The sequence below is a fragment of the Bradyrhizobium sp. 21 genome (assembly GCF_023073335.1).
Classification (GTDB): domain Bacteria; phylum Pseudomonadota; class Alphaproteobacteria; order Rhizobiales; family Xanthobacteraceae; genus Bradyrhizobium.
In genome coordinates, this window is the sequence record NZ_JADPJG010000026.1 from 64046 (window position 1) to 161944 (window position 97899).

Genomic DNA, 97899 nt, shown 5'->3' on the forward strand with positions numbered 1-97899 from the left:
AGCCGCGGGGGCGACCGTGACCGACACCGGTCCATTCAGGTAGAACTTGCCGATGATCGACAGCGACAGCTCCGGGAGCTGGGTCTTGCCGCTGGAGTCGTAGACGTCGCTGCTGATGTCGCGAAAGACCTCGCCGATTTCCTGCGGCTCTTCGATGTGCTTGAGGAACGCGGTCGTATAGGGGCTGTTGCGGCCAACGCCATCGGCGGCGGTCTGTCCTGATTGGGTCGAGAACGACACGATCGTGCCGCGCGGTGCTTCGACTTTCGACAAGCCCCGTCCGATCGAGGCGGCACGCGTCATGCCGGCGGAGCGTTTCAAGGTTTCGGCCAGCGGATTGTCGCGGCAGGAATCGAGTATGAGGATGCGCAAATTCTTGGCCTGCTGCAAATCGTTCACGATGTCGTCGACCCGCACGAAACGCTTCAGGTCGGCTTCGTCGGTCAGCACGGCGTCGATCGGCATGAGATAGTTCACGCCGTTGTACTGCATCGCATGGCCGCTGTAATAGAACATGGCGACATCGGCTCGGCTCGCGGCGCGCGCGAAGCGGATGGTCAGGTCCTGCATGTCGGCCTGGCGCAGGTCGATGCCCTGAAGCACCTCGAAACCGCTACGCTTGAGCGAGGCGGCGACGTCTTCGGCATCGTGCGACGGGTTGGGCAACTGCGCCGTAGAGGCATAGGCGCCGTTGCCGATCACCAGCGCGACCCGCGTTTCCGCCGATGCGGGATCGAGGCAAAGCCAGCAGGCGAGGAGAGGCAGGTAAAACCTGGCTGTGGAAAATATGGAAAGAGCACGCATGAATGCCCTCGAGGGAAATATCGAAAAAATATCCCCCAGATTAGCGCAAGCCGTGCCGACATCAATGCCCTCGCCGGGAAACGTTCAGATTTGGCGGCCGTGACATCCTGTCACGCCGGGCTCGCCGTGAGGGTCTTGCGCAGTTCCATCTCGGTCGCAATCGCCTCCCTCACCGCGGGCCGCCCCTGCACGCGGTCGAGATAGGCCGACAATGGCGGCCATTGCGCGATGTCGACGCCCGCGGGGCGAAGCAGCAGCAAAGCCCAGGCGAGATGTGCGTCCGCAACGGTGAACCGGTTGCCGACCAGGAATTCCCGGTCGGCAAGATGCGCTGATGGCACCGACAACGTCTGTGTGATCCTCGCACGCGGCTTGGCGAGCGAGGCGTCGTCCTTGTACCAGAAAGTCGGAAACAGGAACGCCTTGTGGATCTCGGCGCCGGTGAAGCTGAGCCACTCTTGCAGGCGATAGCGGTCGGGATCGCCGAAGCGCGGCGCAAGGCCAAGCTCCGGTTTCAGATCGGCGATGTATTGCAGCACCGCCGCGCTTTCGGTCAACCGTTCGCCGTTCTCCAGCACCAGGACCGGCACCGCGCCCTTCGACGAAATGCCGCGAAAATCGCTATCGTCGTCCCCGACCTTCTTGGTCCGGAGATGCACCAGATGATAGTGCGCATCGAGGCCGGTTTCCATCAGCGCGATGCGGCTCGCAAGTGAGCAGGCCATCGGCGAGAAATAGAGTTGCAGCATTGCGTTGCTCCGTTATTTCAGCGCATCGGCGCGCGCGATGATCGCGAAGCGGTCGGATAGCTCGGCGAGTGCAACCTCGTGGATGGTTCGGGCGTCCAGCGTACCGCCGAGGCCGTCGGGCAGGTCGCGCGTGGCGCAGGCCTCCGCGTCTATCGTCGTGCGAAAGCCGAGGTCGAGCGCGGCACGGGCGGTGGAGGAGACGCACATATGCGTCATGAAGCCGGCCAGTACGATGTTCTTCCTGTCGGTTGCGGCAAGGCGCGCGTGCAAATCAGTGCCGGCAAACGCATTGGGCAGCTCCTTCTCGATCACCAGCTCGCCGGCATGGGGGCTTAGCTCGGCGACGATAGCGCCGCGATCGGCGCCGCGATCGAACAGGCCGCCGGCCTTGCCGCGATGGGCGATATGGATGATCGCGGCTCCGCTCTCGCGTGCCCTTGCCAACAGCGCAGCCGCCCGCGTGATCGCAGGCCCGGCATCGGGCAGGGCGAGGGGACCCGCCAGATATTCGTTCTGGATGTCGATCAGCACCAGAGCGGCGTCGCCAAGGCGGGGCGGGCTGAGGTCGGCACCCGCAAGCTGCAGCAGGGTCTTTGCGGTCGTCATGGTGTCGGAAATCTCCGGGGCAAAAGGCGCCACGACCATAGCCCCGGGAATGCCTGCCGATATGCAGGGATATTGCAGCGGACGGCTGCGATATTGCAGGCTGCTTCCGGCCCGTATAACCTCGCGCCATGAACTGGGACGATCTGCGCATCATCGCTGCCGTCAGGGACGAGGGCACCTACGCCGGCGCCAGCGCGCGACTGCGCATCGACGAGACCACGGTCGGCCGCAGGCTGTCGCGCATCGAGCGTGCGCTCGGTTTGCGTCTGTTCGAGGCCGCCGACGGCGTCCGCAGGCCGACACGGCAATGCGAGGCAGTGCTGGCGCATGTCGAGGCGATGGCGGCGCACGCCGCCGAGATCGGTCGCGTCGGCGAGAGCCTCGCAGGTCCGGTGGGACGCCTGCGCATCGCTTCCACCAACACGGTCGCCGAGGAGGTGCTGTCGCCGCGCGCGAGCGACTTCCTGCGTGCTCACCCCGGCCTGACGCTGCAATTCCTCACATCGAGCGAGAACGTGAAGTTCTCGCGCTGGGAGGCCGATCTCGCGATTCGTCTGCGCAAGCCCGACAAAGGCGACTTCGCGATCTCCAAGCTCGGCGACATCAAGCTCTATTATTTCGAGCCTGTGACGACTGAGGGCGAGCCGATGCTGTGCGCCTATCCGGACGAGTTGGGTGCCATTCCCGAGATGCAATTCCTGCGCAGCAAGAAAGCCCGCGCGCGCTGCTTCACCGACAACGTGCGAGTCATCCGCAATCTGATCCGCGCGCATCAGGCCGCCGGCGTATTGCCGGAGCATGTTTGCGCGGACCTGCTCGGCGATCGCCGGCTACGCGCCACGCTGCTGCCGAAACGGCGCGACGCCTGGCTGCTCGTGCAAAATCATCTCAAGCGCGACGCCGCAACCCGCGTGACGATCGACTGGGTGAGGGCGTGTTTCCAAAAAATGTCGCGCAATTGAGGCCATGCCACGGTGTGGCGGTCGCGTTACAACGCGAGATGCATGCGGCGAGGGCCTCGATGCCCTGCTGACCCGGCTCGTGCGCCTTCGTCGTTGCTTGCGGTGAACGCGTGGCCGCGGCTGTGCGACCAAATCCTGAGCGGGGATTGCGCGCGCACGAAGGTTGCGTAATCTCGCGACGACCACAGGCTTGATCGGGGAAGGCGCATGACCACTCTCCAGGACACCATCCACCCGCCGGCGCAATCGCGGGAATGGAAGGCGATCGTCATCCTGATCCTGCTGATCCCGGTGCTGTGGTCGCCACCGTTGCTGTTTCGCATCTTCCTGTTTCAGCCGTTCAACATCCCGTCCGGCTCGATGCGGCCGACGCTGGTCGTCGGCGACTACGTGCTCGCCGCGAAATATGCCTATGGCTATGGCCGCTATTCTTTTCCTTTCGCGCCATCATGGATCTCCGGCCGCATCCTTGCCGGCGAGCCCCAATATGGCGACGTGGTCGTGTTCCGGACGACGAAGGACAATTCGGTGGACTACGTCAAGCGCGTGGTCGGGCTGCCCGGCGACCGCATCCAGATGCGGCAGGGCCAGCTCTTGCTCAACGATCGTCCGGTGACGCGCGCCGCGCTCGCAAGCGTGTCCGCGGGCTCCGCCTGCGGTGCGGATGAAAGCGCCAGGGTCAAGCGCTGGCGCGAGACGCTGCCGAACGGCGCGAGCTACATGACATATGACTGCGTCGACAACGGTTATCTCGACAACACCGACGTCTTCACGGTGCCTTCAGGCCATTTCTTCGCCCTTGGCGACAACCGCGACAACTCCACCGACAGCCGCATGACGTCGGTGATGGGCTTCATCCCGATGGATAATCTCGTCGGCCGGGTGACGCGGATCTTCTGGTCGCTCGACGAAGACGGCGAGCCGCACATGGAGCGGCTGGGGAAGGTGTGGTGAGAGGACGGTCCGTAGTCCGGACGAAGCGCGACGCCTTCAGTTGCCAATAGCCTTCAGCATGGCTTTTGCGTTGATGCAGGCTTCATCCGCATCGCCAAAGCGGCATGATTTCGCAAGCATGCGCCGCGCGCGCTCATGGTCTTTTTCGACACCGAGACCTTTGATCAGGTGAAATCCCATCATCGTACAAGCCCAGGGATCGTCCCGGGCGCACGCCAGCTCATAGGTTCGATTGGGGCAGGCATAGTCGCCGCTTGCTTCCATGGTGGCGGCGCGATTGGTGCAACCGGAAGCAGCGCCAAGCTTGCAGGCCCTCAAAAAAAGAGCGTCGGTCAAGGGACTGTCCTTGACGCTTTGCAGGACGAGCCCAGCCGCATAGCAGTCGCTGACGTTACCCGCGCGACAGTGATCGATGCATTGCTCCACCGCCGCCGAGCATTGCTCGATCGAGAACACAGGAGCGCCGGCGTTCGCGGGCATCGCGTCGGCGGGGCACTGCTCCGGTCGCGGAAGCCAGTCCGGCCATGCCGCTTCCATCTTCTCGGCCACACCGGCGAGGTCACCGGCGTCCGCAGTCACTGGGGAGAAAAGCCCGGCCGTGCAGGCGATGAGGAGCGCTGTCAGCGAGCAAGATCGTTGGCGGCGCGACATTGCGGTTCTCGTCAGGGATCGCAGGAGCACAGCACGCTTGAATTGTAAGCGTGCGCCGAGGTTGTCACAAGGCGCTTTGCATCACGCTCCGGGACAAACAAAAACCCCGGCATCGCTGCCGGGGTTTCGCATTTGTCGTTTGCCGGTGGCCGGACTTAGAAGTCCATGCCGCCCATGCCGCCGCCCGGGGGCATTGCGGGACCTGCGCCGGCCTTCTTGGGCAGCTCGGCGACCATGGCTTCCGTGGTGATCAGGAGCGCGGCAACCGAGGCTGCGTTCTGGATCGCGGTACGGACCACCTTGGTCGGGTCGATGATGCCCTTCTTGACGAGGTCGCCGTATTCACCGGTCTGGGAGTCGAAGCCGCGAGCTGTATTTGTTGGAATGATTTGCGCGCCCTGAGGACAACTCTCCAAGGCCCATAATTGAAGTTGACTCGAATCGGCAGGTAGAGAATCAATATTGTTACCACCTACGCGTTGGTCTTTCCTTTCCGAAGGGAAGATAGTCGGGCGTTTCGCCGGACTTAGTTTGATTGCGCAGTCTTATCGGTGCGGAAGAGGGAGATGTCTCATCGCCTTCGGACGCTACGCTCGATAAGACATCTCCCTCTTCCTCACCTTTAAGGGTAAGTGGCATTCGAACCGACAGAACTAGTGAGGGGCATGGATCCGGTAGCTCTTCGGGTTCATGCTCCGAGTTCTGTTGTGTTCTTGTGCGGCGGGGCAATCAACGCGGCTCTATCTACACCGTTGATGCTGCGTGATGCATTTCTCCGGATCGTGCACGTTACGGCTCCCCGTTATAATGTAATTTTGGCAGAAGATGCGAAGCCCCTAGTGGCGGACGCGGGCTATGACAATCTGCTGCTGTTTGAGTCGGACATTGCGCAAGTAGTCGGACAGATTCTCTTATTTGTCGAAAGCCCAGGAAGTCTAGCAGAGCTTGGTGCATTTGCTGCCTTGGACACTGTCTCGCCCAGACTTCTAGTTGTTTTAGATGAGCACTATTACAATCAAAGCTCATTCGTAAAGCAGGGACCTCTCCGTTACCTGGAGATTAGGCAGGGTGAAGAGTCGATAGTAGCCTTGGATAGGGTTTCCGTAGGCATTGATGCCAGCGGCTCGATAGCCGGACTCAATTCGTCGAATTTTGCCGCTGCCGTTTTGCCTGCGCTAGAACAGCGCTTGTCGAAGCTACCGAAGTTCGAGAAATTCAACCCGACGAATTCCGGTCACGCCATTTTGCTATTTGTCGGGTTGTGTCAGGAATTCGGCGCCCTGACCCAACTTGAATTGCGTGAATTTCTCGCTGGATTTGGAATAACCGACTTAAGATTTAATAATTTTGCATACTCAGCGGAGTTGCTTCAATGGATTCGGAAGGTACGAAAAGGCAACCGCATCTACTATGTCGCAAGGGGGGGGTGATCTAGCGCTCGACTACCAGCTGGATAAGACGATTGTTCAACGAGACAAGCTCAGGTGGCGTTCTGACATTAGAGCGTATTGGCAGAAACACGACGTAGCCCGCTTCAACGCAATCCGCGAAGTATCAGCTGCAAGTGTGCCCGCATGAGCAGGGTGGTGAGCCTCATAGCAGTTGAGACGGGTCTGCCAACAGATGACATCCATCGGCTGATCAGGTCCGCGCCGCGACGATACAAGGTCTTTCACATCCCTAAGCGCTCCGGCGGAACGAGAGAAATTGCTCAGCCTGCCAGAGAGGTTAAGTTATTGCAGCGTGTATTGGTGACTCACGTACTTTCGTCTCTTCCCGTGCACGATGCTGCGATGGCGTATCGTACGGGGCGCTCAATACTGACAAATGCGACGTGCCACGCGGGCCACGGTCCAATTCTCAAGATGGACTTCAAGGATTTCTTTCCGTCGATTCGCGCCGAAGACTGGATGGTCTTTTGTCGTAACGCGCAGCTTTTCGATGAGTCAGATGCAGAGCTTTCCGCTCAAATATTATTCCGGAAAGCAAAGCATGAGCATGTTTTAAAGCTTTCGATCGGGGCGCCGTCCTCTCCAGTGCTATCAAACGTCCTCTTGGTGCCCTTCGATGTGATGGTCGCGGCAGAGGCTTCCAAGCGAGGTATCAAATATACTCGCTACGCCGACGATCTTACGTTTTCTGGTCAGCGAATTGGAATGCTGAAGGACATGATTGACGTGGTGCGGCTTACTACAAAGCAGATTAGGCGGCCTAAACTCACTATCAATTCTGAGAAGACCACGTTTGTAACAGCCAAGCATTGTAGGGTAGTGACAGGTGTAACGCTCGCCAACGACGGAGCATTGAGCTTAGGTCGAGATAGAAAGCGCATGCTATCGGCTCGCGTGCACCATGCGGTTTTGGGCAAACTCAATCCCGACGAGCTGCTGCGCTTAAGCGGTGACTTGGCCTTCGCGAACGTCGCAGAACCAAGCTTCATTGATCGTCTAAGTAACAAGTATGGTTCGGAGGCCATCCAAACGATTAGGCATGCCCCTCGTTCCTCCTGAAGCAGGCGCGCTTCATGAGCTTGTCCAAAAACAAAAACCCCGGCATCGCTGCCGGGGTTTCGCATTTGTCGTTTGCCGGTGGCCGGACTTAGAAGTCCATGCCGCCCATGCCGCCGCCCGGGGGCATTGCGGGACCTGCGCCGGCCTTCTTGGGCAGCTCGGCGACCATGGCTTCCGTGGTGATCAGGAGCGCGGCAACCGAGGCTGCGTTCTGGATCGCGGTACGGACCACCTTGGTCGGGTCGATGATGCCCTTCTTGACGAGGTCGCCGTATTCACCGGTCTGGGAGTCGAAGCCGAAAGCGTAGGTCTTGTTCTCCAGGACCTTGCCGACGATCACCGAACCGTCTTCACCGGCGTTGATCGCGATCTGGCGAGCGGGAGCCGACAGCGCCTTGCGTACGATCTCGACGCCGGTCTTCTGGTCGTCGTTCTTGGTGCGCAGGCCCTTGAGCTGCTCGGAAGCACGGAGCAGGGCGACGCCGCCGCCCGGAACGATGCCTTCCTCGACCGCGGCGCGGGTCGCATGCATCGCGTCATCAACGCGATCCTTGCGCTCCTTCACCTCGACCTCGGTCGCGCCGCCGACGCGGATCACCGCGACGCCGCCGGCGAGCTTGGCCAGACGCTCCTGGAGCTTCTCACGGTCGTAGTCCGAGGTGGTTTCCTCGATCTGCGCCTTGATCTGAGCCACGCGCGCCTCGATGTCGGCCTTCTTGCCGGCGCCGTTGACGATCGTGGTGTTCTCCTTGTCGATCATCACCTTCTTGGCGCGACCGAGCATGTTGAGCGTGACGTTCTCGAGCTTGATGCCGAGATCTTCCGAGATCGCCTGGCCGCCGGTCAGGATCGCGATGTCCTGCAGCATGGCCTTGCGGCGATCGCCGAAGCCCGGAGCCTTGACGGCCGCGACCTTCAGACCACCGCGCAGACGGTTCACGACCAGCGTGGCCAGAGCCTCGCCTTCGACGTCCTCGGCGACGATGACCAGCGGCTTGCCGGTCTGCACCACGGCCTCGAGCAGCGGCAGCAGCTCGTTCAGCGAGGAGAGCTTCTTCTCGTTGATGAGGATATAGGCGTCGTCCATCTCAACGCGCATCTTGTCGGCATTGGTGACGAAGTAGGGCGAGATGTAGCCGCGGTCGAACTGCATACCTTCGACGACATCGAGCTCGGTCTCGAGCGACTTGGCTTCTTCAACCGTGATGACGCCCTCGTTGCCGACCTTCTTCATGGCGTCGGAGAGGAACTTGCCGATTTCGGCATCGCCGTTGGCGGAGATGGTGCCGACCTGGGCGATTTCCTCGTTCGAGGTGACCTTCTTGGAGTTCTTGACGAGATCGGCGACCACGGCTTCCACAGCCAGGTCGATACCACGCTTCAGATCCATCGGGTTCATGCCGGCGGCAACCGACTTGGCACCTTCACGAACGATCGCAGCCGCGAGCACGGTTGCGGTGGTGGTGCCGTCGCCGGCCGCATCGGCGGACTTGGAGGCGACTTCGCGCACCATCTGCGCGCCCATGTTCTCGAACTTGTCGTCGAGCTCGATTTCCTTGGCGACGGTGACGCCGTCCTTGGTGATGCGGGGAGCACCGAACGACTTGTCGAGGACGACGTTGCGGCCCTTCGGGCCGAGCGTGACCTTGACCGCGTTGGCGAGGATGTCGACGCCACGCAGCATCTTGTCGCGTGCATCGACGCCGAATTTGACTTCTTTAGCTGCCATCTGGAGTTTTCCTTAGGTGTTTAGCTGGGTGAGAGAGGGGCGCTTAGGCCGCCTTCTTCTTGGAAGCGGGGACGTCGAGGACGCCCATGATGTCGCTTTCCTTCATGATCAGCAGATCGACGTTGTCGATCTTGACCTCGGTGCCGGACCACTTGCCGAACAGCACGCGGTCGCCGACCTTCAGGTCGATCGGGATCAGCTTGCCGGCTTCGTCGCGGCCACCCGGACCGACGGCGACGATTTCGCCCTGGGAGGGCTTTTCCTTGGCAGTGTCGGGAATGATGATGCCGCCAGCGGTCTTCTCTTCTGCGTCGATGCGCTTGACCACGACGCGGTCGTGAAGCGGACGGAATTTCATGCAGTCCTCCTAAATATTTGCACGAGTTGGGATTTTTTGACTGTTAGCAGTCTGTGCCCGCGAGTGCTAGCACAGGCGAAGCTGAAATAGGACAGGAATTTTGCGGGAGCAAGGGCTTCTAGCAGAAAAATCAGCACTCAAGAGCGCTGGCTGCCAGAATTCTTTCCCATCGTTAACCGTCCACGGGACCGTATTAGCACGGTGCCGCATCTGCTGCTAACGCATTGAATTTCAACAGCTTGTTAAACTTTTGGGCTTGAGATGGATTATCAGTTTGCGTCACATTTCTCTCATGTGAGCGCATCTCCACCGGGTGGCTCGTAAGCAGCGTACCGGAAAGCCACCCCTTGAATATGCGCTCCTGCAAAGGAGGTTGGCATGGTCACGCGGGTTGGGGTTGTTTCCGACGATTTCCGGAAACAGGTGCTGGGTTACGGGCTGACGACGGCCCAAATTCTCTACCGGATGCCGGATCATCGCTCGCTGCTCCAGACCTATGTCTGGCAGAGCTACGATCTGTTTCCAAAATTCCCGGCGCTAACGGATTTCCTGGCGTTCTGGCAGCAGAAGCTCGATGGTCCGCTGTTCTCGGTCACCGTCGCGCATTCCAAGCTGATCAAGCCGGCCGAGCTGCGCGCGGTGGATGGCGTGTTCAGGCTGCATTGATCGCGGGATGCGCGGGGTGGATTAGCCCGCGGCTGCACGAATCGCAGTCCGCTGGCGCAATCCACCAGTCTGTCGATGCGAATGCAAAAGTTGGTGGGTTACGCCTTCGGCTAACCCACCCTACGATTTCGTATTCTGTGTTAGCCTCTCTCCTGACAACAGGGGAGGCCCGCCCATGGCCAAGAAAGCACAATCGAAAGCAAAATCGCGCAACGCAGCCCAGACCGCGGTGAAGAAGCGGAGCGCCGCCAAGGCCACGGTGCGATCATCGGCACGCAAGGCGGTGAAGGCGAAGGCGCGCATGGTCGCTCCGAAAAAGCCCGCACGCCCAAAACAGCGCATCGCCATCAGCCATCACCGCGAAGAAGATTTCAAAGCCGACGGCTTGCGCACCTACGCCAAGTACCGCGACCTCGGCATCGCCGCTGCCAGCCACGGCCTCGCGCAGGCGCATGTGATCCGCCTGCAAGGCCCCTGCAATCCGGACGAGGTGTCGAAGCTGCACTTCCACGCCGTCGAATTCCAGATGGTCTATGTGCTCAAGGGCTGGGTGAAGACCTATATGGACGGCGAGGGCGAGACGCTGATGAAAGAAGGCAGCGCCTGGACCCAGCCGCCGAAGATCAAGCACATGATCCTGGATTATTCCGACGACGTCGAGCTGCTGGAAGTGATCCTGCCGGCGGAGTTCAAGACGGTGGAGCTGAAGGCGTAGGCGCACGATCCGTCGTCATTGCGGGCGCAGCGAAGCAATACAGTCTTTCTCTACGGGAAGGTTCTGGATTGCTTCGCTGCGCTCGAAATGACGGGCGGAGAGGTCGCCCGTCAGTCCCTCGCCGACACGGCAGCGCCAGCCTCGCAATAGCGCTTCCACATCGCGCGATAGGCCTCGTGCGTCGTTTGCGCGTAGGAAACCGGGTTGCAGGCGGCCGCAACCCTGACCTGCCCGGGAAGTTCAGCGCGCAACCTGTTGAGGTCGCCGATTTCAGCCGCGCGGCTCACCGCGATGTCGACATATCCTTGCTCGCTGTCCGTGACCCAGTCCGGCAGTCCGATCGAGGTGAGGATCGAGCCGGCCGCGCGACTGGGCAGGCTCTCGCCGAGCTTGGCGACAACGGGAACGCCCATTTGCAAGGCTTCCAACGTGCTGACGCCGCCATTCTGCGGGAATGGGTCGAGGGCAATGTCGACGCGGTCGAATGCTCTCAGATGATCGATGCGCAGGGTCTTTCCGAGCAGATCGACGCGGTCGGCCGACATCCCGCAACTTGCAAGTCGTGCCAGCAGACTGTCGCGGACCAGTTGATCGTCCAGCGCGACATCCTTGATCAGCAGTCGAGACCCCGGCACCCGCTCCAGAATCCTGGACCAGGCCTGCGCGGCCTGGTCCGAAATCTTGCTTATGCGGTTGAAGACACCGAATGTGACGAAGCCGTTCGACATCGCGGGCGTTGACACCTGCGCAAGCTCGATCGGCAGCGGCTCCAGCGTCACGAAGCAGGGCAGGTCGACAACGGTCTCCGCAAACAGATGCCGCACCTCGGCAGGAATCGCGACCGGATCTGAGAATAGGTAATCGATTGTCGGCAGCCCGGTGCCGGTGCCGTGACCCCAGCCATGGGCCTGGATCGGCGCCGGCTTGCGCGCAAACACGCCGAGGCGGTTTCCCTTGGTATGGCCGGACAGATCGATCAGGATATCGACGCCATCGGCGCGGATCTCGGCGGCGAGGCGATCGTCGCTCCATTGCGAGGCGTCGCGCCAGCGGTCGGCGATCCTTTGAAATTCGCCGGTCGTCGCATCCACTTTCGATGAACAGGAGTAGCATACGACTTCAAATTGCGCCCGGTCATGAAATTCCAGGACCGGCTTGAATATGAACGCGGCCGAATGCGCGTTGAAGTCCGCCGAGACGTAGCCAAGCACCAGAGGGCGATCCGGATCGCGGATGTTGTCGTGCGGTTCCGGCACTCCTGAAGCGATTTTCGCGCCGATCTGCTCCCACCAGACGCGACGTGCCTGCTGATGTTCCTCGACGCTGGCATCCGCCATGAAATCGAGCGTGAATATCTTGCTGGAGATTGCGCTCGGAAGGTCAGGCTGGATCTCGAGGGCCCTATCGAGGCTGGCCAGGGCCTCGTGAACCCGGCCGAGTTCGGCGAGACAAACGCCCCGCACCAAGTGAGCTTGAGCAGCATCGGGATCGATCGCGAGAGCTTTCTCGCAATCGTGCAATGCTTCGGCCAGTTGCTGGGTTTGGAGCCAGACACCGGCACGTCCGAGCCACGCGCTCATGTCGTTGGGCGCCAGGGCGATTGCCTGATTGCAGTCCGCCATGGCTTCGTCAAATCGCAGCAGTTCGCGAAACGCGACGGCGCGGTTCGCCAGCGCCGAGGCGTAGGCAGGTTTGATCGATAGCGCGCGGTTGAGGCTTGCGATGGCTTCGTCATAATGGTTCAGACGGAAGAGCACCCAACCACGGCTGTTGTGGGCTTCGGCAAGGTTTCCGTCGATTGCGATCGCCTTGTCGTAGCACGCGAGCGCTTCGTGGAGATTCAGGGTCAGGCTCGCGTTGCCGAGATTGGAGAGGGCGAGGGCGTAGTTGGGGCGGAGGACGAGGGCCCTTCGGTAGCTCTCGCGGGCCTCATCGTAACGTCGCAGCCTGTTCAGCGCGATGCCCAGGCTCATATGGGCATCGGCGGATTGCGGATCCACGGCAACCGCCCGGCTCAACATAATTTCGGCCTGCTGATAGTTCTTGGCCTCAGACTCCAGACTGCCAAGCATATGCAGCGCGATGAATTGGTTGGGATCGAGCTCCAGGACCAGATGATAGGCCGCACGGGCCTGGGCGAAGAGCCCCTTCTTGTGCAACTGAAGGGCGTTCCCGAGCATTGGCAGCACTTCGGCTTTTTGCCGCTTCTGAAGCCGGGCATTCTGAAATGCACGCTGACCGACGCTGTTGCTCATGAATCAATCCCACCCGAATCTCGTGACAGGATTAACATGGGAGCGCTCTCCCGGAGTGTGCTGCGCGCCGTTCGGGCAACGAAGTCGCAAGCTCCACGCAAGCCTCGCGTCTCGCTGAGAACGGCCACCGTCCCCATGCCGGCGATCGCTCAAAAGTTAGCGATCCGGGAAACCGGACCGTTACCAGTCGGAGGGTTCCACGCGCTCCGCGGGGCGGGCGCTAACCAGTCGAAAATAATCCTCGCGTCAACTCGAGGCTGCAGAGAACGCGGGGCATGCTTTCATGGCAACCAACACGTTTGGCCGGCGCGGCGCCGTGGTGCCACCCCCAGGTCGATCGTTTCAACACGCATCGTTTCAACCCGTCGCTGCACCGATCGCTCCTGCGGTCGTGCGCGACAGCGCGCGGCCCTTGTCCAGCGAGGGCACGCTTCTTCGCGACAACAAGCTTCTGGCCGATATCCCTTTCCTCACTATTGGCCTGATTTTCGGTCTGCTCCTCGTCTTTGCTTTGCAACGCGCACTCGCCATCGACATTGCACGGGACGGCTCACTCGATGTCCGCTCGCTGATTGCTCAGGGCGCGTCCGGCTACGATCTGGTTGTCGGAAGGGGAGAGTGGTGGCGGATCGGCCTTGCGCCGCTTCTGCATGGCAGCCAGTGGCACCTCATCGGCAACTGCGTTGCGCTGTTCATCGTCGGCGTCAGGCTGGAGAGCCTCATCGGCCGCGGCTGGTTTTCGCTGATCTTCGTCGCCAGCGCAGTAGCCGGCGAGGCCGGCTCGCTGCTGGGCAATGGCCCCGCCGTCGCGGTGGGCGTCGGTGCGTCCGGCGCCATTACCGGGCTCATCGCCGCGCTGTTCGTTGCGAGCTTCGAGCCGGAGGCGGACGCCGATCAAACGATCTCGCGACTGAAGACGTCGCTGTTCTTCGGTGGTCCCGCCCTGCTGCCGCTTGCCTTTGGCGCCTCCGGCAATGTCAACTATTACGCCCATGCCGGCGGTGCGCTGGCCGGCGCCGCGCTTGCCATCACGCCGTGGCTCGCCTTCTGGTCCTATGACCGCCTGCCGCGCAGCGCCGGGATGACGTTGCTGGCAGGATTGGCTAGATCGCTGGTCTGCGCAGGCTTCGCCGCCGCTCATTATTCGTCCTACATGGCCGATGCCGTGCAGTACATCCGCGCGTCGGAAGCGCCGGCGACTGCCAAAGAGATGGCCAGCCGGTCTCTCGATCTCGTCACTCGCTATCCGAAAGACCCGCGGGCTCATCTGTTCCGTGCGGTCGCCTACCTGGAAAAAGCCAGCTTCAATGCCGCCGAGACGGAAGCGCGAACCGCCATATCGCTCGCCTCCTCGGATGTCGCGGGCGGGCCGGTGCGCTCCGGCGCGCAGGGCTTGATGGCGGTGTTGCTGCTGGCGCAGGGACGAACCAGCGAGGCAAAGGCCATGGCGGCCGAGCCGTGCCGTGCCAAGCTGGGTGAGGTGCGTCGTATCTTGCAGAAGCAGAAATTGTGCGGTTGAGATCATCCAGCATTCGCTGATTATCGCCCAAGATAGCCCAGTTCCTCGCTCATGATCCTGCGAGCATATTCGCTGAAGGCATCGATCAAGCGGCTCTGCGCGGCAAAAGGCGGATAGAGCAGTGCGATCGTAACGGGGACCGCGGGATTGAAGGGGCGCGTGATCAGGGCCGCGCCGGAGCTTTCGTCATGCGCGGCAATCGGGTTGATAATGCTGATGCCGAGACCCGCCGCGACCAGGGCACAGACCGATGCGCCCAGATCGGTCTCGGCAACAATGCGGCGCGTGACGCCAGCCTGCGCGAAGATCGTATCGATGCGATCGTGGAGCGGACTCCCCGTGGCGAAGGAGATGAACGCCTCATCGGAGAAGTCGGCAGGGCGCAGCGTCTTCTTCTGTGCAAGGCGATGCCCCTTCGGCATGATCGCGACGCAACGGGTCTTGAGCACCGGCTCGACATGCACCCCCGCAACCTCGCTGTAGAGCATTGCGAGCCCGGCGTCGCAAAGCCCGGAGCTGACCCAGTCGTGCACGGCGCTCGCCGTGCCTGATCGGATCGAGATCATCACATGCGGATAGTCCATTTTGAAGCGCGATGAGATGCGCGTCAGCAGGCCGCCGGCCAGGCGCGGCATCGCCGCAACGCTTAACCGACCCATGCCGAACGAGCGAATGCTCGCTGCGCCGGCCTCCAGTCCGGCCAAGCCGATGAAAGTCTTCTCGACCTCCTGGAAAAAGCGTGATCCGTCCACGGTCGGGCGAAGGCGGCCGCCACTGCGGTCGAACAGCGGAAATTGCGTGATCGCTTCCAATTGTCCGATCAGGCGGCTGATCTGGGGCTGCGAGGTGTGCATGCGCTGGGCCGCTTGCGTCATCGATCCCGTCACGAAGACCGCCCGAAAAGCCTCCACATGCTTCAAGCCCATCCGTCTGTTGGCCATATCAAATCCGTATAGGGGAGTGTGAAACTGGAATTTCATCAGATCGGGCTTTTGGACGATAGTCCAGAGCATGACGCCGTTCGTACGGTGTCCCGTCGATGCCACCCCGGTTCAGGCAGCGTCACGGGCACTCGCGAACAAGGGGGACGACATGAAAGCGACAACGATCAAGGCATTCGGCGCGGCAATCGTCGCCGGGGGTCTGCTGTCCAGCGAAGTCATGGCCCAGTCTGCGAGCAGACTGGACAAGATCCGCGAGAGCGGCTCGATCACGTTGGGCCATCCCGAGACCTCGGTACCCTTTGCCTATCTCGACGATAACCAGAAGCCGATCGGCTATACCGTCGAAATCTGTGAACACGTGGTGCAGGCGATCAAGACGGCGCTCAAGCTCCCCAAGCTCGAGATTCGGTACAATCCCATAACCTCGGCGACGCGTATTCAGCTGCTCGCCAACGGTACGATCGATCTCGAATGCGGCAACACGACCAACAATATCGAGCGGCATAAACTCGTCGACTTTGCTCCCACCATCTTCGTTGCGCAGGTCGTCCTCGTCGCGCGCAAGGATGGCGGGGTCGACGTCAACGACCCGGCTTCGTTTCGCGGCAAGGCCATCTCCGCCCAAGCCGGGGGCCAGACTTTCAAGGTGATCACGCTGATCAACGCCAAGGAGAATCTCGGCATCACGGTCGTGCCGGCCAGGGACACGGCCGAAACTTTCTTGTTGGTGTCGACGGGCCGGGTGGCCGGCACCGCCAACGATGACGGTCTCGCCTATGCCATTGTCGCCTCGTCCAGGACGCCGGATGCCTTCCAGATCGGTAGCAAGGGTCTCGAGATGGCGCCCTACGGCATCGTCGAACCCAAGGATGATCCCGCTTTCAAGAAGATCGTCGACGAGGCCGTGATCGACCTGATGAAGAGCGGACAGATTGCGGCGCTCTACGACAAGTATTTCAATTCACCAATCCCACCGCATGGCCTCAACCTGAAATTTCCAATGAGCGCCGCCCTCAAGCGGGCACTGGCCAACCCGACCGATTCCGGCGACCCGGCAGTCTACGAATGACGCGCCAGGCGCTCTAGAGGTCTCGCAAATGGCACATCAACACGAGACGAACGCGGCGGACGCCGGGTTGCCACCCGTCGACCTTCGCAGCGATACAGTCACCAAGCCCACCGAGGCGATGTATGCCCGCATGGCCTCGGCGCCGCTGGGCGATGATGGGCTGGACGGTGACCCCACGGCGAGGGAGCTGGAGGCCGTCGCAGCTGCGGCGTTGGGCAAGGACGCCGGCTTGTTCGTGCCGAGCTGCACGATGGCCAATCTATTGGCGACGCTGGCGCAGTCGCAGCGCAGCGAACAGATCGTATTGGAAGCGAATGCACATATGTACATCTCCGAACGAGGGGCGGCGACGTTCACTGGGCAGTTCTACCTCGCAATTGCCGGCAGCGACGGCGCGATGGACCTGAACTTGTTGGGGGACGCCATGCAGGGCGAAGGGCTCAAGCTCAGGACAGCCCTTGTCGCGATGGAAACCTCGCACAACAACGCGAGCGGCGCCGTGCTGCCGCTCGAGCACATGCAGGCGGTGCACGCCATGGCTTCGGCCCGCGGCGTCCCGGTGCATCTCGACGGAGCGCGGCTCTTCAACGCTGCAATTGCTCTTGAAGCGGCGCCGGCTCACATTGCACGGCACTGCGATACGGTCTCTCTGTGTCTATCGAAGGGCCTGAGCGCACCGGCCGGTGCCGTGCTCGCCGGGCCGCGCGCCGTGATCGACAGGAGCCGCAGATTTCGCCGCATGCTGGGAGGCGCGCAGCGCCAGATCGGCATCCTGGCCGCAGCCGGCCTTGAGGCCGTTCAGGTCATGGGTGCACGCTTGGCGGAGGATCACCGGCGTGCGCGAGCACTGAGTGACGCGTTGAACTGGATGCACCCGAAGATCAGCGCGACAATCCCGCAAACGAATATCGTGCAGGTCGATGTCTCTCTCTCCGGACGCGACAGCGCCGCGTGGTCGAGGGCTCTGGAAGGGAAGGGCGTGAAGGCGAGGCCCTGGGGCAGTCACCGCTTGCGCTGTGTGACCCATCGCCATATCGATGATGCGGATATTGATCGCGCGGTCGTGGCATTTCGCGCCGTGGCTGAAGCCTTGGTTTAGGAAAGCCTTACGTCAACACCCCCACCACCGCCCCCATCAGACACGTCGTCAGCGTCCCCGATACGATTGACTTCAGCCCCAGCGCGTTGATCTCCGCGCGCCGCTCCGGCGCCATCACGCCGAGGCCGCCGATCATGATGCCGAGGCTGGCGAAATTGGCGAAGCCGCACATCGCGTAGAGCATGATCAGGCGCGCGCGCGGATCGAGCGTGCCGGGCGGCAGCTTCGAGAAGTCGACATAGGCGATCAGCTCATTGAGTACGGTCTTCGTCCCCATCAGGCTGCCGGCCGTCACCGCCTGATCCCAGGGCAGGCCCATCAGCCAGCACACCGGCGCCATGACGAGGCCCAGCAACCGTTGCAGCGAGATCGCGGCCCCTGCGATGTTCGGCAAGAGGCCCAGAATGGCATTGACGAGATAGACCAGCGCCACCAGCACCAGCAGCATCGCGACGATGTTGATCAGCAACTCGATCCCGGCGCCGGTGCCTTTGACGATCGCGTCCATCGTGCTGGAGACTTCCATCTCGGGATCTTCCAGCGCGCCGCCGGTGCGCTTGTCACTTGTCTCGGGCACCATGATCAGGCTGACGAGGATCGCGGCCGGCGCGCCTAGCACGGAGGCGATGACGAAATGCGCGGCAGCATTAGGGATGAGCGGCGCAAGCAGCGTCGCATAGAGCACCAGCACGGTGCCGGCGATGCCTGCCATGCCGCCGGTCATCACCAGGAACAACTCGCTGCGGGTCATCTGCGCGAGATAAGGCCGCACGAACAGCGGCGCCTCGACCATGCCGAGAAAAATGTTGGCCGCAGTCGAGAGCCCGACCGCGCCGCCGACGCCGAGCGTCCGCTCCAGCAGCCAGGCCATGCCGCGCACGACCGGCGGCAGCACCCGCCAATAGAACAGCAGCGTGGTGAGCACGCTCATGACGAGCACGATCGGCAGCGCCTGGAACGCCAGGATGAAATCGGCGCCGGAGACCTTCAGATCGAAGGGCAGGGGGCCGCCGCCGACATAGCCGAACACGAAGGAGGAGCCGGCGCGCGAGGCCGCCGAGATCGCACCGACGGCATCGTTGACGGCACCGAAGGCGCGCGCGACGACGGGCACCTTCAGGAGCACGATCGCGCTGACGAAGGTAGCGACGAGGCCGATCGCGGCCTGCCGCAGCGAGACCGCGCGGCGATTCTCGCTCAGGACCAAGGCGATCAACAGCAATGCGAAAACGCCGAGTGCCGATTGCAGCCGCAGCATAATGTCCCCAAACCCCGATGATTATGGCCGCCCGTGCGTTGCAAACGCAATGCCGGGAGAATGTCGAAGCGTCCCTCTGTTGACAAGCAGGTCCGCGTCAGCCACGCGGAGCAGGTCGACATCAGGAGCCGGATATTCCGAGCGTGACCGAAGAGGCGATGCCAGACCAGCCAATATCCGGAAATCCGCCGGTCAGCGCCCGCGCGCTCCTTACCCACCGTGCCTTCCTGTTCTTCCTGCTCTCGCGCAGCCTGTCGCGCTTTTCCAGCCAGATCGCGGCGGTTGCGATCGGCTGGCAGATCTACGATCTCACCGGCTCGGCCTTCGACCTCGGCATGGTCGGCCTCGTGCAGTTCCTGCCCACGGCGCTCCTGGTGTTCGTCGCCGGCCATGCCGCCGACCGTTTCGAGCGCAAGCGCGTGGTCCAGCTCTGCCAGCTCGTGGAAGCCGCCACCGCGCTCTATCTCGCCGTCATCACCTATCTTGGCCTGGTCAGCGAAGTGCAGATTTTTATTGCGACCTTCGTGCTCGGCATTGCCGGCGCCTTTGAGAGCCCAACCACCGCGGCGCTGCTGCCCCTGATCGCGCCGCAGGGATCGCTCCAGCGCGCCACCGCCGTCTCCAGCGGCGCGGCGCAGGTCGCGACCATCACCGGCCCAGCGCTCGGCGGCTTCGCCTACGCGATCGCACCGCACCTCGCCTACGCCGTGATGGTGCTGTTCTGGATCTTTGGGATGATTTTGACCGGCTTCATCCGGCCGCGGCCGCAGGCGGTCGCCAAGGAGGGGACGGACACGGACGACATCTTTGCCGGCGTCCGCTTCATCCGCAGCAATCCGGCGATCCTCGGCACCATCTCGCTCGATCTGTTCGCGGTGCTGTTCGGCGGCGTCACCGCGTTGCTGCCGATCTACGCCCGCGACATCCTGCAGACCGGCCCGATGGGGCTCGGGATCTTGCGCGCCGCGCCGGCCGTCGGCGCGTTGGCGATGACCATGGTGCTGGCCCGTCACGCCATCTCGCGGCATGTGGGCCTGCGCATGTTTCAGGCCGTGATCGTGTTCGGCGTCGCAACGATCGCGTTCGCGCTGTCGTCCTGGATGTGGCTGTCGGTGCTCGCGCTCGCCATTCTCGGCGCGGCCGATACGATCAGCGTCGTGATCCGCTTCTCGCTGGTGCAGCTGTCAACGCCCGACGAGATGCGCGGCCGGGTCGGTGCGGTCAACTTCCTCTTCATCAACGCCTCCAACCAGCTAGGCCAGTTCGAAAGCGGGGTCGCGGCCGCATTGTTCGGCGCCATGCCCGCCGCAGTCCTCGGCGGCGTCTGCACCGTCGCGGTCGCGCTGCTCTGGATGAAGCTGTTTCCGAGCCTGCGCAAGGTGGAGAGTTTGGAGTAGGGCGGACTTCGCCTCTCCCCGCAAGCGGGGAGAGGGGGAGGATAGAGCTAACTAGCCCCGTCCGACGAACGGCATCTTGCTCGCCATCACCGTCATGGTCAGCACGTTGGCATCGAGCGGCAGACCGGCCATGTAGGCAACGGCATCGCCGACCGCCTTGGCGTCCATGCGCGGCTCCTGCTTCATCGTGCCGTCGGGCTGCATCACGCCGGGGCCGGCGACCATGCGGTCGGTCATCGGTGTTGCCGCGTTGCCGATGTCGACCTGGCCGACTGCGATGTCGTACATGCGGCCGTCGAGGTTGGAGGCCTTGGTCAGGCCGGTGATGGCGTGCTTGGTCGAGGTGTAGGCCGCCGAGAACGGCCGCGGCGCATGCGCCGAGATCGAGCCGTTGTTGATGATGCGGCCGCCGCGCGGGGTCTGGTCCTTCATGATGCGGAAGGCGTGCTGGGTGCAGAGGAACGGGCCGGTGAGGTTGGTGTTCACCACCGCCTGCCACTGCTCGAGGCTGAGATCCTCGAAATTCACCGGCGGCGCGCCCATGCCGGCATTGTTGAAGAGCACGTCGAGGCGGCCATAGGCGTCCTTCACCTTGGCGAACAGCGCGGCGATCTGCTCCGGCTTGGTCATGTCGGCGGTGACGCAGAGGCTCTTCCCCGCGGGACCGAGCTTCGCGGTCTCCTCGAGCATGTCGGGCCGGCGCCCGACCAGCACCACGGTGAAGCCGGTGTTCATCAACGCCAGCGACGCGGCGCGCCCGACACCGGTGCCGGCGCCCGTCACCACGGCGATTTTCTTTGCTTCACTCATCGTTTCCTGCCTTTTCTCTTAAGTTGTCAGGTTTTGGGTTCTTTTTCGTTCTTGTAGGGCGGCCGCGGAATGTTCTGATGCGCGGCGCGCAAGGCCGCCGACCAGCGTGAGCGCAAATCGTGGAAATAGGGCTCGCCCGCCTCGATGCGGTGGTTGAGATCGGCCTCGCAGGCGTCGGCACGCACCACCAGGACGTCGATCGGCAGGCCGACGCCGAGATTGGAGCGCATGGTGGAGTCCATCGAGATCAGGCCGGTCTTCAGCGCTTCGTAGAGCTCGACGTCGTAATGCATCGCCCGGTCGAGCACGGGCTTGCCGTATTTGTGCTCGCCGATCTGCAGATAGGGTGTGTCGGTGGTGCACTCGATGAAATTACCCGCCGTGTAGACCATGAACAGGCGCATGCGCGCGCCCTTGATCTGGCCGCCGAACAGGAAGGAGACGTCGAAGGACACGTCCTCTGATTTCAGTGCCGGCCCTTCGGTCGAGTGCACGGCCCGGATCGCGCGGCCGATGCGCTGGGCGGCCTGGAACATCGTCGGCGCGTTCATCAGCGTCTCGATCTCACCCGTGTTGGGGTCTTCGAGGCCTTCCGTCAGCGTGGAGAGCACCGACTGGCTGATGGCGAGATTGCCGGCGCTGGCGATTGCCATGATGCGGTCGCCGGGCTTGGAGAAGATGTGGAGCTTGCGGAAGGTCGAGACGTTGTCGAGGCCGGCATTGGTGCGGGTGTCGGCGATCATCACCAGACCGTCCCGAACCAGGATTCCGCAACAATAGGTCATTTCCAGTCCCCGAACGCGTTTGCGCGGAATTACTAGCCAATTTCAAGCGCCGCTCCAACCCCCGATTGCCGGGGGGCGGGCCGAAGGCTGTCCCCGGGTGAGGGGCGTGCGTAGCGCGGCTCAGCTCTGCCGCTGGGACTGCGATTGCGACTGGCCGCTGCGGCCGGCCTGCTCGACCTTCACGGCCACCGCCAGCGTCTCCGTGCCGCCGCCGTAGCGGGTGCCGCGCACGGGGGCTGCGCCGAGATAATCGAGCCCGATCGCGACGCGGACATGGGCGTCGGTGGCGCAGATGCTGTTGGCGGGGTCGAAACCGACCCAGCCGAGGCCGTCGACATAGGCCTCCGCCCAGGCATGGCCGGCGTCCTGGTGCGCCGTGCCGTCGGAGCGCAGGAAGTGCCCCGAGACGAAGCGCGCCGGCACGCCACCGCTGCGGGCGCAGGCGATGAAGATGTGCGCGTAGTCCTGGCAGACGCCGCGCTTGAGCGTGAACGCTTCCGCCGCCGAGGTGCCGCTGTTGGTCGGGTCCTCGTCGAAGGTCATGTGATCGCCGATTTGCGTCATCAGCGTGTGCAGGAAGCCGAGTGTGTCGCTCTCGGCCTCGCTGCGCAACTGGCGCGCAACCGCATTCATCGCCGGATTGACGGCGGTGAGGTCGCTGGCGCGCAGGAACATGCCGGCCGGAAAGCGCTCATCGGCGCCGCGGAGAACGCCGCCGGTGTCGTGGGTCTCGATCAGGCCCTCGGCAGTGATCTTGATGTCGCCGACGGGCCCGCAGGACAGCACATGGGTGACGTTGCCGAACGCGTCCTCGTGGGTGTCGAGCTTGGTGTCGGTCGAAACGTCGATCTGCCACTCCGCCACATATTGCCCGTCATGGCTGCCGGGCGTCATGCGCAGGATCTGGATGACGCTCGTGGCCTGCGGCTCGTAGCGATAGGTCGTGGTGTGCAGGATTCGGAGGCGCATGGTGTTTTGATTCCGTCATTCCAGGTCTGGTCCTTCGGACCATCCCGGAATGACTGCGTGTATCAGATCAAATACTGCTTCGTGATGATTTCCCCCAGCCTAGAATTGTCCAAGATGAATTCCTGAATGAATTCATGCACGCCATGCTGGAAAATGTCATTCATATTGCTGTGTTCGAGCCGGTTGCGGATGCCGCGGGCGTGGCGCTGGGCGGGGCCCTGGCGGCCGTAGGCGACGCCGATCTGGTCGAGGTTGCGCGTGAGATTGTCGTAGCAGCTTGCAAGCGAGCGCGGCAGCGTGCTGTTGAGGATGAGCAGATCCGCGACCAGCCAGGGCTTCAGCGTCTCGCGATAGACCCAGTGATAGGCCGTCAGCGCCGACACCGAGCGCAGGATCGAGCTCCACTGGTAGAAATCGAGCGGGCCGCCGACATGTTCCTCCTCGGGCAGCAGCACATGATACTTCACATCGAGGATGCGCGCAGTGTTGTCGGCGCGCTCCAGGTGAAGGCCGAGCCGCGAGAACCAGTAGGCGTCGTTGCGCAGCATGGTCCGGTACGCCGAGCCGTCGAAGCGCAGCGAGGTCTCCTGCACGAAACGCAGGAATTTTGCGAGATCCTCGCGCGTCGAGGTGCCCTTGCTCCAGACCTCCTGCAATTCGATCCAGGCCGAGTTGATGGTGTCCCACATCTCGCTGGTGAGCGCGGTGCGGACCGAACGCGAGTTCAGCCGCGCCGCCTCGATGCAGTTCCGGATCGAGGACGGGTTGTCGGCCGAGAACGAGAGGTAGTCGACGACGTTGTGCTCGTTGGCTTCCTCGTAGGTCTCATAGAAGCTCGTGGCGACGCCGGCGGTGAGAAGTGCCGAGTCCCATTCATTGGTCTTGCCGATATAGGCGGCGGGGAGCGCGGTGACGCGCAGCGTCGCATCAATGGTGCGCGCGAGATACTCGGCCCGTTCGACGTAGCGGGCGAGCCAGTAGAGGTTTTCGGCGGTACGCGACAGCATCTCTCTACTCGTCCAAAATCCAGGTGTCTTTGGTGCCGCCGCCCTGGCTCGAATTCACCACCAGGGAGCCTTCCTTCAGTGCGACGCGTGTGAGCCCGCCGGGCACGATCGTGGTGGTCTTGCTGCCAGTGAGCACGAACGGCCGCAGGTCGACGTGGCGCGGCGCCAGGCCCGATGCCGTGCAGGTTGGGCAGGTCGAGAGCGCCAGCGTCGGCTGTGCAATAAACCCTTCCGGTTCGCGCTTGAGCTTTTCGCGGAACGCTTCGATCGTGGCCTTGGTCGCGGCAGGTCCGATCAGCATGCCGTAGCCGCCGGAGCCGTGGACTTCCTTGACGACGAGATCGCCGAGGTTGTCGAGCACATAGGCGAGATCCTTCGGCTCGCGGCAGCGCCAGGTCTGCACGTTCTTCAGGATCGGCTCCTCGCCGAGGTAGAATTTCACGATCTCGGGCATGTAGGAGTAGATCGCCTTGTCGTCCGCGATGCCGGTGCCGACGGCGTTGGCGAGCGTGATGTTGCCGGCCGCATAGGCCGACATCAGTCCGGGCACGCCGAGCGCGGAGTCGGGCCGGAAGGTGAGGGGATCGAGGTAATCGTCGTCGACGCGGCGGTAGATCACGTCGACCCGTTTCACGCCTTCGGTCGTCCGCATGAACACTTCGTTGTTCTTGACGATGAGGTCGCGGCCCTCGACGAGCTCGATGCCGAGCTTGTCGGCGAGGAAGGAGTGCTCGTAATAGGCGGAGTTGTAGACGCCCGGCGTGAGCAACGCGACAGTCGGCTCGCCGGAGGCGCTTTGCGGCGCCACCGAGCGCAAGGCGGAGAGCAGCTCGTCCGGATAGCGTTCGACCGGCGCCACCCTGTGGCGGGCGAACAGGTCCGGAAACAACCGCATCATGATCTCGCGGTTTTCCAGCATGTAGGACACGCCGGACGGCGTGCGCGCATTGTCCTCAAGCACGATGAAGTCCTCGGCATCGACCCTGATGATGTCGATGCCGGCGATGTGCACGTAGACGTCGTGCGGCACCTGCTGGCCATTCATCTCGGGCCGGAACACCGGGTTCTGGAAGATCAAATCGTCGGGCACGATCCCGGCGCGGAGGATGTCGCGGCCGTGATAGATGTCGCGCAGGAACATGTTGAGCGCGCGGACGCGCTGCTTCAGGCCCTTTTCCAGCAGCGTCCATTCCTTGCCGGACATGATCCGCGGGATCACGTCGAAGGGAATCAGGCGCTCGGTGGACTCGGACTCGCCATAGACGGCGAAGGTGATGCCGATCCGGCGGAACAAAAGCTCGGCTTCTTGGCGGCGATATTCGAGCGCCTCGGGGGGCGTCTCCTTGAGCCAGCGCGCCAGCTCCTGATAGGCGGGGCGAAGGTCCCCACCCGGAATGTTCATTTCATCAAACGCGACTGCCATAGATCCCGACTTGTCTCCGCGAGGCGTTGCGCCATGTGACAGGTCGCTGAGCCCTTGGGGGAAGACCGCAACGTCCTGGCCATGCGGCAAGAGTGCATGACTTTCATGTGGTAGCAAGGGCCGGGCCAGCGCGATAAGCATGGGAAGGGGACATTTGCCCGGGATGGCCGGCGGCTTGCCTGAAAAAATGGCTGAGGACTGCTTATTTCGGCAGCAAAACCGCGTGACTTCAACGCGTTACCTCGGCAAAGTCGGGCCTACTGGTGAGGGACTTAAGGCATGAGCGAGATCGTTACGGCGGGTATTCTGGTCATTGGGGACGAAATCCTGTCCGGCCGGACCAAGGACAAGAATATCGGCTTCATCGCCGAATACCTGACCAATATCGGCATCGACCTGAAGGAGGTCCGGGTGGTCTCCGACGACGAGCCCGACATCATTGCCGCGTTGGATGCACTGCGGCATCGCTACACCTATGTCTTCACCACCGGCGGCATTGGCCCGACCCATGACGACATCACTGCGGACAGCGTCGCCAAGGCGTTCGGCGTCGGGATCGACCATCACCCGGAGGTCGTCGCCCGCTTCCGCGAGCGCTGGAGCGAGCAGGACCTCAACGAGGCCCGCCTGCGCATGGCCCGCATCCCCGATGGCGCCGAGCTGATCCAGAGCGCCACGATCCTCGCGCCCGGCTTCAAGATCGGCAACGTCATCGTGATGGCCGGCGTGCCCTCGATCATGCAGGCCATGATGGACATCGTCTCGCCCAAGCTGAAATCGGGCGTGCGCATGCTCTCCGAATCCGTCCGCGCCAATGCGCGGGAAGGCGACATCGGCAGCCCGCTGCGGGAGATCGCCGCGGCCCATCCCGACACCATCATCGGCAGCTATCCCTTCATGGACGAAGACCAGAAGCCCAACACCAATCTGGTGGTGCGCTCGCGCGACGCGGACAAGCTGGCGGCAGCGATGGTGGCGGTGAAGGAAATGCTGGCAGGATTGAATATCACCCGGTAGCAGAAGGGCTGCCGGACGACGATTGGCAGGAGACGACGATGGCTGGTGAAGCACCGGAACTGAGCGCGCAGGAGCGGGCGGGCAAGGCCTTTCCGGTCTCGTGGGACCAATTCCACCGGGATTGCCGGGCGCTGACCTGGCGGCTCAACGAGGTCGGTCCGTTCCACGCCGTGATCGCGATCACCCGCGGCGGGCTGGTGCCGGCCGCGATCGTCGCGCGTGAGCTCGGCGTGCGCGTGATCGATACGGTCTGCATCGCCAGCTACGACCATACCAAGCAGGGCGAACTGCAGGTTCTCAAAGGCATCTCCGAATCGGCGATGAAGCTCGGCGGCGGCACCGGCAAGGGACTCCTGATCGTCGACGACCTCGTCGACACCGGCAAGACCGGCAGGTTGGTGCGCGAGATGCTGCCCGATGCGCATTTCGCCACCGTCTACGCCAAGCCGAAGGGGCGCCCGCTGGTCGATACCTACATCACGGAAGTCTCGCAGGACACCTGGATCTTCTTCCCCTGGGACACCGCGCTCTCGTATCACCCACCGCTCCGCGACGGGGCGGCGTAACATTTCTTCATCTCGCCCCGCTTGCGGGGAGAGGCAAAGGCCGCGTAGCGGCCGTTCTAAGAAGTCCGAAGCGAAGCTTCGGCTGTTGCGAAGCAATCCGGGTGAGGGGGACGCTCCGCGAGTCCAATTCTCACTGTGATCGTGGAAGCAGCCCCTCACCCCAGCTCTCTCCCCGTAAGAACGGGGAGAGGAGTGGACTTGCACCATGCCCCTGCAAAACCGCGTCACGCCGACCGGCGATATCATCGCCACGCCGCATCGCGGCCTGTTCACCGGCAATCGCGGCATCATCCATGATCCCGCGACGAAGACCTTGTTGAAGAAGCGTTGGTCGTCGCCGGCTTGGCTCACCTGCACCTGCGAATTCCGCGGCCGCCGCCGCGAGGTGATGGCGCAGCGGAGCTGGACCGAGCTGTTCTTCCTCGACGAGGCCACTGCGCTCGCCGCCGGACATCGTCCCTGCTTCTATTGCCGCCGCGACGACGCCAATCGGTTTCGCGCGATGTGGGAGAAGGGCAATCGCGTGCACGACGTCCGCATGCACGACATCGACGACGTCCTGCATCACGAACGGCTCGATCACGGCAGGAAGCGGCTGCATGAGCTGCTGATGCCGATCGAGCAGCTTCCCGATGGAGCGATGGTCCTGCAAGGCGAAGAGAGTTTTCTTGTGACGCGGGGCAGGCTGCTGCGGTGGTCACCGGCAGGCTATGCCGGCGTTGAGGGGCAGCTCGACGACGCGAAGCTGCTGACGCCTCCCTCAATGCTGCGTACGCTCAACGCCGGCTACCAGCCCGTGCTGCATCCGACGGCGCTCGGCTAGCGCAAGGTCGGCGACTTTGTCGCCATCACCCCAGCTTCTCGCGGGCCAGCGCCGCACCGGCGCCAAGCGCCATCAGCTTGGCTTCGGCGATCTCACGCCGCATCGGCGCCATGCCGCAATTGGTGGTGGCGATGATGTTGCTCTTGGGTACGAATTTCGACACCGCGTCGATTGCCCGCACGACGTCCTCCGCCGTCTCCACCGTGTCGCTGGCGACGTCGATGACGCCGGCCTGCACGATCTTGGTCTTGAGCAGCGCGAGCAGATCCAGCGGCACCTTGGAGTTGCGGCACTCGATCGCGACCTGCTGGATCGGGCTGGCATCGATCGCCGGAAAGATCTGCTCATACTGCCTCCATTGCGCGCCGAGCGTCTCCTTCCAGTCGGTATTGGCCTTGATGCCGTAGCCGTAGCAGATGTGCACGGCGGTGGCGCAGGTCAGGCCCTGCGCGGCGCGCTCCAGCGCCTTGATGCCCCAATCGTTGACCTCGTCCATATAGACATTGAAGGCGGGCTCGTCGAACTGCACGAGATCGACGCCGTCGGCCTGCAGCGCCTTGGCCTCTTCGTTCAACAGCTCGGCAAAGGCGAAGGCCATCTTGACGCGGTCGCCATAGTAACTGTCGGAGATGGTGTCGATGATGGTCATCGGACCGGGCAGGGTGAATTTCAGTTTCTTCTTCGTGTGCGTACGCGCAACACGTGCCTCGTCGGCGTGGACGCGGCCTTTGAGCCGGAGCGGGGCGACCACCTGCGGTACCATCGCCTTGTAGCGATCCTTGCGGATTCCCATCTCGACCTTGTGGGCGAAATCGATGCCCTCGATCTTCTCGAGAAAGCCGTGCACGAAGTGCTGCCGGGCCTGCTCGCCCTCGGTGACGATGTCGATGCCGGCGTCCTCCTGGACCTTGACGGCAAGCATGGTCGCGTCGCGCTTGGCGCGGATAAGCTCGTCGCCCTGCGACTTCCAGGGCGCCCAGAGCATGTTGGGCTCGGCGAGCCATTCCGGCTTCGGCAAGGAGCCGGCGATCGTGGTTGGAAACAGCATGACGGCGCTCCCGGCGGGTTGTGATTGCGCCCCTTCCTGCCATGTCTTAACGTCGAGGTACAGAACAACAAAAGTCGCCTTGAAACCCGCGACGCCGGACCGGAAACGCCATGATCGAATTCTTCTTCGACTGTTCCAGCCCCTGGACCTATCTCGCTTTCCACAATATCCGGCCGCTGGCCGAAGAGCTCGGCGCGGAGATCATCTGGCGGCCGATCCTGGTCGGCGGCATCTTCAACACGGTCAATCCGAGCGTCTACGCACAGCGGGAGACGCCGGTGCCGCTGAAGGCGCGCTATATGAAGAAGGACCTTGCCGACTGGTCGCGCTCGGCCGGTCTCGCGATCAAGATGCCGCCGACGGTATTTCCGGTGAACAGCGTGAAAGCGATGCGCGGCTGCATCTGGCTGGGACGGGACATGGTGCCGTTCGCGACGGCCGTGTTCGAGACTTATTGGGGCGGCGACAAGGACATCTCGCAGGACGCTGTGCTGGCCGAGATCTGCAGGAAGGTCGGCATCGACGAGCAGAGGTTTTTCGCCGGCATTTCGGAGCAGGCGATCAAGGATCAGCTCAAGGCCAACACCGAAGAGGTCGTCGCGCGCGGCGGCTTCGGCTCGCCGACGATCTTCGTCAACAAGACCGACATGTATTTCGGCAACGACCGCCTGCCGCTGATCCGCGAGGCGCTTTTGCGCAGCAAGGCGAGTGCGGCTTGATGGTGCGGGCCGTCGTCTGCCGCGCGCTCGGCGCGCCCGAAACGTTGCGGCTGGAGGAGTTTCCTTCGCGCGCCTTGAAGCCGGGCGAGGTGCGCGTCGCGATCCGGGCCGCCGGTCTCAACTTTCCCGATGTATTGATGGCGGCCGGCGAATACCAGCTCAAGCCGGAGCTGCCGTTCACGCCGGGCATGGAGGCGGCCGGTGATGTCGCCGAGGTCGGGCCGGAGGCACGCGGCGTTTCAGTCGGTGACAAGGTCATCGTCAAGATGCGCCACGGCGCGTTCACCGATGAGGCGGTGGTGACGCCCGCGCAGCTGACGCCGATGCCATCGACGTTCGACTATGCGGAAGCTGCGACCTATCTCGCCGGGCACGGTACCGCCTATCACGCGCTGATCGACCGCGGCCGGGTCGAGCCCGGCGAGGTGCTGCTGGTGCATGGTGCCGGTGGCGGCGTTGGATTGGCTGCCGTCGAGATCGGCAAGATGCTTGGCGCGACCGTGATCGCGACCGCCTCCAGCGACGAGAAGCTTGCCGTCGCAAAATCGCGCGGCGCCGATCATCTCGTGCGCTACGACCGCGAGCCATTTCGCGACGCCGTCAAGCGCATCACCGACGGCCGCGGCGCCGACGTGGTGTTCGATCCCGTCGGTGGCGAGGTGTTCGAGAACTCGATGCGCTGCATCGCCTGGGGCGCGCGGCTGCTGGTGATCGGTTTTACCGGCGGCATCGGCTCGGCCAAGACCAATCTGCTGCTGATCAAGGGCGCCAGCGTGCTCGGCGTGCGCGCCGGCGAAGCCGTGCGAAAAAACCCTGCGCTTGGCGAGGTGCGGCTGAAGGCGCTGCTGGCGTGGGCAGAGGAGGGCAAACTGCGGCCCAACGTCTCGCATCGCCTGCGGCTGGAGGATTTTGCGAAGGCGATGCGACTGTTGCTCGACCGCAAGGCGATTGGGCGCGTGGCGCTGGTGATGGAGTGACGGTGCCGCCGGTCCGTAGGGAGGGTTAGCCCTGCAGATGCGCGAACCATGTCTCCACGTTTGCCGATCGAAGTTGGTGGGTTACGCGAAGCGCCTGCGCTACGCAAAGCCGCTTCGCTAACCCACCCTACGAAGCGCGACGAAGTCTCACTTATACTCCCGCTCCGTCCACCACGGGAAATAATCCGGCATATCGCTGGACACCTTGTTCTTGAACTGTGCCGGCCGCTTCTCCAGGAACGACGTCACGCCTTCCTTCACGTCGTCGGAGCGGCCGCGGGCGTAGATGCCGCGGCTGTCGACCTTGTGGGCTTCCATCGGATCGTCGGCGCCCATCATGCGCCACATCATCTGACGGATCAGCGCGACCGACACCGGCGCCGTCTTCGCCGCAAACTCCTTGGCGAGCGCGCGGGCGGTCGGTAGCAGATCTTCCGGGGCGACGACCTTGCTGACGAGGCGCCCCGCGAGCGCCTCTTGGGCCGGGAAGACGCGGCCCGAATAGCACCATTCCAGCGCTTGCGAGATGCCGACGATGCGCGGCAGGAACCAGCTCGAGGCGGCCTCCGGCACGATGCCGCGCTGGGAAAACACGAAGCCGAAACGTGCGGCGTCGGAGGCGATACGGATGTCCATCGCGAGCTGCATGGTGACGCCGATGCCGACCGCGGGACCGTTCACTGCGGCGATCACCGGCTTCAGGCATTTAAAGATGCGCAAGGTCACCTGGCCGCCGCCGTCGCGCACCTGGGAATCGCTGTAGTCGACCTTGCCGTCGGCGAAGCGTTTTACGGGCCCGCGCCGGGCGTCGCGGTCGAAAGTATCGGCGCCCGAGGAAAGATCGGCGCCCGCGCAAAAACCGCGGCCGGCGCCTGTGACGATGATGGCGCGGACGTCGTCGTCCTTGTCGGCGGCGTCGAATGCGTCGATCAGCTCTGCTTGCATCTGGGCGTTGAAGGCGTTGAGCTTGTCGGGCCGGTTCAGAGTGATGGTGAGGATCTGCTCGGCGACCTCGTACTTGATTGTCTCATACGCCATGGATGTTTCCTTCCTTCTTGAACGCAATCTCGTGAAGACGTCATGCATGTGTGCTGCCGTCCGTCTTGCGCGGACTGGGCATGTCTTCTCTCCAGAGTAACCAAACGACAATGGCCGGAGCATGGGCGAGCGGAAGCGACGCCGTCCTTCGGACTGCTATTCCCGACCATGTCGCAGTCTAGCAGTATTGACGTGTCAGCGCGCCGGCGGGCTCGGCCAGGGCTTCTGCGGCCCGCGCAGGCTCTCAAAAGCCTTGGCCATGCCGAGCACGCCGATATCGTCGAAGCGGCGGCCGACGATCTGCACGCCGATGGGAAAACCCTTGCCGTCGAAGCCGCCGTTGATCGAGATTGCCGGATTCTCCGACATATTCCACGGCACGGTATAGGCGATGTGCTCGAACGGCTTCATGGGATCGTTGGTCGGCGAGGCCCAGTCCGCCGGATAGTTCACGTTCGGCGCCGTCGGCGAGATCACATAGTCGAGCTCGCAAAACAGTTTTGATGCGGCAGCCCGGATCGCCATGGTCTGGTTGAAGCCACGAATGACGTCGACACCAGAGAGCTTTGCGCCGGTTTCGCCCCATTTGAAGATGTAGGGCAGCACCTTTGCCTGCTCGGCCGGCGTCAGCTTCGACAGGTCATCCCACATCCGCGCGCGCCAGAAATTATCGAGACCATCGAGCATCTCGCGCGTCAGGATGCCGTCGACTTCGGTGACGACGGCGCCGGCGGATTCGAATGCTTTCGCGGCCTTCACCGCGACCTCGCGCACCGGTTTCTCCAGCGCCAGGCCGACGCCGGGATCGAGCATCAATCCGATGCGCAGCTTTCGCGGAGACTTCTCCAGCCCTTTCCAGTTGAGCGGCTCGGCGGGCAGGCTCATGCCGTCGCGCCGGTCTGGCTTTGCAATCGCGCTCATCATCAGCGCGCAATCGTCGACCGTGCGCGTCATGGGACCTGCGACGCGGCCGACATAGACGGGATCGATCGGCACGCGGCCAAAGCTCGGCTTCATTCCGACGAGGCCGCACCAGCCCGCAGGCAGGCGCACCGAGCCGCCGATATCGGTGCCGAGATGCAGCGGAGCGTAACCGGCCGCAGCCGCCGCGCCTGCGCCAGCGCTGGAGCCGCCGGGATTCTTGGAGAGATCCCAGGGGTTGCGCGCGAGCGCGTGGAAGCTGGAGAGCCCCGAGGACAGCATGCCGTAATCGGGCATCGTGGTTTTTGCGAAGATAATCGCCCCGGCTTCGCGCAGCCGCGCGGCGGGCGGGGCGTCCTTCTCGGCCGGCACGAGCTTGACGCTCGCCGCGCCCAGCGGCACCGGCACGCCCTTGGTCGCGATGTTGTCCTTCACCGTCACGGGCACGCCGTCGAGCGCGCCAGAGGGCTCGCCCCCGGTCCAGCGCGCGGTCGAGGCTTTTGCGGCCTCGCGCGCGCCGTCGGGATCGTATGCATAGAGCGCCTTGAGGTGCGGTTCCCACGCAGCGACGTGCGCAAGCACGTCCTCCAGCACCTCGCTCGGCGAGAACTGCTTGGCCCGATAGCCCGCGATCAGATCGACCGCGGAGAGATCGTGCAGCGAGGTGACCGCCTCTTCGGCGCTCTCATTATGCATGGGCGCCCACCGGCATACGGGTCTCGATGATGCGGGCGAACATGCTGGCGCCGATCGGCAGGATCTTGTCGTCGAGCACGAAGCCGGGATTGTGCACCGGCACCGAGCCGTCATGCCCGACCCAGAAATAGGCGCCGGGAATCGTCTGCAGCATGTCGGCAAAATCCTCGCTGCCCATCTTCGGCTGGGCACGGGTAATCACGTTGGCGGGGTCGACGATTGTGCGCGCGACCTCCTCGACCACCTTGGATTGCTCGACCTGGTTGACCAGCACGTCGAAGGTGTCGCGGATGTCGACGTCGATCACGCACTGATAGGCGCTCGCGATGCCCGCGCAGATCGTGCGGATGCGATCGCTGATCAAGGTGCGGACCTCTTTCGAGAAGGTGCGGATGGTGCCGCACAGGTGCGCGTCGCCGGGAATGACGTTGTAGGCGGAGCCGGCGTGGATCTGGGTGATCGAGACGACGGCGGCTTGAAGCGGCTCGACGTTGCGGCTGACGATGGTCTGGATCGCCTGCGCCAGCGTGGTCGCGATGATCACGGCGTCCTTGGAGCGCTCGGGCATGGCGCCATGCGCACCGTAGCCGGTGATGCGGAGGTCGAAGAAGTCGGCGCTGGCCATCGCCGGGCCCGGCAGGATCGCGATCTCGCCATGGTTGAGGTCGGGCGCGTTATGCAGGCCGTAGAGCTCGTCGCACGGGAATTTCTCGAACAAGCCGTCCTTGATCATGGCGCGGGCGCCGCCGAGGCCTTCCTCGGCCGGCTGGAAGATCAAATGCACGGTGCCGTCGAAGTTCCTGGTCTCGGCGAGGTAGCGCGCGGTGCCGAGCAGCATGGTGGTGTGGCCGTCATGGCCGCAGCCGTGGAAGCGGCCGGGGATTTTCGAGCTCCATTTCAGGTTGGTGTTCTCTTCCATCGGCAGCGCGTCCATGTCGGCGCGCAGGCCGATGCGCTTGCCGCTCGACCCCTTGCCCTTGATGACACCGATCACGCCGGTGCCGCCGAGACCGCGATGCACCTCGATGCCCCAGCTCTTCAGCTTGTCGGCGACGATGCCGGAGGTGCGCACTTCCTCGAAGCCGATCTCGGGATGGGCATGGAGGTCGCGCCTGATAGCAGTGAGTTCGTCGGCATAGCCGTCGATACGGTCGATCGTGGGCATGTGTTGTGTCCGGTTAGCGTGGGGAGGGCGTGAAAACGGGGCCGTTCGGCTTGATGCGGATGCCCGGCCGCAGGCGCGTCCATGGCAATGTGGCCGTATCTGCGGGCATCGCGCCGGGGGCGGCGCAAATCATCAGCTTTTCCGCGATCGGCTCGAAATCGGCGCGCAAGTGCACCGAGCTCTTGTTGACCAGAATCTTCTCCTCGGTCGGCTCGATGCCGACAAAGCGGTACATCGCTTGATCAGCGAGTTGCGCCTTGTGCGAACTCACGACGACGCGGACGTCGCCGATGCGCAGGCAGGCGGACGGACCCATCTCCATCTCGCGGCCGCCGTAATAGGGGCCGGGCGCGATGAAGCGGCCGTCGGAGAGCTTTTCGACGACGAAGGTCTCGCGATAGGGCTCGTCGCCGGGAATGCCGGACTTGCCGCCGAGCGACAGCGTCACGGTGGCGCCGACGCCGGCCGCATGGGCGGCCTTGGCCGATTGCGGATCGTAGATCGCGCCGGTCGCCGCGCTCGCCTTGTTGCGCACCAGCGCGCGCAGCATGCCGGTCGTGTCGGAATCGCCGCCGGCGCCGGGATTGTCCTGGGTGTCAGCGATGATGATCGGCTTGCTGGCGCCCTTCGAGAGTTCCATCGCGTGGCGCACGCCATCGTCAGGCGACCAGATCTTGCCGTCGAAATCGTCCTCGTGGCTTTCGATCAGCTTGACGATTGCGTCGGCGGCGCGGTCGGCATCCGCCTGCGTCTTGCCATAGGCGAACACGCTCGGCCCGCAATCGCGGAAGTCGGCGGCAGGGAAGCCGGGCGCGAAGGACAGTGTGGGAACCGCATCACTCTCCAGCGCGGCAAGCTTTTCGTAGATGCCCTTGGTCGGCCGGTCGTTGGTGCACTGCCAACTGATCGGGATTAGGAATGGCAATTGTCGAAACGACTTTGCAAAATGCTGCTTCGTCTTCAGGAGCAGCGCGAGGTGCTTTGCGGAGGCGCGGCCGGTCTCGGCCATGTCGATATGGGGATAGGTGCGATAGGCGATCAGCGCGTCCGCATGTTCCATCATCTCGGGCGTGACGTTGGCGTGCAAATCGAGGCTCGCGACCAGCGGCACATCCTTGCCGATGACGCGGCGCACGCGCGCCAGGATCTCGCCTTCGCCGTCGTCGAGATGCTCGGTGACCATGGCGCCGTGGAGATCGAGGTAGACCGCGTCGATCGGGCCGGCGGCCGCGATGCCGTCGACCATCACCTTGACGATGCGCTCGAAGGCGTCCCGGGTGACATGCGCCGAGGGACTCGCGCCGCACGCGATCGTTGGAACGAGTTCCCAGCCGTTGGCCTCGGCGCTGCCGACGAAACCGGCGAGGCCGACATTGATGCGGCGCATCACCTTCAGCACGTCGGCGCCCTCAGTCATCGCCGGCCAGCCGCCGCCGTGCTGGAAGTCCGCGAAAGTCGCCTTCGTCGGAGCGAAGGTGTTGGTCTCATGCAGGAAGCCGCCGACGGCGATGCGTGTCATCAACTCAAGCCCAGCTATTGAAAGTGCGCGACGTTACCCTTTGACGTTAGCCTCGGCTTTGTGAGGAGAGCAAGGTGGGAAGCAATCGCGCCACGCATAGGGTCAGATCATTTTGGGAATGCTGCTGGGCGGTGGGTGCGCGAAGTCAACCACATACTCATCGTCGTCCCGGCGAAGGCCGGGACCCATAACCCCAGGGAGAAGTTTTGCGAAGATTGGTCGTTCGGGATTAGCGCTGCACGCGATGGATAGACCTCGCGGTATGGGTCCCGGCCTTCGCCGGGACGACACTGGAGGATGTCGTTAGAGCGTGGCCGCCACACCTTCTGCCACAGGGCGGAAGTTCGCAAAGTCCCAGCCCCGGCCGGGCGCTGCCTCGAGCAAGGCTCTCGTATAGGCCTCCTTCGGATGCGTCAGCACTTCGGCAGCCGGGCCCTGCTCGACGACGCGGCCGTGCTGCATCACCACGACCTCGTCGCAAATCTGGGCTGCGACGCGCAGATCGTGGGTGATGAACAGGATGGCGATGCCGAGCCGCTTCTGAATCTCGTCGAGCAGTTCCAGCACCTGCGCCTGCACGGAGACGTCGAGCGCAGAGACCGCTTCATCCGCGACCAGCACGTCGGGATCCAGCGCGAGCGCGCGGGCAATGGCGATGCGCTGGCGTTGGCCGCCGGAGAATTGGTGCGGATAGCGCGAGACGGCATCGGCGGGAAGGCCGACCAGTTCAAGGAGTTCGCGCGCCCGCTTCATGGCATCGGCGTGTGAGACGCCATAATTGATCGGGCCTTCCGCGATGCTCTCGCCGATTGTGACGCGCGGGTTGAGCGAGCGGTAGGGATCCTGAAACACGATCTGGATTTTTTGCCGGTGCGGCTGCAGCAGGCGGCGCGAGATGTCGGAGATCTCCCGGCCGGACAGGCGCACGCCGCCGGAGGTCGGATCGATCAGCCGCACGATACAGCGCGCCACCGTCGATTTGCCTGAACCGCTCTCGCCGACGATGCCGAGCGTGCGGCCCTTGCGCAGCGTCAGCGTGACCTTGTCGGCGGCGACGACCTCGCGGCCTTTGCCGAAGAACGCGCGCTCGCGATAGACCTTGCTGAGCTCGTTGGCTTCCAGGACCACAGGTTCTCTGCTCTCCTCACGTGGAGCGCGTGGCACCAGGCTCGGCACCGCGGCGAGCAGGTTGCGGGTGTATTCCATGGTCGGATTGCGCAAGATCGAATCGAGCGTGCCGGTCTCGACCAGCCGGCCCTGGCGCATCACCGCGACGCGGTCGGCGATCTCGGCCACCACGCCCATGTCGTGGGTGATGAACAGCACGGCGGTGCCGTGATCGCGCTGGAGGTCGCGGATCAGCATCAAAATCTGCTTCTGCGTGGTGACGTCGAGCGCGGTGGTCGGCTCGTCGGCAATGAGAAGCTTGGGCTCCAGCACGAGCGCCATCGCGATCATGATGCGCTGGCGCTGGCCGCCGGAGAGACGGTGCGGGTAGGAGGCGAAGATGCGCTCGACCTGGGGCAGGCGCACCTGTTCCATCATCTCGAGGATGCGCTTCTTCCGCGCCTTCGCATCGAGATTGGTGTGTGCGCGCAGGACCTCGTCGATCTGGCGGCCGACCGGCACCACGGGATTGAGCGCCGTCATTGGCTCCTGAAAGATCATCGCCATCTGCGTGGCGCGGAGCTGGCGCAGGCGGCGGTCGGTCGCGGTGAGGGTCTCCTCGCCGACCAGCTTGACGCTGCCGGCTGTCGGAACCAGCGTGCCCTTCGGCAAGAGGCCCATCGTGGTGAGCGACGTCACCGACTTGCCCGAGCCGCTTTCGCCGACGAGGCACAGCGTCTCGCCCTTGCGCACCTGGATCGAGATGCCGTCGATGATGTGCGCGCCCTTCGGCTTCTTGCCGATGGAGACGACGAGGTTGCTGATGTCGAGAACGGTGTCGGTCATCACTTGATCGCTCATTACTTCCCTTCCCGCTGCTTCATGCGGGGATCGAGTGCGTCGCGGGCGGCGTCGCCGATCAAATTCATGCTGAGGATGGCGATCGAGAGAAAGAGGCCCGGCCAGAAGATCAGGGTCGGCTTGAGCTGAAAATACTGGCGCCCCTCGGCCATGATGTTGCCCCAGGTCGGCGTCTCCGGCGAGATGCCGGCACCGAGGAAGGATAGGATGGCCTCGGTGAGAATCGCGGAGGCGCAGACATAGGTGCCCTGGACGATCAGCGGTGCGATCGTGTTCGGCATCAAATGCCGCCACATGATCTTGGGCAGGGACGAGCCGACCGAGATCGCGGCCTCGACGTAGGGCTCTTCGCGCGCCGACAGCACCACCGAGCGCACCAGGCGCGCCACGCGCGGGATCTCGGGGATAGTGATCGCGATCAGCACGGTCCAGAGGCTGGCGCCGGACAGCGACACCACGGCGATTGCGAGCAGGATGCTCGGCATCGCCATCAGGCCGTCCATGACTCGCATCAGGACGGCATCGACCAGCTTGAAGAAGCCGGAGACGAGGCCGATCGCCAGCCCAATGACGATCGACAGGATCGCCGAGCCGATGCCGATCAGCAGCGAGATGCGTCCGCCATACATGACGCGCGACAGGAGATCACGGCCGTAGGCATCGGTGCCGAGCAGGAACTGCGCCGAGGAGGGCTTGAGCCGTTGCGACGGCGCGAGCTGGATCGGATCATGCGGCGCAATCAGCGGCGCGAGGATCGAGATCAGCACGATCAGCGCGAGCAAGACCGTTGCCGTGGCGATGATGGGCGTCGAGGTAAGGAATCCGAAGCGCGGCCGCAGCGGCGACGTGATCGGAATGGACGACTGGGGAAGGGTATCGACCGACATTCTTGTTGTTATCCTTGCCTCAGTACCGGATCCGGGGATCGAGCAGCGTGTAGGCGACGTCGATCAGGAGATTGACGACGACATAGATCAACGACGTCAGTAGGATCATCGCCTGGATCACCGGATAGTCGCGCGCCAGCACCGCATCCACCGTGAGGCGGCCGATGCCGGGAATGTTGAACACGCTCTCGGTGACGACGACGCCGGAGATCAAAAGCGCAAAGCCGGTACCGATCACGGTGATCACTGGCACCGCAGCATTGCGCAGCGCATGGCGCATCATCACGGCGACCTCGTTGATGCCCTTCGCACGCGCCGTTCGCACGTAATCTTCGCCCAATACGTCGAGCATCGCCGCGCGCGTCATGCGCGCGATCAGTGCGATGTAGATGAAGGACAGCGCGCAGGTCGGCAGGATGATGCGTTCGAAAAACGGTCCGAATCCGTTCGAGATGCTGCGGAAGCCCTGCACCGGCACCCAGCGCAGGTCGATCGCGAAGACCTCGATCAGGATGTAGCCGACCACGAACACCGGCACCGAGAAGCCGAGCACGGACAGGCCCATTACGAAGCGGTCGATCCAGGTGCCATGCTTCCATGCCGCGATCACGCCCAAGGGGACCGCGACGATGACGGCGAGGACGATGGTCGACAGGGCAATCGAGATCGACGGCTCGACGCGCTGGCCGATCATCTTGATCACGGGCAGGTTGGAGATCAGTGAGGTCCCGAGATCGCCATGCAGCAGCTTGTTCACCCAGGTGACGAACTGCACGATCAGGGGCTCGTTGAGGCCGAGCGAGGCGCGGATGCGCTCCAGCCGTTCCGGCGTGGCGTTGTCGCCGGCGAGAATGGCGGCGGGGTCGCCCGGGGTGAGGCGGAGCAGGAGGAATACGAACAGCGCCACCACGCCCATCACGGGCACGGCGGCGAAAATTCGGCGAAGGAGATATCCGAGCAAGTGGCATCCGTCAGATTAGAGTCAAATCAGCGGCAGTGACCGTAGACCGGGTTCTGCCATCAGCCTAACATTTCAGCAATTCCCGTGCCATCAGGGTCACGGTTTTTGCAGTGCGGTCAACTTGTTTTGGTGGCGAGGCGCGCGTCGTCACGCCAGCGTCGCGAGCAGCCCCGCCATCAGCCGGCCCCGTTCGACCAGGCTCTCGATCTCGATATACTCTTCGAGCGTGTGGCCGTTGCCTCCGCGCACGCCCAGGCCGTCGAGCGTCGGAATGCCCATCGCGCCGGTAAAATTGCCGTCGGAGCCGCCGCCGGCGCTTGCATGCGGCAATTCGGCGCCAAGTGACTTGGCGATCCCGCGCGCCTTTTCGTACAGCGCCATGGTGCCGGCATCCGGTTCCCACACCGGACGCGTCACGCCGCGCGTCACCTTGAAGGTGACATCATTGGTTGTACCCGACAACGCCAGCATCCTCTCGACGCCGCGATCGAGGTCGGCCTGGCGTTTGGCCATCGAAAGCGCTTCGCCGGTGGCGGTCGTGGCAACGCAATTGACCCATTGACCACCGTGCACGATGCCGACCGAAAAGGTGCAGTCCTCGCTCGTCATCGCGTCGATGGCGAGGATCTGCCGCGCCATTTCGCGAATCGCCGAGCGGCCAGCCGACAGGGTCGCGCCGGCGTGGCTCGGCCGCCCCGTCGCCTCGAGATTGAAGCGTGCGATGGCGTAACGTCCGGTGGTGACCCCGTTGTCGGCGCGGCCAGGCTCGGGCACCAGCACGTATTTGTTGCGCGCGGCTTCCGCCTCGATGATATCGCGCGTCGAGGGGGTGCCGACTTCCTCGTCGGGCGTGAACAGCACGGTGATCGGCAGCGGCGTCGTGAACGAGGCGCGGGCCAGTTGCCGGATCGCCTCCAGCGAAAGATAGTTGCCGCCCTTCATGTCGTAGATGCCGGGTCCGTAGCACTTGCTGCCCTCGCGGCGCCATTTCAGCTTCTCGATGGTGCCGACCGGGTGGACGGTATCCATGTGACCGGCGATCAGGATGCCCGGCTCGCCCTGCTTGGGATGCGGAAAGCGCGCGCGGATCACGCCGCCAAAGCCCTGCCGGCCGGCGATGCGCTCGATCGTCGCACCCATGACCGCCATCTCCCGCGCCGAGATATCGAGCATGCGGTTGACCGCGCCTGCGTCCCAGGTCGGGCTTTCGCATTCCACCCAACCGCGCAGACCCTGCAGCATGGCTTCGGAATCGAAGGGAAGATTGGCTGGATTCATCTCAATGTCTCTCAATCTTGCGAAAGATGGAACGCGCATTGCATTGGGGCCGGCAGGATAAGCGGAGAGCGTTGTAGAGCTAAACCGATCTTTGTGGAGCCCGCGCGTGCGCCGCTTGGGCTTGCAGCGAAACTGGATTGACGCGCTCGGCACTGTCTGCAAGTCTCAAAAGATAAAGGCATTGCATGAGGTTAGTTCGCCTAAAGAACGAACCGGATGCTCAACCAATAACCTGCCTTTGAACAGTTTCACGCCAGGAGAAACTTTAGATGTTCCACTTCATGCGCCGGGGGCCTCGCGCGTTCGCCTCCAAACTTGCGCTGTCGGTCGTCGCGCTCTCGACCGCGCTGGCTTCGCCGGTGCTTGCGGCCGGCAAGACCATCACGGCGGTGATGCATTCGGATCTGCGCATCATCGATCCGATCTTCACCACGGCCTACATCACCCGTGACCATGGCTACATGGTCTACGACACGCTGCTGGCCCCCGATTCGAACTTCAAGATCCAGCCGCAGATGGCGGACTGGAAGATCTCCGACGACAAGCTCACCTACACCTTTACACTGCGCGACGGCCTGAAGTGGCATGACGGTGCGCCGGTGACGGCGGAGGACTGCGTCGCCTCGCTGAAGCGCTGGGCCGCGGTCGACGGAATGGGCCAGAAGCTCATGGACTTCACCGCGAGCATCGAGGCGACCGACGCCAAGACCATCACCTTGAAGCTGAAGGAGCCCTACGGCCTCGTGCTCGACTCCATCGGCAAGCCGTCCTCGCGCGTCGCCTTCATGATGCCGAAGCGCCTTGCCGAAACGCCGCCGGACAAGCAGATCCCCGAGCAGATCGGATCGGGTCCTTTCAAGTTCGTGCAGTCGGAATTCCAGCCGGGCGTGAAGGCGGTCTACGTCAAGAACACCGACTACGTGCCGCGCAAGGAGCCGTCGAGCTGGACCTCCGGCGGCAAGCTGGTGAAGGTCGATCGCGTCGAATGGATCACCATGCCGGACTCGCAGACAGCGGTGAACGCGCTGCAGTCGGGCGACATCGACTTCGTGGAAAACCTGCCCTACGACATGCTCCCGTTGCTGGAAGCGAACAAGGAGATCACGATCGAGGTCTCGAACAAGTTCGGTTTTCAGACCCTCGGCCGGATGAATTTCCTTTATCCGCCGTTCGACAACGTGAAAGTGCGGCGTGCGGCCTTTCTGGCGATGAACCAGAAGGACGTTCTCGACGCGCTTATCGGCAACGCCAAATATCAGAAGGTCTGTGGCGCCTTCTTCGTGTGCGATACGCCGCTCGCGACTGAAATCGGCGCAGAGACCCTGGTCAAGGGCAACGGCATGGCGGAAGCCAAGAAGGCGCTCGCGGAGTCCGGCTATGACGGCACCCCGGTCGTGGTCATGGCGCCTGGCGATGTCACGACGCTCAAGGCGCAGCCGATCGTTGCGGCCCAGTTGTTGCGCGAGGCCGGCTTCAAGGTCGACCTGCAAGCGACCGATTGGCAGACGGTGGTGAGCCGCCGCGCCAGCCAGAAGCCGCCGAAGGAGGGCGGCTGGAACATGTTCTTCACCAATTGGGTCGCGGCCGACGTCTCCAACCCGATCGCCAATCTCTCGATCGGCGGCCAAGGCAAGAAGGGCGGCTGGTTCGGCTGGGCGGAGGACGCAAAGATCGAGCAGCTCAAGGACGCCTTCGTCCGCGCGTCCTCGATCGACGAGCAGAAGAAGATCGCTGCTGACATCCAGACGGAAGCCTATGAGCAGGTGATCTACGTCCCGCTGGGGCAGTATCTCCTGCCGAGCGGCTGGCGCAAATCGCTGACCGGCGTGCTCGACGGTCCCGCGACCCCGCTGTTCTGGAACATCGACAAATCGGAGTAAAGGCCAGGTCCGAGTAAGGCAGGGCGTGTCTCGCGCCTTGCGTCCCGATCATCACGCGGCGTCGCTGTCATCAGCGGCGCCGCCCGCCAGCCGGTCGCTCGCCAGGAGAACTTCAATGTTCCAACTCATGCGTCGGGGGCGTCGGTCGTTCGCCTCCACAACTGCGCTTCCGGCCTTGCCGCTTTCAGTTCTGGCGCTTTCAGTTCTGGCGCTTTCGGCGCTGGCCTCGCCAGTTCTGGCCGCAGGCAAGACCATTACCGCCGTGATGCATTCGGATCTGCGTGTCCTCGATCCGATCTTCACCAGCGCCTATATTTCGCGTGATCATGGCTACATGGTCTATGACACGCTCATCGCGACGGATTCGAACTTCAAGATCCAGCCGCAGATGGCGGACTGGACGATCTCCGACGACAAGCTGACCTACACCTTCACGCTGCGCGATGGTCTGAAGTGGCATGACGGTACGCCGGTCACCGCGGAAGATTGCGTTGCCTCGCTGAAGCGCTGGGCCGCTGTCGATGGCATGGGGCAGCAGATGATGCTGTTCACCGCGAGCATCGAGGCGACCGACCCCAAGACCATCACGCTGAAGCTGAAGGAGCCGTACGCGCTCGTGCTGGAATCGATCGGCAAGCCGTCTTCGCGGGTCGCCTTCATGATGCCGAAGCGTCTCGCCGAGACGCCGGTGGAAAAGCAGATCCCCGAGCAGATCGGCTCCGGCCCCTTCAAGTTCGTGCAGGCTGAATTCCAGCCCGGGGTGAAGTCGATCTATGTCAAGAACACCGATTATGTGCCGCGCAAGGAGCCGGCGAGCTGGACCGCCGGCGGCAAGGTGGTGAAGGTTGACCGCGTCGAATGGATCACGATGCCGGACGCCCAGACCGCGTTGAACGCGCTTCAGTCGGGCGACATCGATTTCATGGAAGTTCCCGCCATCGAAATGTTGCCCGCCATCGAAGCCGACAAGGACCTCAAAATCGAGATTTTGAACAAGTTCGGATTCCAGACCGGCGCACGGATGAACTTCCTTCATCCGCCTTTCGATAACGTCAAGGTCCGCCGCGCGGCGTTCCTGGCGATCAAGCAGCAGGACGTGCTCGATGCGCTGATCGGCAATCCCAAATATTACAAGACTTGCGCCGCAGCCTTCATCTGCGACACGCCGTTCGCGACGGAGGTTGGCGGCGAGACGCTGGCGAAGGGCGGCGACATTGCTGCGGCCCGGAAGGCGCTCGCCGAGTCCGGTTACGACGGGACACCAATCGTGCTGATGGCGCCGGGCGATGTGCTGACGCTGAAGGCTCAGCCGATCGTGGTGGCCCAGCAACTGCGCGAAGCCGGCTTCAAGGTCGATCTGCAGGCGACCGACTGGCAAACCGTGGTGAGCCGGCGCGCCAGCATGAAGCCGCCGAAGGAGGGCGGCTGGAACATGTTCATCACCAACTGGGTCAGCGCCGACGCCTCCAACCCGATCTCCAACGTCGCTGTCGGCGGGCAGGGCAAGAAGGGCGGTTGGTTCGGGTGGCCGGAGGACGCCAAGATCGAGCAACTCAAGGACACCTTCGTTCGCGCTGCCTCGCTCGACGAGCAGAAGAAGATCGCGACCGAGATCCAGAAGGAAGCCTACGATCAGGTGCTCTACATGCCGCTAGGCCAGTATCTGTCGCCCAGCGCCTGGCGCAAGTCGCTGACCGGCGTGCTCGACGGCCCAGCCACCCCGGTGTTCTGGAACATCGACAAGACCGAGTAAGGAGACGGCGCATGCCGCGCGGATCATCTTGCGGCACCGCTGCCGTTTATCTCACGCGGCCCGGTCTGTCGCGGGAAGTGATTGTGATGATGGTGCCGCCCCGTGGAAGCGGCACGGTGCCAGAAAGCGCCGCGAATGATTTCAGTGCCAGCAAGCGCGCGGCGGAATAGGCGTCCCGCTCAGCAATGGCTGTCGCGGACCCGCTCGAGCCCTTCGCTCGCGAATGGCAAGGTGAAGGCGGCCTTCTCGGTGCTGGACGGTTTGCGTTCCGTCTTCGCACGCTCCGCGGCGTCGTGGTCTTTGCGGTGTTCCGGTTCCATTGAAGCGCCTTTTCAGATTGTTGCAGTACAACATCGAGAGCGCCGCGAAGTTCCTCATGCGGTGGGGCGATGATGCGGCTTGAACAGCCGCCCCCTCTCCACCACCAGCACGATCGCAAGCGCCGCAAGCGTCGACAGGAAGAAGCCGAGCGAAAACGGCAGCAGCGTGCCGTCGAAGCTCTGGCCGATGGCCATGCCCACCACGATTCCGATCAATGTCGTAATCGAGCCGTAGAGCGAGGACGCCGTGCCGGCGATGTGGCCCTGCGGCTCCATGGCGAGTGCGGTGAAGTTGGCGACCATCATGCCGAAGGAGAACATCATCAGGGCGGAGAGCGCCATGAACAAGGCGAGCGGCAGCATGCCGAGGCTTTCCGTCAGCAGCATCACACCGGCCACCGCGGTGTAGAGCATCAGCGCGCCGTGCGAGATCACGCGCATGCCGAGGGTCCCGACAAATCTGGCGTTGAGGAAGCCGGCAATGGCGGTCCCGGCCGCGATCGCAGCGAAGGCGAGTGGGAAATAATGGCCGAGGTGATAGATGCCGGTGAACACCTGCTGCGCGGAGAACACGTAGGCGAACAGCGCGCCCATGACGCTTCCGGCGGCCGTCGCATATCCGATGGTCTGGCGGTTGGTGACGGTCTGGCGAAAGGCCGAGAGCACGTCGGCGGGTGCAAGCGACCTGCGTCCCGACTCGGGCAGCGTTTCCGGCAGCCGCCACACGCTCCACGCCAGCGCGAGCAGACCGTAGAGCATCAGCACGACGAAGATGCCGCGCCATTGCGTCACCAGCAGCACCGCCTGTCCGAAGGAGGGTGCGATGACGGGCACGGCGATGAATATCATCATCGCAAGCGACATCACGCTCGCCATGCGCCGGCCGACGTAACAATCGCGCACGATCGAAGTGGCGATGACACGTGTCGCCGAGGTACCGAAGCCCTGGAGCGCGCGCGCCAGCAGCAGCGTCTCGAACGAGGGCGCGGCGACCGCCAGCACGCTTGCCACCGCATAGACCGCCATGCCGCCGAGCAGCACCGGGCGGCGCCCGAAACGGTCCGACAGCGGGCCCATGACGAACTGGCCGGTGCCGAAGCCGATCAGGAAGGTCGACAGCACCAGCTGAAGATGGTTGGCGACGGGGATGTTGAAAGCCGCGCCGATATTGGGCAGCGCCGGGAGCATCATGTCCATCGCAAGGGGGTTCAGCGCCATGATGGACGCGATCACGATGACGAATTCGGGAAAACCCATAGGGCGGTGTCCCGCGGACACCCAATCGTCGGCATTGACGTCGGACAAGAAGCTCACCTCTGAAATTCAGAAGCCTTATCTATCGTCGATGCTGCGTTGCACAACCCATGTTTCGGGATGGCTGGCAGGCGGCGCCGAAACGGACAACAATTGGTGAAGAAGCCGCCGCTTTGGGACCGCGACATCGATGACGAGTGCCGGCGGCCTGACTTAGCTGGCACGGCAGGCTTGCCGAACCGATTCGAATGCCATTGGTTCGCCAGCATCTGATGGTTGTGAGTGACCGTTGATTGGACGAAAGTCGTCGAAAGCGGACGGTCTGTTGCGGTTGCTCGGCGCAGGCCCGGTCCCTTGTTCGTACAGGGAGCGACCATGCAGCGATCCAGGGCGGTCCTCGTCACGGGTATCATTTATGGCTTGATCGGCCTGGTCCTCGCGGCCGGCGGCATCTGGCTTGTCGCGTTGGGCGGTTCGATCTTCTACGTGATCCTCGGTGCCGGCATTCTGCTCACGGCCGCGCTGCTCATGACGCAGCGCCGATCTGCGCTATGGCTGTTTGCAATCGTGCTGGCCGGCACGCTGGCGTGGGCCGTCTACGAGGTGCAATTCGACTGGTGGCCGCTCGCCGCGCGTGGCGACGTCGTCTTCCCGATGGCGCTTTGGCTTCTCACGCCGGCGATCGTCCGTGGGCTCGTACAAAACGAGCGGGTGTCGTACCGAAATGCAACGGCGCCGCTCTGGGCCGCCATTGTGCTGGCCTCGGTGGTGCTCGTGATCGGGCTGTTCTCCAGTGATCACGACATCAACGGCACGATCGCGGAGTCCGGTTCTGCGGTCCCGCAAAGTGAAGCCGACCCGCAGCCGGATGGCGATTGGCGTGCGTATGGACGCACCCAGTTCGGACAGCGCTATTCGCCGCTGAAGCAGATCACGCCTGCTAATGTCGGCAGGCTCGAGGTCGCCTGGACCTTCCGCACCGGCGACGTGGCGACGTCCAACGATTCCGGCGAGACGACCTTCGAGGTTACCCCGATCAAGGTGCGCGATACGCTCTATCTCTGCTCGCAGCACCAGGTCCTGTTTGCGATCGATGCCAGGACCGGCACCGAGCGCTGGAGGTACGATCCCAAGCTGACGTTCAACAAGACGTTCCAGCATATGACCTGCCGCGGGGTCTCTTATCATGAAGCGGCCGCGGGGGCCGCAAACAGCAGCGGTGGTGCCGCGCCCGCCGAATGTCCCCGGCGGATCTTCCTGCCGGTCAATGATGGACGCATGATCGCTCTCGATGCCGACAGCGGCAAGCTCTGCGACGGCTTCGGCGATCACGGCACCCTCAACCTGCAGGAAGGCATGGGGATCACGACGACGGGCTTTTTCGAGCCGACGTCGCCGCCGGTCGTCAGTGACAGGATCCTGGTCGTTGCCGCCGCGGTCATCGACAATTATGCGGTCGACGTGCCGTCGGGCGTCGTCCGCGGCTTCGATGTCGATACCGGCAAGCTGGTCTGGGCATGGGACTCCGGCGCGCCGGATGAGAACGCGCTGCCGTCGCCGGCCCGCCACTACACCAACGGATCGCCGAATTCGTGGATCTCCGCCGCGTTCGACCCGAAGCTCAACCTCGTCTTTATCCCCACCGGCAACAACGGTCCCGATATCTGGGGCGGCAACCGCAATGCGCTCGTCGAGCGCTATTCCAGCTCCATCGTTGCGCTGGACATCAACACCGGCAAGCGCGCCTGGTCGTACCAGACCGTGCATCACGACCTATGGGACATGGATGTTCCCTCGCAACCGAGCCTGGTCGATGTGATGACGGCCAAGGGCATTGTGCCCGCGATCATCCAGCCGACCAAGGTGGGCAATTTGTTCGTGCTCGACCGCAGGAGCGGCGAACTGATCGTGCCGGCGCCGGAACGCACCGTGCCGCAGGGCGCCGCGCCCGGCGACCGCACTGCGCCGACGCAGCCGTTTTCCGAACTGACATTCCGGCCGGAGGCGAAGCTGACCGGCGCTGATATGTGGGGCGGCACGATCTTCGACCAGCTGTTGTGCCGGATCGCGTTCCATCGACTGCGTTACGAGGGCACGTTCACGCCGCCGTCGTTGCAGGGCACGCTGGTATTCCCGGGCAATCTCGGCATGTTTGAATGGGGCGGCATCGCGGTCGATCCCGTGAGACAGATCGCCATCGCCAACCCGATGTCGCTGCCCTTCGTCTCGAGGCTCATTCCGCGCGGCCCCCTCAATCCTCCCGCGCCGACGGCCGAGAAGCCGGTCGGCAGCGAGATCGGGACGCAGCCGATGTACGGCACCCCGTTCGGGGTGGATATATCGAGCTTTCTCTCGCCGTTGTCCGTGCCGTGCTACCGGCCGCCCTGGGGCTCGATGGCCGCAATCGATCTCAGGACGATGAAAATTGTCTGGCAGCATCCCAACGGCACCATCAGGGACACCACGCCGCTGCCTCTTCCCTTCAGAATGGGCGTGCCGATGCTGGGTGGACCGATCACGACCGCAGGCGGGGTCGCATTCTACACCGGCACCTACGAGTACACGATCCGGGCTTACGACGTGCGCAATGGCAACGTGCTCTGGGAAGACCGCTTGCCGGCCGGTGCCCAGTCGACGCCGATGAGCTACGAGGCCGACGGCAAGCAATATGTCGTCACCGCGGCCGGCGGTCATGGCTCGTTCGGCACCAAGCGCGGCGATTACGTCATCGCCTACGCGTTGAAGGATTGAACGCGGGAGGTCGACATGGGTGCATCGTCCGGGTCACGCTGATGGCGCGGTTCGCGCCGTCAGCTCTTGTGGTGCGGGCAGCCGGGGTCGAACCGTCACAGCGCTTGCGCCCCGAGGGATTTAAGTCGCTTGCGTCGAATGATGTCCCTGCGCGATTCCCGCCGAAAACTGACCCGCCATAAAACTGACGCGCCAAGTGAGTTTTGCCAATTCACGGTCAAAGGAGACCCGATTGGGCACTTGCATGGCCTTCAACCTGCACGCTAAAACAGCCCGCCCGGCAATCTGCCACTCAAGCGGCCGACTTTCTTCCCAAAACGAACGCCAGCATCTCCTCAGGACACCCGCTGTACGAGGCGACAATGAGCGACGCGCAGTCCCAGTCACCAGCTCCACGAGAACGTGGCCCCGCGTTCACCGCAGCGCAAGCGACCGTTGCGGCAGCAGTTCTAGCGGTTGTCAGCGCCATTGGTGGCGCGTTCATTCAATCAATGACAACCCGCGACGTTGAGGCGGGAAAGTCCTCGACAGCGCTCAGCATTGAGAAAACCAAAGTTGACGGTGATCTAGAGATCGAGCGACAGAAACAAACGGCAACTGCCGAACTGGCGAGGCAGGAATTTGAGACGAAGCTCATCCTGAGGGCCATCGAGACACCGGATCGCGATGAGGCCGTTCGAAATCTTCAATTCTTTCTTGATGCGGGCTTCATCCAGGACAAGGGCGGCAAAATCGCCAAATTGAACGCGAGCCAGTATCCTTCTATTACGCCACCGCCACCAACCGTATCTGCCCCTTTAGAGCGGCGACCACCCGGCCAGCCTCCTACTGCTCAAGACCAGGTCAATCCAAAGGTGTTGGAAACAGCGTCCTCGTTTGTCGGATATTCCACGGCCAATGTGCCCGGAACGGCTGGAGGACATCTTGCTGGGGCTTGGTCGGTCAACGAGGTCGTGCGCGTTGCACTTGGAAAGGCAATCAGTGGCTCTGCAAACGGCGATAACGCGTTGAGCATTATTGAAACCTTCGAGGTCTTGAAATCGCGCCACATTCAGCGCTCCATCGAGAGCGTAAAGCCCGGGATGATCATCGTGTCGCCTACAAAGGCAAATGTAAGCGGGCATATTGGAATCGTCGGGACGCCCGTGGCGAACGAGCCTGACAGTTTCATCATTTTCTCGAATAGTTCGGGCAACGCAGAATTTCGGCAGAATTTCACCTTGAAGTCATGGAGGGCAAGCTCCGGGGCAAAAGGGCTGGAAACCTATTTCTTCGAGATAGATTTCAAAGCGTTGTGATTGACGTTCGAAGGCTGCATCGGTGGTTGTGCCTAACTATGCCGTGCTCGCCGACCCTGAGGTCGATCTCCAGCAAAGCCTTCACGAGCCGGCCTCGGACAGCTCATGATCGCTCGTCTGTTTCCTGGTTCTGCCACCGGGCTAGGCCCCGTTGGCTCTCGTGGTGCGGGCAGCCGGGGTCGAACCGGCACAGCGCTTGCGCACCGAGGGATTTTAAGTCCCTTGCGTCTACCAATTCCGCCATGCCCGCTTGATCCAACGAGATCAATCGCTTAAGTCCCTTTCCGGCCGTCTGGAATTGGCGCTTGGTGGGCCGGAGGGGCGGCTCTTCCTTAAGCGAGCCGGCCGCACAAGGCAAAGCCTCAATCCGGACATCTGTTGCTGCTTTAGGCATTCTCAATCCACGGGGACTATTCATCCGGCATGCCCGTTTCGTTTCTCTCCCGCTCTCGCCCTGTGCGCACGCTGCTTCCGCTGGGCTTGCTCTGCGCCGCGCTCGGCGGCTGCGCGAGCGTCAGCGACACCATCAGCCCGGCCTTCGTCGATCCGGGCCGCTATGAGCTCTGGGATTGCAAGCAGCTCGCACCCGAGCGCAAAAATCTCGTCAAGCGCGTCGGCGATCTCGAGCGGCTGATGGCCAAAGCCGAGACCGGGGCGGGCGGTGCCGTGGTGGTCGAGCTTGCCTATCGCAACGACTACATCGGCGCGCGGGGACAGCAGAAGCTGCTGGAGGAGACCTGGCACAAGAACAGGTGCCGCGAGAGCGACATGGAGGCGGCCGAGCCGCCCGTTAAGCCGGCGGCTCCGCCCGCACCGGCAGTTGCCGCCAAGCCGTCCAGGCCGAAGTCCGGTGGCGCCGTCAACTGACGATGGGGCGCTTTAGGCTGCGTTTGAGCATCATCTCCGCGCAAACGCGTTCCGCATTTTTCGCGACGAAAACCGCTGCACACTTTTCCGGATCATGCTCTACGCCCGCCATTCGTAGATCCAGTCCTGCCGCGCCAGCATGCGGTCCGGGCCGAGCGCGCGGACGGCAAGATCGCGCGCGAAGGCGAGCGGCCCGCTGAGATGATAGATGCGGCCCTGATGCCGCGCGGTCCGCTGCACCTGCCGCACGCGCGGCTGGCGCGCACGGCCGTATTGTCTCAGCGCCGCAGTGATGCCCGCGGTGCTCTCGGCGGCCTCGAGGCTCAGATGCTGCGCCAGCACGGCGGCATCCTCGATTGCCATGCCGGCTCCCTGGGCCGCAAACGGCAGCATCGCATGCACGGCGTCGCCGAGCAGCGCGACCGGGCCTTTGCTCCAGGGGCAGTCGTCGGGCACGCCAAAGAGAGCCCATTTCCGCCAGCTATCGACCGTGGCGAGCATCATGCGCGCCGGCGGCGGCCAGCGCGGCGCGGCGAAGGCGTCCATCACCTCGAAGGGATCGCCGGGCGTGCTCCAGCCCGGCCTGTTCCAGGTGCCCGGCAGCACCGCGACCACGTTGATCTGGCGTCCGCCCGCGATCGGATAGGCGACGAGATGGGCGTTCGGGCCCATCCAGAGCTGGACCCGGCGCGCGGTGTAGTCCTTCGGCAGTTGCGTGGCATCGAGCGTGCCGCGCCAGGCGATCAGCCCGGAGAAGCGCGGCTGCACCTCGGGAAACAAATGCTGGCGTACCGTCGACCAGATGCCGTCGGCGCCGATCAGCGCGCTGGCGAGATCGCTGCGGCGAATCGTGCCGCTGCGATGGACGACCGTCAGCCCCCTGGCGTGAGGCGCGACGTCTTCGAAGGTCGCGCCGAGTTTCAGGTCGATGTCGGGATGCTCGGCGACTGCGCCGGCGAGCGCGGATTGCAGGTCGGCGCGGTGCACCACCCAATAGGGGGCGCCGACGCGCGCGGTGGCGGCTTCTCCCAGCGGCATGCGCAAAAGTTCACCGCCGGCCCGCGCACTCATGATCGAGACCGCCTCCGGGATCACGACGCGCAGCTTGAGGCGCTCGGTGAGGCCGAGCTCGATCAGCACGCGGCTGGCATTGGGGGAGAGTTGCAGGCCGGCGCCGACGTCCTCTAGCCGCTCGGCCTTTTCCAGCACGACGACGCGGAAGCCGCGGGCCGCGAGCGCGAGCGCGGCCGTCAGTCCGCCTATCCCGGCACCGGCGATGACAATCGTTCGGGAGAGCGCCATCCCTGACCGACAGGGGCGGTCAGGCCACCTTGTCCTTCAGGACGCATTCCGGCGGACGGGCTTCGCCCGCCTTCAGGTCGGCTGCGAAGCGGTACAGCGTCGAGCAGTAGGGGCAGATGATCTCGTTGTCGTTGCCGAGGTCGAGGAAGACGTGCGGATGATCGAACGGAGGGTTGGCGCCCACGCACATGAACTCTTGCGAGCCGATCTCGATGACGGGGACACCGGCATCGTTATGGAAGTGCGGGACGACATGGTCGGACATCGTAACTCATCCTGGAGTGGCAATGGCGGCAGACACAATCACAGCTGACGCGGCATTATTGAGGCGCCGCGGACCATACTGGCGGGTGCAGATGATTGCTAGTCCAGCGGAACCGAAAGCTCCGCAATTGCCCCATGCTCGTTTGCTCATGCAAATTCGACACAATCTTGCGGCCTGAGAGAAGCCCTTCTTTCGTCGGGGACGTTGTGTCGCAATTCCGGCATACTATGTCTGTGGACGAGCGTAATTGCGGCGAAAGACGAACCGTCAGGCGTCAACGATCTCGGGACCGTCCAGGCTTTTGGCATGAAGTGGCTGCGAATCAGCACAGCGTTGACCGGTATCGCGGCGTGCAGCTTCATGCTCGCGCAGGTAGCGCCGCATGCCCGCGAGGCCGGCGCGATTCTGACCGTCCAGGACGATCCCGCCGCGCTCTCCGACATCAGGCTGGACGGGCTGCTGCGGAACAACGACCGCCTGATCCAGGATAACATCGAGGCCGCGCTCGCAGCGGGCGATGCCGATCTCGCCGACAGCTTTGTCGTGTTGGCGCGCGACCGCAACATCGCGCTGCCTGACGACCTCCTCAGCCGCGTGAGCGATGCGCTCAAAGAGGAAAACTCGACCTCGCATTTCGCAAAGCGATTTGCCACGGGGCTCGTCACCGGCAACGCGGACGATGTTGCGAGCCTGTCGGGAACCGTGGCCGGCGATCTCTTCGTGATCGGCGACATCAGGGACGTCGTACGCGAAGGCAAGCACCTCGCCATGGGCGAGGAGACCGATCGCCTGGTGCTGGGCCTTGCGACCGCGGGCCTAGCGGTCACGGCCGTGACCTACGTCTCCGTCGGCGGTGCCGCGCCTGTTCGTGCCGGGCTGACGCTGGTGAAGGACGCGCGCAAGGTGGGGCGGCTCGGCGAGGGGCTCGCGGCATGGGCCGGCCGGTCCGCGCGCGAGGTCGTCGATACACCGATGCTCCAGAACGCCGTCGCCAAGGGGTCGGTGTTCCGTCCCGGCGAGACCGTCAGCGCGATCAAGGCTGCGTTCCGCGCCGAGAAGGCCGGCGCGCTGGTCCGGCTCGGCAAGGATGTCACGCGTGTTGTCGAGAAGACCGGCACGCGCGGCGCGATGGATACCTTACGCATCGCCGACGGCCCCAAGGACGTCGCGCGCGCGGCGCGGCTCGCGGAAGCGCAGGGCGGAAAGACCCGCGCGATCATGAAGCTGCTCGGCCGCGGCGCGCTGCTGCTGATCGGTGGAGCGTTCGATCTCGCACTCTGGCTGTTCGGTGCGGCCCTGACGCTGTTCGGCCTGTTGTCGTCGGTCAAGGCTATGACGGAGCGCCTGACCCAGGCCTGGTGCGATCGCAACCGGGCGCGGCGACTTCGCCGGGCCCGGATCGCCGCCGAAGCCGCTCTGGCGAACTCGGTCATCTCGGCCTAAGATCAATCCTTCCCCTCAAGAATTGCGGAACTGATGATGCCGAGCTTTCACAGCGGCGCCGTTGAAATTGCCTATCTCGACGAAGGCGAGGGCGATCCGATCATCCTGGTGCACGGCTTTGCCTCCAGCAAGAACGTGAACTGGGTCTATCCGACCTGGGTCTCGGAGCTGCGGAAGAACGGCCGCCGCGTCGTTGCGCTCGACAATCGCGGCCACGGCGAAAGCGCAAAGCTCTACGAGCCGGCGCAGTACTCGATTCCGACCATGGCCGGCGACGTGCTCGCGCTGATGGATCATCTCGCCATCCCGCAGGCCGACATCATGGGCTATTCGATGGGCGGTCGGATGACGGCTTGGCTCGGCCTCAACGCGCCGCAGCGCCTGCGCTCGGCGATCCTTGGCGGCATCGGCATCGGCGGCCTGATAGAGGGCAGCGGGCCCGGCGAGAACGTGGCCAAGGCGCTGGAGGCGCCCTCGCTCGACGACGTCACCGATCCCGTCGGCCGCACGTTTCGTGCATTTGCGGACCAGACCCGTTCCGACCGCCGCGCGCTCGCCGCCTGCTTGCGCGGCACGCGTGATCTCATGACAAAGGAGCAAGCTGCGCGCATCGAGGTGCCCGTGCTGATCGCGGTTGGCTCGACCGACGACGTTGCGGGATCCGCCAGCGCACTCGGCACCATCATTCCCGGCTCTGAGGTGCTCGATATTCCCGGCCGCGACCACATGCGCGCGGTCGGCGACAAGGTCTACAAGACAGGCGTGCTCGATTTCCTCTCACGTCGTAGCTGAGGCAGTGCTGTCTGGTGAGTTTGTTGTCCGATCATCTTGAAATGGCCCATCCCACGGGGCCGGACAATCTCTTCGGGGGCAACCGTTCACTCCTTCATGCACAGAGGTTTGGAGGTCGCCGTAGCCGGTGGTGAGACGTCATAGTGAAGCGGGAAGGTAAGTCGGCTATGGGACCAATATGCGACATCAGCCGTCCGTCAGTCGTGCCTGCTAGAGAGTTAGCGTCACCGTGTTCCGGCTTGTTCGGCTGGCCGAGGTCTTTGAGCGCGTATCGCAAAGTGTCGAGGCTCGAAATAACGCCGTGGGGACCCTGATCAATGATCCAGACGTCTTGCATCCCATCGGCCGCCATCTGTTCGCCCCGCGCAAGCGCGTCTTGCGGTGTCGCGGCCTGATAGACTTGCGGTCAACAGGCCGAATGCTCAATTTTCCATGAACTGAGCAAGTCCGCTATGGTATCACAAGCGGCGGTCGAATGAGCGCGGCCCCGCGGCAGTTCTCCCGGTGTTAGCCGACATCAGGCAAGGTTCAGGGTATTTCGGCTAAGGTTCAGCGGCGGGAAGTTACCTGCTGCCTCACCTTAGTGGAGCTCGATGCCATCGAACCAAACCAGAGGGAGCCGCCACTAACGACCACAGCTTGGAGGTATTCGAAGTGAAGTGGCTCAAGTATTACGCGGTCGGCTTCATTGTTACGACCTTCGCGATCACGGGAATGCAAAGCTACAATCGGCCCGGCGCAGATCAACGTATCGCTGGCACCATAGTAATGGCAGCGGTTTGGCCGATAGCGGCCGCAATAGTGCTCGGAGGCTCGATCGGGGAAGTTGCGAGTGACGGTTGGGACGCAGAAATATCTGCCGCGCGGCTCGAAAAACAAAATGCGGCTTCCCGCCATTAGCATGCGGGGGCGGGAGGCCCCGCCCAACATGATGGTGCCCGGGTGGGTTGAGTACGCGTCGGCGCGCAGGTCATGCCTCAACGAGAACCGCGACGACACGTCATCTCCTCTCACTGCGCTTTGACGTCATCCCTAAAGCGGCGTGCCAGCGCCATCAGCACCACGAAGGTCGCAACCCACACCATTCGAGCGCCGTAACGGTCGTGCGGGCCCGAGATCACGCCGCAGATGAAGGCGTTGCCGAGCAGGGCCAGCGTGACGGTCGCGGCCAGCAGCGTCAGATCGTCGAGCCGGCGGTTCGCGAGCGCATGCGCGAGCAGCGCGACCAGCGCCAGCATCGAGGCCAGCGCGACGGGTACGTGCAGCCAGTTGACGTCGTCGAAATTGACGGCCCAATGCTGCTGACGCGCCGCGCGCATCGGCGCGACCTGTGCGGGGATGTAGCGCTCGATGATGCCATAGGTGTGTGGGATCCAGCCATTGGTGCCTTCGCCGGTGGCCACATGCAGCAATTGCCGGCCCATGGCTTTCAAGGCTGCGCCGGCCTGCCATGCCGGATAGTCGGCGAGGGAATGCGCGACGATATAGCTCATCTCGTCGTTCATGCCTTCGAAGCGGCCGAGCGTGTTGAACATGCTCTTGCCCCACAGGAACTCGTCGGCGCTGGCCGGCAGTTCATTGCGGTACGGACACAGCTTGAATTTCTCGCGCGGACAGTGATCGCCGAGATAACGCGCGACGATGCCGTCCTGCATCATGCGGCCGAAGGCGACGCCGTAGCCGCCGGGCGTCCAGTCCCATTTGCCCGACAGCGCATGGTTGGCAGTCACCAGCATCAGCCCGCCCGCGACGATGGTCAGGCTCGCTTGGACCAAGCCGGCGACCGGGAGCCGGCGCCCCAGCAGCGGCCGTGCCATCCAGCCGGCGACGCAGAGTCCGAGCAGCACGCCGAGCGTGGCGCTGTGGGTCGCGGCGGCAAAGGCGGTGAAGACGAACAGCGAGATTTTTTCGAGCGCCGAGGTCCGCTGTCCACCGACGACCAGCAGGAACAGCGACAGCACCCCCAATCCTGCAAAGATGTCGGTGAGCAGCATGCTGGCGAGCCAGGGCAGCGCGGTCGACAGAATCAGGAGCAGGCTGATTGCGACGAAGCGGAACGTCCGCATCAGGCCGAGCACGCGGAGCGTGAGTTGCAACAGCCATAGCGTCGCCAGCGACTGGACCGCGAGGTTGGTCCAGAAACCAAAACTCTCGCCATAATGCAGATAGAGGCCGAACACGGTGGAGCGGCTCGGGACGAGATAGCCCTCGTACCAGCGCGCCAGATAGCCGCCGGTATCCCATTGCAACAGCGGATAGCCGTTCCAGAGCGCCGGCGCGATCATCAGGAGCGGCAGGGCCATCGCGGCCAGCCGCAGCCAGAATGAGCCAGCGGCGCCCGCGCGCAATTGATCGGTGGTGATGCTCAAATCCGCTCCGTCCTCCCTCGGACCATGCCCGCAATGACCGTTGAGGCGGAATTCACCAATAGTTTGACGCCCTCCGGCTTGAATTTGGCAAAACCCTGACCATTTTGAGCCGACCTTGCCGCTTGGGGTCGTCAGAAGAAACTGTTGCGATTCAACGCGTTGGCATGCTTTGGCGGGGCAACGCACTGTTCACTCTCAGGCAAGCCCGTCGGGACTTTGTCGCCTAGACTGTGTTATAGAGCCAGCAAAACGAGCCAATTCGAAAGAGCAGTTCTCATGGCAGTGCATCAGGTCAATCCGGGAGGAAAGCTCGCAACGCTTGATCCGATCTGGGATCGGATCCGCGGCGAAGCGGAGGACATCGTCCACCGCGAGCCCGAGCTTGCGACCTTCATCTATTCGACGGTGCTGCATCACAGCCGCCTGGAAGATGCGGTGATACATCGTGTCGCCGACCGGCTCGATCACTCTGCGCTGTCGGGCGATCTCGTACGCCAGACTTTTGACGAGGCGCTGCGCGAAGACCCGGATCTCGGCAACGCGTTTCGCGCCGATCTCGTCGCCGTCTACGATCGCGACCCCGCCACCTCGCGCTTCATCGACCCCTTGCTCTACTTCAAGGGCTTTCACGCCATCCAGACCCATCGCCTCGCGCATTGGCTGTGGCTGAAGGGCCGCAAGGATTTCGCGTATTATCTCCAGAGCCGCGCGTCTGCGGTGTTCCAGACCGACATCAATCCCGCCGCGCGCATCGGCCGCGGCATTTTCCTCGACCACGCCACCGGCTTCGTCTGCGGTGAGACGGCGGTGATCGAGGACGACGTCTCGATCCTGCACGGCGTCACGCTCGGCGGCACCGGCAAGGAGAACGAGGATCGCCATCCGAAAATCCGCCACGGCGTCCTGATCGGCGCCGGCGCAAAGATCCTCGGCAACATCGAGATCGGCCATTGCGCGCGCATCGCGGCGGGCTCGGTGGTGGTCAAGCCCGTGCCGCACAACGTCACGGTCGCGGGCGTACCCGCCAAGATCGTCGGCGAAGCCGGATGTGCCGAGCCGTCGCGCACCATGGATCAGATGATCAACGCGATGGGACTCTAGGCTCGCGAGCTAAGGGCCGGATTCTTCGGCCCTTTTCGTCCCTAAATTCTTTGGCAATTCATGCTGGCGGTTCGGTGCGTCTCGTCCTAAAACCCGCCGACCAATTTTGATCGGAGACTTGCCGTGGACGTCAAAGAAGTCAGAAAGCTCGACGCGTATTTGAAGCGCGTGTTCGGCAATCCCAAGATTCGCGTCGTGCCGCGGCCGAAGAAGGACGATTCCGCCGAGGTCTATATCGGCGAAGAGTTCATTGGTGTGCTCTTCGTCGACGACGAGGACGACGATCGCTCGTTCCAGTTTCAGATGGCGATCCTCGAGGACGATCTCGTCGATCAGGAATAGTCTTCGACGCCAACGCCAGCGAGGCTCCTGCCTTTTGCTCACGCTGTGCCGAGTCCGAAGGGGCGCGCATCGAAGATCGAGGCGCGCTCTTTCGACATCATGACTGCGAACGGCACGTCACTGCCGAGCAGTGATCGAAGATGGCACCGCTTGAAGCTCTCTGACGAATTCGGCGACCGCTGGATTGCGCCTCTCACCGGTACGGAATGCGACGAATCTCGTCGCGGTTTAGACGAGCGCGGTACAGTTCGCGTAAGGCGGCGGCCCGACCGTTGCGGTTCTCAATTTCAGTTGTGCCCGGAACTGTGCGAGGACTTGTGTCGTTCCGGCGTAGGTCGGATCGGTGCTGACTTCGCCGTTCAGCGATCGGTAGAAGATCGAGGCGTCGGTTGTCGCAAAAACGGCGGTGGCATCGTTTTGCGCACCTCGCCAAACCGGATCAGGCACGGGGATCGTGAACATCGATGGATCGATGACCATGGTTTGCGTGCCCCCGCCCATTTGCACTTGCAGCGTCGGTGCGACGTGCCAGCCCCAGTCCTGGGCGCAGTTGGGTTTGTTCCGCGTCTGAACGTGCAGCCGCCCATAGATCCACCTCTTGTTCGGCCGGACGCCGCGGGCAATCATGAGCCTGCTCATCTCGTGCGCTCGTGCCCAGCAACCATCATCGGGATACAGGAACGGGATGCAGGTCGTCGTGATCGCTAGCGGATTGCACGACTGGCCGCTGACGAGCGCGAACAGCTCCGTTGCCTGCTGCAGGCTGATTGTGGTCGCCGGCGCGGTCAGTTTTGAGTCGGCCAGTCCGCCCTTGGCGAGGCTACGACTGGCTGACGGAACGAAAGGGCTTGAGGGCCTCACGTCGACGATGTTGTGATCGTCGTCTTCGGCGACGGCGACCGAGCTTCTGCCCGCCAGCGCCTGGTTCAACACCGCGGCGAATTGACCGAATTTCGGATGACTGCGCCGAAGGAAATGTCTCGCGTGCGAGATCATGAGGCTGACATCGAGATCACCTGAAGGCAGCGCCGCTATGCCGGTAACGTTGACGACGATCGGCAAAAGCACCCGGTTTACGACGCGCGACGATGGATCCAGCTCGACATAAACGGGATGACCACCCGTGCGGAGATCTTGAAGAAGGTCGATCAGCGCCGGCGTCTTCGCGTCAACGGGATTCAGAAGCGCGGTGGAACCGCCGTCAAACTGCACCTCGTGGTGAGCGGGCGAGGTTTGTGCCGCCGATCGACCCCCCGCTTGTTGGCGGATCTGAGCAACCGTATCGACGATGACGATGGGATCTGGCACGACGGAGTACTCGCTTTGCTTTTGCCGAATGGGCGAGAGGCGCCCTAGGGCCTGAAGTTGATCTTGCACCACCCATCGAGAACCGGTTCGTCAGTCTCCAGTTGATTGCTGACAATCACCGTGTAGGTCCCGGCCTGCCGGAAAATGGGGACCTTCCGCGTGTCGTTGCCTTTCGACGGGTAACCTTGTGCATCGCCGACCTTGATCGAGAGGTCGGTCATGCGCCTGAAGATGTCCCAGGGGATCGAAGGTTGTGCCGGCGAACTCGGATCTGGTTGCGGGAACACCATGTAGAAGCGCTCCCTCGTCGGGCTCTCGATCGCGAGATAGCCGCCATGCTCAGGCGCTATGCTCATATGGATCGTATCACCGGACCTCACGCGGAGCGGTTCGCACTGCATGCCTTGCTGGTCGATCGGCGGGGCGCGGGCGGGCAAATCCTGGTCGGCGGCCCATGCGTTCGTTGAGGCCGCAATGACAAGCGCAATCGCGAGAGAGAGCCCGGTTCGAGTGTTTGGCATTCTGCTGGCCGTCATAGTTCAATGACCCGGAAATTGAAGATGAATGTGGTCGTCCTCAGGAAGCATCTCGCCATGCTCTTGATTGACGACGATATCACGCAGTACCTGCTGGTCGGCCGTCGTCATTGCGCCCAATCTGGTCCGAATATCAACGCCGCCATCCTGCATGTGCCGCGAGATGAAGGCGCCGCCATCTACCTGGGTCTGGATAACACCGGTCATCTCCTGCACGATCTGCTGATTGGAGTGACCGGCATTCCTGCCGGCATCATAGGCCCGCCTGATCTGGTTGAACGCGTGCTGATTGCTGTAGTGGGGGCCCGGCGCGTTTCGGCTGAACCGGTCGAACATCGCTCTCGCCTGCTCGGCGGGACCACGCGTGCCGCTCGTCACGAATAACATTCGTCCAGTGCGCGCCGTGTACGCAGTACCGATCCGGTTCATTCGCGCGGTCATCGTGTTGGACATGCGCACACCAGGAGCCTGGTTGAACGAATTGTGCGGCGTTGGCGCCGGACCGGGCGTGGGCGCTGGGCCGGGCGTCGGGACCGGCGCTGGCCCTGGATGCGGTTGCGGCTGTGGTTGCGGCTGTGGTTGGGGCTGCGGCTGTGGTTGGGGCTGCGGCTGCGGCTGCGGCTGCGGCTGCGGCTGCGGTTGAGGTTGAGGTTGAGGTTGAGGTTGAGGTTGAGGTTGAGGTCCAGGCTGCGGAGCAGGTGCCGGATCACGCACGAGGAGAGGCGGTCCGCCCGGTTGCGGTTCGAAGTGCCAACCGTCCCTTATCGAGACCATGATCTTGTCCCCCCACTCGGCGGGATGGCAGGCGGCGCCCCCACTGCAGTCGAGCGGGTCTTCATTGGGGTTTGGTTGAGGCTGAGGCTGAGGCTGAGGCTGAGGCTGAGGCTGAGGCTGAGGCTGAGGCTGAGGCTGAGGCTGAGGCTGGGGCTGCGGTTGAGGCTGGGGCTGCGGTTGTGGCTGCGGAACTGGTGCAGGCTGCGGAGCGGGCGCGGGTTGCGGTGCGGGTTGGGGCGCGGGAGCCGGTTGTGGTTGCGGTGCCGGTTGCGGCCCTTGGCCGCCTCCTTGACCTTGACCGCCCCCTTGGTCCTGCGCGAGCTGCCAACCCGCGGGTCCTCGCAGTGCTCCGTCGGCAACCGTCCTCTCGGCTCTACTTAGGCCGATGGTGCTCACCGAAAGTGCGACGAGAAACGAGATCGGCGCTCCAGCGCCAATGCCGCGAAATCGATTTGGCATGCTGCAATCTTCGCGAAAGAAAAAAACATTGGTTCAAAACGACGCGCGACAAGCTAGACAACTCTTGGATTGATGGCAATAGCCATGTATAGTCGAGCGTGTGGCGCGGTCCCGTCGTGGCCACGCCGCTCGTCTCACGGCAAAATCCCGACCCTTGGCGATGCTCGCGACGCGACCTCGTCCTGCACTCCGCAGCTCGGGAGTTTCTTAAAGCCGGTATCCACGAAATCCGAATGCGCCGAGGGACGCTCCTGCGTGACGCAGGCGGCCGCCGCAACGGCGATGATGCCAATTTGTCCTGGTGCGTCAAGTGTGTTTTCGGAAGATACGTAATTCGGTGTTCCCGCCCAGCATGCCCATCGGAGCGGGCGGAGAGGCCCGTGCTCAGCCGCGCGGCCCGCGCAGCTGCGCGGTCAGCTTCTCCATCGCGTCGGCGGCGTCGCGCCATTGCGACAGCCAGCTGCGCGGAAAGCGGAAGGTGAGGTCGGCGCCGCCGACGCGGCGTTCGGCAAGGCACATGCCCGGGGTTACCGCATCGCGCGTGCAGCGCGCGGTCAGCGCGGGGCTTGCAGCGGAATAGAAGTCCTCGCTGCCGTAGGGCGTATCAGCGCGGAACATCCGCATCGTCAGCCCGTCCGCTGGACTGGCTGCGGCTTGGTCGAAATAGCGCGGATAGATCGTGGCGGTGCGCTGTTCGGGCGAGAGTGCATCGTGATGCGCCGCGATCGACAGGAAGATGCGGTCGATCGGCTGCATCGCCGCATCCACGCTATCGGCGGTGACGCGCTTCGGCGCGCCGGGGGGTTCCAGCGAAGGATACAGGAAGTCGAGATCGATCCGCTCCTGCGGCCCGGAGTGGCGCTGGATCTTCATGCGGATCGCGGTCACAGGCAGGTTGAACAGCGTGCCGCCGACGCTCACCGGCAGCTTGTCCGGGGCGTTGGCGCCGCTCGGGCCCCAGGTCGGCCACAACAGATAGGCGACGAGCGCGACCGCGCCCAACGCGGCAGTGCCGCCGAGCACGATCGGGACGACATATGCCCGGGTGCGCGTCCGGGGAGACTGAGGGGAGATTGCCGAAAACACCGTCATGAGCCGCGCGAATGAAACCGGAAGTCGGCCGATGGCCGACGAATCAGCGGCGAATATGCCACGCGGTGGCGATTTCGCGGAGCGTTCGCCGGCTGCGGGAAAGGGCGAGGGGCCTGCGTGGGATGGCCGGCGGCGTTAACCTTCCCTTAAGGATAATGTAGCGTTAACCGGCACTATTTGTCACGAGAAGGCTCCGGCGTTGCGTAAGGGCGGACCGTTCCGATGACACCTGAGGCTCTCAATACTTTCTTCTCGATCTGCATCGGTTTCGCGCTCGCGGGCGCGCTCGTGAGCGGATACCAGGCGGTCGCACAGCGGCCCGCCGGCTTCGGTCTGTTGCAGGACGGCGTGGCACCGAAGACCTTCGCTGCGGTTCCCTTCCTGGTGTTCGCGGCGCCCTTCATCATCATGCGCAACACCCTGCGCGGCATGCGGGTGGAAAGCCGCCGCGTGGAATTCGTGATGATGGCGACCGTCATCGCCGGCTTCTGGAGCATGATGAGCGGCACCTTCTTCCTGATGACGCTGCGTGCGACTGGTGTCCTGAGCTGACGGTTTGCGTTGCAGGGCTGCCCGACAGCCCTTTGCCACGTCGCTCCCGTTTCGCTATGTCAGTCCTCGCGTGACAGGAGACCCTCATGGCGATCTACGAGCTCGACGGGCAGGCGCCCGACCTTCCCGCCGACGGCAATTACTTCATTGCGGAGACTGCCACCGTGATCGGCCGCGTGCGCCTGAAGCCGGGTGCGAGCGTCTGGTTCGGCGCGGTTCTGCGCGGCGACAATGAGTGGATCGAGATCGGCGAGGGCGCCAACGTCCAGGACGGCTCGACCTGCCACACCGACCTCGGCTTTCCGCTTCACATCGGCAGCAACTGCACGGTCGGTCACAACGTCATCCTGCACGGCTGCACCATCGAGGAGGGCGCGCTCGTCGGCATGGGCTCGATCGTGATGAACGGCGCCAGGATCGGCCGCAACAGCATCGTCGGCGCAGGTTCCGTCATCACCGAGGGCAAGCAGTTCCCCGAACGCTCCCTGATCATTGGCTCGCCGGCGCGCGCGATCCGCACCCTCGACGACGCCCAGGTGCAGAAGATGGGCAGCGCGGCGAGGTTCTATGTGGCCAACGGCCCGCGCTTCAAGACGGGCCTGAAGCGGATCGGCTGAGGCAGGCGCCGCCGCGTCGGCCCTGGGCCGAACCGTAAAAATACCAGCCGGTAATTTAATCCTCCGCTAGCGTAATCACGTTTATCGTGGCGCGTTTTCAACCAGGGGGAGCGGCGCGATGGACGCTGCGGCGCTGGGATCCGGCCTCACCGCCGGAACCAACTTATTGAAGAAATTTGTCCGCCTCGCACGCGGCGCCGACACGCTCAGCGTTGCGGAGAAGGTCTACAGCATCGCGGGCTTTCTCGCCATCGTCACCACCTTCCTGCTCGTGATGTCGATCCAGTCGGTCCGCCTGCAGACGACCTATCGCCACATGCACGCCTCCTCGGCGGAGGCCGCGATCAATGTCGGCCGCATCAACGCGCTGATCTATGCCATCGTGATGGAATCGCGCGGCATCTACATGTCCAGCGATCGCGGCGCGGTGAAGCCGTTCGCCGACGGGCTAGTGCGTCGCAACCGCGAGCTCGCCGACGCCGTGAAGCGCATGGAGCGGACCGTCGGCGACGATGATGCCGTACTATTCACCAGCTTCCGGCAGCGCATCGCGCAGTTCATCGAGTTCCGACAGGAGCTGGTGCGGCGCGGCGTGGAGATTAGTCCCGCGGCCGCGCGCGAATGGGGCAACAATGATGCCAACCGGACGCTGCGCAGCAAGCTCAACGGCGACCTCGAGACGCTCGAACGCATCTACGGGCAGCGGGCCAGCGATGCCGACGCTCTCGCGAACGAGAACCGCTACGCCGCGGCCTATCTTTTCGTGCTCGGGCTCGCCGCGCTCTTCCTCGCAGGCTTGAATGTCGTCGTGATGCGGAGCTCGGTGGTCGGCGCGCTGGCCGAAATCACGCAGGCGACCGATCGCATTGCCACCGGCGACGTCAAGAGCGAGGTGCCGCATCTCGGCCGTCACGACGAGATCGGGCACCTTGCCCGCGCCGTGCAGAACTTCCGCGACGCGGTGGCGCGGATCTTCGAGCTCGAAGAGCTCGAGCTCGGCACCGCGCAGGCGCGCGACGCGGCGAGGACCGAGCGCGACAAGTTCAACGACAAGTACCAGGCCAAGAAGTGGCAGATGTCGGCCGCGATCAACAGCATGCCGCAGGGCCTGATCATGCTCGACGGCAAGGCTAACGTTGTCGCGATGAACGGCAATTATCGGCAGATCTACAATCTGCCCGAGACGATCCAGGCGGGATCGACGCTAGAGGAAATTCTACAGCATCGGGTCACGAGCGGCTTGTTCAGTGGCGACGTCGCGAAATTTCTTGCGGCGATTGTCGACCGTATCGCCAAGCGCGAGCCGGCGGTCCAGGAGCTCACCTTGAACGACGGCCGTGTCATCAGAATTTACGAACGTCCGATGGACGGCGGCGGCTGGGTGTCGGTGCAGGAAGACGTCACCGAACAGCGTCAGCGCGAGCGCATTCTCGAGCGGATGGAGCGCTTCCTCGCCACCATCATCGAGAATGTGGCGGAAGGCATCATCGCCAAGGATGCGCGCAATTTGCGCTACGTCTTCGTCAACAAGGCGGCCGAGAAGATGATCGGCATGTCGCGCGGCGAGATCATCGGCAAGACCGCGCGGGAATTGTTCTCCGCAGAGTCCGCCGAATTGATCGAGCGGCGCGACAGGCAGCTTCTGGCGCAGAAGCAGCAGCTCGAGCCGATCGTCGATACCATCGGCAATCCCGCGCGCGGGCGCCGCGTGATCTCCGCCCGCCGTGTCCAGATCGGCGGCGCGGGCGAAGAGTCCCACATGTTCGTGACCATGGTCGAGGATCGGACCGAGAAGATCGTGGCGGCCGCGTAGTCGTCGGCGCGCGCCATCCCAAGCGGCGCGTCAGCTTCCCTCGGATTCGCGCGCTTCCATTGCACTGGCGACCTTCTCGTGGCCGGCGGCCCACAAGGCATGCTCGTTGCTGCCGTCCTGGTACGGATTGCCCTCGGCCGGAATGTTCTCGCGCGCGGCACGTTCGCCCTCTGCAAAGGGATCGCGATCGGTCATCGTGATGTCGCCTGTCTGGTTGCCTCGTCGAACGCGATCAGTCTGCGCATGATCGTGCCCGCCTTCCCGCTTTCAAGCTGATGCGATGGCATTTGTTCCGGAACCGGTCTTCGCCGCAGCCGTTGACCGGCGAAGGAGAATTTCCGATGGCCAGATCGCCCACAACCCGTCCAATCAAGACCCTCATCGTGATCTTTGCCCTTGCGGCGATGCCGGCCGTATCGTTCGCGCAAGCGACCGGCGGCGCAACCGGCTCCGGCGGATCGACCGGCTCGGCTGGTGTCGCAAACTCTTCCACTTCGTCACCCGGCACTAACAGCCTGGGTACGGCGCAATCATCTGGCGGGTCGCCCGGGGTCACCACCGGCACCGGCGCAGGTGGGTCAGCTGATGCCACCGTCAACGCCGAGAACCGGTTGCTCGACAAGAAGCTCAAGAGCATCTGCCGCGGTTGCTGATGCTCGCGCGGAAGTGAGGCAGCGTGACTGTCCCGAATGCCCTGGGGACGTTAGCTTGGTCCTGCTTTGAAGCGTGGAGCGTGTCCACGCGGAGGATCGAGTGATGTTACGCAAGATGATGATGGCGGCGCTGGCCGTCGCGGTCGTCGCGCTGTCGGCGCCGCAGGCAGCCCGGGCGGCAGGCGGTTTCGGCCATGGCGGCGGCTGGGGCCACGGCGGTGGATGGGGTCACGGTGGTGGCGGCTGGGGCCATGGCGGCCACTGGCATGGCGGCGGCTTTTGGCCTGGCGTCGCGCTCGGGGCGGGCATCGCCGGCGCCGGATACTACGGCGGCTATTACGGCTACGGCCAACCGTATTACGGCAATCCTTATTACTATGGTACCGGCTACGACGATGGCGGGTATGGCGGATGCTACGTCGTCCGGAAGCGCGTCATGACGCCGTCGGGCTGGCGTTTCCGCAGTGTGGATGTCTGCGAGTAGGCCCGGCAGGACCCATAAAAAACAAGGTCGTTGACGCAGTATACCGTCAACGACCTTGCCAGCCCCGGACATTGAAATCGGCTCACGCCATCCGGTGACGGCAAGCATCGCTCGGAATCATACGGGCGAATGTGATCCAGTTCACAAGTCGAAGAATTTAAAGTCGCGTCGCGGGCTGCTCAGCCGCGCGAGCGCTTGCGCACGCTGGCGTGGACGCTGTGCCGTGCCGGTTTCCTGCGGGTAACCGAGGGTGTCTCCGCCTCGGTCGCCCGGGCGCTGGCAAAGGACTGCCGCAGGCCGTCGATGGACTCGTTCAGCGTTGCGACCTGGTCGGACAGGCGCTTGGTGTCGGCCTGCTGAAATGCGAGCAACCGCTTCACGCTCTGGAGTTGATCCTGCACGACCTGGAGCTGGTCGATTGATTCCTGCTGGGTTGCCTCCAGCCCCTTGGTCTTCTCGACCAGCTGCTCCGAGGCTTGTGCGGTGCGGGTCTGGAGCTGCCGCGACGCCACCACCCGGTCAGTCTCGGGGGCTGCGCCGGTATAGGCGCGCCAGATCGCGATCGAGGTTACGCCGGCAATCAGCAGGAGGAGGGCTGCGGCGGTCAGCGCGATAGGCTGGGCGCCGAGACGAAGAAGGGGGTTGGACGGTGCGTCCTCTGCGAGATCGATCATCGCTGACAAAACCCAAATTGAAACTTGGTGAGTGGCGAAGGCCGGCAACCCTGAAGCCGCCGGGGCGTCCCGAAAGCGTTACGTTTCGACAAGGAATGGGACCAAAAAGAGGCTAAGAGCAAAAAAACCAGCAATCAGCGGGCTTTGAGGCCTCCGAGGCCCATCAGGCGCAGCGATCAGGGCTGAAACTGCGAAAACGGCCCGGAATAGGTCTTCGATCGCGGTGCCGCGTAGGGGCCGAGTCGGGACGTCTTCAGTCCCAGCCGCACCAGTGATTCCGCCAATGTCACCGCGGCGGCGACGCCGTCGATCACGGGCAGGCCATGCGTGGCGGCGAGCTCGGCGGCAAGATCGGCCATGCCGGCGCAGCCGAGCACGATGGCCTCCGCGCGGTCGTCGCGGATCGAGGTCACGATCTCGGCGGAGATTTTTGCGAGAGCCGCGGTGTTGCGCTCTTCGAGCGCGAGCACCGGCACCTCGGCGGCGCGAACGCGGGCGCAGCGTTCGGCAAGGCCGTATTTCCGCAAATTATGTTCGATCGGCACGATGGAGACACCGAGCGTCGTCACCACGGCGAAGCGCGCCGCGATCAGGCTCGCGATGTGGAAGCCGGCCTCGCCAATGCCGATCACCGGCGCCGTCGCGATCGCGCGTGCGGCGTCGAGGCCGGTGTCGTCGAAGCAGGCGATGATGTGCGCGTCCGCGCCGTCGCGGTCGGCCTCGCGGATGCAGCCGAGCATGCCGGGCACCGCGAAGGCCTCGTCGTAAAATCCCTCGATCGAGACCGGGCCCATCGCCGGCTGGCGTGCGTCGATCACCGTGCCGGGCAGGCCGATCGCGCGCGCGGCAGCGGCGATCTTCGCCGTCATGGTCACAGTGGTGTTGGGATTGACGACGTGAAGCCGCATTGCTTCAGACAAGTCCTTTGCCGGCGTCCGAGCCCCTGGCCGCCTGCCGCTTGTTCAACACGTGGATGGTGCCGAGCGCAAGGCTGATCACCGTGAACGAGACGGCCGAGATCACGGTGCCGAGCGCGTAGATGTCGGGGTTCGTCACGGTCGTGGTGAGGCCCTGTAGATCGAGCGGCAGGGTATTCACCGCCCCGATCGCCTGGCTGGAGCGCGCGAGTTCGTCCCACGACAGCGTGAAGCCGAACAGTCCGATCCCGATCACGGAGGGCAGGATGATCGGCAGCACGACATGGCGGAAGGCCTGCCACGGCGTCGCACCGAGATCGCGCGCGGCTTCCTCGAGCCTGGGATCAAAGCGGTTGAAGATCGCGAACATGATGAGCAGGCCGAACGGCAGCGTCCAGGTCAGATGCGCGCCGAGCCCGGAGGTGAGCAGGCCCATCGAGGTCTCGAAATTCTCGTTCCAATGCGCCTTGATCAGGTCGTCGATGATGCGGAATTCGAGCGAGATGCCGAGCGAGGTGATGATCGAGGGGACGATCAGGCTCGCGATTGCCGAGTAGAACAGGATGCTCTGCGCCTTGAACTTGCGGCGGAAGGCCATGCCGGCGGCGACCGACAGCACGACGGTGACAATCATCACGATGGTGCCAAGCAGCAGCGAGCGGCGGAAGGCCGCGCCGAGATCGACGATGCCGGTGCCCTGGAACAGCTTTGCAATCCAGAAGGTCGATACGCCATTCATCGGGAAGGTGAGACCGCCCGACGGACCCTGGAACGACAGGACGTAGATCGCGATCATCGGGCCGTAGAGAAACAGAACATAGGCCGCGAAGAAGATCGCGAGCACGTAGAATGAGCGCGGTCGTCCTTCCTTCATGCTCTAGAGCTCCTTCTTGATGTCGACGATGCGCGACATCATGGAGATGATCAGGAACGTGATGACGAGCAGGATCACGGCATTCGCGGCCGCGGCCGGGAACTGCAGCGCGTTCACCCGCGTCTCGATGATCTTGCCGGCGGCGGCGATCTGCTGGCCGCCCATCACGCCGATGGTGATGAAGTCGCCCATCACGATGGTGATGACGAAGATCGAGCCGATCACGATGCCGGGCTTGGCAAGCGGGATGATGACGTTGACCAGCGTCTGGAAGCCGGTGGCGCCGGCGTCATAGGCGGCCTCGATCAGCGATTTGTCGATGCGCACCATCGAATTGAAGATCGGCACCACCATGAAGAAGGTAAAGAGGTGCACCAGCGCCAGCACCACGGAGAATTCGGAGAACAGCAGCCATTCCAACGGGTGGTTGATCAATCCGCTCTTGACCAGTCCGGAGTTCACCAGGCCGTTGCGTCCGAGCAGCGGGATCCAGGCGATCATGCGGATGACGTTGGAGGTCCAGAACGGGATCGTGCAGAGCAGTGACAGACCCACCTGCCAGGTCTTCGACTTGACGTGGAAGGCGAGGAAGTAGGCGACCCAGAAGCCGATGAAGAGCGTGATCGCCCAGACCAGGAAGCAGAGCTTCAGGGTCATCACATAGGTTCGGCCGATCGTGCAGAGCTCGGGAAGCTGCGCGATGCAGCCTTCGAACGTGTCGGTGTAGCCGCGGCCCGAGAACGTCGGAAGCAGTTGGTATTCGTTGTAGTCCCAGAAGGAGACGATGACGACGAAGACAAGCGGGATCAGGAAGAAGGAGAGGAACACCAGCATCATCGGCCCGGCCTGAAGCCAGGAGATGAAGGACGGCGACAGGCGGGCCGCTTTGGTGCGGCGCGCCGTGTCGGGTCCCCGGACGAGGTCCGGGGATGCCTGTTGCAGGATGTCCTCCGAGGTGTCCATCAGATTACGCCGCGATGAACTCGTTCCACTTGCGGACCATGTAGTCGTTCTCGTCCATCACGGCGTTCCAGCACGCGACGCCGCCCATGCGGTCCTCGTAGGAGCCGCCGTCGCGCACCGCGCCGGCCTTCTCCAGCAGCGAGCCGTCGGGCGCCTTGATGTCCTTCTCGGCCGCCTTGCCTTCCATCCAGTACGCCCACTCGTAAGGCTCCATATGCGCCTTCGCGGTGGAGAGCACGGCGGAATAGTAGCCCTGCCGGTTGAGGTAGGCGCCGGCATAGCCAGACAGGAACCAGTTGACGAACTCGTAGGCCCAGTCGAGCTTGGCACCGGAGACGCCCTTGGACATGCAGAAGCCCGAAGCCCAGGAACGGTAGCCTTCCTTGAGCGGCTGGAACGTGCAGGCGATGCCCATCGAGCGCACTTTCGTCACCGCTGGCGACCACATCGACTGGATCACGGTTTCGCCTGAGGCCATCAGGTTGACGCTCTCGTTGAAATCCTTCCAGAACGCGCGGAACTGGCCGGCCTTCTTGGCTTCGATCATCACCTTCATGGTGAGATCGATCTCTTCCTTGGTCATGTTGCCCTTGTCGGCATATTTGTACTTGCCGGTGGCTTCGACGACCATCGCGGCATCCATGATGCCGATCGAGGGAATGTTGAGGATCGAGGCCTTGCCCTTGAATTCGGGATTGAGCAGCTCGGCCCAGGACCCGATCGGGCGCTTGATCAGGTCGGGGCGGATGCCGAGCGTGTCGGCGTTGTAGACGGTCGGAATCAGCGTGACGAACTCGGTCGCGGTCTTGGAGAAGGTCTTGGAGTCCTTGCCTTCGAGATAGAGCACCTTCCAGGGCGCGGTGCCCTGGTTGCCGATCTTCTTGCCGCCGGGCGTCTCGCCCTTGGTGAAGACCGGCGTGATGTTGCCGAATTCCTTGATCTTCCTGGCATCGAGGGCAAGGATGTTGCCGGACGGGACCAGCTTCTTCAGCGAGAAATATTCGGTGTCCAGCACGTCGAAGGAGTTCGGCTGGGTCATCACGCGCTTGGTGACGTCGTCGGTCGTCGCGGTGATGTATTCGATCTTGATGCCGGTGTCCTTCAGGCACTGCTTCGAGATATCGTCGCCCTCGTTCACGGCGGTGCCGAGATAGCGCAGCACCTTCGGCTCGGCCGACATCACATAGGGAAAGCCGGTGATGGCGCCGGAGCCGGCGGCGAGGCCGGCGAGCCCGGCGGTGCCCTTGAGCAGCGTGCGGCGGCTAAAACCCTTCTTCCTGGTGGTCTCGGTCATATCAGTCACTCCTCTGTTGCGCATTCCGGTGATTGATCGGCGCTATTGCAGGCGTTGCACCTTGGCGGGATCCCAGGTGACCAGCGCGCGATCGCCCGGACGCAATGGCCGGGCGTCGAACACGGTCTCGGGAACATGGGCGAACAGGGCGGTGCCATCGTCCAGCGTGAGCGAGACGGCGACATAGGAGCCCTGGTACTCGGTCTGGGTCAGCAGCGCCGGTGCGCCGAACGCGCCGTCAACGAACGGCATGATGCCGAGCTGATCAGCGCGCACGGCGATGAGTTTTCCGGCGTCGCTGAGGACGTTGTGGCCGCCGATGAAACGCGCCACGAATTCGGTGCTGGGATGGTGGAAGATGTCGCGGGCCGAGCCCTGCTGCTCGATCTTGCCCTGGTTCATCACCACGATGTGGTCGGCGAGCGCCATCGCTTCCTCCTGGCCGTGGGTGACCTGGATGAAGCTGATGCCGAGCTCGCGCTGCAGCCGCTTCAGCTCGCCGCGCATCCTGACCCGCAGGAACGGATCGAGCGCGGACAGCGGCTCATCGAGCAACAGGATCTGCGGCTCGGTGATCAGCGCCCGGGCAAGCGCGACGCGCTGCTGCTGGCCGCCGGAGAGCTGCGCGGGAAGCCGGCCCGCATAGGGGCTCATGGCGACCAGCTCGAGCAACTCGCCAGCGCGCTTGTGCCTGATAGCGCGGTCGATGCCGCGCATTTTCAGCGCAAACGCCACGTTGTCGAGCACGGTCAGATGCGGAAACAGCGCGTAGGATTGGAACATCATCGCCGTGCCGCGCTTCGCGGGCTCGAGGTCGGTGACGTTCTGCGGACCGAGGATGATGTCGCCCTCGCTGACCGCCTCGTGGCCCGCGATCATGCGCAAAGTCGAGGTTTTGCCGCAGCCGGAGGGGCCGAGCAGGCAGCAATAGGTCCCGGCCGGGATCTTCAGATTGACGGTGTCGACCGCCAGCGTCGTGTCATAGCGCTTGGTGACGGCGACCAGTTCGAGAGTGGCGGGAGTGGCCATGGCGTGTCCGAGGGAGGGGCGATGCTGCCGATCTCTCCGCAAGGTCCGTGCCAACCGCCCTTGAATCGTCCTTGGCCGGATGAATTCCAGAACTGTCCAGCAGAGTCAGGTCGTTAGATCGAATCCGAGGCCCTTGGGCGTTGCGGCGCCGGCCTTTCTCTCTGCACACAAAACAGGCGCAGATTGTATAAAGTTTCGCCTGTGATTGGATACAGCTCGTCGACTAACATTCCAAGCCGAACGTTTGCCGATCGAGCCCTCAAACCCAACCTTCGAACTGATGGCCGCCAAGTCCCGCCCGAAATCCGACGCGCCAGATGCGAGCGATCGTGTCAGCCGCATCCGGGAAGGCGTGACCGCGGCGATCCTCGAGCATCGCCTGCTGCCGGGCACGAAGCTCGGCGAGGACGAGATCGGCGAGATCTATGGCGCCAGCCGCACGCTGGTCCGCACCGCGCTGCAGCAGCTCGCGCATGAGGGCATCGTCGACATCGAGAAGAACCGCGGCGCCTTCGTCGCACGCCCGACGCCGGCAGATGCGCGCGAAGTGTTCGAGGCGCGCCGCCTGATCGAGCCCACCATCGTCGATCACGCGATCGATGCGGTGTCGCCGGCCTGGATCGATCGCCTGCAGCGCCATCTTGCCGAGGAACGCGAGGCGGAGCTGCGCGGCGACGCGCGTGCCTCGGTCCGCCTCTCCGGCGACTTTCATCGCCTCGTCGCCGAGATGAGTGGCCACAGCATCTATCTCGGCTTCCTCAAGGAGCTGATCGCGCGCTCCTCGCTCATCATCCTGCTCTACCGCCGGCACGACACGCCGGCCTGCGGCACCGATCATCATGCCGGCATCGTCGCCGCGATCCGCAAGCGCGACAGTGGGACCGCGCGCGCGCAGATGCTGTCGCATCTGAACGAGATCGAGGCCGAGCTGTTCTTGAAAGATCCAGCCGCCGACGAGCTGCGGCTCGCGGATGTGCTTGGGCTCTGAGCTCAACCAGGCGTCCGCACCCGGATGGGCGCGGTCGGAACTATTGCGGCTCCAATCCGAGCGACTTGATCGACTCGAGCCAGACCGGCCCTTCCTTTTCGTAGAGCGCAATCGATGATGCGCGATCCATTGCCGGCTGGTCGACTCCGAAGGCTTCGAGCAGCTTCTGCACACGCTCCGTCTTGCCGCCTTCGACCATCAGCTTGGCGAGCAGTTCGACCCGGTCCACTGGTGTCGCCGCCGGTGCCACCAGCGTGGTGAAGCTGGTGAGCTGGAAGACATTCCCGGTGACCCCTTGCTCGACAAACGTCTTGGTTTCGGGAAGTTTCTTCATGCGCACCGGTGTCGGCACGGCAATCGGGCGGCCGATGCCGGTATCGAGCACCGGAAGCGCGGCCTGATAGCTGCCGACCGCCGCCTGGATGACTCCGGCTGCAAGATCCTGCCACATCGGCGCTTCGCCGCGGTAATGCACGATGGAAATGTCGAGGCCGAATTGCCGGTTGAGCTCGGCGATCGCGATGTGCGCGAACGAGCCGATACCGTACGAGCCCGCCGTGACCTTGTTGCCGCGCGCATAGGCGACGAACTCTTCGATCGTCTTGGCATTGGTGGCGGAATGGACCACCAACGGCAGATGCCCCGAAGGCGTCACCGCGACAATCGTGAAATCCTTGTCCGGATCATAGGCCAGTGATTTCAGCAGCAGCCGGTTACCGAGCAGGGTGGACGAGATCGTGTACATCAGCGTGTAACCGTCCGCCGGGGAATCCTTCACCGACTGCGCCGCCAGCGCACCGCTGGCGCCGGTTTTGTTTTCGACAATGACCGGCTGGCCGAGCTTCTGCGAGATGAAGTCGCCATAGGCGCGCGCGAAGGCATCGGTGATGCCGCCCGCCGGCGTGGAGACGACGATCCTGATGGCCCGGGTCGGCCAGGCTTCGGCCCAGGCCGTTTCAGCCGTGGCCACCGTCAGGCATGCAATCGCGGCAAATAGAATTCTCGCGGATGTCCGCACTTCGGCTTCCCCCTTTACCTTGTTTCATTGGGCAGCCGGGAGCCACCGGAATGAGATGTCACACGAGCAAGCGAGAAGCGTCAAGAAATCAAAATATCGTTTCACTGTGTGAAATGGTCACGTCTGACCGGCAGAGGAGTGGCAGGCCCAGCAAGCTTGGCGCTGAGCGCCTCGGCAAGTGCGGCGGCGACTTTCTTCATCGGAGGCACGAAGCGGCGTGCGCCGTCCTCAATGCTGACCGCTTCGCGAAGCATCATCACGTTCATGCTGGCGAACAGGCGATTCCGCAAAACGACGGGGACGCCGATCGCCCAGACCGCGCCGCCGAAGACGTGGCGGCTGTAGCTCTCGTCCATGACCGCGAACCCGGCGCTGCGGATCGTGCGCAGCACTTTGGCGAGCCTGCCGGGATTGCGCGCCAGATCGTTCCAGGGCTCGGGACCGAGGGCAAGGCGGGCGGCGATGCGCTCCTGCTCGGCGGGCTCGCAGAAGGCCAGATAGGCGCGTCCCATCGAGGTGCCGAGAACGGGAAAGCGAAACCCGGGCGGCCGGCTGAACAGCAGCGAGCCGTCCACCCGCGTCGTGTGGGCGATGACCATGGACTCCTGATCGAGCACCGCGATGTCCGACGGCCAGTGAATCTGTTTGCGGAATTTGTTGAGGATGGGCTCGGCGATGCCGCCGATCCAGGTCGGCTCGTCATAGCCCGCGCTGAGCAGCAGCGTCCGCCCTGTCGGTGCGTAGCTGGCCGGCTCGGTACGCCGCACCACATAACCTTCATGCTCCAGTGTCTCGAGCATGCGGACGATCGTTGCCTTGTCCAGCCCCGTCGCCTTGTGCAGCGAGCCGACGGTCGACTGCCGTTCCTGGTTGATCACCCGCAGGACTTCGAGACCCCTCGACAACGCGATGACGGGGCGGAACGACGCCATGGCAGCTCCTTGTGACGGCCTGCGCTACCCATTGAAGCAACGGCGGGATCAGTCAACAGCGCTGCTCGAACCGGATTGTGACAAGCCTCGCCGGATCTTGCGCGCGGTTCCTCGTGTGTGGACGATGTGCGCAACGGCTTAACGTCACTGTTCATCGCGGGCGGCAACGGCTATATGGTGCAGCTCTGTCATCGAACTGTCATGTTACCACAAAATGCTGAGATCAGACGCAATTCCGGCTCGCAAGACTGCGAGCGCGCCGGATGGGAATCCCGTCCTGAAGGACAACAAGAGAACGCAGATCGCCGCCGGTTTCCTCAGGCAGCATGACCCGGCCGTATCAGGCGCGGAACCTGCGATCGTCGAGGGCGCTGTGATCGCCCAGACGTCTTCGCAAGATACGACGCCTGAACCGGCGCCAGCTCAGTCGAATGCCGCCGCGCGTTCCGCCGGTGAAGTCGAGCTCAAGCTTCTCGTCGATGCCGATCGCATGGCGCATTTCAACGCTGCGCCGGTCATCGCGGCGAACGCGCGCAGCAAGGGCGCGCGCAAACATCTCAAGTCCGTCTATTATGACACGCCGGAACGGACGCTGCGGCGCAACGGCTTGAGCCTGCGCGTTCGTCAGAGCGGCGCGCGCTTCGTGCAGACGGTGAAGACCGAGGCCGCGGATGATCCGCTGCGCCGCGGCGAGTGGGAGGCGAGCGTGCCGTCGCTCGCGCCCGATCTGGCTCTCGCGATGCCCTTCATTCCGGAGAAGCTTCGCGAGCACCTTGAAGCGCGGCCGCTCGAAGTGGTGTTCACCGCCGACATTCATCGTCATGCGCGGATGGTTGACCTGCCGTCCGGCACGGTCGAAATCGCCTTCGACCAGGGCGTCGTCACGGCCGGCGACCGGACGATGCCGGTCAGCGAGATCGAGCTGGAACTGAAGAGCGGCAGCGCGAGCACGATCTACGAGATCGCGCTGCGGCTTGCCGAGCACGGGGCAGTGAAGCCGTCGATCCGCACCAAATCGGCGCGCGGCTTCGATCTTGCCGCCGACAAGCCGCCCGCGGCGCGACGTCCGCGAAAACTTCGCCTCGATGCGTCGGTGACGCTCGACGAGGCTTTTGCGACCATCCTGCGATCCTGCTTCCTCCATCTGCTGCAGTCGCTGCCGGCGGCCGAGGACGGCCGCAATCCGGAAGGCGTGCATCAGCTGCGCGTTTCGCTGCGCCGGCTGCGATCGGCGCTCGATCTGATGCGATCGGTCGGCGCTCTCAGCAATCTCGACGCGTTGCGGTCGGAAGCAAGATGGCTGGCGCAAGACCTCTCCGCCGCGCGCGACTGGGACGTGTTCCAGCTCGAGACCTTGCCGACGATCGCAAAGGCCTGTCCGTCGGTCTCAGGCTTCGATGCGCTGAGCCGGGCTGCGGCCGGGCAACAGTCTGAAGCCTACCGCAAGGCGCATCGCGCGCTCGCCGATCGCCGCTGCGCCGTGTTCCTGATCGGCCTCGGCGGCTGGATCGAGACGCGGGGCTGGCGCAACGACGTCGCCGTGGAAGACCTCGGCCAGCTCGCCGAGCCGGCCGTCAACTTCGCGCAGCGCGTTTTGTCGGAGCAATATGCGAAGGTGCTCAAGCGGGGCCGCCGCTTCAAGTCGCTTCCCGCAGAAGAGCTGCACCGGGTGCGGCTCGCGACCAAGCGGCTGCGCTATCTCAGCGAGTTCCTGCTGCCGCTGTTCGCCGACCGCAAAACCGCGCGGAAATTCTCGCGCCGGCTCGCCGGCTTGCAGGAGCAGCTTGGCGCCTTCAACGACATGGCGGTGACCGCATCACTGCTCGACGGGATCGGCGCCGAACCCGACAGCGCGATTGCGGCCGCGGCCATCGCCGGCTGGCAGGCGCGCGCATCGGTCGGCGTGCAGCCCGCCTTGCAGGGCACATGGCGCGATTTCACCGCCGCGCGTGTGCCCTGGTCGCGGCTGACTCAGCAGGATTGAACGAAGCGCCACCCCCAAAAAAGTTGCGGCCAGCCATTGGGGGATGGCTGGCCGCGCGCGAACCGGTCTGGGACGGGGAGGGGTGGGGATGTGACCGGGTCGCGTATCTCTTTCCGTGGTGACTACTGATCTCTGGCGCTGGCGGTGGAAATCGCCGGCTTGGTATCGCCCAGCGAGACCCAGACATTGGGATCGCTCTGCGACTGGCGCTTGACGAAGCGGTAGCCGGTCTCCGTCCAGGCAACGACGTTCTCGTTCTGATTGTCGAGAACGAATTCGCCCTTGTCGGTCTTCACCGTCAGCACCGCGTGTCCTTCGCCCTTCTTGTCGCGCACGACGGTGATCAGCAGGGCCTCGCGCGGCCATCCGGCATCGATCAGCATCTTGCGCTTCAACAGCACGTAGTCTTCACAGTCGCCGTAACCGTCCGACGGCAGCGACCACTTCTCGATCACGCCCCAGTGCTCCTGGTCGGTCAAAGGCTTGACGGTCTCGTTGACCCAGCGATTGACCTTGACGAGGTCGCGCCATGCGGCCTGCGACATCACGATGTCGCGCGGCTGCGTCGGCCCGCCCTGGCACTGGGCGGAATTATCCGCACAGAACTCGACCCAGCCGATCGGCGCACGCGTGGTGTCGCCGAGGCTTGCGTACAGCAGACGGCCTTCGCCCGCCTGCGCTGCCGCGCTGATCCCGAAGAGCATGGCGGCCAGCGCCATTCCCTTCCCCTGTCCCCTGAACTCAAACATTGCGGCCCCCGTTTCTTGTTGGGACCACATTGCGCAGTGAGCTTTTGAGTTGCCGCTAAGTCAACCAAGTCAAGTCGAGACGAATACAAGTAAAAGGAGCGGCGAATTCGATCTATACTTGAATCAAGTTCGAATAAAATTCGATATGACTGCAATTGATTCAAATTTTAGGAGTTAACGCGGAAACGCTGGCGGAACCGTCGTTTGCGTACGCCGGCAGCCCTCGCGTTAACCCGCCCGACGCTCGTCGCGACGCGCGAAAAAGGCGGCGTCCGCATCGCGGAGGCCGCCTTCAGGGCTGGAAAAACAGTGGTTTTGACGCTGTCGCGCTTTACCGCGCGGTAACGCTCTCTTCGAGTGTCTCGATCGGCTGCGAATGCATGAACTCGAGCGCGAAGCCGTCCTCGAGGTTTCGGACCACGCGGCCCTGGACACGGCCGAGCAGAACCGTCGATTTCAGTGGTGGCCGGTTCTCCGCGGCAATCGCTGCGCCCGACAGCGACAGGTCGATGATGCGGCAGGTCATCTTGGTGCCGTCCTCGAGCGTCAGCACCGCGATCGGGTTGCGCGGTACGATACGGTCGTGGCGGCGGTCTTCCGGCAAATTGAGGATGTCGCGGTTGGCGAGCCAGGTCAGCTGTGCCGCGAGCTTGTCGCGCTTGCGCGGCGTCGCACCCACCGTCATGGCGAAGCCATTGTCGATGATGCGGGTGATCTTGCCCTCGACGCGGCCGATATGGTCGAGATAGGCGACCACGCGATCGCCGACATTGCCGATGCCGGGGGCCAGAAGCGCCAGCCCGCCCGGCGACATGTTGATCACCTGGCAGGGGAATTCACGGCGGTCCGGCAGCATGTAGCGGCCGAGCAGGTGAACCTTCACCCGCTGGAAACGCCGACGCTCCTCGGCGGCCGGAAGAAATTTTTTGTGCGCCAACGCCATTTTCACAACCCGACCCCCCGCCTGGCGGAGTCCGGGACGACCCTAAGGTGCACAGGGTTAATGCCGCGTTAGGATTGGGCACGTCGATGACGGACAGACACAATGCGCTCGAAAAGCCACATCAAGGGCGGGCAGGCCAGCACCGTCAGCGCACCGAGGTCGAGCGCGACCGCGGCGGTGCCTGCCGATTTGGCGAGCCGGCCCGCCACCGCCGGCCCCAGCATCATCGCGGCATAGAAGAGCGTGTAGAACACGCCCATCCCGATCGCCCTCGTTTCCGGCACGAGCACGCGGGCAGCCAGGCTCATGATCGGGCCGGCGGGGACGCCGCCGATCAGGCCGCCCAGGATGAGGATCGGGATCACGGCATCGGACCGGGTCAGCCAGGCCAACAGCCCAGCCACCACGAGGCTGGCAGCGATCGCCAAGAGGAATGGCCGCTTGAAACGATCGGCGAGATAGCCGCCGGCCGGCACCGAGATCACCGACAGCCACATCACGAGGCTGATCGCCGATCCTGCTGCCGCAATGCTCCAGCCGCGCTCGGCGAGCAGAGATGGGCCGAACGAGAAGATCATGGCGAAGCCAATATTATAGAGACCCCAGATCATGCCCGCGACGATCACCGCCAGCAGCGCGAGAGGGTCGAGCTGGCCCGGGCTGGCCGCGCTGGCCGTCGTCGCCGGCGGCGGCTGGTAGAACGCGATCAGCACAATGCCGACCGCGGTCAGCGCGCCGCTCGCCAGGAACACGGCGCCCGCGCCATAGGCGGTGCCGAGCGCCGGCAGCACCAGTAGCGAGATCGCAACGCCGGCCGGCCAGGAGTTGACGAAGATCGCCATCGCGGTTGCGATCTCCTTGCCGGCAAACCAGTCGGTGCCCATCTTGGTGAGCTGCACCGTCAGCAGCACGCCGCCGGCGCCGGAGGCGAGCCGGCCCGCCATCTGCCAGCCCCAGATGTCGGTGGTGGCCATGAGCAGGCTGCCGGCCGTCATCAGCAGCAACGCGGCGATGGTTGTCGGCTTGTCGCCGAGGGTGCGGCCGATCGCGCCGCCCGGCAGCGCCAGCACGATGCCGGGTGTGAAATAGAGCCCGATCAGGATGCCGATATCGGCGAGCCCGACGCCAAAGGTCTGTTGCAGCAGCGGCGCCACCGCGGCCACGCTCTGGAACTGGAACGCGATGGTGAGGCGAACGACAAATAGGATCGCAAGAATGCCCCAGCGATTGCGCACCGCCTCATCTCCCCAAGCCCCTGTATCGCAAGCCCTGTATCGCAAGCACTTGCATCGAAGGTGCGGTGGGAAGGGATGAGAGTCAACCGGCCGCCTTCTTCGTCGCGTGCTGATAGAGAAGACACAGCAGCGCCAGCAGCACGGCGGCCGACAGCCCGAGCGACCAGTGAATTCCGATCGCCGCGCCTGATAGCCCCACGGTGATGCCGCTGAACGCCCGCATGCCGAGCCCCGCCATGTTGTAGAGACCGACCACGCGACCGCGGATGTCGGACGGCGCGTTCAGCTGCACCAGCGCCTGCGCCATGGTGTTGAAGGACAGCTCGAAGAAGCCCGCAAAGAACAGCAGCCCGATCGCAACCGGATAGATCCGTACCGAGGCGAAGCCGAGCAGCGCCACGGCCCACAGCATCGCGAGCGTGATCGCGGTGCGCGGCGTGCCCTTCAGCCGTCCCCAGGATTCCAGCGCGATGCCGGCGAGCAGCGCCCCGGCCGCATCGGCCGCGAGCAGCACGCTGTAGGACACGCCGGGATCGCCATGGCCGAGATCGCCGGCAAAGCCCGGCATCTGCGCGTGATAGGCGTTGCCGATCATGAAGGAGGTGAGGCCGGCAAGCCATGTCATTGCGGTCAGCACCGGCTGCGTGCCGATGGCGCGGATGGTCAGCATGATGTCGGCAAGGCCGCGCACGGCGAAGCGCCGCACGGCCACGCTGTTGTCGCGCACCGGCGCCCAGAACAGCCACAGCAGCATCGGCAGATAGAACAGCGTGTTGAAGATGATGCCATGCGATGTGCCGAGCGTGAGCATGATGATTCCGCCGACGGCGGGCCCGACCAGAATGCCGAGATAGCGCGCCATCGCGTTCAGCCGCACTGCGCTCGGCAGATCAGCCGGGCCGACGAGGTCGTAGAGCAGGAGCTGGTTCGGCGTCTGCCACAACACGCCGGCGCAACCATGGATCACCAGCAGCAGCATCGCGTGCCACATCTGGATCGTGTCGGTGATGAAGAAGAAGCCCCATCCGGCGGAGGCCAATATGAACAGCAGCATGCCGCACTGGATGATCCGGCGCGGATCGACCCGGTCGGCGAGCCCGCCGACCGCAACCGAGAACAACAGGAACGGCAGCCAGTGCGACAGCACCGCAAAGCCCGCCAGCGCCGGCGAATGGAATTTCTGGAACACCACCCAGTAGCTGATCACATGCTCGATATTGTCGGCCATCATCGCCAGCACGTAGGCGATGAACTGGAGCCGGTACGGCACCGACTTCATCGCCGCGAACGATCCGGACGCGACCACGGGATTTTGGGGGAGGGGGTTCAAGGGGGAGCACCTGGGTGAGACCCTTGGGGCCTTACACTTCCGCCACCGGCCGCTCAAGACACTTGGGTGTGTGGGGCGGGTAGCCCGGATGAGCGCAGCGATATCCGGGTCTTCCCAAGTCTGATATGCAAGAGGCCGTCAACTAAGGCGGCTTACGGAAGCAGACAATGAATTGTCATTGGGAAAGGATCGGCCGTTTCTCCTCGCCGGGCGAGTTGCAACACTTCCTGCAATGGATGGGCGAACAGATAGCAAGCGGAATGGCCAAGGAAATCGATGCGCCGGCTGATCAACAGGCCATCGCAGGCGAACGATGGTTTCAACACATATCGTCAGGCGCGTGCTGGCGGCTCGTTCCTGCCGATGGCCCATTGGCTCCCGGATTTTGGCCGCTTAAAAATTAAGCCCTTAGCCCGGATGAGCGACGATATCCGGGAGCGCTGCCCCCGCATAACGCTTCGCTCATGCGGGCTACGAGCCGCGGCTTGGCACGCCCGCGCATCTCACATACGCTTCGCCTTAGCCCGCACCACCAACCATAACAAAAGCGGGCAGTGAGGAAACAGCCATGGACCAGATCCGCGTCTGCACCCACGCAGGACCGGGCAGCGAGCCCGTGATCCGTAGCGTGCCATGGCCGAAGGTCGGCCGAAAGGCCGCGCTGATCAAGGTCGGCGCTTGCGGGGTCTGCGGCACCGACCTGCACATCCTCAAAGGTCACTGGCCGAAGCCGCTGCCCTGGCCGTTCACACTCGGCCACGAGATTGGCGGAATCATCGTCGAATGCGGCGATGAATTCATCGAGGATTTCATGAGCAAGCCGCTCAAGGTGGGATCGAAGGTGATGATCCCGCCGCTGATGCCCTGCGGCCACTGCTATTACTGCGTCCATTATCCGCAAGTCGCCAACAAGTGCCTGACGCCGGTCTATTACGGCCGTTATCTCGGCTTCGATAAACCACCTCACATGTGGGGCGGCTGGGCCGAATATGTCTATGTCGATCTCGACATGCTGCCAGGCACCAAGATCTACAGGCTGCCCGATGACATGTCGCTGCGGCTGGGCGCGCTGTCCGAGCCGCTGACGTCCTGCATCCGCGCCTTCAACCGTGCCAGCCGCGCCGGCGGTTTCACTTGGGGCGACACGGTGGTGATCCAGGGCTCGGGCCCGATCGGCATTTTGGCCGTCGCGGCAGCATTGGAGATGGGGGCGGGGCGCGTGATCTGCGTCGGCGCGCCGGAGGAGCCGCGGCTCAAGCTCGCGCGCGAGTTCGGCGCCGAGGCGACGGTGAACATCGACGAGCTGAGGTCACCGCAAGACCGCATCGCGCGCGTGCGTGACATCATCGGCGGCTTCGGCGCCGATCTGGTGATGGATTGCTCGGGCCACCCCTCGGCCGGCCCCGAAGGCATCGAGATGCTGCGCGACGGCGGCACCTATGTCGAGATGGGCCAGTTCACCGACGCCGGCTCGATCGAGACTTCATGGCACCGCATCTGCACCAAGGATATTAACGTGCTGGGCTCCTGGGGTTTTACCGCCAACGATCTGCCGCTCGGCGTCGACATGCTCCATCGCACGGCGGGCAAATATCCCTGGCTGAAGATGCAAACGATCTATCCGTTCACGGAAGACGGCGTCGCGCAGGCGGTCAGGGATGCGATGGCGATGAAGACGGTGAAGTCGACGATCGTGCCATGGCCGGAGCTGGTGGAGTAGGCTAAGGACGAAATTCATAGCGTCTTGACTGCGATAGCAGCTAACGATCGGCCTTGTTCGCGAGGCTAAATCGGCCGAATTCGAAAAATCTGATACGGTGAATTGTTCGCTTCCCAAGTCCGTAACATAGCGTACATGGTCGTTTGGACCAAGGCGTCCCAATCAAAGGCGAGGCGCAAGCCCGATTCGACCTCGCTCGCCCACGTTTGGTGGATGCGCTTGTTGCCAATCATCTTTCGAAGTGCAATTCCGAGAAAAGCCGCAACGTCATGGCCGTTCGCCGTCTGGAGGCAATCGTGTTGTTGTTTTCGTTCGACAGCAATTAGCCTTAGCAATTGATCTTTCGTGCATCGAGTGTTGGACCGGAGAATGATCTCATTCACCAATTGATTGTAATCGACAGAGAGATCGTTAGGGCTGACGAAATCGTCATGTCTTAAGTCTTTGAAGTAAAGCGATAGGTTGTCTCTTGCTGAGACTAGGCGGCAAAATGCCAAAGGAAGCGTGCTGTCAATGACCGCCTCCCTAAGCTTGGATGCATCAGAGTCGAATAATCGCTTTACACGGTCCGCGTCAGCATGTTCGCGAAGATAGCGATCCAGTGCTGAAGAGGTGAATATCGTCAAATCCAAATCGTGCTGATCGGTGAGGTAGATGTTCTCAACCGGATGTTCGATATGGAAAACTCGATCGAAGTCAGCGTCGGCAAGTCCGGCTATTCCTTGAAATGCGTCATCTTCAAGAAGGTCTAAAGCGTCAATGACATTCTTTTTTCCAAACGCTATTTCGACATCGCATTTCTTGGGGTCGACAAATCGATCAAGCGCTCGTGCGTCATCCTCGCCTTCCAGAAGAAGGATTGCTCGTTTGTCGATTTGTCTCAGAAGTCGGATTTGTGCCGCAACATAGTATCCATCAATCTGTCCAATCATATCTATTCGTCCACCGGTCCAAGTTCGACCGTCAAACTGAAGTGCTTGGCTACGACGGCGGGGGAGTGGGTCGCGAGCAGAACGTCGAAAGCATTTAGTTCGATGATTCGCTTCAGGCTTTCGATGAACGACTTTTGCCAGGCAACGTGGAGTGAGAGCTCGGGTTCATCAATTAAGATAAGTGAATTAGGCGTCACCTCGAAAAGAAGATCAAAAACCAAGATTAATTGATGCTGCTCGCCAGAGGAGAGCTTCTCTAGAGGCACTTCGATGTTGGTTCTTGAGGTAATTCGAAAGCCAAGTTCTCGATCGATATGAATTGATTTGTCTATGAAACGCTTATCGATGAGTTCTTTGAATAGATCGAGGCGCGATCGCAGATTGTTGAATACGTCCAGTTTTTGGCTGGTGTCTCTAACGTAGATCTCGAGAGCCATGGCCACGCCGGATTCGATGTTTCCAGGTCGCATAGTGACCGGCTGATATTCCGTATCGATAATGCCCGCACCCATGAGCGCCTCACGACGCTCGTCAAGCCGGGATAGCTCTTGTCTGAGTTCATCTTGGGTTAGCGTTGCCGTTCCTTGCGCTTCGAATACTCGTAACGGAAAAGTTCGGTCCAGCGACTGAGAGAGATTCGCGTACTTTGTAAGTGTGTCCTTCAGAATCGTTCTGAGCGTTTGAGCTTTTTGTTGTATGGCAAGCCCGGTGTCGCGGGCTCGTCGTCGCGGTGGGTATTCACCGAATTCATTCCCGTCTGAACCTGGTTGAAGAACTAAGAGGCGCTGAGTCTCGATTAGATGGCAGTCAAGGTCGCCAACCAGTCTCTTAAATTCATTCGGAATTTCATAATTAAAGGAGGCGAGCAATTTTGGCGGCAGGTTGTAACGAGCCGCGAGGTCTCGTAGCGTTAGCTCCTCCCCATCTGTCTCGTCGATCCACAAGTCGGGGCCCATCTGCTCCCAGCTCGGAGGAATGTATCGACGCATTTCCCTCGCGGCGCGAGGATCAAGAATTGGGGGTGTCCACGTAACTTCATCCTGTCCGCGAATTCGGAGTGAGAATGATAGTGCGCCGCCGCCTGATTTCTCAAGGCGATGTATTCCAATCACCTCGCCGCCTGTGAAGGTAAAGCTTGCGGTACGAAATAGAATGTCACTGAAGTAGGTAAGCCGATTCCGAAAAAGCGCTTCGATGAACTTTAAACAAACGGTCTTCCCGCGACCGTTCGGTCCAATGATTATTGTAATCCGGTCTTTGAGGTTGAGGGAAATTTGATGGTCATAGAGACCGAACAATCCTTCTATCGAGAATTCCATCAATCGTGACGGCATTGCTTCCTCCGGCAGGCTTGATACCATATACTTCTGATTGTGCCAACGACGGACGCGTCCAATTGGGTGGGTTGTGCGGCGCGTCATCTGCGCTTGGCGAAACGTATCTAGCTTCGGTGCGAGGGTTCGGGTTGAAGGCCATCGTGCAGGAGGGCTGACCACGTAACCCCTGTGCTGGGGTCTTGGGGCTTCATCGGCAATGATTTGCCGCTCGGCGTCGATCGCACGGCGGGCAAATACCCCTGGCTAAGATGCAGACGATCTGGGGTTTTTCGTTGGCCAAGAGACCGTGTCTCGGGATGAGCGCGTCATCTGGTCGATGAGCTACAGTGGTGGCGTCCGCGCGGAGATCACCGATCGAGACACCTTCCTTGGTATCTACAAATTCCTGCGCCAGGCGCTGCTGGCCGTATCCGTCGAGGAGCCGTACCGGGGGCCGCGCCTCTTCGAGCAGGCGGACATGGTCTACCGCAATGAGGTCGAAGGCTCGCTCGATCGCTTCCACGGCATCGAGACGATCTCGCGGCATGATGGAGCGCTGCTTTACGAGTTGCGCTATGGTGGTGGTTTGCTGCGATAATTTTTGAGCTCGTAGCCTGGATGCAGCGTAGCGTAATCCGGGGCCGCCGGTCCCGTATTCCACTGCGTTCCATACGGGCTACGAGTCGGAGTTTGGAATGAAGGACGAGATGACGACCGAACCAATCCAACGCACCCGCTCTCCCTTCCGCGCCATTCGCGCGATCGACTACACGGTCATCTTTGTGCGCGACATGGCGGTGATGCGCCGCTTCTACGAGGACGTCCTCGCGTTTCCGCTGCTGCGCGAGTTGTCGCCGAACTGGATCGAGTATGGCTTGGGCGGCAACACGCTGGCTCTCGCAAAGCCGAGCCGGACCGCGGCCGATGCGCCGACGCCAGCGGGCAGCGCCTCGCTGCAACTGGCCTTCAAGGTGTCCGCAGCCGAAGTCGATGCGGGCGCCGACGAACTCTTGCGACAGGGCGTGACGCTGTTGTCGCCGCCGACGAACCAGGCGTTCGGACATCGCACGCTGTTCTTCCGCGACCCCGATGGCAATCTGCTGGAGGTCTATGCCGAGATCTGAGTGCGTGGAGCCGCCCCGATGCCCAAAAGGTTCCACCTGATATCCGCGAGTTATTCACGCCGAGGTGAAACTTAGGCCCTAGTTCCGGCTTTCACTTCACGGGAGAGGTACCGTGAAGCGAATCCTGCAACCCATCACATACATCCTTGCTGCCCTCTACTTCCTGGTGGATGCGGTCTTCATCGCCGTGGCGAGGCCAATTTCACGTTGGATTGGGCGGCATTTCCAATTCAGGCGATTGCGCGCCTGGATCAGATCGTTGCCGCCTTATCCGTCGCTCGCCCTTTTTTCCGTGCCCGTGATCATTCTGGAGCCGATCAAGCCGGTGGCGGCCTATCTTGCGGCAACCGGTCAATTCGTGAGCGGCGCGGCGACCTTCATCGTCGGCGAGCTGCTCAAGCTCGTGCTGGTCGAGCGTCTGTTCCATCTCACGCGTGACAAGCTGATGCGGATTCCGGCTTTCGCCTGGGCGTACGGCAAGTTCGCCGACATGAAGGCGTGGCTACAGGCAACCGAGGCTTGGCGCGCCATCCGCGCCTTGAGCCGCGCGGCGAGGGACAGCCTTGCGCGGGTCAGGGCAAGGCTGGCCGGCGGCGTCAACAAGCTGGCAGCCTCCAGGGAATAGGACAAGGGAGCTGGTCTCTATGCGAGCTTGCGCGCCGCGGCGGTGGCCTTGTCGCCTGTGTTCGGCGTGCCGCTCGGCTCGATGAGCAGGAGGTGAACCTCTTCGCGTGCTACCGGGCGGTGCTCGATACCCTTGGGCACGACGTAGAGTTCGCCCGGACCGAGCCTCACGGTGCGATCCCGCAATTCGATGTCCAGGTTGCCTTTCAGGACGAGAAAGAAATCGTCCGTGTCCTCGTGCTTGTGCCAGGTGAATTCGCCCTTCACCTTCACCACCATGACATCGCAATCGTTGAAGGTCGTGATCGTGCGCGGGGACCAGAAATCCTGAAAAGTAGCGAGCTTGTCGGCAAGTGATATGCTGTCGGCCATGTTTCACCTGTATCTCAACTGAAGACGTCATGCGTGCATTCCCGGCACGTCCGATCGCCCGCAATTTAGGCGAGATGGCTGCCAAAATCTGCGGATCCGGCGCAAAAGCTCTCAAAAGGCGCTAAAACGGCTCCAATCGCCGGGCGGGGCGGCGGCGAGCGCGTTCACCGTATGGCCAACGCCATGCATCATAGGCATGGCGATTTGCCCGCACCTGGCGTAAAGAGCGTCCAAATCAAATCGCTACGCGTGCGATTGGGCATTCTGCCGCGCACGCAGCTTCTCAGGCCCCTCGGCTTGCCGTTTCGCGCCTGAATCAACCAAGGTTTCCCATCCCGTGTCTTTTCCGGCTCTGACCCCGCCGCTCGCCCGCGCTTTGGCTGAGCGGAATTATGATTCTCCGACCCCCGTTCAGCTCGCCGTGCTCGCGGACGAAGCAGCCGACCGCGACCTGTTGGTTTCGGCCCAGACCGGATCCGGGAAGACCCTGGCTTATGGCCTCGCGATGGCCAAGGATCTGCTCGGTGACGCCGAGCGGTTCGAGCGGGCGGGTGCACCTCTGGCCCTGATCGTGGCGCCGACCCGCGAGCTCGCACTGCAGGTCCATCGCGAGCTGGCCTGGCTGTACGAGCATGCGAACGGGCGCGTCGTCTCCTGCGTCGGCGGCATGGATCCGCGGCGCGAGCAGCGCGAGCTTGAGGCCGGCGCTCACATCGTCGTCGGCACGCCCGGCCGGTTGTGCGACCATTTGCGGCGCCGCCGTCTGGATATTTCGGAATTGAAGGTGGTCGTCCTCGACGAGGCCGACGAGATGCTCAATCTCGGCTTTCGCGAGGACATGGAGTTCATCCTCAAGACCACGCCGGACACCCGCCGCACCCTGATGTTCTCGGCGACGTTCCCGCGCGGCATCGTCGCGCTCGCCAAGCAGTATCAACAGCAGGCGTTCCGGATCGAGGTCGCCGGCGACGAGGGCGGCCACGCCGATATCGAGTATCGCGCGATCCGCATCGCGCCCGGCGATGCCGAGCACGCGGTCGTCAACGTGCTGCGCTTCTACGAGGCGCCGAGCGCTCTGGTGTTCTGCAGCACGCGCGATCACGTCAGGCATTTGCAGGCAGCGCTCTTGGAGCGCGGCTTCTCCGTGGTCGCGCTGTCCGGCGAATTGACGCAGAACGAGCGAACCACGGCGCTGCAGTCGCTGCGGGACGGACGTTCGCGCGTCTGCGTGGCGACCGACGTCGCCGCGCGCGGCATCGACCTGCCGAGCCTCGACCTCGTCATTCACGCCGACCTGCCCAACGATGCCGAGGTCATGCAGCATCGCTCGGGCCGAACGGGGCGCGCGGGCCGCAAGGGGACAAGCGTCCTGCTGGTGCCGCCCGTGCGGCGCAGGCGGGCGGAAATGCTGCTGAACGTCTCGGGGATCGACGCCGTCTGGGGGACGGCGCCGCAGCCGGATGAGATCCGCAAGCTCGATCACGAGCGCATGAAGGACGTGTTGTTCACCGAGGAGACGACCGCCGACGATCTGGCGCTGGCGCAGGCATTGCTGGCCGAGCGGTCGGCCGAGGATATCGCCGCGTCCCTCGCGCGGCTCTATCGCGCGCGGCTGCCGTCGCCGGAGGACATCCTCGATCCCGGCGAGCGGAGCAGCCGGCCGCGCGAAGATCGCGGTCGCAACGATCGCGGGTCGCGCGACGATGTCCGCGCTTCGCGCGGCGATGATCGGCGCGATGATCGTCCTGCGGGGCCGCGAGCGAAGGCGGGGAAATCCTCGCCGCGTCACGGCATGGGCGAGGCTACCGTCTGGTTCCGGGCCAACATCGGGCGACGCAAGAATGCGGAAGCGCGCTGGCTGTTGCCGATGATCTGCCGCCGCGGCGGCATCGACAAGAACGATATCGGCGCCATCAAGATCATGGACACCACGACCGAGTTCGAGATTTCCGAGCGGGTCGCGGAATCCTTCGCCGTCAAGATCAAGCGTCCGGACAAGGAAGACAATATCCGCCTCGAGCCGATGGCGGATGCGCCGCAGCGGCAGGCGCCCTCGGAAGAGCGGCCCCGCCCGCCTCGGCGCGAGAGCGCCGACGGCGATCACCGTGAGCGCCAGGGCGACCGCACGCGCGAGCCAAGCGGGTTCAAAGCGCACGGCAAACCGCCCGGCAAACCATACGACAAGGCGCATAGCGAGCGCGCGCCGAAATTCGACGAGGCTCCTTCTTTCGCAAAGAAAAAGAAGCACAAGAACAAGCCGGGCCACGCAGAGCCTGCGGTCACCCCGTGGCCCGGGAAGGGCGCGCCGGGGAAGAAGGCGAAGAAGAAGCATCGCGGCTGAGCCGGGTAGGGAGCTTACGTCGCAGCGAGATCTCGGAGCATGTAGGTCGCGTTGCTGCCATAGGATGCGAGCCCTGCACGCAGCCCCGCATCCGCCGTGACGGCGCGAAAGCCGAGACGTTGCCACAGCGGCCGCGTGGCGTAGATCGAGACCAGCGCCAGCGTTGCGATGCCCGACGCGCGCGCGAGATCCTCGATCGCAGCGACATAGTCGCGCACGACGCCGCCGCGGAAATTCGGTAGCACCGCGACGTCGTGCACATAGAGGCAATCCGCGTCGCCGGGCAGTCGTTCGAGCAAGCCGTCGAGCGGCGGAATCCGGTGCTGCGTCCAGGGATGGGCAAGTCCGTAGCCGACGATCCCGTCGTCTGCGGCAAGCACGCGGCAGCCATCCGGATAAAGCCGCATCTTTTCGGCGAGCACCTCGGGTCTCTCGGGGAGATCGGGATGGATGCGCGCTGCGATGGCGCCGATCGCGGGCAGGTCGGAGGTGCGCGCGGGACGCCAATGCGGCTTGCTCATGTCGATCCGTCGTTCGGTCTCAATCATCCGAGTTTATTCCGCCGCGACGCTGCGCGCAGCGGAAAAAGTTCTTGGCCTCCGCTGCAGGAAGGCGACGGCTCGCGCGGCGCCAAGGTCCAAAAAGGCCGGCGACATCACCGGCGACGGCTTCCGAGCGGCATGTTCCGCCAGTGCGCCTTGTAATCGGCGGGTTCGTCGCCATCTCGAGCTGACACCAGGCCGAAAGGGCATTTCGAATGAAGTTCCGTGTCGGATTCGAAATGCTGTATGATTTTCCGCAGCCAACGCCGATGTTCATGGTGGTGGGCACGCATTTCACGCGCGCCTCGGATGTCATCGTGCCGGACTTCGTCACCACCACGCCCGCGGTCGAGATCACGCCTTATCGCGACGTGTTCGGCAATTGGTGCAGCCGCATGGTCGCGCCGGCGGGGCGCCTGCGCCTTGCCGGGGATGGCATCGTTCGCGACAGCGGCCTGCCGGATCCGGTGTTTGCCTCGGCCGTTCAGCACAGCATCGAAGAGCTGCCTGCCGATACGCTGGTTTACCTGCTCGGCAGCCGGTACTGCGAAACCGACCGGCTTTCGGAGATTGCCTGGCAGTTGTTCGAGAGGACGCCTCCGGGTTGGGCGCGGGTGCAGGCGATCTGCGATTTCGTTCACCGCCACATCGTCTTCGGCCACGAGCATGCGCGCGCCACCAAGACGGCGTGGGAGGCGTACCAGGAAGGCAATGGCGTTTGCCGCGACTATGCCCATCTGGCAATCGCGTTCTGCCGCTGCATGAACATTCCCGCGCGGTATTGCACCGGCTATCTGAGCGATGTCGGCACGCCGCCGCCTTGGCCGGTGAGCGATTTCGCCGGGTGGTTTGAGGCTTTCATCGGTGGGCGCTGGCACACTTTCGACCCACGCAACAACGTGCCGCGCCAGGGGCGTATCCTGATCGCCCAGGGGCGCGATGCCTGCGACGTTCCGATCACGCAGACTTTTGGGCCGAACGAGCTGGTCAGCTTCAAGGTCTGGACCGACGAGATCGCGTAAGGACCGGTCATCCCCGCCGGCGCGCCTGGCTCACGCAGCCGGCGCCGGCACCAGTCCGTAGCGCAGCATCGTCTCTTTCATCTTCGCGGGATCGGGTGGCGCGCCGGTCGACAGGAGCACGGCCATCTCCGAGAAATATTGCGGTCCCAGCACGCCGGGGCTCAGGATGCACAGGCATGTCGCCGGCCCGGTCGAGCGGTTGGCAAAGCCGTGCACGATCCCCCGCCTGATGAAGACGGATTCGCCGGGCCCAAGATCGGTCTGTGCGCCGTCGATCGTCCAGGTCGAGACGCCGGATAGTCCGTAGATCGTTTCGTCCCACCGGTCGTGATAGTGCGGGATCGGCATCCGCGCATTCGGTTGCAGCGTCATTTCGAAGATGTCGACGCTGCCGCCGGTGTCGTCCTTGCTGTGCAGGAAGCGGAGTTGAAGTACGCCGAAATTGATGATGTCGGACATTGCTGTTTCGTCCAGATGAAAGGCTGCATCGAGTCCGCGGCTCTGGCTCAGCTCGAAATGAAAGCTAGCGCAGCCCCTCATACACCATCAGCCCGCGTGCGATCTGCAATTTGCGGATCGCGCGCGGCAGGAATTTCTCCGGCTGGTGCAGATAGCGCCAGGAAACGAGGGTGAACGGACCAAGCGCGCCGCATTCGTCGTCGAACGGCGCGAGCACGCCTGTCACGCTCACCGGCGTATGCGGGCGGGCGTTGAACGGCAGCAGCAGCAACTCGAGATGCGCCTTGCTGCCGTCCTCGCGCGCCGCGGTGATACCGGCGATCGCGCCGAGGCTCTCGTCGGCGACGATGGTCGTGATCTCCTCGATCTCGCGGCGGCTCGCCTCGTTGAACAGCGCCGCAAAGCTCGAATCCTTGAGGTCGAGCCCGGCAAGCGCGCAGACACGCGTGCCGGCAACGCGGAACGGGAAGCCGAGCTTCGGTTCGCAGGAGAGGACAAAAATGTCGCCGAGCAGGCCGCGCACGGCGGCCGGATCGATATCGGCCCGGTCAGGGGCCCGCGCAGTGCCGCGCTTCTTGTCCCAATACGCGAAGAATTCGCGGCTCGACGGATGTTTCATGACTGAACGCTTACCCCGGGGCGGAACCTCGCGGGACAAACCTGTCCCGCTTCAGTGCAGCCGCGATCCCTGTGTTGTTGTGCAGGAGGGGCTTTGCAGCGTCCATGCCGTGGAGGCGTTTTCGGCTCCCTTGGCGCCGCCTTTGCGTCGTTAACGTTAAATTAACTATGCGCTTTCCGTGCGCTGCCCCACTGCTATGGTGACCGCGGTCGCAAGCCTCGCCGCTTTGCTCCAGGTTCTCGGCGAGGCCTGTACACAGGCGTCAAACAGTTTGGTCACGGGCCGCGGGGAGGGGTGGGGATACTCCTTATTCCTCCGGGGTCCCGGAAGTCCGACACGGACAGGCAGGGCTTCCCAGGGCCCTGCCTTTTCCTTTTGTGCACTTGCGCAAGGCCGGCAAAGGCGACTATCTCCAAGCGTAGCGCTCCGATCGGGCCTGAAAGCGAAGCTGCCTTGGATTCCCCGCAAGATTTTCCGCCGCAAGATCCTCAGCTGGAGGTGCCGGCCGCCCATGAGGGGGCTCCGCGCGAGCCGATCCTGACGCTGCCGATCGCGCTGACCGCCTATATCCTCCTGCTCGCGGTGATCCATCTGCGGGTGCTGCTGCCGCCGGAACTGGAAAACTGGACCATCGACGTCTTCGGCTTCATCCCCAAGCGCTACGATGCCTCGCTGCTCAATCTGCAGATCCCCGGCGGGGCCGGCGCCAAGGTCTGGACCTTCGTCACCTATTCGCTGCTGCACGCCAATCTGACGCATCTCGGCTTCAACGTGCTGTGGCTGCTGCCGTTCGGCAGCGCGCTGGCGCGGCGTTTTGGCGCCATCAGATTCTTCCTGTTCCTGGCGGTGACGGCGGCGGCCGGCGCGCTCGCCCATCTCGTCACCCATGAGCATGCGGTCGCGCCGATGATCGGCGCCTCGGCCTCGGTGTCCGGCGCGATGGCGGCGGCGATGCGCTTCGCCTTCGTGCGCGGCAGCTTCCTGTCGTTCAGCCGATCGGACGCCGATACCGCCGCAAGAGTTCCGGCACTGCCGCTGTCGCGTGCGCTGCGTGACGGACGGGTGCTCGGCTTCCTCGCGGTGTGGTTCGGCGTCAACATCGTCTTCGGCGTCGGTGCGATCGGCGTCGATTCCGAGACCACGAGCGTCGCCTGGCAGGCACATATCGGCGGCTTCCTCGCCGGCCTGTTGCTGTTTGCGCTGTTCGATCCCGTGCCGCGCGTGCGAAGCGATGCTGCAGATGCGTCATCACAGGACATTTCCGACCGTGTTTGAAGCGGCGCTTGCGGCGCCGCCCGAATTCATCCATCATTCCCGAGAAGAATGTTCCGAAGCTGCAAGCCGCTAGCGGCGATGCTTCGCACAGCGCACGAGCGTGAAACCTGCGCTGAAACTGTTAGTTGAAGACTCGAAGAACAAAGTCCGGACCGCCAAAAGGCGGACGGCTCCGATTCAGGGAGGCGACAATGACGGTACGTTCGATTCTCAACACCAAGGGCCACCAGATCATGAGCGTCGAGCCCGACGCCAAGCTCTCGGTTGCGGTCAAGCTGCTCGGTGAGAAGAAGATCGGCGCGGTGCTGGTGATGAACCAGAGCCGGCTGGAAGGCATCCTGTCGGAGCGCGACATCGTGCGCGTGATCGGCGAGCGCGGCGCCGGCGCGCTGGATGAGCCGGTCTCTCAGGTCATGACCCGCAAGGTCGTCACCTGCAAGGAGACCGACACGGTCGCCGAGCTCATGGAGATGATGACCAAAGGCAAGTTCCGCCATCTGCCCGTGATCGACAGCGGCAAGGTGGTCGGCCTGATCTCGATCGGCGACATCGTCAAGCGCCGGGTGCAGGAATACGAGTCAGAGCAGGAAGCCCTGCGCGACTACATCAAGACGGCCTGACCGGACTTCACGCGTCCGCTTTGGGCGCGCCGCCCGCAGGCGGCGGCGCGAGCACCTCGATCGCCTCCTGGATCGACTCCAGCGCGCGCTCGGCGGCGCGGGTCCCGTGCGCGATCAGGTCCTCGACGCGGTGGAAGTCGAACCAGCCGAACTGGCCGATACGCGGCGAGATCAAGAGGTCCGGCGGATCGCCGGCGAGGCGGGCGCGGGTGATGCGGTCTTGCATGATGTTGAAGGCGTCGACCATCACCGAGGAGATGCCGGGCCGTCCGTCGCCGCCGCCGAAGAACTCGCGCTTCATGGTTTTCTCGGCCGAGAACAATCTCGGAAAGCGCCGCTTGGTCGTCGCATCTTCGGCTGCTGGAATGACCGGCTCGGGCGCGGCGCCGTGCGAATGGATCGTCGTGGAATGGGCGAAGACGTCGCTGGAAAGATTTGCGGCGATGACGATTTCGGCGCCGAGCGCGCGGGCAGCCGAGACCGGCACCGGGTTCACCAGCGCGCCGTCGACCAGCCAGCGGTCGCCGATCAGCACGGGCGAGAAGATGCCGGGAAGCGCATAGGACGCTCGCATCGCATCGACCACGCGGCCGCGGGTCAGCCAGATCTCGTGGCCGGTGCGGACCTCGGTTGCCACGGAGGCGAACTTGATCGGGAGGTCCTCGATCAGGGTGTGGCCGATCGCCTCCTCCAGCCGGATGGCGAGCTTCTCGCCGCCGATCAGGCCGGAGCCGTTGAGGCGGACGTCGAGGTAGCCGAGAATGTTGCGCATCCCCTGCAGGCTGCGACCCCATTCTTCGAGCGTATCGAGCCGGCCGGCCGCAAACAGCCCGCCGGCCACGGCACCGATCGAGGTCCCGACCACGACGTCAGGCACGATGCCGTTGGCAACCAAGGTTCGCAGGATCCCGATATGGGCAAAGCCGCGCGCCGCGCCGCCTCCGAGAGCGAGCCCGATGACGGGTTTGCGAATACCGCCGAGCCCGACCTTCTCGCCGTTCGCACCCCGACCTTTCAATATATCCAACACCGAAACTCTCCTACGCGGGGGCTCGCCCTTACCATCAGACTAGGCACCACGCTCGCGCTCCGCCAGAACCGGGGCGAAGCATGGTTTATGCCGGTTTGGGAAGGGCACTTGGCAGGAGTATGGCGAGGAGGCGGCTGCCTCTGGGGGTAATCACGCAGGCGTCAACCGGGTTCCAATTACCGTGATGGGCCGTATTTCTTGGGGTTTTAGAGGCTTGAATTTGCCGCGTTTTCGGTGAAAAGCAGGTGGCATGACTTTCGGGGGTGACGGCATCATCGGATGGCGGCGCAGCGTATCGCTGCTGCCGACCCTGATCCTTGCGGCCTGCCTCTATGCCCCTGGCCAAAATGCTGCGCAGGCGCAGCTTTTCTCCGATCGTCCGCCGCCGGTGCCGCCCGCTTCGGTGCCCGAGCCCGGCGGCGCCGTCAGCCTGGCGCCGCCCTCCGGCCCGGGTGCCGGACCCCTGAGCCTGCCGCCGACCCTGATGCAGCCGACGACCCCCAGCATGCCGCCGCCCGCGGTCACGACCGTGCCGTCCGCACCGCCGCTCAACGCGGCCGTGCCCGGACAGGGCGTGCTGTCGCTGACCGCGAAATACGGCAAGGACACCCCCGCGATCACCAGCGGTCTGGTCTGGCGCGTATTTGCCGATCGTCCCGACGAGAACGGCACCTTCAAGCTGATCCGCGAGGACCGCAACGCCACGCCCAACATCGTGCTGCCGCCCGGCAATTACGTCGTGCACGTCGCCTTCGGCCTCGTCAGCGCGGTGCGCACCGTCAGCCTGAAGGCCGAGACCGACCGCGAATCCTTCGTGCTGCCGGCCGGCGGCCTGCGCATCGAGGGCCGCGTCGGCACCAGTCGCATTCCGCAGAACCAGATCTCGTTCGCGATCTACAAGGGCAGCCAGTTCGAATCCGGCGAGCGGGCCTCCCTGGTGCCGAACGTCGCTGCCGGCGACGTCGTGTTGCTGCCGGAAGGCACCTACTACATCATCTCGAACTACGGCGACGCCAATTCGGTGGTGCGCTCGGACATCCGCGTCCAGGCCAGCAAGCTCACCGACGTCACCATCACCCACCGCGCCGCCGTCATCACGCTCAAGCTGGTCAGCGACCGGGGCGGCGAGGCGCTCGCCAACACCGCCTGGTCGGTGCTGACGCCTGGCGGCGACGTCATCAAGGAATCGATCGGCGCCTTCCCGCGCGTCGTGCTCTCCGAAGGCGAATACCGCGCCATCGCCAAGAACGAGGGCAAGGTCTACGAGCGCGGCTTCAACGTCGTCAACGGCGTCGACGGCGAAGTGGAAGTCGTCGCGCGGTAGGGCCGTCTTTCGTATCCGAACGCGGTGCGGCACGAAGCGACGCTCCGCAGGCCCTCGACCAGCAGGGCGCTCATCCTGAGGAGGCCAGTCTTGCACACATCATCGTACCGCGCTTCTCGTCCAGCGCACCAATCAGCGTACTCGGCGAGAAGTCCGGTGAGCATTTGCTAACCGGCCTCCGACGCCTGTGTTCCGATTTGAATACCTCTGTCAGCGCTACCAAGCTGCGTCAGCGCCGCACACACCGGCGTCACCGGTTTATTCCAGAGGGCCGCAACTTCGTGATAGCGGTGCAAGATACCTATTTCCGATAATCAATTTTATCCTCTTTCCATCCTGCTGCGTTATATGTCGCTCTCATGGGGAGGCCGGAGCAGACTCGTGGGTCTGCGGTTCCGGCAAGGAGCAGGGGACCAAGCTCGTCGGCATGTTCGAAGTGATCCTCACCAAGCGTAAGCGATTTGGCTGGCGGTGGCAGGTGTGCGACCAGGGCGGCAAGATATTTGCCGACGGCTTCGAGCGCACCCGGCCGTCCGCCAAATATCATGGCGAGCGCGCATTGTTCTTCCTGTTGTCCCAGGCTCATCTGCGCAACCGCTCCGCGGCCTCAAGCGAGGACTAGCGGCGCGCGCAGCTACAAGACCTTGTGTTGCCCGTCGGGCAAAACACCCAAATTGTCGGTCAACGGCGCCGTCAAAAAATATTCCACTTTACCGAATTTCGGAAACGGCGTATGTGTCGCGGCAACCCGGCCCAAGGAAGAGGGGCGTATCGCGATCGTCACGAACGCGGGCCGGGCGGC

At 63.5% G+C, this 97899-nt stretch carries 93 protein-coding genes, 1 tRNA gene and 1 pseudogene; 42 read left to right on the forward strand and 53 right to left on the reverse strand.

Going from position 1 to position 97899, the window contains the following annotated elements; all coding sequences use genetic code 11:
* The 3 genes from IVB31_RS21510 to IVB31_RS21520 form a co-directional block, all read right to left on the reverse strand.
* A partial coding sequence (locus IVB31_RS21510; protein ID WP_247326848.1) for a caspase family protein occupies window positions 1–804 on the reverse strand: 804 nt, incomplete at its 3' end.
* 110 nt (window positions 805–914) lie between these two features.
* Window positions 915–1553 (reverse strand): glutathione binding-like protein, encoded by a 639-nt coding sequence (locus IVB31_RS21515; protein ID WP_247326850.1) that lies wholly within the window; start codon window positions 1551–1553, stop codon window positions 915–917.
* A gap of 12 nt (window positions 1554–1565) precedes the next feature.
* Window positions 1566–2159, reverse strand: a complete 594-nt coding sequence (locus tag IVB31_RS21520; protein WP_247327669.1) for a cysteine hydrolase family protein — start codon at window positions 2157–2159, stop codon at window positions 1566–1568.
* Window positions 2160–2287: 128 nt separating this feature from the next.
* On the opposite strand from IVB31_RS21520, the gene IVB31_RS21525 reads away from it, so the two are divergent.
* Window positions 2288–3121, forward strand: a complete 834-nt coding sequence (locus IVB31_RS21525; protein ID WP_247326852.1) for a LysR family transcriptional regulator — start codon at window positions 2288–2290, stop codon at window positions 3119–3121.
* Window positions 3122–3328: 207 nt separating this feature from the next.
* A complete protein-coding gene (gene lepB, locus IVB31_RS21530; RefSeq protein ID WP_247326860.1) occupies window positions 3329–4075 on the forward strand; it encodes a signal peptidase I in 747 nt (248 codons plus the stop codon).
* A 36-nt stretch (window positions 4076–4111) separates the two neighbouring features.
* On the opposite strand, the gene IVB31_RS21535 is transcribed toward lepB, so the two are convergent.
* Window positions 4112–4726: a hypothetical protein gene (locus IVB31_RS21535; protein WP_247326863.1), complete on the reverse strand. Its 615-nt coding sequence runs from the start codon at window positions 4724–4726 to the stop codon at window positions 4112–4114.
* Window positions 4727–4881: 155 nt separating this feature from the next.
* Window positions 4882–5103, reverse strand: a pseudogene (locus IVB31_RS21540) (TCP-1/cpn60 chaperonin family protein); the annotation flags it as partial.
* A 288-nt stretch (window positions 5104–5391) separates the two neighbouring features.
* Between IVB31_RS21540 and IVB31_RS21545 the strand changes: the two are divergent.
* The gene (locus IVB31_RS21545; protein WP_247326879.1) at window positions 5392–6156 is read left to right on the forward strand and encodes a retron St85 family effector protein; all 765 of its coding nucleotides are present in this window, start codon (window positions 5392–5394) and stop codon (window positions 6154–6156) included.
* 144 nt (window positions 6157–6300) lie between these two features.
* Entirely contained in the window at window positions 6301–7236 is a 936-nt protein-coding gene (locus IVB31_RS21550) for a retron St85 family RNA-directed DNA polymerase (protein ID WP_247326937.1), read from the forward strand.
* A gap of 88 nt (window positions 7237–7324) precedes the next feature.
* Here IVB31_RS21550 and groL read toward each other — a convergent pair whose 3' ends face one another.
* Together groL and IVB31_RS21560 are read right to left on the reverse strand one after the other, a co-directional pair.
* Window positions 7325–8965 (reverse strand): chaperonin GroEL, encoded by a 1641-nt coding sequence (gene groL / locus IVB31_RS21555; RefSeq protein ID WP_247326940.1) that lies wholly within the window; start codon window positions 8963–8965, stop codon window positions 7325–7327.
* Window positions 8966–9008: 43 nt separating this feature from the next.
* Complete coding sequence (locus IVB31_RS21560) at window positions 9009–9323, reverse strand: co-chaperone GroES (RefSeq protein ID WP_027518760.1); 315 nt, start codon at window positions 9321–9323, stop codon at window positions 9009–9011.
* A 378-nt stretch (window positions 9324–9701) separates the two neighbouring features.
* Between IVB31_RS21560 and IVB31_RS21565 the strand changes: the two genes are divergently transcribed.
* The gene (locus tag IVB31_RS21565; RefSeq protein WP_247326943.1) at window positions 9702–9989 is read left to right on the forward strand and encodes an usg protein; all 288 of its coding nucleotides are present in this window, start codon (window positions 9702–9704) and stop codon (window positions 9987–9989) included.
* A 175-nt stretch (window positions 9990–10164) separates the two neighbouring features.
* Complete coding sequence (locus IVB31_RS21570; RefSeq protein WP_247326946.1) at window positions 10165–10704, forward strand: cupin domain-containing protein; 540 nt, start codon at window positions 10165–10167, stop codon at window positions 10702–10704.
* A gap of 110 nt (window positions 10705–10814) precedes the next feature.
* Here IVB31_RS21570 and IVB31_RS21575 read toward each other — a convergent pair whose 3' ends face one another.
* The gene (locus tag IVB31_RS21575) at window positions 10815–12959 is read right to left on the reverse strand and encodes a glycosyltransferase family 41 protein (RefSeq protein WP_247326949.1); all 2145 of its coding nucleotides are present in this window, start codon (window positions 12957–12959) and stop codon (window positions 10815–10817) included.
* A gap of 283 nt (window positions 12960–13242) precedes the next feature.
* Here IVB31_RS21575 and IVB31_RS21580 point away from each other — a divergent pair, with 283 nt between their 5' ends.
* Window positions 13243–14478: a rhomboid family intramembrane serine protease gene (locus tag IVB31_RS21580; protein ID WP_247326951.1), complete on the forward strand. Its 1236-nt coding sequence runs from the start codon at window positions 13243–13245 to the stop codon at window positions 14476–14478.
* A 20-nt stretch (window positions 14479–14498) separates the two neighbouring features.
* Here the strand turns inward: IVB31_RS21580 and IVB31_RS21585 are convergent, their stop codons facing one another.
* Entirely contained in the window at window positions 14499–15419 is a 921-nt protein-coding gene (locus IVB31_RS21585; RefSeq protein ID WP_247326953.1) for a LysR substrate-binding domain-containing protein, read from the reverse strand.
* Between the two features lie 151 nt (window positions 15420–15570).
* Here IVB31_RS21585 and IVB31_RS21590 point away from each other — a divergent pair, with 151 nt between their 5' ends.
* Both IVB31_RS21590 and IVB31_RS21595 read left to right on the forward strand, forming a co-directional pair.
* On the forward strand, window positions 15571–16491 hold the full coding sequence (locus tag IVB31_RS21590) for an amino acid ABC transporter substrate-binding protein (RefSeq protein ID WP_247326955.1): 921 nt from the start codon (window positions 15571–15573) through the stop codon (window positions 16489–16491).
* Between the two features lie 28 nt (window positions 16492–16519).
* Window positions 16520–17590, forward strand: coding sequence for a GntG family PLP-dependent aldolase (locus IVB31_RS21595; RefSeq protein ID WP_247326957.1), 1071 nt, complete (start codon window positions 16520–16522; stop codon window positions 17588–17590).
* A 7-nt stretch (window positions 17591–17597) separates the two neighbouring features.
* Here IVB31_RS21595 and IVB31_RS21600 read toward each other — a convergent pair whose 3' ends face one another.
* Window positions 17598–18848 carry a nucleoside transporter C-terminal domain-containing protein gene (locus IVB31_RS21600; RefSeq protein WP_247326959.1) on the reverse strand — a complete coding sequence of 417 codons (1251 nt, stop codon included), beginning with the start codon at window positions 18846–18848 and terminating at the stop codon, window positions 17598–17600.
* Between the two features lie 158 nt (window positions 18849–19006).
* Between IVB31_RS21600 and IVB31_RS21605 the strand changes: the two genes are divergently transcribed.
* On the forward strand, window positions 19007–20245 hold the full coding sequence (locus tag IVB31_RS21605; RefSeq protein WP_247326961.1) for an MFS transporter: 1239 nt from the start codon (window positions 19007–19009) through the stop codon (window positions 20243–20245).
* Between the two features lie 51 nt (window positions 20246–20296).
* Here the strand turns inward: IVB31_RS21605 and IVB31_RS21610 are convergent, their stop codons facing one another.
* From IVB31_RS21610 to IVB31_RS21630, 5 genes are all read right to left on the reverse strand, one after another.
* Entirely contained in the window at window positions 20297–21055 is a 759-nt protein-coding gene (locus IVB31_RS21610; RefSeq protein WP_247326963.1) for an SDR family oxidoreductase, read from the reverse strand.
* A 26-nt stretch (window positions 21056–21081) separates the two neighbouring features.
* Window positions 21082–21840, reverse strand: coding sequence for a proteasome-type protease (locus IVB31_RS21615; RefSeq protein WP_247326966.1), 759 nt, complete (start codon window positions 21838–21840; stop codon window positions 21082–21084).
* Between the two features lie 120 nt (window positions 21841–21960).
* The gene (locus IVB31_RS21620) at window positions 21961–22809 is read right to left on the reverse strand and encodes a transglutaminase family protein (RefSeq protein WP_247326976.1); all 849 of its coding nucleotides are present in this window, start codon (window positions 22807–22809) and stop codon (window positions 21961–21963) included.
* Between the two features lie 62 nt (window positions 22810–22871).
* A complete protein-coding gene (locus IVB31_RS21625) occupies window positions 22872–23816 on the reverse strand; it encodes an alpha-E domain-containing protein (RefSeq protein WP_247326979.1) in 945 nt (314 codons plus the stop codon).
* Between the two features lie 4 nt (window positions 23817–23820).
* Window positions 23821–25239, reverse strand: a complete 1419-nt coding sequence (locus tag IVB31_RS21630) for a circularly permuted type 2 ATP-grasp protein (RefSeq protein WP_247326983.1) — start codon at window positions 25237–25239, stop codon at window positions 23821–23823.
* A gap of 279 nt (window positions 25240–25518) precedes the next feature.
* Between IVB31_RS21630 and IVB31_RS21635 the strand changes: the two genes are divergently transcribed.
* The 3 genes from IVB31_RS21635 to IVB31_RS21645 all read left to right on the forward strand — a co-directional run bounded on the left by IVB31_RS21635 (window position 25519) and on the right by IVB31_RS21645 (window position 27645).
* On the forward strand, window positions 25519–26256 hold the full coding sequence (locus tag IVB31_RS21635; RefSeq protein WP_247326986.1) for a molybdopterin-binding protein: 738 nt from the start codon (window positions 25519–25521) through the stop codon (window positions 26254–26256).
* A gap of 38 nt (window positions 26257–26294) precedes the next feature.
* The gene (gene gpt, locus IVB31_RS21640) at window positions 26295–26822 is read left to right on the forward strand and encodes a xanthine phosphoribosyltransferase (RefSeq protein WP_247326989.1); all 528 of its coding nucleotides are present in this window, start codon (window positions 26295–26297) and stop codon (window positions 26820–26822) included.
* A gap of 205 nt (window positions 26823–27027) precedes the next feature.
* Complete coding sequence (locus IVB31_RS21645; protein WP_247326992.1) at window positions 27028–27645, forward strand: hypothetical protein; 618 nt, start codon at window positions 27028–27030, stop codon at window positions 27643–27645.
* Window positions 27646–27670: 25 nt separating this feature from the next.
* Here IVB31_RS21645 and IVB31_RS21650 read toward each other — a convergent pair whose 3' ends face one another.
* The gene (locus tag IVB31_RS21650; RefSeq protein ID WP_247327004.1) at window positions 27671–28693 is read right to left on the reverse strand and encodes a methionine synthase; all 1023 of its coding nucleotides are present in this window, start codon (window positions 28691–28693) and stop codon (window positions 27671–27673) included.
* Window positions 28694–28803: 110 nt separating this feature from the next.
* On the opposite strand from IVB31_RS21650, the gene IVB31_RS21655 reads away from it, so the two are divergent.
* Window positions 28804–29412, forward strand: a complete 609-nt coding sequence (locus IVB31_RS21655; protein WP_247327007.1) for a 2-hydroxychromene-2-carboxylate isomerase — start codon at window positions 28804–28806, stop codon at window positions 29410–29412.
* A complete protein-coding gene (locus tag IVB31_RS21660) occupies window positions 29412–30389 on the forward strand; it encodes an NADPH:quinone oxidoreductase family protein (RefSeq protein ID WP_247327671.1) in 978 nt (325 codons plus the stop codon). The genes IVB31_RS21655 and IVB31_RS21660 overlap by 1 nt, the downstream gene beginning before the upstream one ends.
* A gap of 147 nt (window positions 30390–30536) precedes the next feature.
* Here the strand turns inward: IVB31_RS21660 and IVB31_RS21665 are convergent, their stop codons facing one another.
* From IVB31_RS21665 to IVB31_RS21700, 8 genes are all read right to left on the reverse strand, one after another.
* Window positions 30537–31427 carry a crotonase/enoyl-CoA hydratase family protein gene (locus IVB31_RS21665; RefSeq protein ID WP_247327009.1) on the reverse strand — a complete coding sequence of 297 codons (891 nt, stop codon included), beginning with the start codon at window positions 31425–31427 and terminating at the stop codon, window positions 30537–30539.
* Window positions 31428–31622: 195 nt separating this feature from the next.
* The gene (locus IVB31_RS21670; protein ID WP_247327014.1) at window positions 31623–33044 is read right to left on the reverse strand and encodes an amidase; all 1422 of its coding nucleotides are present in this window, start codon (window positions 33042–33044) and stop codon (window positions 31623–31625) included.
* Window positions 33037–34209: a M20 aminoacylase family protein gene (locus IVB31_RS21675; RefSeq protein ID WP_247327019.1), complete on the reverse strand. Its 1173-nt coding sequence runs from the start codon at window positions 34207–34209 to the stop codon at window positions 33037–33039. The genes IVB31_RS21670 and IVB31_RS21675 overlap by 8 nt, the downstream gene beginning before the upstream one ends.
* A gap of 13 nt (window positions 34210–34222) precedes the next feature.
* The gene (locus IVB31_RS21680) at window positions 34223–35728 is read right to left on the reverse strand and encodes a M81 family metallopeptidase (RefSeq protein ID WP_247327023.1); all 1506 of its coding nucleotides are present in this window, start codon (window positions 35726–35728) and stop codon (window positions 34223–34225) included.
* Between the two features lie 303 nt (window positions 35729–36031).
* Window positions 36032–37681: an ABC transporter ATP-binding protein gene (locus IVB31_RS21685; RefSeq protein WP_247327681.1), complete on the reverse strand. Its 1650-nt coding sequence runs from the start codon at window positions 37679–37681 to the stop codon at window positions 36032–36034.
* Window positions 37682–37695: 14 nt separating this feature from the next.
* Entirely contained in the window at window positions 37696–38583 is an 888-nt protein-coding gene (locus IVB31_RS21690) for an ABC transporter permease (RefSeq protein ID WP_247327026.1), read from the reverse strand.
* 19 nt (window positions 38584–38602) lie between these two features.
* Window positions 38603–39544 carry an ABC transporter permease gene (locus tag IVB31_RS21695; RefSeq protein WP_247327029.1) on the reverse strand — a complete coding sequence of 314 codons (942 nt, stop codon included), beginning with the start codon at window positions 39542–39544 and terminating at the stop codon, window positions 38603–38605.
* A 147-nt stretch (window positions 39545–39691) separates the two neighbouring features.
* Window positions 39692–40822, reverse strand: coding sequence for a M20/M25/M40 family metallo-hydrolase (locus IVB31_RS21700; protein WP_247327031.1), 1131 nt, complete (start codon window positions 40820–40822; stop codon window positions 39692–39694).
* Between the two features lie 269 nt (window positions 40823–41091).
* Between IVB31_RS21700 and IVB31_RS21705 the strand changes: the two genes are divergently transcribed.
* The 3 genes from IVB31_RS21705 to IVB31_RS21715 all read left to right on the forward strand — a co-directional run bounded on the left by IVB31_RS21705 (window position 41092) and on the right by IVB31_RS21715 (window position 44625).
* The gene (locus tag IVB31_RS21705) at window positions 41092–42702 is read left to right on the forward strand and encodes an ABC transporter substrate-binding protein (RefSeq protein WP_247327033.1); all 1611 of its coding nucleotides are present in this window, start codon (window positions 41092–41094) and stop codon (window positions 42700–42702) included.
* A gap of 115 nt (window positions 42703–42817) precedes the next feature.
* Window positions 42818–44455, forward strand: a complete 1638-nt coding sequence (locus IVB31_RS21710; protein WP_247327035.1) for an ABC transporter substrate-binding protein — start codon at window positions 42818–42820, stop codon at window positions 44453–44455.
* Window positions 44456–44466: 11 nt separating this feature from the next.
* Entirely contained in the window at window positions 44467–44625 is a 159-nt protein-coding gene (locus IVB31_RS21715; protein WP_247327037.1) for a hypothetical protein, read from the forward strand.
* Window positions 44626–44829: 204 nt separating this feature from the next.
* On the opposite strand, the gene IVB31_RS21720 is transcribed toward IVB31_RS21715, so the two are convergent.
* Entirely contained in the window at window positions 44830–46080 is a 1251-nt protein-coding gene (locus tag IVB31_RS21720; protein WP_247327039.1) for a multidrug effflux MFS transporter, read from the reverse strand.
* 324 nt (window positions 46081–46404) lie between these two features.
* Between IVB31_RS21720 and IVB31_RS21725 the strand changes: the two genes are divergently transcribed.
* Entirely contained in the window at window positions 46405–48780 is a 2376-nt protein-coding gene (locus tag IVB31_RS21725) for a glucose/quinate/shikimate family membrane-bound PQQ-dependent dehydrogenase (protein WP_247327041.1), read from the forward strand.
* 362 nt (window positions 48781–49142) lie between these two features.
* Entirely contained in the window at window positions 49143–50078 is a 936-nt protein-coding gene (locus IVB31_RS21730; RefSeq protein WP_247327044.1) for a hypothetical protein, read from the forward strand.
* Window positions 50079–50239: 161 nt separating this feature from the next.
* Here IVB31_RS21730 and IVB31_RS21735 read toward each other — a convergent pair.
* Window positions 50240–50328, reverse strand: a tRNA-Leu gene (locus IVB31_RS21735).
* Between the two features lie 173 nt (window positions 50329–50501).
* Here IVB31_RS21735 and IVB31_RS21740 point away from each other — a divergent pair.
* Window positions 50502–50945: a twin-arginine translocation pathway signal gene (locus IVB31_RS21740; protein ID WP_247327048.1), complete on the forward strand. Its 444-nt coding sequence runs from the start codon at window positions 50502–50504 to the stop codon at window positions 50943–50945.
* Between the two features lie 99 nt (window positions 50946–51044).
* Here the strand turns inward: IVB31_RS21740 and IVB31_RS21745 are convergent, their stop codons facing one another.
* Both IVB31_RS21745 and IVB31_RS21750 read right to left on the reverse strand, forming a co-directional pair.
* The gene (locus IVB31_RS21745) at window positions 51045–52247 is read right to left on the reverse strand and encodes an FAD-dependent monooxygenase (RefSeq protein WP_247327052.1); all 1203 of its coding nucleotides are present in this window, start codon (window positions 52245–52247) and stop codon (window positions 51045–51047) included.
* A gap of 19 nt (window positions 52248–52266) precedes the next feature.
* Window positions 52267–52512, reverse strand: a complete 246-nt coding sequence (locus IVB31_RS21750; RefSeq protein WP_007602543.1) for a zinc-finger domain-containing protein — start codon at window positions 52510–52512, stop codon at window positions 52267–52269.
* A 306-nt stretch (window positions 52513–52818) separates the two neighbouring features.
* Between IVB31_RS21750 and IVB31_RS21755 the strand changes: the two genes are divergently transcribed.
* Entirely contained in the window at window positions 52819–53955 is a 1137-nt protein-coding gene (locus tag IVB31_RS21755) for a hypothetical protein (protein ID WP_247327055.1), read from the forward strand.
* Window positions 53956–53991: 36 nt separating this feature from the next.
* The gene (locus IVB31_RS21760; protein ID WP_247327058.1) at window positions 53992–54747 is read left to right on the forward strand and encodes an alpha/beta hydrolase; all 756 of its coding nucleotides are present in this window, start codon (window positions 53992–53994) and stop codon (window positions 54745–54747) included.
* Window positions 54748–55757: 1010 nt separating this feature from the next.
* On the opposite strand, the gene IVB31_RS21765 is transcribed toward IVB31_RS21760, so the two are convergent.
* Window positions 55758–57116 carry a hypothetical protein gene (locus tag IVB31_RS21765; protein WP_247327061.1) on the reverse strand — a complete coding sequence of 453 codons (1359 nt, stop codon included), beginning with the start codon at window positions 57114–57116 and terminating at the stop codon, window positions 55758–55760.
* A gap of 276 nt (window positions 57117–57392) precedes the next feature.
* Here IVB31_RS21765 and cysE point away from each other — a divergent pair, with 276 nt between their 5' ends.
* Entirely contained in the window at window positions 57393–58217 is an 825-nt protein-coding gene (gene cysE / locus IVB31_RS21770) for a serine O-acetyltransferase (protein WP_247327064.1), read from the forward strand.
* Window positions 58218–58340: 123 nt separating this feature from the next.
* On the forward strand, window positions 58341–58559 hold the full coding sequence (locus IVB31_RS21775) for a DUF3126 family protein (protein ID WP_007602550.1): 219 nt from the start codon (window positions 58341–58343) through the stop codon (window positions 58557–58559).
* Window positions 58560–58787: 228 nt separating this feature from the next.
* Here the strand turns inward: IVB31_RS21775 and IVB31_RS21780 are convergent, their stop codons facing one another.
* The 4 genes from IVB31_RS21780 to IVB31_RS21795 all read right to left on the reverse strand — a co-directional run bounded on the left by IVB31_RS21780 (window position 58788) and on the right by IVB31_RS21795 (window position 62728).
* Entirely contained in the window at window positions 58788–59867 is a 1080-nt protein-coding gene (locus tag IVB31_RS21780) for a protein-glutamine glutaminase family protein (RefSeq protein ID WP_247327066.1), read from the reverse strand.
* A 44-nt stretch (window positions 59868–59911) separates the two neighbouring features.
* Complete coding sequence (locus tag IVB31_RS21785; RefSeq protein WP_247327068.1) at window positions 59912–60403, reverse strand: hypothetical protein; 492 nt, start codon at window positions 60401–60403, stop codon at window positions 59912–59914.
* 3 nt (window positions 60404–60406) lie between these two features.
* The gene (locus IVB31_RS21790; RefSeq protein ID WP_247327070.1) at window positions 60407–60856 is read right to left on the reverse strand and encodes a hypothetical protein; all 450 of its coding nucleotides are present in this window, start codon (window positions 60854–60856) and stop codon (window positions 60407–60409) included.
* A gap of 1164 nt (window positions 60857–62020) precedes the next feature.
* Complete coding sequence (locus IVB31_RS21795; RefSeq protein ID WP_247327072.1) at window positions 62021–62728, reverse strand: hypothetical protein; 708 nt, start codon at window positions 62726–62728, stop codon at window positions 62021–62023.
* A 222-nt stretch (window positions 62729–62950) separates the two neighbouring features.
* Here IVB31_RS21795 and IVB31_RS21800 point away from each other — a divergent pair, with 222 nt between their 5' ends.
* From IVB31_RS21800 to IVB31_RS21810, 3 genes are all read left to right on the forward strand, one after another.
* A complete protein-coding gene (locus IVB31_RS21800) occupies window positions 62951–63280 on the forward strand; it encodes a hypothetical protein (protein WP_247327074.1) in 330 nt (109 codons plus the stop codon).
* A gap of 86 nt (window positions 63281–63366) precedes the next feature.
* On the forward strand, window positions 63367–63897 hold the full coding sequence (locus IVB31_RS21805) for a gamma carbonic anhydrase family protein (protein WP_247327077.1): 531 nt from the start codon (window positions 63367–63369) through the stop codon (window positions 63895–63897).
* Between the two features lie 118 nt (window positions 63898–64015).
* Complete coding sequence (locus tag IVB31_RS21810; RefSeq protein WP_247327083.1) at window positions 64016–65710, forward strand: PAS-domain containing protein; 1695 nt, start codon at window positions 64016–64018, stop codon at window positions 65708–65710.
* A 30-nt stretch (window positions 65711–65740) separates the two neighbouring features.
* Here IVB31_RS21810 and IVB31_RS21815 read toward each other — a convergent pair whose 3' ends face one another.
* Entirely contained in the window at window positions 65741–65905 is a 165-nt protein-coding gene (locus IVB31_RS21815) for a hypothetical protein (protein ID WP_247327085.1), read from the reverse strand.
* Window positions 65906–66051: 146 nt separating this feature from the next.
* Between IVB31_RS21815 and IVB31_RS21820 the strand changes: the two genes are divergently transcribed.
* Window positions 66052–66363, forward strand: coding sequence for a hypothetical protein (locus IVB31_RS21820; protein ID WP_247327087.1), 312 nt, complete (start codon window positions 66052–66054; stop codon window positions 66361–66363).
* A 103-nt stretch (window positions 66364–66466) separates the two neighbouring features.
* The gene (locus IVB31_RS21825) at window positions 66467–66847 is read left to right on the forward strand and encodes a hypothetical protein (protein WP_247327089.1); all 381 of its coding nucleotides are present in this window, start codon (window positions 66467–66469) and stop codon (window positions 66845–66847) included.
* Between the two features lie 179 nt (window positions 66848–67026).
* On the opposite strand, the gene IVB31_RS21830 is transcribed toward IVB31_RS21825, so the two are convergent.
* The 6 genes from IVB31_RS21830 to IVB31_RS21855 all read right to left on the reverse strand — a co-directional run bounded on the left by IVB31_RS21830 (window position 67027) and on the right by IVB31_RS21855 (window position 72598).
* Complete coding sequence (locus IVB31_RS21830; protein ID WP_247327091.1) at window positions 67027–67521, reverse strand: hypothetical protein; 495 nt, start codon at window positions 67519–67521, stop codon at window positions 67027–67029.
* Between the two features lie 176 nt (window positions 67522–67697).
* Window positions 67698–68429, reverse strand: coding sequence for an aspartate/glutamate racemase family protein (locus IVB31_RS21835; RefSeq protein ID WP_247327683.1), 732 nt, complete (start codon window positions 68427–68429; stop codon window positions 67698–67700).
* 4 nt (window positions 68430–68433) lie between these two features.
* A complete protein-coding gene (locus IVB31_RS21840) occupies window positions 68434–69312 on the reverse strand; it encodes an ABC transporter permease (protein WP_247327093.1) in 879 nt (292 codons plus the stop codon).
* Window positions 69313–69315: 3 nt separating this feature from the next.
* Complete coding sequence (locus IVB31_RS21845) at window positions 69316–70275, reverse strand: ABC transporter permease (protein ID WP_247327096.1); 960 nt, start codon at window positions 70273–70275, stop codon at window positions 69316–69318.
* Window positions 70276–70279: 4 nt separating this feature from the next.
* Window positions 70280–71569 (reverse strand): PotD/PotF family extracellular solute-binding protein, encoded by a 1290-nt coding sequence (locus tag IVB31_RS21850; protein WP_247327099.1) that lies wholly within the window; start codon window positions 71567–71569, stop codon window positions 70280–70282.
* 42 nt (window positions 71570–71611) lie between these two features.
* Window positions 71612–72598, reverse strand: coding sequence for an ABC transporter ATP-binding protein (locus tag IVB31_RS21855; RefSeq protein ID WP_247327103.1), 987 nt, complete (start codon window positions 72596–72598; stop codon window positions 71612–71614).
* Window positions 72599–72878: 280 nt separating this feature from the next.
* Between IVB31_RS21855 and IVB31_RS21860 the strand changes: the two genes are divergently transcribed.
* Window positions 72879–73586 (forward strand): GntR family transcriptional regulator, encoded by a 708-nt coding sequence (locus IVB31_RS21860; RefSeq protein ID WP_247327105.1) that lies wholly within the window; start codon window positions 72879–72881, stop codon window positions 73584–73586.
* A 40-nt stretch (window positions 73587–73626) separates the two neighbouring features.
* Here IVB31_RS21860 and IVB31_RS21865 read toward each other — a convergent pair whose 3' ends face one another.
* Complete coding sequence (locus IVB31_RS21865; protein ID WP_247327117.1) at window positions 73627–74556, reverse strand: tripartite tricarboxylate transporter substrate binding protein; 930 nt, start codon at window positions 74554–74556, stop codon at window positions 73627–73629.
* 149 nt (window positions 74557–74705) lie between these two features.
* Complete coding sequence (locus IVB31_RS21870; RefSeq protein ID WP_247327121.1) at window positions 74706–75536, reverse strand: helix-turn-helix domain-containing protein; 831 nt, start codon at window positions 75534–75536, stop codon at window positions 74706–74708.
* Window positions 75537–75750: 214 nt separating this feature from the next.
* Between IVB31_RS21870 and IVB31_RS21875 the strand changes: the two genes are divergently transcribed.
* Entirely contained in the window at window positions 75751–77520 is a 1770-nt protein-coding gene (locus tag IVB31_RS21875; RefSeq protein ID WP_247327124.1) for a CYTH and CHAD domain-containing protein, read from the forward strand.
* 122 nt (window positions 77521–77642) lie between these two features.
* Here IVB31_RS21875 and IVB31_RS21880 read toward each other — a convergent pair whose 3' ends face one another.
* The 4 genes from IVB31_RS21880 to IVB31_RS21895 form a co-directional block, all read right to left on the reverse strand.
* Window positions 77643–78269 carry a transglutaminase-like cysteine peptidase gene (locus tag IVB31_RS21880; protein ID WP_247327127.1) on the reverse strand — a complete coding sequence of 209 codons (627 nt, stop codon included), beginning with the start codon at window positions 78267–78269 and terminating at the stop codon, window positions 77643–77645.
* Between the two features lie 331 nt (window positions 78270–78600).
* Window positions 78601–79212 carry a PilZ domain-containing protein gene (locus IVB31_RS21885; RefSeq protein ID WP_007602573.1) on the reverse strand — a complete coding sequence of 204 codons (612 nt, stop codon included), beginning with the start codon at window positions 79210–79212 and terminating at the stop codon, window positions 78601–78603.
* Window positions 79213–79280: 68 nt separating this feature from the next.
* A complete protein-coding gene (locus tag IVB31_RS21890) occupies window positions 79281–80447 on the reverse strand; it encodes an MFS transporter (RefSeq protein ID WP_247327129.1) in 1167 nt (388 codons plus the stop codon).
* A gap of 82 nt (window positions 80448–80529) precedes the next feature.
* Window positions 80530–81777, reverse strand: a complete 1248-nt coding sequence (locus IVB31_RS21895) for an MFS transporter (protein ID WP_256464340.1) — start codon at window positions 81775–81777, stop codon at window positions 80530–80532.
* Window positions 81778–82345: 568 nt separating this feature from the next.
* Between IVB31_RS21895 and IVB31_RS21900 the strand changes: the two genes are divergently transcribed.
* The gene (locus IVB31_RS21900; RefSeq protein WP_247327131.1) at window positions 82346–83497 is read left to right on the forward strand and encodes a zinc-binding dehydrogenase; all 1152 of its coding nucleotides are present in this window, start codon (window positions 82346–82348) and stop codon (window positions 83495–83497) included.
* Window positions 83498–83562: 65 nt separating this feature from the next.
* Here IVB31_RS21900 and IVB31_RS21905 read toward each other — a convergent pair whose 3' ends face one another.
* The gene (locus IVB31_RS21905) at window positions 83563–84429 is read right to left on the reverse strand and encodes a DUF4435 domain-containing protein (RefSeq protein ID WP_247327133.1); all 867 of its coding nucleotides are present in this window, start codon (window positions 84427–84429) and stop codon (window positions 83563–83565) included.
* A gap of 2 nt (window positions 84430–84431) precedes the next feature.
* On the reverse strand, window positions 84432–85790 hold the full coding sequence (locus tag IVB31_RS21910; protein WP_247327138.1) for an AAA family ATPase: 1359 nt from the start codon (window positions 85788–85790) through the stop codon (window positions 84432–84434).
* Between the two features lie 262 nt (window positions 85791–86052).
* Here IVB31_RS21910 and IVB31_RS21915 point away from each other — a divergent pair, with 262 nt between their 5' ends.
* The 3 genes from IVB31_RS21915 (at window position 86053) to IVB31_RS21925 (ending at window position 87494) form a co-directional block, all read left to right on the forward strand.
* Window positions 86053–86343 (forward strand): DUF5680 domain-containing protein, encoded by a 291-nt coding sequence (locus IVB31_RS21915; protein ID WP_247327141.1) that lies wholly within the window; start codon window positions 86053–86055, stop codon window positions 86341–86343.
* A gap of 97 nt (window positions 86344–86440) precedes the next feature.
* On the forward strand, window positions 86441–86869 hold the full coding sequence (locus IVB31_RS21920; RefSeq protein WP_247327144.1) for a VOC family protein: 429 nt from the start codon (window positions 86441–86443) through the stop codon (window positions 86867–86869).
* A gap of 112 nt (window positions 86870–86981) precedes the next feature.
* The gene (locus tag IVB31_RS21925) at window positions 86982–87494 is read left to right on the forward strand and encodes a hypothetical protein (RefSeq protein ID WP_247327146.1); all 513 of its coding nucleotides are present in this window, start codon (window positions 86982–86984) and stop codon (window positions 87492–87494) included.
* A 17-nt stretch (window positions 87495–87511) separates the two neighbouring features.
* Here IVB31_RS21925 and IVB31_RS21930 read toward each other — a convergent pair whose 3' ends face one another.
* The gene (locus IVB31_RS21930) at window positions 87512–87865 is read right to left on the reverse strand and encodes a cupin domain-containing protein (RefSeq protein WP_247327149.1); all 354 of its coding nucleotides are present in this window, start codon (window positions 87863–87865) and stop codon (window positions 87512–87514) included.
* A 337-nt stretch (window positions 87866–88202) separates the two neighbouring features.
* On the opposite strand from IVB31_RS21930, the gene IVB31_RS21935 reads away from it, so the two are divergent.
* Window positions 88203–90206, forward strand: a complete 2004-nt coding sequence (locus IVB31_RS21935; RefSeq protein WP_247327152.1) for a DEAD/DEAH box helicase — start codon at window positions 88203–88205, stop codon at window positions 90204–90206.
* Window positions 90207–90220: 14 nt separating this feature from the next.
* Here the strand turns inward: IVB31_RS21935 and IVB31_RS21940 are convergent, their stop codons facing one another.
* A complete protein-coding gene (locus IVB31_RS21940; RefSeq protein WP_247327686.1) occupies window positions 90221–90727 on the reverse strand; it encodes a GNAT family N-acetyltransferase in 507 nt (168 codons plus the stop codon).
* A gap of 236 nt (window positions 90728–90963) precedes the next feature.
* Here IVB31_RS21940 and IVB31_RS21945 point away from each other — a divergent pair, with 236 nt between their 5' ends.
* Window positions 90964–91770, forward strand: a complete 807-nt coding sequence (locus tag IVB31_RS21945; protein ID WP_247327154.1) for a transglutaminase family protein — start codon at window positions 90964–90966, stop codon at window positions 91768–91770.
* 30 nt (window positions 91771–91800) lie between these two features.
* Here IVB31_RS21945 and IVB31_RS21950 read toward each other — a convergent pair whose 3' ends face one another.
* Window positions 91801–92229: a cupin domain-containing protein gene (locus IVB31_RS21950; protein WP_247327162.1), complete on the reverse strand. Its 429-nt coding sequence runs from the start codon at window positions 92227–92229 to the stop codon at window positions 91801–91803.
* A gap of 64 nt (window positions 92230–92293) precedes the next feature.
* Window positions 92294–92848 (reverse strand): PAS domain-containing protein, encoded by a 555-nt coding sequence (locus IVB31_RS21955; RefSeq protein ID WP_247327166.1) that lies wholly within the window; start codon window positions 92846–92848, stop codon window positions 92294–92296.
* Window positions 92849–93301: 453 nt separating this feature from the next.
* Between IVB31_RS21955 and IVB31_RS21960 the strand changes: the two genes are divergently transcribed.
* Window positions 93302–94123 (forward strand): rhomboid family intramembrane serine protease, encoded by an 822-nt coding sequence (locus tag IVB31_RS21960; RefSeq protein WP_247327169.1) that lies wholly within the window; start codon window positions 93302–93304, stop codon window positions 94121–94123.
* 191 nt (window positions 94124–94314) lie between these two features.
* Window positions 94315–94743 carry a CBS domain-containing protein gene (locus IVB31_RS21965; RefSeq protein ID WP_247327171.1) on the forward strand — a complete coding sequence of 143 codons (429 nt, stop codon included), beginning with the start codon at window positions 94315–94317 and terminating at the stop codon, window positions 94741–94743.
* Window positions 94744–94750: 7 nt separating this feature from the next.
* Here the strand turns inward: IVB31_RS21965 and IVB31_RS21970 are convergent, their stop codons facing one another.
* Window positions 94751–95773 (reverse strand): patatin-like phospholipase family protein, encoded by a 1023-nt coding sequence (locus tag IVB31_RS21970; RefSeq protein WP_247327173.1) that lies wholly within the window; start codon window positions 95771–95773, stop codon window positions 94751–94753.
* Window positions 95774–96023: 250 nt separating this feature from the next.
* Here IVB31_RS21970 and IVB31_RS21975 point away from each other — a divergent pair, with 250 nt between their 5' ends.
* Window positions 96024–97097 (forward strand): hypothetical protein, encoded by a 1074-nt coding sequence (locus IVB31_RS21975; protein ID WP_247327187.1) that lies wholly within the window; start codon window positions 96024–96026, stop codon window positions 97095–97097.
* A gap of 427 nt (window positions 97098–97524) precedes the next feature.
* Window positions 97525–97719, forward strand: coding sequence for a hypothetical protein (locus IVB31_RS21980; protein WP_247327190.1), 195 nt, complete (start codon window positions 97525–97527; stop codon window positions 97717–97719).
* The last annotated feature ends 180 nt before the right edge of the window (window positions 97720–97899 follow it).

Bases quoted from the DNA above. Each gene is read 5' to 3' on its own strand.
- IVB31_RS21515 (WP_247326850.1), bottom strand. From the start codon at position 1,553: ATGCTGCAACTCTATTTCTCGCCGATGGCCTGCTCACTTGCGAGCCGC.
- IVB31_RS21520 (WP_247327669.1), bottom strand. From the start codon at position 2,159: ATGACGACCGCAAAGACCCTGCTGCAGCTTGCGGGTGCCGACCTCAGC.
- IVB31_RS21525 (WP_247326852.1), top strand. From the start codon at position 2,288: ATGAACTGGGACGATCTGCGCATCATCGCTGCCGTCAGGGACGAGGGC.
- lepB (WP_247326860.1), top strand. From the start codon at position 3,329: ATGACCACTCTCCAGGACACCATCCACCCGCCGGCGCAATCGCGGGAA.
- IVB31_RS21535 (WP_247326863.1), bottom strand. From the start codon at position 4,726: ATGTCGCGCCGCCAACGATCTTGCTCGCTGACAGCGCTCCTCATCGCC.
- IVB31_RS21545 (WP_247326879.1), top strand. From the start codon at position 5,392: ATGGATCCGGTAGCTCTTCGGGTTCATGCTCCGAGTTCTGTTGTGTTC.
- IVB31_RS21550 (WP_247326937.1), top strand. From the start codon at position 6,301: ATGAGCAGGGTGGTGAGCCTCATAGCAGTTGAGACGGGTCTGCCAACA.
- groL (WP_247326940.1), bottom strand. From the start codon at position 8,965: ATGGCAGCTAAAGAAGTCAAATTCGGCGTCGATGCACGCGACAAGATG.
- IVB31_RS21560 (WP_027518760.1), bottom strand. From the start codon at position 9,323: ATGAAATTCCGTCCGCTTCACGACCGCGTCGTGGTCAAGCGCATCGAC.
- IVB31_RS21565 (WP_247326943.1), top strand. From the start codon at position 9,702: ATGGTCACGCGGGTTGGGGTTGTTTCCGACGATTTCCGGAAACAGGTG.
- IVB31_RS21570 (WP_247326946.1), top strand. From the start codon at position 10,165: ATGGCCAAGAAAGCACAATCGAAAGCAAAATCGCGCAACGCAGCCCAG.
- IVB31_RS21575 (WP_247326949.1), bottom strand. From the start codon at position 12,959: ATGAGCAACAGCGTCGGTCAGCGTGCATTTCAGAATGCCCGGCTTCAG.
- IVB31_RS21580 (WP_247326951.1), top strand. From the start codon at position 13,243: ATGGCAACCAACACGTTTGGCCGGCGCGGCGCCGTGGTGCCACCCCCA.
- IVB31_RS21585 (WP_247326953.1), bottom strand. From the start codon at position 15,419: ATGGCCAACAGACGGATGGGCTTGAAGCATGTGGAGGCTTTTCGGGCG.
- IVB31_RS21590 (WP_247326955.1), top strand. From the start codon at position 15,571: ATGAAAGCGACAACGATCAAGGCATTCGGCGCGGCAATCGTCGCCGGG.
- IVB31_RS21595 (WP_247326957.1), top strand. From the start codon at position 16,520: ATGGCACATCAACACGAGACGAACGCGGCGGACGCCGGGTTGCCACCC.
- IVB31_RS21600 (WP_247326959.1), bottom strand. From the start codon at position 18,848: ATGCTGCGGCTGCAATCGGCACTCGGCGTTTTCGCATTGCTGTTGATC.
- IVB31_RS21605 (WP_247326961.1), top strand. From the start codon at position 19,007: ATGCCAGACCAGCCAATATCCGGAAATCCGCCGGTCAGCGCCCGCGCG.
- IVB31_RS21610 (WP_247326963.1), bottom strand. From the start codon at position 21,055: ATGAGTGAAGCAAAGAAAATCGCCGTGGTGACGGGCGCCGGCACCGGT.
- IVB31_RS21615 (WP_247326966.1), bottom strand. From the start codon at position 21,840: ATGACCTATTGTTGCGGAATCCTGGTTCGGGACGGTCTGGTGATGATC.
- IVB31_RS21620 (WP_247326976.1), bottom strand. From the start codon at position 22,809: ATGCGCCTCCGAATCCTGCACACCACGACCTATCGCTACGAGCCGCAG.
- IVB31_RS21625 (WP_247326979.1), bottom strand. From the start codon at position 23,816: ATGCTGTCGCGTACCGCCGAAAACCTCTACTGGCTCGCCCGCTACGTC.
- IVB31_RS21630 (WP_247326983.1), bottom strand. From the start codon at position 25,239: ATGGCAGTCGCGTTTGATGAAATGAACATTCCGGGTGGGGACCTTCGC.
- IVB31_RS21635 (WP_247326986.1), top strand. From the start codon at position 25,519: ATGAGCGAGATCGTTACGGCGGGTATTCTGGTCATTGGGGACGAAATC.
- gpt (WP_247326989.1), top strand. From the start codon at position 26,295: ATGGCTGGTGAAGCACCGGAACTGAGCGCGCAGGAGCGGGCGGGCAAG.
- IVB31_RS21645 (WP_247326992.1), top strand. From the start codon at position 27,028: ATGCCCCTGCAAAACCGCGTCACGCCGACCGGCGATATCATCGCCACG.
- IVB31_RS21650 (WP_247327004.1), bottom strand. From the start codon at position 28,693: ATGCTGTTTCCAACCACGATCGCCGGCTCCTTGCCGAAGCCGGAATGG.
- IVB31_RS21655 (WP_247327007.1), top strand. From the start codon at position 28,804: ATGATCGAATTCTTCTTCGACTGTTCCAGCCCCTGGACCTATCTCGCT.
- IVB31_RS21660 (WP_247327671.1), top strand. From the start codon at position 29,412: ATGGTGCGGGCCGTCGTCTGCCGCGCGCTCGGCGCGCCCGAAACGTTG.
- IVB31_RS21665 (WP_247327009.1), bottom strand. From the start codon at position 31,427: ATGGCGTATGAGACAATCAAGTACGAGGTCGCCGAGCAGATCCTCACC.
- IVB31_RS21670 (WP_247327014.1), bottom strand. From the start codon at position 33,044: ATGCATAATGAGAGCGCCGAAGAGGCGGTCACCTCGCTGCACGATCTC.
- IVB31_RS21675 (WP_247327019.1), bottom strand. From the start codon at position 34,209: ATGCCCACGATCGACCGTATCGACGGCTATGCCGACGAACTCACTGCT.
- IVB31_RS21680 (WP_247327023.1), bottom strand. From the start codon at position 35,728: ATGACACGCATCGCCGTCGGCGGCTTCCTGCATGAGACCAACACCTTC.
- IVB31_RS21685 (WP_247327681.1), bottom strand. From the start codon at position 37,681: ATGACCGACACCGTTCTCGACATCAGCAACCTCGTCGTCTCCATCGGC.
- IVB31_RS21690 (WP_247327026.1), bottom strand. From the start codon at position 38,583: ATGTCGGTCGATACCCTTCCCCAGTCGTCCATTCCGATCACGTCGCCG.
- IVB31_RS21700 (WP_247327031.1), bottom strand. From the start codon at position 40,822: ATGAATCCAGCCAATCTTCCCTTCGATTCCGAAGCCATGCTGCAGGGT.
- IVB31_RS21705 (WP_247327033.1), top strand. From the start codon at position 41,092: ATGTTCCACTTCATGCGCCGGGGGCCTCGCGCGTTCGCCTCCAAACTT.
- IVB31_RS21710 (WP_247327035.1), top strand. From the start codon at position 42,818: ATGTTCCAACTCATGCGTCGGGGGCGTCGGTCGTTCGCCTCCACAACT.
- IVB31_RS21715 (WP_247327037.1), top strand. From the start codon at position 44,467: ATGCCGCGCGGATCATCTTGCGGCACCGCTGCCGTTTATCTCACGCGG.
- IVB31_RS21725 (WP_247327041.1), top strand. From the start codon at position 46,405: ATGCAGCGATCCAGGGCGGTCCTCGTCACGGGTATCATTTATGGCTTG.
- IVB31_RS21730 (WP_247327044.1), top strand. From the start codon at position 49,143: ATGAGCGACGCGCAGTCCCAGTCACCAGCTCCACGAGAACGTGGCCCC.
- IVB31_RS21740 (WP_247327048.1), top strand. From the start codon at position 50,502: ATGCCCGTTTCGTTTCTCTCCCGCTCTCGCCCTGTGCGCACGCTGCTT.
- IVB31_RS21745 (WP_247327052.1), bottom strand. From the start codon at position 52,247: ATGGCGCTCTCCCGAACGATTGTCATCGCCGGTGCCGGGATAGGCGGA.
- IVB31_RS21750 (WP_007602543.1), bottom strand. From the start codon at position 52,512: ATGTCCGACCATGTCGTCCCGCACTTCCATAACGATGCCGGTGTCCCC.
- IVB31_RS21755 (WP_247327055.1), top strand. From the start codon at position 52,819: ATGAAGTGGCTGCGAATCAGCACAGCGTTGACCGGTATCGCGGCGTGC.
- IVB31_RS21760 (WP_247327058.1), top strand. From the start codon at position 53,992: ATGCCGAGCTTTCACAGCGGCGCCGTTGAAATTGCCTATCTCGACGAA.
- cysE (WP_247327064.1), top strand. From the start codon at position 57,393: ATGGCAGTGCATCAGGTCAATCCGGGAGGAAAGCTCGCAACGCTTGAT.
- IVB31_RS21785 (WP_247327068.1), bottom strand. From the start codon at position 60,403: ATGACGGCCAGCAGAATGCCAAACACTCGAACCGGGCTCTCTCTCGCG.
- IVB31_RS21790 (WP_247327070.1), bottom strand. From the start codon at position 60,856: ATGTCCAACACGATGACCGCGCGAATGAACCGGATCGGTACTGCGTAC.
- IVB31_RS21795 (WP_247327072.1), bottom strand. From the start codon at position 62,728: ATGACGGTGTTTTCGGCAATCTCCCCTCAGTCTCCCCGGACGCGCACC.
- IVB31_RS21800 (WP_247327074.1), top strand. From the start codon at position 62,951: ATGACACCTGAGGCTCTCAATACTTTCTTCTCGATCTGCATCGGTTTC.
- IVB31_RS21805 (WP_247327077.1), top strand. From the start codon at position 63,367: ATGGCGATCTACGAGCTCGACGGGCAGGCGCCCGACCTTCCCGCCGAC.
- IVB31_RS21810 (WP_247327083.1), top strand. From the start codon at position 64,016: ATGGACGCTGCGGCGCTGGGATCCGGCCTCACCGCCGGAACCAACTTA.
- IVB31_RS21815 (WP_247327085.1), bottom strand. From the start codon at position 65,905: ATGACCGATCGCGATCCCTTTGCAGAGGGCGAACGTGCCGCGCGCGAG.
- IVB31_RS21820 (WP_247327087.1), top strand. From the start codon at position 66,052: ATGGCCAGATCGCCCACAACCCGTCCAATCAAGACCCTCATCGTGATC.
- IVB31_RS21825 (WP_247327089.1), top strand. From the start codon at position 66,467: ATGTTACGCAAGATGATGATGGCGGCGCTGGCCGTCGCGGTCGTCGCG.
- IVB31_RS21830 (WP_247327091.1), bottom strand. From the start codon at position 67,521: ATGATCGATCTCGCAGAGGACGCACCGTCCAACCCCCTTCTTCGTCTC.
- IVB31_RS21835 (WP_247327683.1), bottom strand. From the start codon at position 68,429: ATGCGGCTTCACGTCGTCAATCCCAACACCACTGTGACCATGACGGCG.
- IVB31_RS21840 (WP_247327093.1), bottom strand. From the start codon at position 69,312: ATGAAGGAAGGACGACCGCGCTCATTCTACGTGCTCGCGATCTTCTTC.
- IVB31_RS21845 (WP_247327096.1), bottom strand. From the start codon at position 70,275: ATGGACACCTCGGAGGACATCCTGCAACAGGCATCCCCGGACCTCGTC.
- IVB31_RS21850 (WP_247327099.1), bottom strand. From the start codon at position 71,569: ATGACCGAGACCACCAGGAAGAAGGGTTTTAGCCGCCGCACGCTGCTC.
- IVB31_RS21855 (WP_247327103.1), bottom strand. From the start codon at position 72,598: ATGGCCACTCCCGCCACTCTCGAACTGGTCGCCGTCACCAAGCGCTAT.
- IVB31_RS21860 (WP_247327105.1), top strand. From the start codon at position 72,879: ATGGCCGCCAAGTCCCGCCCGAAATCCGACGCGCCAGATGCGAGCGAT.
- IVB31_RS21870 (WP_247327121.1), bottom strand. From the start codon at position 75,536: ATGGCGTCGTTCCGCCCCGTCATCGCGTTGTCGAGGGGTCTCGAAGTC.
- IVB31_RS21875 (WP_247327124.1), top strand. From the start codon at position 75,751: ATGCTGAGATCAGACGCAATTCCGGCTCGCAAGACTGCGAGCGCGCCG.
- IVB31_RS21880 (WP_247327127.1), bottom strand. From the start codon at position 78,269: ATGTTTGAGTTCAGGGGACAGGGGAAGGGAATGGCGCTGGCCGCCATG.
- IVB31_RS21885 (WP_007602573.1), bottom strand. From the start codon at position 79,212: ATGGCGTTGGCGCACAAAAAATTTCTTCCGGCCGCCGAGGAGCGTCGG.
- IVB31_RS21900 (WP_247327131.1), top strand. From the start codon at position 82,346: ATGGACCAGATCCGCGTCTGCACCCACGCAGGACCGGGCAGCGAGCCC.
- IVB31_RS21905 (WP_247327133.1), bottom strand. From the start codon at position 84,429: ATGATTGGACAGATTGATGGATACTATGTTGCGGCACAAATCCGACTT.
- IVB31_RS21910 (WP_247327138.1), bottom strand. From the start codon at position 85,790: ATGGTATCAAGCCTGCCGGAGGAAGCAATGCCGTCACGATTGATGGAA.
- IVB31_RS21920 (WP_247327144.1), top strand. From the start codon at position 86,441: ATGAAGGACGAGATGACGACCGAACCAATCCAACGCACCCGCTCTCCC.
- IVB31_RS21930 (WP_247327149.1), bottom strand. From the start codon at position 87,865: ATGGCCGACAGCATATCACTTGCCGACAAGCTCGCTACTTTTCAGGAT.
- IVB31_RS21940 (WP_247327686.1), bottom strand. From the start codon at position 90,727: ATGAGCAAGCCGCATTGGCGTCCCGCGCGCACCTCCGACCTGCCCGCG.
- IVB31_RS21945 (WP_247327154.1), top strand. From the start codon at position 90,964: ATGAAGTTCCGTGTCGGATTCGAAATGCTGTATGATTTTCCGCAGCCA.
- IVB31_RS21950 (WP_247327162.1), bottom strand. From the start codon at position 92,229: ATGTCCGACATCATCAATTTCGGCGTACTTCAACTCCGCTTCCTGCAC.
- IVB31_RS21955 (WP_247327166.1), bottom strand. From the start codon at position 92,848: ATGAAACATCCGTCGAGCCGCGAATTCTTCGCGTATTGGGACAAGAAG.
- IVB31_RS21965 (WP_247327171.1), top strand. From the start codon at position 94,315: ATGACGGTACGTTCGATTCTCAACACCAAGGGCCACCAGATCATGAGC.
- IVB31_RS21975 (WP_247327187.1), top strand. From the start codon at position 96,024: ATGACTTTCGGGGGTGACGGCATCATCGGATGGCGGCGCAGCGTATCG.
- IVB31_RS21980 (WP_247327190.1), top strand. From the start codon at position 97,525: ATGTTCGAAGTGATCCTCACCAAGCGTAAGCGATTTGGCTGGCGGTGG.